108 protein-coding genes and 1 riboswitch (2 of these 109 cut by a window edge) are annotated in these 111,547 nt (G+C 70.3%); of the genes, 43 read left to right on the plus strand and 65 right to left on the minus strand.

Features of this window, described 5'->3' with window-relative positions; translation table 11 throughout:
- From NQV15_RS17385 to NQV15_RS17395, 3 genes are all read right to left on the minus strand, one after another.
- Positions 1-2,208, minus strand: the 5' portion of a protein-coding gene (locus NQV15_RS17385) for a rhamnan synthesis F family protein (protein ID WP_232403734.1). Its footprint begins 276 nt before the window's first position; the window shows 2,208 of its 2,484 coding nt (coding positions 1-2,208); it begins with the start codon at positions 2,206-2,208; its stop codon lies off the left edge, out of view.
- Positions 2,205-2,705, minus strand: coding sequence for a hypothetical protein (locus NQV15_RS17390; RefSeq protein WP_232403735.1), 501 nt, complete (start codon positions 2,703-2,705; stop codon positions 2,205-2,207). The genes NQV15_RS17385 and NQV15_RS17390 overlap by 4 nt, the downstream gene beginning before the upstream one ends.
- A gap of 100 nt (positions 2,706-2,805) precedes the next feature.
- Positions 2,806-4,824 (minus strand): DUF6077 domain-containing protein, encoded by a 2,019-nt coding sequence (locus NQV15_RS17395; RefSeq protein ID WP_232403737.1) that lies wholly within the window; start codon positions 4,822-4,824, stop codon positions 2,806-2,808.
- 75 nt (positions 4,825-4,899) lie between these two features.
- Between NQV15_RS17395 and tagD the strand changes: the two genes are divergently transcribed.
- The 9 genes from tagD (at position 4,900) to NQV15_RS17440 (ending at position 12,530) form a co-directional block, all read left to right on the plus strand.
- Positions 4,900-5,382, plus strand: coding sequence for a glycerol-3-phosphate cytidylyltransferase (tagD, locus tag NQV15_RS17400; protein ID WP_318532942.1), 483 nt, complete (start codon positions 4,900-4,902; stop codon positions 5,380-5,382).
- Positions 5,383-5,416: 34 nt separating this feature from the next.
- Positions 5,417-5,803: a phage holin family protein gene (locus NQV15_RS17405; protein WP_232403738.1), complete on the plus strand. Its 387-nt coding sequence runs from the start codon at positions 5,417-5,419 to the stop codon at positions 5,801-5,803.
- A gap of 2 nt (positions 5,804-5,805) precedes the next feature.
- Positions 5,806-6,303 (plus strand): low molecular weight protein-tyrosine-phosphatase, encoded by a 498-nt coding sequence (locus NQV15_RS17410; protein WP_232403739.1) that lies wholly within the window; start codon positions 5,806-5,808, stop codon positions 6,301-6,303.
- Positions 6,304-6,313: 10 nt separating this feature from the next.
- Positions 6,314-7,189 carry a fructosamine kinase family protein gene (locus tag NQV15_RS17415; protein ID WP_232403740.1) on the plus strand — a complete coding sequence of 292 codons (876 nt, stop codon included), beginning with the start codon at positions 6,314-6,316 and terminating at the stop codon, positions 7,187-7,189.
- Between the two features lie 52 nt (positions 7,190-7,241).
- Complete coding sequence (locus tag NQV15_RS17420; protein WP_232403741.1) at positions 7,242-7,934, plus strand: response regulator transcription factor; 693 nt, start codon at positions 7,242-7,244, stop codon at positions 7,932-7,934.
- Complete coding sequence (locus tag NQV15_RS17425) at positions 7,931-9,331, plus strand: sensor histidine kinase (RefSeq protein WP_232403742.1); 1,401 nt, start codon at positions 7,931-7,933, stop codon at positions 9,329-9,331. Before NQV15_RS17420 ends, NQV15_RS17425 begins: the two co-directional genes overlap by 4 nt.
- 69 nt (positions 9,332-9,400) lie before the next feature.
- Positions 9,401-10,942 (plus strand): S1C family serine protease, encoded by a 1,542-nt coding sequence (locus NQV15_RS17430; protein ID WP_232403743.1) that lies wholly within the window; start codon positions 9,401-9,403, stop codon positions 10,940-10,942.
- 74 nt (positions 10,943-11,016) lie between these two features.
- A complete protein-coding gene (locus NQV15_RS17435) occupies positions 11,017-11,958 on the plus strand; it encodes a DMT family transporter (RefSeq protein ID WP_232403744.1) in 942 nt (313 codons plus the stop codon).
- The gene (locus NQV15_RS17440; protein ID WP_232403745.1) at positions 11,955-12,530 is read left to right on the plus strand and encodes a GNAT family N-acetyltransferase; all 576 of its coding nucleotides are present in this window, start codon (positions 11,955-11,957) and stop codon (positions 12,528-12,530) included. Before NQV15_RS17435 ends, NQV15_RS17440 begins: the two co-directional genes overlap by 4 nt.
- Before the next feature lie 12 nt (positions 12,531-12,542).
- On the opposite strand, the gene NQV15_RS17445 is transcribed toward NQV15_RS17440, so the two are convergent.
- Complete coding sequence (locus NQV15_RS17445) at positions 12,543-12,974, minus strand: DUF3293 domain-containing protein (RefSeq protein ID WP_232403746.1); 432 nt, start codon at positions 12,972-12,974, stop codon at positions 12,543-12,545.
- Positions 12,974-14,866, minus strand: coding sequence for an anthranilate synthase family protein (locus NQV15_RS17450; RefSeq protein ID WP_232403747.1), 1,893 nt, complete (start codon positions 14,864-14,866; stop codon positions 12,974-12,976). Before NQV15_RS17450 ends, NQV15_RS17445 begins: the two co-directional genes overlap by 1 nt.
- Positions 14,867-15,070: 204 nt before the next feature.
- On the opposite strand from NQV15_RS17450, the gene NQV15_RS17455 reads away from it, so the two are divergent.
- A complete protein-coding gene (locus NQV15_RS17455; protein WP_232403748.1) occupies positions 15,071-16,282 on the plus strand; it encodes an ArgE/DapE family deacylase in 1,212 nt (403 codons plus the stop codon).
- Between the two features lie 11 nt (positions 16,283-16,293).
- Here NQV15_RS17455 and NQV15_RS17460 read toward each other — a convergent pair whose 3' ends face one another.
- Both NQV15_RS17460 and NQV15_RS17465 read right to left on the minus strand, forming a co-directional pair.
- Positions 16,294-17,838 carry a metallophosphoesterase family protein gene (locus NQV15_RS17460; RefSeq protein ID WP_232403749.1) on the minus strand — a complete coding sequence of 515 codons (1,545 nt, stop codon included), beginning with the start codon at positions 17,836-17,838 and terminating at the stop codon, positions 16,294-16,296.
- On the minus strand, positions 17,835-19,946 hold the full coding sequence (locus NQV15_RS17465; protein ID WP_232403750.1) for a HelD family protein: 2,112 nt from the start codon (positions 19,944-19,946) through the stop codon (positions 17,835-17,837). The genes NQV15_RS17460 and NQV15_RS17465 overlap by 4 nt, the downstream gene beginning before the upstream one ends.
- A gap of 284 nt (positions 19,947-20,230) precedes the next feature.
- Here NQV15_RS17465 and NQV15_RS17470 point away from each other — a divergent pair, with 284 nt between their 5' ends.
- Positions 20,231-21,106 carry a hypothetical protein gene (locus NQV15_RS17470; protein WP_232403751.1) on the plus strand — a complete coding sequence of 292 codons (876 nt, stop codon included), beginning with the start codon at positions 20,231-20,233 and terminating at the stop codon, positions 21,104-21,106.
- Between the two features lie 7 nt (positions 21,107-21,113).
- On the opposite strand, the gene NQV15_RS17475 is transcribed toward NQV15_RS17470, so the two are convergent.
- The 11 genes from NQV15_RS17475 to NQV15_RS17525 form a co-directional block, all read right to left on the minus strand.
- A complete protein-coding gene (locus NQV15_RS17475) occupies positions 21,114-21,893 on the minus strand; it encodes an amino acid ABC transporter ATP-binding protein (protein WP_232403754.1) in 780 nt (259 codons plus the stop codon).
- Positions 21,890-23,362, minus strand: a complete 1,473-nt coding sequence (locus tag NQV15_RS17480) for an ABC transporter substrate-binding protein/permease (RefSeq protein WP_232403757.1) — start codon at positions 23,360-23,362, stop codon at positions 21,890-21,892. The genes NQV15_RS17475 and NQV15_RS17480 overlap by 4 nt, the downstream gene beginning before the upstream one ends.
- Before the next feature lie 139 nt (positions 23,363-23,501).
- Positions 23,502-24,710 (minus strand): carboxypeptidase-like regulatory domain-containing protein, encoded by a 1,209-nt coding sequence (locus tag NQV15_RS17485; protein ID WP_232403758.1) that lies wholly within the window; start codon positions 24,708-24,710, stop codon positions 23,502-23,504.
- Between the two features lie 108 nt (positions 24,711-24,818).
- On the minus strand, positions 24,819-25,565 hold the full coding sequence (locus NQV15_RS17490; RefSeq protein ID WP_232403760.1) for an enoyl-CoA hydratase-related protein: 747 nt from the start codon (positions 25,563-25,565) through the stop codon (positions 24,819-24,821).
- An 80-nt stretch (positions 25,566-25,645) separates the two neighbouring features.
- Entirely contained in the window at positions 25,646-26,809 is a 1,164-nt protein-coding gene (locus tag NQV15_RS17495) for an acyl-CoA dehydrogenase family protein (RefSeq protein ID WP_232403762.1), read from the minus strand.
- Positions 26,806-28,731, minus strand: a complete 1,926-nt coding sequence (locus NQV15_RS17500; protein ID WP_232403764.1) for an acetyl/propionyl/methylcrotonyl-CoA carboxylase subunit alpha — start codon at positions 28,729-28,731, stop codon at positions 26,806-26,808. Before NQV15_RS17500 ends, NQV15_RS17495 begins: the two co-directional genes overlap by 4 nt.
- A complete protein-coding gene (locus tag NQV15_RS17505; RefSeq protein ID WP_232403766.1) occupies positions 28,728-30,323 on the minus strand; it encodes an acyl-CoA carboxylase subunit beta in 1,596 nt (531 codons plus the stop codon). The genes NQV15_RS17500 and NQV15_RS17505 overlap by 4 nt, the downstream gene beginning before the upstream one ends.
- The gene (locus NQV15_RS17510; protein WP_257125069.1) at positions 30,323-31,462 is read right to left on the minus strand and encodes an acyl-CoA dehydrogenase family protein; all 1,140 of its coding nucleotides are present in this window, start codon (positions 31,460-31,462) and stop codon (positions 30,323-30,325) included. Before NQV15_RS17510 ends, NQV15_RS17505 begins: the two co-directional genes overlap by 1 nt.
- Positions 31,459-33,264: an acyclic terpene utilization AtuA family protein gene (locus NQV15_RS17515; RefSeq protein ID WP_232403768.1), complete on the minus strand. Its 1,806-nt coding sequence runs from the start codon at positions 33,262-33,264 to the stop codon at positions 31,459-31,461. Before NQV15_RS17515 ends, NQV15_RS17510 begins: the two co-directional genes overlap by 4 nt.
- A complete protein-coding gene (locus NQV15_RS17520) occupies positions 33,261-34,052 on the minus strand; it encodes a TIGR03084 family metal-binding protein (RefSeq protein WP_232403771.1) in 792 nt (263 codons plus the stop codon). The genes NQV15_RS17515 and NQV15_RS17520 overlap by 4 nt, the downstream gene beginning before the upstream one ends.
- Positions 34,049-34,654 (minus strand): TetR/AcrR family transcriptional regulator, encoded by a 606-nt coding sequence (locus NQV15_RS17525; RefSeq protein ID WP_232403773.1) that lies wholly within the window; start codon positions 34,652-34,654, stop codon positions 34,049-34,051. The genes NQV15_RS17520 and NQV15_RS17525 overlap by 4 nt, the downstream gene beginning before the upstream one ends.
- Before the next feature lie 117 nt (positions 34,655-34,771).
- Between NQV15_RS17525 and NQV15_RS17530 the strand changes: the two genes are divergently transcribed.
- Positions 34,772-35,329 carry a PepSY domain-containing protein gene (locus tag NQV15_RS17530; RefSeq protein WP_232403774.1) on the plus strand — a complete coding sequence of 186 codons (558 nt, stop codon included), beginning with the start codon at positions 34,772-34,774 and terminating at the stop codon, positions 35,327-35,329.
- A gap of 233 nt (positions 35,330-35,562) precedes the next feature.
- Positions 35,563-37,131 (plus strand): DUF3352 domain-containing protein, encoded by a 1,569-nt coding sequence (locus NQV15_RS17535; protein WP_257125070.1) that lies wholly within the window; start codon positions 35,563-35,565, stop codon positions 37,129-37,131.
- A gap of 4 nt (positions 37,132-37,135) precedes the next feature.
- Here NQV15_RS17535 and NQV15_RS17540 read toward each other — a convergent pair whose 3' ends face one another.
- Together NQV15_RS17540 and NQV15_RS17545 are read right to left on the minus strand one after the other, a co-directional pair.
- A complete protein-coding gene (locus NQV15_RS17540; protein WP_232402231.1) occupies positions 37,136-38,269 on the minus strand; it encodes an alpha/beta hydrolase in 1,134 nt (377 codons plus the stop codon).
- Positions 38,270-38,302: 33 nt separating this feature from the next.
- Positions 38,303-38,833, minus strand: coding sequence for an SIMPL domain-containing protein (locus NQV15_RS17545; protein ID WP_232402234.1), 531 nt, complete (start codon positions 38,831-38,833; stop codon positions 38,303-38,305).
- A 78-nt stretch (positions 38,834-38,911) separates the two neighbouring features.
- Between NQV15_RS17545 and NQV15_RS17550 the strand changes: the two genes are divergently transcribed.
- From NQV15_RS17550 to metX, 4 genes are all read left to right on the plus strand, one after another.
- Positions 38,912-39,421, plus strand: a complete 510-nt coding sequence (locus NQV15_RS17550; protein WP_232402235.1) for a PaaI family thioesterase — start codon at positions 38,912-38,914, stop codon at positions 39,419-39,421.
- Positions 39,422-39,469: 48 nt separating this feature from the next.
- The gene (locus NQV15_RS17555) at positions 39,470-40,789 is read left to right on the plus strand and encodes an ATP-dependent 6-phosphofructokinase (RefSeq protein ID WP_232402237.1); all 1,320 of its coding nucleotides are present in this window, start codon (positions 39,470-39,472) and stop codon (positions 40,787-40,789) included.
- Between the two features lie 259 nt (positions 40,790-41,048).
- Positions 41,049-42,338 carry a bifunctional o-acetylhomoserine/o-acetylserine sulfhydrylase gene (locus tag NQV15_RS17560; RefSeq protein WP_232402239.1) on the plus strand — a complete coding sequence of 430 codons (1,290 nt, stop codon included), beginning with the start codon at positions 41,049-41,051 and terminating at the stop codon, positions 42,336-42,338.
- Positions 42,335-43,441, plus strand: a complete 1,107-nt coding sequence (gene metX, locus NQV15_RS17565; RefSeq protein WP_232402242.1) for a homoserine O-acetyltransferase MetX — start codon at positions 42,335-42,337, stop codon at positions 43,439-43,441. Before NQV15_RS17560 ends, metX begins: the two co-directional genes overlap by 4 nt.
- Here metX and NQV15_RS17570 read toward each other — a convergent pair.
- The 6 genes from NQV15_RS17570 to NQV15_RS17595 are packed head-to-tail and all read right to left on the minus strand — an operon-like array spanning position 43,435 to position 47,798.
- Entirely contained in the window at positions 43,435-44,082 is a 648-nt protein-coding gene (locus NQV15_RS17570; RefSeq protein ID WP_232402244.1) for a hypothetical protein, read from the minus strand. The two genes, metX and NQV15_RS17570, sit on opposite strands and share 7 nt — an antisense overlap.
- Before the next feature lie 27 nt (positions 44,083-44,109).
- Positions 44,110-44,961 (minus strand): hypothetical protein, encoded by an 852-nt coding sequence (locus NQV15_RS17575; protein ID WP_232402246.1) that lies wholly within the window; start codon positions 44,959-44,961, stop codon positions 44,110-44,112.
- Positions 44,955-45,512, minus strand: a complete 558-nt coding sequence (locus NQV15_RS17580; protein ID WP_232402247.1) for a hypothetical protein — start codon at positions 45,510-45,512, stop codon at positions 44,955-44,957. The genes NQV15_RS17575 and NQV15_RS17580 overlap by 7 nt, the downstream gene beginning before the upstream one ends.
- A 50-nt stretch (positions 45,513-45,562) precedes the next feature.
- The gene (locus tag NQV15_RS17585) at positions 45,563-46,321 is read right to left on the minus strand and encodes an SDR family oxidoreductase (protein WP_232402249.1); all 759 of its coding nucleotides are present in this window, start codon (positions 46,319-46,321) and stop codon (positions 45,563-45,565) included.
- 1 nt (position 46,322) lies between these two features.
- Positions 46,323-47,123, minus strand: coding sequence for an SDR family NAD(P)-dependent oxidoreductase (locus tag NQV15_RS17590; RefSeq protein ID WP_232402260.1), 801 nt, complete (start codon positions 47,121-47,123; stop codon positions 46,323-46,325).
- 36 nt (positions 47,124-47,159) lie between these two features.
- Complete coding sequence (locus NQV15_RS17595; RefSeq protein WP_232402262.1) at positions 47,160-47,798, minus strand: histidine phosphatase family protein; 639 nt, start codon at positions 47,796-47,798, stop codon at positions 47,160-47,162.
- Between the two features lie 71 nt (positions 47,799-47,869).
- On the opposite strand from NQV15_RS17595, the gene NQV15_RS17600 reads away from it, so the two are divergent.
- Complete coding sequence (locus NQV15_RS17600) at positions 47,870-49,297, plus strand: hypothetical protein (RefSeq protein WP_232402263.1); 1,428 nt, start codon at positions 47,870-47,872, stop codon at positions 49,295-49,297.
- Between the two features lie 6 nt (positions 49,298-49,303).
- Here the strand turns inward: NQV15_RS17600 and NQV15_RS17605 are convergent, their stop codons facing one another.
- A complete protein-coding gene (locus NQV15_RS17605; protein WP_232402264.1) occupies positions 49,304-50,008 on the minus strand; it encodes a nitroreductase in 705 nt (234 codons plus the stop codon).
- Positions 50,005-50,760 carry an enoyl-CoA hydratase-related protein gene (locus NQV15_RS17610; RefSeq protein WP_232402265.1) on the minus strand — a complete coding sequence of 252 codons (756 nt, stop codon included), beginning with the start codon at positions 50,758-50,760 and terminating at the stop codon, positions 50,005-50,007. Before NQV15_RS17610 ends, NQV15_RS17605 begins: the two co-directional genes overlap by 4 nt.
- A gap of 170 nt (positions 50,761-50,930) precedes the next feature.
- On the opposite strand from NQV15_RS17610, the gene NQV15_RS17615 reads away from it, so the two are divergent.
- Positions 50,931-51,251, plus strand: a complete 321-nt coding sequence (locus NQV15_RS17615; protein ID WP_232402266.1) for a hypothetical protein — start codon at positions 50,931-50,933, stop codon at positions 51,249-51,251.
- Here the strand turns inward: NQV15_RS17615 and NQV15_RS17620 are convergent.
- Together NQV15_RS17620 and NQV15_RS17625 are read right to left on the minus strand one after the other, a co-directional pair.
- A complete protein-coding gene (locus tag NQV15_RS17620) occupies positions 51,248-51,685 on the minus strand; it encodes an OsmC family protein (RefSeq protein WP_232402267.1) in 438 nt (145 codons plus the stop codon). The two genes, NQV15_RS17615 and NQV15_RS17620, sit on opposite strands and share 4 nt — an antisense overlap.
- Positions 51,685-51,984: a DUF2470 domain-containing protein gene (locus NQV15_RS17625; RefSeq protein WP_232402275.1), complete on the minus strand. Its 300-nt coding sequence runs from the start codon at positions 51,982-51,984 to the stop codon at positions 51,685-51,687. Before NQV15_RS17625 ends, NQV15_RS17620 begins: the two co-directional genes overlap by 1 nt.
- Before the next feature lie 72 nt (positions 51,985-52,056).
- Between NQV15_RS17625 and NQV15_RS17630 the strand changes: the two genes are divergently transcribed.
- From NQV15_RS17630 to NQV15_RS17640, 3 genes are read left to right on the plus strand one after another with little or no spacing between them, the layout of a single operon-like run.
- Positions 52,057-53,529 (plus strand): SDR family oxidoreductase, encoded by a 1,473-nt coding sequence (locus NQV15_RS17630; RefSeq protein WP_232402276.1) that lies wholly within the window; start codon positions 52,057-52,059, stop codon positions 53,527-53,529.
- Between the two features lie 20 nt (positions 53,530-53,549).
- Positions 53,550-54,365 (plus strand): DUF1206 domain-containing protein, encoded by an 816-nt coding sequence (locus NQV15_RS17635; RefSeq protein ID WP_232402279.1) that lies wholly within the window; start codon positions 53,550-53,552, stop codon positions 54,363-54,365.
- A gap of 55 nt (positions 54,366-54,420) precedes the next feature.
- Positions 54,421-55,908, plus strand: coding sequence for an amino acid permease (locus tag NQV15_RS17640; RefSeq protein ID WP_232402280.1), 1,488 nt, complete (start codon positions 54,421-54,423; stop codon positions 55,906-55,908).
- A 7-nt stretch (positions 55,909-55,915) separates the two neighbouring features.
- On the opposite strand, the gene NQV15_RS17645 is transcribed toward NQV15_RS17640, so the two are convergent.
- A complete protein-coding gene (locus NQV15_RS17645; RefSeq protein WP_232402282.1) occupies positions 55,916-56,476 on the minus strand; it encodes a GNAT family N-acetyltransferase in 561 nt (186 codons plus the stop codon).
- A gap of 16 nt (positions 56,477-56,492) precedes the next feature.
- Complete coding sequence (locus tag NQV15_RS17650) at positions 56,493-57,110, minus strand: TetR/AcrR family transcriptional regulator (RefSeq protein WP_232402284.1); 618 nt, start codon at positions 57,108-57,110, stop codon at positions 56,493-56,495.
- Between the two features lie 36 nt (positions 57,111-57,146).
- Here NQV15_RS17650 and NQV15_RS17655 point away from each other — a divergent pair, with 36 nt between their 5' ends.
- Both NQV15_RS17655 and NQV15_RS17660 read left to right on the plus strand, forming a co-directional pair.
- Positions 57,147-58,478, plus strand: coding sequence for a cytochrome P450 (locus tag NQV15_RS17655; protein ID WP_255670240.1), 1,332 nt, complete (start codon positions 57,147-57,149; stop codon positions 58,476-58,478).
- Positions 58,479-58,495: 17 nt separating this feature from the next.
- Positions 58,496-59,317 carry an SDR family oxidoreductase gene (locus tag NQV15_RS17660; protein WP_232402298.1) on the plus strand — a complete coding sequence of 274 codons (822 nt, stop codon included), beginning with the start codon at positions 58,496-58,498 and terminating at the stop codon, positions 59,315-59,317.
- A 4-nt stretch (positions 59,318-59,321) separates the two neighbouring features.
- Here the strand turns inward: NQV15_RS17660 and NQV15_RS17665 are convergent, their stop codons facing one another.
- The 7 genes from NQV15_RS17665 to NQV15_RS17695 form a co-directional block, all read right to left on the minus strand.
- Complete coding sequence (locus NQV15_RS17665) at positions 59,322-60,218, minus strand: aldose 1-epimerase family protein (protein ID WP_232402300.1); 897 nt, start codon at positions 60,216-60,218, stop codon at positions 59,322-59,324.
- A gap of 9 nt (positions 60,219-60,227) precedes the next feature.
- Entirely contained in the window at positions 60,228-60,857 is a 630-nt protein-coding gene (locus NQV15_RS17670; RefSeq protein WP_232402310.1) for an LON peptidase substrate-binding domain-containing protein, read from the minus strand.
- Between the two features lie 42 nt (positions 60,858-60,899).
- Complete coding sequence (locus NQV15_RS17675; protein WP_232402312.1) at positions 60,900-61,721, minus strand: ABC transporter ATP-binding protein; 822 nt, start codon at positions 61,719-61,721, stop codon at positions 60,900-60,902.
- Entirely contained in the window at positions 61,718-62,755 is a 1,038-nt protein-coding gene (locus tag NQV15_RS17680; RefSeq protein WP_232402315.1) for a FecCD family ABC transporter permease, read from the minus strand. The genes NQV15_RS17675 and NQV15_RS17680 overlap by 4 nt, the downstream gene beginning before the upstream one ends.
- A gap of 5 nt (positions 62,756-62,760) precedes the next feature.
- Positions 62,761-63,813, minus strand: a complete 1,053-nt coding sequence (locus tag NQV15_RS17685; protein WP_232402317.1) for a FecCD family ABC transporter permease — start codon at positions 63,811-63,813, stop codon at positions 62,761-62,763.
- A gap of 196 nt (positions 63,814-64,009) precedes the next feature.
- Positions 64,010-66,199 carry a 3-hydroxyacyl-CoA dehydrogenase NAD-binding domain-containing protein gene (locus tag NQV15_RS17690; RefSeq protein ID WP_232402319.1) on the minus strand — a complete coding sequence of 730 codons (2,190 nt, stop codon included), beginning with the start codon at positions 66,197-66,199 and terminating at the stop codon, positions 64,010-64,012.
- Between the two features lie 37 nt (positions 66,200-66,236).
- Positions 66,237-67,454 carry an acetyl-CoA C-acetyltransferase gene (locus NQV15_RS17695; protein ID WP_232402322.1) on the minus strand — a complete coding sequence of 406 codons (1,218 nt, stop codon included), beginning with the start codon at positions 67,452-67,454 and terminating at the stop codon, positions 66,237-66,239.
- Between the two features lie 125 nt (positions 67,455-67,579).
- Here NQV15_RS17695 and NQV15_RS17700 point away from each other — a divergent pair, with 125 nt between their 5' ends.
- Positions 67,580-68,302, plus strand: coding sequence for a MerR family transcriptional regulator (locus NQV15_RS17700; RefSeq protein ID WP_232402324.1), 723 nt, complete (start codon positions 67,580-67,582; stop codon positions 68,300-68,302).
- A 19-nt stretch (positions 68,303-68,321) separates the two neighbouring features.
- On the opposite strand, the gene NQV15_RS17705 is transcribed toward NQV15_RS17700, so the two are convergent.
- Both NQV15_RS17705 and NQV15_RS17710 read right to left on the minus strand, forming a co-directional pair.
- Positions 68,322-69,464, minus strand: coding sequence for an acyl-CoA dehydrogenase family protein (locus tag NQV15_RS17705; protein ID WP_232402326.1), 1,143 nt, complete (start codon positions 69,462-69,464; stop codon positions 68,322-68,324).
- Between the two features lie 26 nt (positions 69,465-69,490).
- On the minus strand, positions 69,491-70,648 hold the full coding sequence (locus tag NQV15_RS17710; RefSeq protein WP_232402328.1) for a CaiB/BaiF CoA transferase family protein: 1,158 nt from the start codon (positions 70,646-70,648) through the stop codon (positions 69,491-69,493).
- A 101-nt stretch (positions 70,649-70,749) separates the two neighbouring features.
- Here NQV15_RS17710 and NQV15_RS17715 point away from each other — a divergent pair, with 101 nt between their 5' ends.
- Genes NQV15_RS17715 through NQV15_RS17725 form a run of 3 tightly spaced genes read left to right on the plus strand, consistent with a single transcriptional unit; the run spans position 70,750 to position 73,707 of the window.
- Positions 70,750-71,556, plus strand: a complete 807-nt coding sequence (locus NQV15_RS17715) for an alpha/beta fold hydrolase (RefSeq protein ID WP_232402330.1) — start codon at positions 70,750-70,752, stop codon at positions 71,554-71,556.
- 8 nt (positions 71,557-71,564) lie between these two features.
- Positions 71,565-72,524, plus strand: a complete 960-nt coding sequence (locus NQV15_RS17720) for a hypothetical protein (protein WP_232402333.1) — start codon at positions 71,565-71,567, stop codon at positions 72,522-72,524.
- A gap of 28 nt (positions 72,525-72,552) precedes the next feature.
- A complete protein-coding gene (locus NQV15_RS17725) occupies positions 72,553-73,707 on the plus strand; it encodes an FAD-dependent oxidoreductase (RefSeq protein ID WP_232402334.1) in 1,155 nt (384 codons plus the stop codon).
- A 45-nt stretch (positions 73,708-73,752) separates the two neighbouring features.
- On the opposite strand, the gene NQV15_RS17730 is transcribed toward NQV15_RS17725, so the two are convergent.
- Genes NQV15_RS17730 through NQV15_RS17745 form a run of 4 tightly spaced genes read right to left on the minus strand, consistent with a single transcriptional unit; the run spans position 73,753 to position 76,931 of the window.
- Positions 73,753-74,478, minus strand: a complete 726-nt coding sequence (locus tag NQV15_RS17730; protein WP_232402337.1) for an amino acid ABC transporter ATP-binding protein — start codon at positions 74,476-74,478, stop codon at positions 73,753-73,755.
- Position 74,479: 1 nt separating this feature from the next.
- Positions 74,480-75,313, minus strand: coding sequence for an amino acid ABC transporter permease (locus NQV15_RS17735; protein ID WP_232402339.1), 834 nt, complete (start codon positions 75,311-75,313; stop codon positions 74,480-74,482).
- Positions 75,310-76,194 carry an ABC transporter substrate-binding protein gene (locus NQV15_RS17740; RefSeq protein WP_232402340.1) on the minus strand — a complete coding sequence of 295 codons (885 nt, stop codon included), beginning with the start codon at positions 76,192-76,194 and terminating at the stop codon, positions 75,310-75,312. Before NQV15_RS17740 ends, NQV15_RS17735 begins: the two co-directional genes overlap by 4 nt.
- 23 nt (positions 76,195-76,217) lie before the next feature.
- Positions 76,218-76,931, minus strand: coding sequence for a hypothetical protein (locus NQV15_RS17745; protein WP_232402342.1), 714 nt, complete (start codon positions 76,929-76,931; stop codon positions 76,218-76,220).
- A gap of 97 nt (positions 76,932-77,028) precedes the next feature.
- Here NQV15_RS17745 and NQV15_RS17750 point away from each other — a divergent pair, with 97 nt between their 5' ends.
- Complete coding sequence (locus NQV15_RS17750) at positions 77,029-77,574, plus strand: PadR family transcriptional regulator (protein ID WP_232402344.1); 546 nt, start codon at positions 77,029-77,031, stop codon at positions 77,572-77,574.
- Here the strand turns inward: NQV15_RS17750 and NQV15_RS17755 are convergent.
- A complete protein-coding gene (locus tag NQV15_RS17755) occupies positions 77,544-77,789 on the minus strand; it encodes an SCO4848 family membrane protein (protein WP_232402346.1) in 246 nt (81 codons plus the stop codon). The genes NQV15_RS17750 and NQV15_RS17755 overlap by 31 nt on opposite strands.
- 26 nt (positions 77,790-77,815) lie before the next feature.
- Here NQV15_RS17755 and NQV15_RS17760 point away from each other — a divergent pair, with 26 nt between their 5' ends.
- Positions 77,816-79,834, plus strand: a complete 2,019-nt coding sequence (locus NQV15_RS17760; RefSeq protein ID WP_232402348.1) for an NADPH-dependent 2,4-dienoyl-CoA reductase — start codon at positions 77,816-77,818, stop codon at positions 79,832-79,834.
- A 107-nt stretch (positions 79,835-79,941) separates the two neighbouring features.
- Positions 79,942-80,466 carry a DUF1697 domain-containing protein gene (locus tag NQV15_RS17765; RefSeq protein WP_232402349.1) on the plus strand — a complete coding sequence of 175 codons (525 nt, stop codon included), beginning with the start codon at positions 79,942-79,944 and terminating at the stop codon, positions 80,464-80,466.
- A gap of 3 nt (positions 80,467-80,469) precedes the next feature.
- Here the strand turns inward: NQV15_RS17765 and NQV15_RS17770 are convergent, their stop codons facing one another.
- The 5 genes from NQV15_RS17770 to NQV15_RS17790 are packed head-to-tail and all read right to left on the minus strand — an operon-like array spanning position 80,470 to position 84,563.
- A complete protein-coding gene (locus NQV15_RS17770) occupies positions 80,470-81,099 on the minus strand; it encodes a hypothetical protein (protein ID WP_232402351.1) in 630 nt (209 codons plus the stop codon).
- Positions 81,096-81,671: a hypothetical protein gene (locus NQV15_RS17775; protein ID WP_232402353.1), complete on the minus strand. Its 576-nt coding sequence runs from the start codon at positions 81,669-81,671 to the stop codon at positions 81,096-81,098. Before NQV15_RS17775 ends, NQV15_RS17770 begins: the two co-directional genes overlap by 4 nt.
- Complete coding sequence (locus NQV15_RS17780; RefSeq protein ID WP_232402355.1) at positions 81,668-82,936, minus strand: hypothetical protein; 1,269 nt, start codon at positions 82,934-82,936, stop codon at positions 81,668-81,670. The genes NQV15_RS17775 and NQV15_RS17780 overlap by 4 nt, the downstream gene beginning before the upstream one ends.
- On the minus strand, positions 82,933-84,273 hold the full coding sequence (locus NQV15_RS17785) for a hypothetical protein (protein ID WP_232402358.1): 1,341 nt from the start codon (positions 84,271-84,273) through the stop codon (positions 82,933-82,935). The genes NQV15_RS17780 and NQV15_RS17785 overlap by 4 nt, the downstream gene beginning before the upstream one ends.
- Positions 84,270-84,563, minus strand: a complete 294-nt coding sequence (locus tag NQV15_RS17790; protein WP_232402361.1) for a hypothetical protein — start codon at positions 84,561-84,563, stop codon at positions 84,270-84,272. The genes NQV15_RS17785 and NQV15_RS17790 overlap by 4 nt, the downstream gene beginning before the upstream one ends.
- A 62-nt stretch (positions 84,564-84,625) precedes the next feature.
- On the opposite strand from NQV15_RS17790, the gene NQV15_RS17795 reads away from it, so the two are divergent.
- Both NQV15_RS17795 and NQV15_RS17800 read left to right on the plus strand, forming a co-directional pair.
- Positions 84,626-85,429, plus strand: a complete 804-nt coding sequence (locus tag NQV15_RS17795) for an NAD-dependent protein deacetylase (protein WP_232402362.1) — start codon at positions 84,626-84,628, stop codon at positions 85,427-85,429.
- A 64-nt stretch (positions 85,430-85,493) separates the two neighbouring features.
- Complete coding sequence (locus NQV15_RS17800; protein ID WP_232402364.1) at positions 85,494-86,252, plus strand: DUF4389 domain-containing protein; 759 nt, start codon at positions 85,494-85,496, stop codon at positions 86,250-86,252.
- 15 nt (positions 86,253-86,267) lie between these two features.
- Here NQV15_RS17800 and serA read toward each other — a convergent pair whose 3' ends face one another.
- Both serA and NQV15_RS17810 read right to left on the minus strand, forming a co-directional pair.
- On the minus strand, positions 86,268-87,512 hold the full coding sequence (gene serA, locus NQV15_RS17805) for a phosphoglycerate dehydrogenase (protein WP_232402367.1): 1,245 nt from the start codon (positions 87,510-87,512) through the stop codon (positions 86,268-86,270).
- A gap of 45 nt (positions 87,513-87,557) precedes the next feature.
- A riboswitch (ZMP/ZTP riboswitch) is annotated at positions 87,558-87,645 on the minus strand.
- Positions 87,646-87,666: 21 nt separating this feature from the next.
- A complete protein-coding gene (locus tag NQV15_RS17810) occupies positions 87,667-88,104 on the minus strand; it encodes a PaaI family thioesterase (RefSeq protein WP_232402369.1) in 438 nt (145 codons plus the stop codon).
- A gap of 57 nt (positions 88,105-88,161) precedes the next feature.
- Between NQV15_RS17810 and NQV15_RS17815 the strand changes: the two genes are divergently transcribed.
- The 4 genes from NQV15_RS17815 to NQV15_RS17830 all read left to right on the plus strand — a co-directional run bounded on the left by NQV15_RS17815 (position 88,162) and on the right by NQV15_RS17830 (position 91,863).
- Complete coding sequence (locus NQV15_RS17815; RefSeq protein WP_232402372.1) at positions 88,162-88,455, plus strand: metal-sensitive transcriptional regulator; 294 nt, start codon at positions 88,162-88,164, stop codon at positions 88,453-88,455.
- Between the two features lie 14 nt (positions 88,456-88,469).
- Positions 88,470-88,706, plus strand: coding sequence for a heavy-metal-associated domain-containing protein (locus NQV15_RS17820; RefSeq protein ID WP_232402374.1), 237 nt, complete (start codon positions 88,470-88,472; stop codon positions 88,704-88,706).
- The gene (locus NQV15_RS17825) at positions 88,703-90,895 is read left to right on the plus strand and encodes a heavy metal translocating P-type ATPase (RefSeq protein ID WP_232402376.1); all 2,193 of its coding nucleotides are present in this window, start codon (positions 88,703-88,705) and stop codon (positions 90,893-90,895) included. The genes NQV15_RS17820 and NQV15_RS17825 overlap by 4 nt, the downstream gene beginning before the upstream one ends.
- A 92-nt stretch (positions 90,896-90,987) precedes the next feature.
- Positions 90,988-91,863, plus strand: a complete 876-nt coding sequence (locus tag NQV15_RS17830; RefSeq protein ID WP_232402379.1) for an SGNH hydrolase domain-containing protein — start codon at positions 90,988-90,990, stop codon at positions 91,861-91,863.
- On the opposite strand, the gene NQV15_RS17835 is transcribed toward NQV15_RS17830, so the two are convergent.
- A complete protein-coding gene (locus tag NQV15_RS17835) occupies positions 91,839-92,816 on the minus strand; it encodes an NAD-dependent epimerase/dehydratase family protein (protein ID WP_232402381.1) in 978 nt (325 codons plus the stop codon). The genes NQV15_RS17830 and NQV15_RS17835 overlap by 25 nt on opposite strands.
- Before the next feature lie 102 nt (positions 92,817-92,918).
- Between NQV15_RS17835 and NQV15_RS17840 the strand changes: the two genes are divergently transcribed.
- On the plus strand, positions 92,919-93,227 hold the full coding sequence (locus tag NQV15_RS17840) for a YbaY family lipoprotein (RefSeq protein ID WP_232402383.1): 309 nt from the start codon (positions 92,919-92,921) through the stop codon (positions 93,225-93,227).
- A gap of 4 nt (positions 93,228-93,231) precedes the next feature.
- Positions 93,232-95,226 carry an ABC transporter ATP-binding protein gene (locus tag NQV15_RS17845; RefSeq protein WP_232402385.1) on the plus strand — a complete coding sequence of 665 codons (1,995 nt, stop codon included), beginning with the start codon at positions 93,232-93,234 and terminating at the stop codon, positions 95,224-95,226.
- A 4-nt stretch (positions 95,227-95,230) separates the two neighbouring features.
- Here NQV15_RS17845 and NQV15_RS17850 read toward each other — a convergent pair whose 3' ends face one another.
- Together NQV15_RS17850 and NQV15_RS17855 are read right to left on the minus strand one after the other, a co-directional pair.
- A complete protein-coding gene (locus NQV15_RS17850) occupies positions 95,231-95,917 on the minus strand; it encodes a hypothetical protein (protein ID WP_232402387.1) in 687 nt (228 codons plus the stop codon).
- Between the two features lie 56 nt (positions 95,918-95,973).
- A complete protein-coding gene (locus tag NQV15_RS17855) occupies positions 95,974-96,636 on the minus strand; it encodes a DedA family protein (RefSeq protein ID WP_232402389.1) in 663 nt (220 codons plus the stop codon).
- 4 nt (positions 96,637-96,640) lie between these two features.
- Between NQV15_RS17855 and NQV15_RS17860 the strand changes: the two genes are divergently transcribed.
- Complete coding sequence (locus NQV15_RS17860) at positions 96,641-98,161, plus strand: hypothetical protein (protein ID WP_232402391.1); 1,521 nt, start codon at positions 96,641-96,643, stop codon at positions 98,159-98,161.
- Here NQV15_RS17860 and NQV15_RS17865 read toward each other — a convergent pair.
- Positions 98,155-100,467 (minus strand): leucine-rich repeat domain-containing protein, encoded by a 2,313-nt coding sequence (locus tag NQV15_RS17865; protein WP_232402393.1) that lies wholly within the window; start codon positions 100,465-100,467, stop codon positions 98,155-98,157. The two genes, NQV15_RS17860 and NQV15_RS17865, sit on opposite strands and share 7 nt — an antisense overlap.
- Positions 100,468-100,577: 110 nt before the next feature.
- Positions 100,578-101,912, minus strand: a complete 1,335-nt coding sequence (dnaB, locus tag NQV15_RS17870) for a replicative DNA helicase (protein ID WP_232403451.1) — start codon at positions 101,910-101,912, stop codon at positions 100,578-100,580.
- A gap of 441 nt (positions 101,913-102,353) precedes the next feature.
- On the opposite strand from dnaB, the gene NQV15_RS17875 reads away from it, so the two are divergent.
- Both NQV15_RS17875 and NQV15_RS17880 read left to right on the plus strand, forming a co-directional pair.
- Positions 102,354-103,676 (plus strand): MATE family efflux transporter, encoded by a 1,323-nt coding sequence (locus NQV15_RS17875; protein WP_232402395.1) that lies wholly within the window; start codon positions 102,354-102,356, stop codon positions 103,674-103,676.
- 4 nt (positions 103,677-103,680) lie between these two features.
- Positions 103,681-104,379, plus strand: a complete 699-nt coding sequence (locus NQV15_RS17880) for an alpha/beta hydrolase (protein ID WP_232402397.1) — start codon at positions 103,681-103,683, stop codon at positions 104,377-104,379.
- Here NQV15_RS17880 and NQV15_RS17885 read toward each other — a convergent pair.
- From NQV15_RS17885 to NQV15_RS17910, 6 genes are all read right to left on the minus strand, one after another.
- On the minus strand, positions 104,363-106,075 hold the full coding sequence (locus NQV15_RS17885) for an ABC transporter family substrate-binding protein (protein WP_232402399.1): 1,713 nt from the start codon (positions 106,073-106,075) through the stop codon (positions 104,363-104,365). The genes NQV15_RS17880 and NQV15_RS17885 overlap by 17 nt on opposite strands.
- Positions 106,076-106,143: 68 nt before the next feature.
- The gene (rplI, locus tag NQV15_RS17890; RefSeq protein ID WP_232402401.1) at positions 106,144-106,590 is read right to left on the minus strand and encodes a 50S ribosomal protein L9; all 447 of its coding nucleotides are present in this window, start codon (positions 106,588-106,590) and stop codon (positions 106,144-106,146) included.
- A gap of 9 nt (positions 106,591-106,599) precedes the next feature.
- Positions 106,600-106,836, minus strand: coding sequence for a 30S ribosomal protein S18 (gene rpsR / locus NQV15_RS17895; protein ID WP_232402403.1), 237 nt, complete (start codon positions 106,834-106,836; stop codon positions 106,600-106,602).
- 49 nt (positions 106,837-106,885) lie between these two features.
- Positions 106,886-107,437 carry a single-stranded DNA-binding protein gene (locus NQV15_RS17900; RefSeq protein ID WP_232402405.1) on the minus strand — a complete coding sequence of 184 codons (552 nt, stop codon included), beginning with the start codon at positions 107,435-107,437 and terminating at the stop codon, positions 106,886-106,888.
- 102 nt (positions 107,438-107,539) lie between these two features.
- Positions 107,540-107,830, minus strand: a complete 291-nt coding sequence (gene rpsF / locus NQV15_RS17905; RefSeq protein ID WP_232403452.1) for a 30S ribosomal protein S6 — start codon at positions 107,828-107,830, stop codon at positions 107,540-107,542.
- Positions 107,831-108,011: 181 nt separating this feature from the next.
- The gene (locus NQV15_RS17910) at positions 108,012-109,004 is read right to left on the minus strand and encodes a hypothetical protein (RefSeq protein ID WP_232402408.1); all 993 of its coding nucleotides are present in this window, start codon (positions 109,002-109,004) and stop codon (positions 108,012-108,014) included.
- 192 nt (positions 109,005-109,196) lie between these two features.
- Here NQV15_RS17910 and NQV15_RS17915 point away from each other — a divergent pair, with 192 nt between their 5' ends.
- Entirely contained in the window at positions 109,197-109,769 is a 573-nt protein-coding gene (locus tag NQV15_RS17915) for an MOSC domain-containing protein (protein ID WP_306459355.1), read from the plus strand.
- Here the strand turns inward: NQV15_RS17915 and hrpB are convergent.
- On the minus strand, positions 109,742-111,547 hold the 3' portion of the coding sequence (gene hrpB, locus NQV15_RS17920; RefSeq protein WP_232402410.1) for an ATP-dependent helicase HrpB. Its footprint extends 717 nt past the window's final position; the window shows 1,806 of its 2,523 coding nt (coding positions 718-2,523); its start codon lies beyond the right edge, outside the window — the gene reads right to left on this strand; its stop codon occupies positions 109,742-109,744. The two genes, NQV15_RS17915 and hrpB, sit on opposite strands and share 28 nt — an antisense overlap.

The following is a 111,547-nucleotide window of genomic DNA, read 5'->3' on the forward strand; positions in this document are numbered from 1 at the left end:
CGCCGTCCCGGAGTGGTCGGTCAGCATCGCGTCGGACGCCCTGAGGACGGCGTGCAGCGACGGATAGCGCCGGTGGGACAGGTCGAGGGCGTGACCGGCGAGCTGCGCCGAGTAGGAGCGCTCGAGGTCGACCTCGCTCTCGCGCAGGCCGAGCACGAAGTCGTTGCGCTCGCACCAGCCCGTCAGCGCGCCGATCTCGGCGGCGGAGAACTCGTACGGAGCCAGGTCGGTCCCGCTCATGCGCCGCACCGGCGAGAACAGCAGCAGGCGCCTGCCGCCCGTCTCCTGGCGCACGGACGCCAGCTGCGCCCGGAGATCGGCCGGCAGCGCGTCCTCCTCGCCCATGAGGAAGTCGTGCGCGGGGATACCCGTGCGCCACACGTTCTCGTAGGCCGCCGGCCAGTGGGTGGCCAGCGCGGCCAGCTGGTCGACGTCCGAGGCCGCGAGGAGCCCCGAGACCGTCGACGGCGGCAGGGCGTGGATCACCGGTGCGACCTCGTCCACCGAGGACGGCCCCTTCGGCACGACGGGCGGCCGCGCCGCACGGCCGGTCCTCTCCAGCTGCAGGCCGTCGCGCACGATCACGATCCTCTGGTGCTCCGCGCTGACCTGGGCCGACAGGCTCTGCCGCGGGCTCGCCGCGACGAGCACCGTCCCGGCCTGGAGCAGCCTCTCGCGTCCGGCCGGGGAGAGCAGCGGCTCCACGACGACGTTCGCGCCGTCGAGCTCGACCCGGCGGGAGCGGGTCAGGATGATCTTGGTGACCTCGGGATCGTCCTTGACCGCCTCGAAGATCGCTCGGCTGTTGGCGGGCAGGCGGTGCGTCCTGCGATCGACGGCGAAGACCCACCAGTCCGGGCGCTTGCTCGTGCGGCGGTCCCGGCGCCGGTACTCCGACCCCTGGACGACCTCGGGGACCGTGACCGTCCCGTCGGCGTCGGCCGTGATGGCCAGGCTGCGTCGCAGCTCGTCGTCGGGGGCGGTCCGCACCAGCGTCTGCTCGAACCGGTCGACCGGCGCGGTCGGCACGACCGCCAGCACCCGTTCCTTCCAGTGCGCCAGGCCCGGGACGTCGTAGTGGTTCCGGTAGATCAGGAACCGCTTGAGCAGGGGAAATCCGTGCTCGAGCATCGTGAAGTACCACTGCGAGAACAGGGGATGGAACGGGTAGAGCATGTCCATGTAGGTGTCGAGGGCGAAGCCCCGGCCGATCAGCAGGTGGGTCAGCCCGACCTCGTACTTCAGGACGACCAGCCGTTTGCCCTGCTGCGGGACGACCGAGTCGATGAGTCGGCGGAAGTCGGGGCTGTCGAGCACGGGCCGGCGGAACGCCAGGAAGTACGACCCCACGTGGAACGTGTAGACCGGATCCCGCTCGAACTCCTCCAGCAGCTCGGACCGCACGTGCTCCATCGGGACCGGCTGGTCGATCCGGCTCCCGGGACGCTCCGCCACGTCGACCATGCCCTTGGTCGCCTGCAGGCCCCACCAGTCGCACGCGCGGGCGTCCATCGTGGCGAACACCTCGTCCAGCGGGCGCAGGAGGAAGCAGCTGTCGTTGGCGAGCACGACCTCGTCGTACTCCGCCAGCCGGTCCCAGCCCACGAGCTGCCCGGCCAGCATCGAGTACGAGCCGAAGTCGTAGGCGCCGTGACGAATCGCCCACGCCCCTGCGGCGACGCCGTCCAGCTTGGCCAGCTCGGATGCGGGCAGGTAGCCGTCGAACAGGTAGAACACGTCGCCGTGGCGGCCGAGCTCGGTGATCAGGTCGATGACGGTCGGATCGATCACGCCGTCGGCGTCGAAGCCCGCGACCAGACAGGCCCGCCGCACGGGGCGGTCAGATGGCAGGCGGTGGCCGGGACGGGCCTCGGTGGTCGCCGGTCGCGTGGACAGCCCCTGATCGCGACCGACCAGGGCGTAGTGCACGAGCGGGTTGACGCTCGCCTCGGCCGGGTCGAGGTGCGTGACCCAGTACCACCACACGTCGAAGTCCTCGTTGGGCTTGCGCAGGTCCAGCCAGCCCTCGCGGCAGAAGTGCTCGACGGGATCGAGCCCCTGGTCGAGCACGCCGGGGACCGTGGTGGCGTAGTACGGCAGGTCGACGAGATCGGCCACCAGCTCCATCTCCCGGCGGAGCCGTTGCTCGGCCGGCAGCCGCAGCAGCTCGTCGAGGGAGATGTGTCGATCGGCCGGACGCGCCGTCACGACGCCGTACCGGGATGGTTCGCGTGGAAGTGCACCACGGGGTTCATCCCTGCCGGCAGATCGGGGTGCTGCGCGCGGTACCTGGCGGTGCTGAACGCCGGCCCGGGGTCCTTGTCCTCGCTCGCCCCCTTGCGCAGGTAGTGCAGCGCGGGACTGAGCCCGGACGAGACGACCTCGGGGTAGCGCCGCAGGTACCAGGGGCCGTTCATGAGCTTCGACGACCGCAGGACCGCGAGGTCGGCGTCCTCCTGGGGCCTGGGCAGCGTGGAGAGCAGACGCCGCTTCACCCAGCCGCGAGGCCCGGCGACGGACTCGGCGCGGTCGAGGTGCTTGGCGAGTCGCGTCGAGATCTGGCGCAGGCTCTCGGCTGCTCGCGCGTCCGCCGAGCCGGCCTCGGCCGCGTCCTCCTGCTGGCGCCGGACCTGCGCGAGCTCGCGCTGGCACAGGGCAAGCTGCTCCTGGAGCTTGATGATCTGCGACTCCCCGTCGGTCGACATCTCAGGACATGCCCCTCTAGGTTGACTCTCCGGGTCCGCGCTCGGGTCATCCGGCCGGCCCCATCGTACAGCGAGGCCCGCGATCGGGGCGGCGCCGAACTCAGGTACCCGGTCGTCCGATGTGGCAGTACATGTCCGCGACCCGCTGCGGCTGCGCGCGGACGGCACGGACCAAGATCTTGCGGGCCCCGGCATCGGAGGCGGGGACGCAGGCCAGGGTGACGTCGAGGCGGTCGAGAGCGTCCCTGACCGCGCGAGCGGGGACCCGCGCCCCCTTCGTGAACCGGAGCAGGAGCTCGCGGTCGGCGCGGTCCTGCTCCGGGACGTCGAGGTTCGGCAGGTAGGCGCTCCGCGGGACGACGGGGTACGGCGCGCTGGTGGAGATCGCCAGGATCTCCATCTGGGCCGGGGGCAGGAGCCAGCGCCCCGGCGGCACCTGCAGCTTCTGCGCGGCCCGGACATCGGCCAGCGCCCCTTGATCGACCTTCCAGGTGGGCCGGTCCGTCAGCGCTGCCCCGGCGCCCTTCCACAGCCACGTCCCGGCGGCCAGGGGAACGACCAGCACCACCGCGATGACCGCCACGCTCGCGGCTGCGCCTGCACCGACCAGCCAAGCCGGGGTCCGCAGGCGGGAGTGCTCGGAACGCAGCCGCGGCACTGGCAGCGACACCAGGAGACCGACCAGCACCCACGTCGGCATCGTGATCGCCAGCCGCCACGCGACCGCACCCGCTCCCGTCGCAGCGTCCGCCAGGTCGGCCACCCCGGGCAGGAGGGCCACCATGGTGGCCAGCGCGCCGCAGGACAGCAGGACACCGGTGGATCCGGGCGCCAGCCAGCCGGCCAGCAACAGGGCGACCAGGCCCAGCGCGGCCATGGCCGCAGCAGAGCCGAAGGCCAGCGCGAAGATCCCCTCCGGGGGGATCACGCTGCCCTCCCCGCCGCCGATCTGCGCCGGCCCGAACGTCTGGACCAGCCCGTTGGCCAGCGGAGCAGCCAGGAACACGGCGGCGCCGAGCGCGAGCGAGCGCGACCGGAGCAGCGCGGCCGCCACCAGGGCGGAGCCGGCGATCAGCGGGGACACCAGTGCCGAGGTGGTCGTCAGGCCCACGAATGCCACGCCTGCGGCACCCAGCATGACCAGGTCCGCGCGACGGGCCCGCTCGATCGTACGGCTGAGGAACATCCACACGAGCGGGATCACGATGGCGTAGGCGGTCACCTTGCCCTGCCAGATCCGGCCCAGCGAGTAGTTGCCGACGATGCTGGCGGCACTGGCGAGCAGGAAGAGCATCGATGCCGTCATGACCAGCGCCGGGCGGCGCGGGGCCCAGGCCCGCACGAGCCGCCACGTCGTCCACCCGGCCATCGCTCCCAGCACCGGCACGGCGAGCAGGTAGCACAGCGTTGCGGCCTGGATGCCGAGCGCGTGGGCGAGGACGCCCTGCAGGGCCTCCACCGACGGCGTCATCACACCGCCGTCGAGAGCGGGTGGCAGCGTGTTGGCGCTGAACATCGTGTCGTTGGTGGCCGCCGTGCCGTGCTCGGCCACCCAGGCCGCCCGGTTGACGTAGAAGACGTCGTCCGCGTCGGGTCGCAGCAGGAACAGCCCGAGCAGTCCGAATCCAGCACTGGCGGCGAGGGCCAGCAGGTGAGTCACCTGACTCACCTGCTGCGCGGGGGTGGCATCTGGCGCCGGTGACGCGCCTGCGCGCCACACCAGCGGCAGCAGCTGGACCAGCAGCAGGACGATCGCCGTCGCGGCGATCGGCCAGACGCTGCCCTGGCCGCGGCGCAGCACCAGGACGATCACGGCAGCCACCAGCACCGCCTGCACCGCCTGCCCGGGCAGCCCGGGCCGCGCACGGGGCGGTGCGGTCTGCTGTGGGCTGTCGGCGACGACCGCCGTTGCCCGCATCGCGTGCGCCCCGGCAGCGGTCGCGAGGCAGGCCGCGAGCACGATCCACGGCCATCCGGCCCATCCCATCGAGAACTGGAACGCCAGTGCGAGCTCGTAGAAGACCGTCCACGCGGCGAAGGCCAGCACCAGCCCGTCGCCCGCTCCGTCCAGGAAGCCGGGCCAGGCGGGCCGGTCGCGGACCGGAGGCCGGGTGCTCATTGCGCCGAACGATAACGGGCTGCGGCCCGTGCGCCACGGACCACGCCGAAGCCCGCGGGCGGTACCGTGGGCGCCATGCATGATGCGGCCGGCACGACCGTGCTGACCTACGGCACATTCGACCTGTTCCACATCGGGCACCTGCGGCTGATCCAGCGGCTCGCCGATCTGGGTGACCGGCTCGTCGTCGGGGTCTCGACCGACGAGTTCAACGCGAGCAAGGGCAAGACCTCCGTGGTCTCCTACGAGGACCGCGCCGAGATCGTCGGATCGATCAAGGGCGTCGACCTGGTGATCCCGGAGAGCTCCTGGGACCAGAAGGTGCACGACATCCGGGAGCACGACGTCGACCTGTTCGTCATGGGTGACGACTGGACGGGACGGTTCGACGACCTCCGCGAGCTGTGCCAGGTCCTCTACCTTCCCCGCACCGAGGGCGTCTCCAGCACCAACATCAAGCAGATGCTGCGTGCCCTCGACCCCCAGCACCTCGCCGAGATGCAGGAGGCCTTGGGCGTCATGGGACGGCTGCTGTCGCACTACCAGGATCTGTCCTAGCCGCCGGACACCGTCAGGGTGCAAGAATGCGCTCATGGAGCGCTTCATATCGACCTGGTTCGTCAGTGCCGTGGCCCTGTGCGTGGCGGCCTGGCTGCTCGGCAGCCACATGAACATCAGCGGAGCGGACGAGTCGACCCTCGCGCGCATCGTGACGGTCCTGGTCGTGGCGCTGATCTTCACCCTCGTCAGCAGCATCGTCGGTCCGATCATCAAGCTTTTGTCGCTGCCGTTCATCATCGTGACGCTGGGTCTGGCGCTCCTGGTGATCAACGCCCTGCTGCTCCTGCTGACCGAGAAGATCGCCGACTCGTTCGACGTGCTCTTCCACGTCGACGGGTTCTGGTGGGCCGTGGTCGCCTCGATCGTGATCTCCATCAGCCAGACCGTCGTCAACGCGGTCGTCGGCACCAACCGCTGACGATGTCGTACCGCGTCGCGCTCGTCTGCCTGGGCAACATCTGCCGCTCACCCATGGCCCATGTCGTCCTGGAGGACCGGCTGGTGCGCGCCGGCCTGGACGACCGGGTCCAGGTGGCCTCGTCCGGCACCGGCGGCTGGCACGCCGGCGACGGCATGGACCGTCGCGCCGCCGCGGTGCTGCGAGATGCCGGTTACGACCCGTCCCGGCACCGGGCCCGGACCTTCACGATCGACTGGTACGCCGAGAACGACCTTCTGCTCGCGATGGACCACACCAACCGCGCCGACATGCTCGCGCTGGCCCCCACGGTCCCGCAGATGTCGCAGGTGCGGATGTTCCGCGAGTTCGACCCCGAGGCGTCCGGCGACGACGACGAGGTGCCCGATCCCTGGTACGGGGGAAGCGATGGTTTCCGCGACGTCCTGGCCATGATCGAGCGCACCACCGACCGCCTCGTGTCCCTACTGCCCGAAATGATGGACTCGGCCAGACGGTAACGTCATCCACATGGCACGCATGGCAGGAACCGCTGCTCGGGCGGAGACCCTCCTGGGCATCGGCGTGGTCTCGACGACCCCCGTGGCCGGTGGCGACATCTGCACCGCGACCCGCCTGCGCCTGACCGACGGCCGCGGCGCGATCATCAAGACCCGGCCCCAGGCGCCGGACGGGTTCTTCCAGCGCGAGGCCGAGGGCCTGCACTGGCTCGGCGAGGCCGGCGGCGCCAAGGTGCCCACCGTGCTGGCGGTCGCCGACGACTGCCTCGTCCTGGACTGGATCGAGCCCTCCAAGCCGACGCCCGAGATGGCCGAGCGGTTCGGTCGCGACCTGGCCGCGACCCACCGCGCAGGCGCCCCGTCGTTCGGCGCCCCGCTGGACGGCTACATCGGCCGCGCCCCACTTCCCAACCGGCCCCTGCCCACCTGGCCGGAGTTCTTCGCATCGCGCCGGGTCATGCCGTACGTGCGCGCCGCCGTGGACCGTGGGTCGCTGACCCCGGACGAGGCCTCCACGATCGAGGCCGTGATGCGGCGCATCCACGACCTGGCCGGCCCGGCCGAGCCACCGGCACGCATCCACGGCGACCTGTGGTCGGGCAACATCGTGTGGGGCGCCGACGGCGACGTGTGGATCATCGACCCCGCCGCGCACGGCGGCCACCGCGAGACCGACCTGGCGATGCTGTCGCTGTTCGGTGCACCGCACCTGCAGCGCATCCTGGAGTCCTACGAGGAGGCCGCCCCCCTCGCGGAGGGCTGGCGCGACCGCCTGCCGCTGCACCAGCTGCACCCGTTGCTGGTCCACGCGGTGCTGTTCGGCGGCACCTACGGCGCCCGTGCGACGGCCGCGGCCAAGCAGCTGCTGTCGGGTCACACGTCCTGAGATCTTCGGGTCTTTCAGCGCTTCCTCAGACATCCGGGGCAGACTGGCAGTCATGCGCATCCTTGTCGTCGACGATGACCGTGCTGTGCGCGACTCCCTGCGCCGGTCACTGGAGTTCAACGGTTACACCGTCGAGCTCGCCTCCGACGGCGTCGAGGCGTTGGCGCGTGCACCCCAGATCAACCCCGACGCGATCATCATGGACGTCATGATGCCGCGGCTCGACGGCCTCGAGGCCACCCGCGCGCTGCGGGGAGCCGGCAACGACGTCCCGATCCTGGTGCTGACCGCCCGTGACGCGGTCTCCGACCGGGTCGATGGGCTGGACGCGGGCGCCGATGACTACCTGACCAAGCCGTTCGCACTGGAGGAGCTGCTGGCCCGGGTCCGCTCCCTGCTGCGCCGGTCGAGCCGCGCGGCCGAGGTGGAGCCCGACGAGGCGCCGCTGGTCTTCGCCGATCTGTCGCTCGACCCGGTGACCCGTGAGGTCACCCGCGGCAACCGGTCGCTGTCGTTGACGCGCACCGAGTTCGCCCTGCTCGAGCTGTTCATGCGCCGTCCCAAGCGCGTCCTGGAGCGTTCGTTCATCCTGGAGGAGGTGTGGGGATTCGACTTCCCGACCACCGCCAACTCGCTGGAGGTCTACGTCGGCTACGTGCGCCGCAAGCTCGAGGCCGAGGGCGAGCCGCGACTGCTGCACACCGTCCGTGGCGTCGGGTACGTCCTGCGCGAGACACCTCCGTGATCCAGCACGGTCACCGCGTCCTGCAGAAGCTCACCGGCCGGATGTCCTTGGCCCTGCGCGTCGCGGTGCTCACCACCGCGGCCGTCGCGGTCACCCTCAGCGTGGTCAGCGGCGTGGTCTTCGTGACCGTCCGGGCAGAGTTCGAGAGCTCGATGGACGACTCGATGATCCGCCGCGCCAATGCGGCCGCCAGCAAGGGCCTGGGCGAGTCGCTGCTGAGCAGCCAGTCGGCCACGGCGCTGGCCTACATCGGCATCCAGCCGTTCGTCGTGGAGTCCGGTCAGCTCTTCGCCAGTGCCGACAACGCCAGCACGGAGTACGCCAAGCTCAAGGGCTACCGAGAGCTCGAGGTGTCCACGGGCCAGCGTGACCACTCCGCCCGCACCGTGACGATCCAGGGCATCCCCCACCGGGTCGTCGCGGTTCCCGCAGGGGCCGGACGCGCACTCGTGATCGTGCAGTCGATGGAGTCCAACCGCGACGCCCTCGAGCGGCTCAAGATCATCCTCCTGCTGGCCAGCACCGCCGGTGTCGCGCTGGCCGGCCTGGCCGGATGGGCCGTCGCGACCAACGGCCTGCGACCGGTGCGGCGGCTGACCGAGGCGACCGAACGCGTCGCCCGCACCAGCGAGCTGACCCCCATCGACGTCACCGGGCGCGACGAGCTGGCGCGACTGACGACCTCGTTCAACGCGATGCTGCTGGCGCTGGACGCGTCCCAGGAGCGGCAGCGCCAGCTGGTCGCCGACGCCGGACACGAGCTGCGCACGCCGCTGACCAGCCTGCGCACCAACATCGAGCTGATCGGCCAGGCCGCCGACAACGCCGAGCGACACCTCAGCGAGGAACAGCGCCACGAGATCATGGACGACGTCCGGGCCCAGCTCGAGGAGCTCACGACCCTGGTCGGCGATCTCGTGGAGCTCGCGCGCGACGAGCCGATGCACCGCGACCCCGAGCCGCTGGACTTCGCCGATGTCGTGCGGCAGGCCGTCGACCGTGTCCGCCTGCGGGCGCAGGACGTCCGGATCGACGTCGACCTGTCCCCGTGGATGGTCATGGGCGAGCCCCAGCTGCTCGAGCGTGCCGTGACCAACCTGCTGGACAACGCCGCCAAGTGGAGCCCACCCCAGGGCGAGATCAGGGTGCGGCTGCGTGACGGCGTGCTCACGGTCTCCGACGACGGCGCCGGCATCACGCCGGAGGACCTGCCGTACATCTTCGACCGGTTCTACCGCTCGAGCGAGGCCAGGACGCTGCCCGGGTCCGGACTCGGGCTGTCGATCGTCAAGCGCGCCGCCGAGCGGCACGGCGGCACGGTCGAGGTGGAGTCGCCGCCGGGCGCCGGAACGACCTTCCGGCTGGTGCTGCCCGAGGCTCCCGTCCAGTCGGTCTGACACCCTGTTCTTTGAGCGCTCACACGTCACTCTCAGACATGTCTCAGTGATGAGCGACAATCTATGTCCATGACCGATTCGAACGATCCGTTCGCCGCCAATCCGTACACTCCGCCGACGGATCGTGAGCGCAAGGACACCGACGACACCGACGACACCGTCGTCCAGCCGCACGAAGGCGACGCCCCGACAGCGTCCCAGGCCCCGGTCGCGGACGCACCGCCGCCGCCCCCGGCCCCTCCCGCGGCCCCGGCCTCGTCAGCATCTGGTGCCGCGGATCCCGCGGCGGGCGAGCCGACCGTCGAGGTCCCGGCCCAGCAGGAGACCACACCGCCTGCCGAGGACTACACCCACCGCTACCCGGGCACGGCCGAGCAGCAGGCCCCCATGGACGACCCGTACCGCCAGGAAGAGCCGACCGTGGCCTTCGCGACGTCCCCCGGCTACGGCGGTGGCTCCGGCGACGGCCCCGCCACCGGCGGATCCACGCCTGCGCGCCCCGGCCGCGGCCGCATGGCCGCCGCCGGCCTCGCCTTCCTGGTGCTCGCCGCGGGTGCCGGCTACGGCGGCGCGTGGGCCTTCGACCAGCAGAACGACGACAGCTCCAGCAGCGGCGTCGTCAGCTCGCTCGACGGCAGCGACGACGACGCGACGCAGGCCAGCCTGCCGGCCGGCACGGTCGAGCAGGTCGCGGCGAAGGTCCTGCCATCGGTCGTGCAGATCAACGTCCGGGGCGGACAGGAGTCCGGCTCCGGCACCGGCGTCATCCTCAGCCAGGACGGCGAGATCCTGACCAACAACCACGTGGTCGAGGTGGCCGGTGACGGCGGGACCATCACGGTCGCCTTCAGCGACGGCAGCAATGCCAAGGCCGCGATCGTCGGCACCGACCCGAAGACCGATCTCGCGGTCATCAAGGCCGAGGGCCAGTCCGGCCTGAGCCCGGCGACCCTGGGCTCGTCGGCCGATCTGCGGGTCGGCCAGGAGGTCATCGCGATCGGTTCACCGTTCGGCCTCGAGAGCACCGTGACGCAGGGCATCATCTCGGCCCTCAACCGACCGGTCTCCTCCAGCAATGCCAGTGGCCAGGAGCAGACCCGCACGACGTTCCCCGCGGTGCAGACCGACGCGGCGATCAACCCGGGCAACTCCGGCGGTCCGCTGGTCGATCTCAAGGGCCGCGTCATCGCGATCAACTCGGCGATCAAGTCGGCCACGACGTCGTCCGGCGAGGCCGGTTCCATCGGCCTCGGCTTCGCGATCCCGATCGACCTGGCCAAGAGCGTCGCGAAGCAGCTGATCGCCGGCAAGAAGGTCGCGCACGCGCAGATCGGCGTCACCGTCGACAACGCGCTCGGCGAGGACGGCATCACGAGCACGGGCGCCCAGATCAAGGAGGTCACCCCCGACGGCGCGGGCGCCAAGGCCGGGCTCAAGCCGGGCGACGTCATCACGGCGGTCAACGACACGTTGATCCCCAGCTCCGAGGCGCTGGTGGCAGCGGTCCGCGGCTACAGCCCCGGCGAGAAGATCGACGTGACCTACACCCGCGACGGCAAGAAGAACGATGTCGAGGTCACCCTCGGCAGCGACGGCGGCACCGCCGAGTAGGAAGTCCCCCGCAACAGGCCCCGGCAGCGATGCCGGGGCCTGTTGTGTCGTGGGGCACCGCTAGCGTGACGACGGTGAGGACCCGCGACCTGTCGATGCTCGCCCTGGGCGTCACCGTGCTGCTCTGGGCCTCGGCGTTCGTCGGCATCCGTGCCGTCGGGGACACCTACTCCCCCGGCTCCCTGACGCTGGGCCGGCTCGTGGTCGGAGCCCTCGTGCTGACGGCGTTCGCCCGGCCGGGCCGCGGCCGGATGCCGAGCGGACGTCCGCTCCTGCTGGTCGTCCTGTACGGCGTCGTGTGGTTCGGCGCCTACAACCTGGCGCTGAACGCCGCTGAGCGCGATCTCGACGCCGGCACCACCGCGTTGATCGTCAACATCGGGCCCGCCATCGCCGCCGTCGTCGCCGGGTTCCTGTACCGCGAGGGCTTTCCGAGACCGCTGCTGATCGGGATGGGCATCGCCTTCGCCGGGGTGGCCCTGATCGCGCTGAGCACCGACCGGGACTCCTCGTCGGTCGACACCGCCAGCACCACCGGCGTCCTGCTGTGCGTCGCCGCGGCGATCTTCTACGCCTTCGGCGCGCTGGCGCAGAAACCCGCCCTGCGGCACATGGAGCCGGTCATGTCGGTGTGGCTGGGCTGCCTGGTCGGCGTCGTGGTGTGCCTGCCGTTCGCCCCCGCCCTGATCGAGGAGCTGTCCGGCGCGTCCTTCCACGACATCGCCTGGCTGGTCTACCTGGGTGTGTTCCCGACCGCGATCGGCTTCAGCACCTGGTCGTACGCGCTCAAGAGGATCTCCACCGGTCAGGCCGCCTCGACGACCTACCTGGTGCCCGCCGTGGCGACCCTGATCTCGTGGGCCGTGCTGGACGAGGTGCCGGCGGCGCTGGCCTTCGTCGGGGGCGCGATGTGCCTGGTCGGCGTGGCCATCACCCGCCTTCGCTCCCGTTCCCCCGTCCCCGCCGGAGAGCTCCACCATGGCGAGAACCAGGCAGGCGACGGAGGAGCACGGTGACCGAGATCGATGTGCGGCCCGCGACGTCGTTCGGCGACGTCGCCACGATGCTCGGCCCGAAGCGGCCGGATGCGAACGTCTGCTGGTGCCTGAGCTATCGCATCGGTTCGAAGGAGAACCGCGAGCTCGTCGGGACGGCCCGGGGTGACCTGTTCGAGCGTCTGTGCCGCGAGGACCCGCCGCCCGGCGTGCTGGCCTACGACGGCGACGACGTGGTCGGCTGGGCCGCAGTGCACCCACGATCCGACACGAGCTTCGCCCGCAACCGCAAGATCCCGCACGTCGACGACTCGGCGGTGTGGTCCGTGTGGTGCATCCGGGTCCGGCCAGGGCATCGCCGCCAGGGCATCTCGCACCACCTGCTGCGCGGCGCGGTCGACTTCGCCCGCGCGAACGGTGCTCCCGCCATCGAGGGCTATCCCGTCGACAACCGAGGCGAGAAGGTCGACCTGACGATGGCGTACGTCGGCACCCGCAAGCTGTTCGAGGAGGCCGGTTTCACCCACGCCGCCGACACCGACTCCGTCCTCAACGGCTTCCCCCGCGTGCTGATGCGGCTCGACCTGAGCTGACTGGCACCGACCTCAGGGGTTCATGACGGGGGTGAGGACGAGGCGGGCGGGCCGTCCCCGCTCGACGATCACGATGGCGTTCTGCCCGTAGGCCGTCGCCAGCTCGACCGCCTCGGCCTCGGCCAGGTCGAGGGCGAAGAAGCCGTGCTCGGGCTCCCATTCCGACTCGTACCCGACGCCGATGTGCGGCAGGATCACGCTGCCGGCCTGGTCGAGATCGACCTCCAGCCGGGCGTTGGCGTCGTCGTTGCTGTCCTGGTCGAGGAGCACGCTGCGCGGGTTCCAGCCGGTGATGAACACACCGCTCGCCGCGCCGTAGTCGGCCAGGATCGCGTCGATCGCGTCGGAGACCTCACCGATGCCGACATCCGCGCGCGCGATCCCCAGGTCGTCGAGCACGACGTACCGGGTGCGCTCGTACTCGCGCAGCAAGTCCTCGGACATCAGCCGACGAGATCCGTGACCAGGTCACGCAGGATGCCGAAGCCGTTCTGGGTCAGGATCGACTCGGCGTGGAACTGCACCCCGCGGTAGTGCGGCCCCGCGACCAGATGGATGTCGCCGGTCGCCGGGTCGGTCTCGACCGTCACGCCGTCCGGGAGGCCCGACTCCGGCACCCGGGCCACGAAGGTGTTGTAGAACCCGACGGTCTCCGGCCGGTCCAGCACCGTCAGTCGGCTCTGCGTCCCCTGGAAGACGATGTCCTTGAACACCAGGTCCAGGCCGATCTGGTGGCTCAGCGTCTGGTGGCCCAGGCACACCGCGAGGAACGGCCGCTGGGCCTCCAGCAGGCCCGCCACGACGCGGTGCAGCGTGGCCATCTTCGGATCGTCCTGGTCACGCGGATCCCCGGGTCCGGGGCCCATGACCACCAGGTCGTAGCCGGCGAGGGCGTCGATGCCCCGGTCGGCCAGCTCGGTGGAGTCGTGGCGGACGATGTCGGTCGTCATGCCCAGGACGCCGAACACGTGCGACAGCATGTTGACGAAGTCGTCCTCGCCGTCGACGATCACGACCCGCTTGCCGACCAGGGTGGGCACCGGTGCCGCACCGGACTGGTCGGTGAGCCAGAACTGGCTGAGCCGCTGGTTGCGCGAGCCGAGCGCGATGATGACCTCGTCCTCGCGCGTGAACGCGTCCCAGGTGTGCGACTCGTTCGCCGTCCCGGCGGGCGCCGCGTCGACCAGGCCGAATGCGCTCAGGATGCCGCCGGCCTTGGCCCAGGTCTCCTTCGTCTCGTACATCGCATCGGAGTCACGGACGAGCGTCGCACCGGCGCTGACCTTGAGATTGCCGTCCAGGTCGACATCGGCGGTGCGGATCAGGATCGGTGCATCGGCGCGCTGGGCGCCGTCCTCGTCGCGGCCCACGAGAGCGGCGACGGATGCGTAGTAGCCGCGGCCCTGGTGCTCGTACTGCTTGATCAGCCGGCACGCGTTCTCGACCGGGCTGCCGGTCACGGTCGCCGCGAACATCGAGTCGCGCAGCACCTCGCGGACGTCCCGGTGGGTGCGCCCCGCCAGGAGGTACTCGGTGTGGACCAGGTGCGTCATCGGCTTCAGGTACGGGCCGAGCACCAGACCACCCTCGTGGCAGATGTCGCACATCATCTTGAGCTCTTCGTCGACGACCATGAAGAGCTCGTAGATCTCCTTCTCGTCCTGCAGGAACTTCAAGAGCTCACGCTTCTTGTCCGCGTGCGTCTCCAGGCCCCGCATGCGGAACGTCCCGCTGATCGGGTTCATCCGCACCTGGCCGGCCTCGAGGCTGACGTGCCGCTCCGGGCTCGCGCCGATCAGGTAGCGGTCGCCGGTGAAGATCATGAACGTCCAGAACGCACCGCGCTCGCGCTCCAGCAGGCGGCGGAACACCGTCAGGGCGGCGTCGTGGCCCCAGTCGGCGACCTGCGCGCGGTAGTGCCGGCCGATCACCAGGTTCGCGCCCTCGCCCTGGCCGATCTCGTCGTCGATGATCTGCCGGACGATGCCTGCGTACTCCTCGTCGGTGCTCTCGAACCCACCGCGGTCGGTGAAGTCGACCGGGACGTCGGGCAGCTGGCCGAGCAGCTCGTCGACCGGGACCTCGGCGCTGAACGCGATCTGGATCGCCGACAGCGGCGTCCCGTCCTGGTGCGCCTCGAAGCCACGCTCGCGGACCTGGGCGTACGGCACCAGCACCAGGTGGTCCCACGCCGGTCCGGGGCCGGTCTGCACCGGGATGTCGGCGAGCTGCTCCAGGTCGGTTCGCGGACCGCCCACCAGCGTCACGGTGTCGGACTCGCGCACACGGATCAGCGCGAACGCCGGCTGGGTGAGGAGCTCGTCGAGGGAGGTCATCTGTTTCCTTCGGTCAATGCCTCGGCCGGCGAGGGGTGCTGCCCGGACGACGAAAGCCCAGAGCCGGCCATGAGGCGGTCTGGGCAGGGAGTCGACAGGCCACCGTTACGGGTGGCGCCACCAGGAGAGGGGCCGGGCTGTCATGGCAGGAGCCTATCGCAGGGCCCGCGAGCCCACCGACAGGTCGGCTGCAAGACTCGGCGCATGGACATCGATGTCGACCTGGTCCGGCGCGACCTGGCCCAGCTCGTCAACTTCCCGAGCATCGGCGGATCCGATGCCGAGATCGCCGTCCAGCGCTGGTGCGCCTCGACCCTGACCGGCCTCGGCATGACGGTCGACCAGTGGAAGATCGACCTCGACGCGCTGCGGGCTGACCCGGAGTACCCGGGTGAGGAGGTCGAGCGCGACGAGGCGTGGGGCGTGGTCGGCACATCGGCCGCCGGCACCCCGGCGCTGATCCTCAACGGACACGTGGACGTCGTGCCGCCGGGCGATCCGGCGGCATGGACCGGCTCCGACCCGTGGCACGTCCACGAGGTCGACGGCCGATGGTTCGGTCGCGGGGTCTGCGACATGAAGGGCGGTGTCGTGGCCATCATCGCCGCGGCCCGGGCCGTCAGCGACGTCCAGCTGTCCCGGCCGTTCGCGGTGCACACCGTGATCGGCGAGGAGGACGGCGGCATCGGCTCGTTCGCGACGCTGCGGCGCGGGCACACCGGGGACGCCTGCGTCATCGCCGAGCCGACTGCGGGCCAGGTCGTGGCCGCCAACGCGGGATCGTTGACATTTCGCATCGAGGTGCACGGACGCTCCGCCCACGGCTCGATGCGCACGACGGGGTACAGCGCGATCAGCGCCTTCGAGGTCGTCCACCGGGCGCTCGGCCGGCTCGAGGACGTCCGCAACCAGGCGCCGCCTGCCCCGTTCGGCCCGCTCCCGTGGCCCATCAGCGTCGGCATCGTGCGGGCCGGCGAGTGGGCCAGTACCGTGCCCGATCTGCTGATCGCCGAGGGACGGTACGGCGTCATGCCGGGCGAGTCGTTCGCGGATGCCAAGGCCGCCTTCGAGGAGGCTGTCGCGGACGCCGTCGCGTCCGATGCCCGGCTGGCCGAGAACCCGCCGACCGTCACCTGGCCCGGCGGTCACTTCGCCGCCGGACGCCTCCCCGAGGGGCACCCGCTCGGCGACGAGGCGACCGCGGCCGTGGTCGCCGCCGGACAGCCGCGGCCGCAGCTGATCGGCGCACCGTACGGCTCGGACCTGCGACAGTACGCCGCGGCGGGCATCCCGACCGTCCAGTACGGCCCCGGCGACATCGCCGACGCCCACGCCCTCGGGGAGAACGTCGCCATCGCCGACGTCATCGCAGCCGCCCGCGCCTACGCCGAGCTGATCCTCGCCCGCTGCCGCTAGCCCGGCGGCGGTCAGCGGGGGGACGTCTCGACGGGGACGTAGTCCGCGACGGTGACGATGCCTCCGGGCTCGAAGCTGACCGGCTGGAGCCCGACTGGGCGGCCGTCCGCGAAGGTGACGATCGTGACCTGGGCGGTCCGGCGCAGCTTGCTGCCCAGGGCGAAGGCGTAGACGGCGCCGCCGGTGGAGGCCGTCGTCAGCGTCGTGGTGGTGCGGCCGTTCGCACCGGCCACCACCTCGGGGCCGACCGTCCGGTGCAGGTGGCCCGACAGCACCAGGTCGGCGCAGCCGGATGCCGCGGCCTGCTTGCCGGACGACGGGCTGTGCACCGCGACGACGCTGACGTCGCCGGCCTCGCAGGTCGCAGCGGTGAGCTCCTCGTCCTGCTTGCGGATCGCGGCCGAGTTCGCCTTCGGATCGCCGCTGTAGCCGGCGGTCAGTCCTGAGCTGCGCGGATCGCTGCTGCCGATGAACCGGATGCCGGCGACCGTGACGGGCTTGCCGTCCAGGACGGTGAATCCCTTGTCCTTCATCTGCCGGCTCACGGTGCCACCGGTGTCGTGGTTGCCGGCGACCGAGACGATGTCGAAGTCGCGGAACTCGCGCGCCAGCGAGTTGATGCTGAACGACTCCCAGCTGGCGCCGTTGGACGTGTCGTCGCCCAGGTCGATCAGCAGCTTGGCGCCGGCCCGGTCGGCGATCGCGCGAGCCACCGGGTCCATGCCGATGTTGTCGTGGCGGTCGGTCACGACCAGCGCGGTCGTCTCGCCCTCCTCGGGGGTGCGGACCACAGCGGTCCTCGCCGTCTCCTCCAGCGTCCCGTAGAAGGACACCGACGTCCGGTAGGTCTCCAGCGCACCCTCCACGAGGGCCTTGCTGCCGGACGTCGACGCGCCCTGGACGATCTCGACCCGGTCGAGGACGGGATCAGCCGGCAGGAGCGGGAACACCGACCCGATCGGCACCCAGGCCGCGTCGCGGGACTGGGGTCGCTCGGGGACAGCGACCAGGACGAGGGCCGCGGCGGTCACGACACCGACGCTCGCGGCGCCGACGAGCTGACGCCGCTGCGGGTGCCGGGCAGCGACCCAGATCGCCCGCCGGCGTGCCCGGCCGATCGCCCACCACCCCACCATCGCACCCACGACGGCGAGCGCGCCCGCACCGACGCCGCGCATCGCCGCGTCCGCGAGCATCGACACCAAGGAGGACCGGACGGCGGCGATCTCGCCCTGCGGCTGGGAGGCGATGACCGCATCGCGCGCGATGAGCTCGTTGAGCTCGGAGATGTCGCTGTCGCCGAGGCGGATGTCGACGCCGATGCCCAGCGGCGCGTCCGCGGGGAGGCGGATCTGCGGGATCAGCGTCCCGAAGTCGATGCGGGCATAGCCGTCGAAGGTCGGCTTGACGACCGCGTCGTGCGCGCCGATGACGATCGAGCGCTCACTGTGCACGAACGTCGAGTACGCCGTCGGCAGCGCGACGGCCACGCCCAGGACGACCAGCAGGACGATCTTCAGGGCGCGCGCCGCCACGGCATGTGAGCCAGGGGTCATGCGATCCGGTTGCTCCAGCGATCGGTCGTGCCCACCGTGGTGAGCAGCTGGGTCGCGCGGGTCAGCACGACGTACAACGTGCGCCAGCCGGCGCTGGACTCGTCGGTGATGGCGTCCGGCTCGACCACGACGACGGCGTCGAACTCCAGGCCCTTGGTGTCCAGGCCGTCGAGGACCCGCAGCCGGTCGGGGTGCTCGGCCAGCAGATCGGCCAGGTCGTCCCGGAGGCGGTCGACCGCTGCGCGGGCCGCGACGATCGCCACGGTTCCCTCGACCCGGTCGAGGACCTCCAGCGCGCTCGCCCGCGCGGTGTCCACGAGGTCCGCCGGCGGCACGACGAGCTGCTTGGGCTGCTCGCCCGTGCGCCGCACGGCATCGGCCAGGTCCGGATCGGGGACGCCGATCGCGGCGACCTTGGCGGCGAGATCGTAGATCTCCGCGGAGTTCCGGTAGTTGGTCGAGAGCCGGAACGCGTGCTCGGGCTTTCCGTCGAGGGCGTCCTTGCGGGCGGCCGCCGACTCCAGCGGGTGCGGCCACGAGGACTGCGCCTCGTCGCCGACGATCGTCCAGCTGGCGTGCCGCCCGCGGCGGCCCAGCATGCGCCACTGCATCGGCGACAGATCCTGCGCCTCGTCGACCAGCACGTGCGCGAAGCCGTCGTCCTCGATGCTCTGGGTCGTCCGGTTGCGGTCTACGCGGTCCTCACGCTCACGGCGCTCGAAGCTCATGAGCTGCTTGGGTGCGTCGTCATCGTCGTCGTTGGCCTCGGGGACCTCGCCCACGAGGTAGCGCAGCTCGTCGATCAGCGGGACGTCCTGGATGCTCGGCTCGCCGGCGACCCACGACGCCTTCAGGGCGGCGATCTCGGCGCGGCTGAACGTGCCGTTCGACAGCTCGTCGACCAGGTCCGGCAGGGTGCGCCAGATCTCGATGGGCTCGACCGGCGGCCACCACTGCTCGACGAAGTCGATGAAGCGGTCGTCGGTCGTGACGATCTCGACGAAGTCCTCGCGGCCCTTCTCCAGCGCCCGCTCGCCGCGCACCTGACGCCACAGCGCGTCGACGAGGACTGCCGGGACCTGGGCGTACGCGCGGTTGCGCCGGGCGTTGGACAGCAGCTGGCGACGGATCTTGTCCAGCTGCTGGGGCTGCAGGCGCAGGACGTCGTCCTTGTAGAAGTAGCGGAACTCCGTCGGCGAGCCGGCCAGCGGCGCGGCTGCGGCGCGCTTGAGGAAGCCCGTCATCCGCGACGATCCCTTGGCGGCAGCTGCGACCGGCTCGTCGTGGCGACCGGCGCGGATGCCGTCCACGACCTCACCGAGCGAGCGGAGCGTCACGCTGGTCTCACCGAGGCTGGGCAGCACGCGCTCGATGTAGTTCATGAAGACGTTCGACGGGCCGACGACCAGCACGCCACCGGACTCGAAGCGCCGGCGGTCGGTGTACAGCAGGTAGGCCGCACGGTGCAGCGCGACGACCGTCTTGCCGGTTCCCGGGCCACCGCCGATCGTGGTGGCGCCGCGGCCCGGCGCGCGGATGGCCTCGTCCTGCTCCTTCTGGATCGTGGCCACGACCGAGTGCATGGAGGTGTCCCGGGCGCGGGTCAGGCTGGCGAGCAGGGCGCCCTCGCCGACGATCACCATGTCGTCGGGCGCGTTGTCGGCGTCCAGCAGATCGTCCTCGACGCCGATGACCTGGTCGTTGGCGCACCGCAGCACGCGGCGCCGGACGACGCCGGCCGGCTCCTGGGCAGTTGCCTGGTAGAACACCGCGGCGGCCGGGGCCCGCCAGTCGATCAGCAGGATCTCGCGATCGGCGTCACGGACGCCGATGCGTCCGATGTACCGGGAATCGCCGTCCAGCATGTTGAGGCGACCGAACACCAGCCCGTCGTGCGCCGCGTTGAGCGCAGAGAGCCGCTTGGTCGCCTGGTAGACCATCGCGTCACGCTCGACGAGACCGCCTTCATTGCCGACGTGACCGCGCGCCATTCCCTCGACCACCAGGGACTGCGCAACCTTGGCGGATGCGTCGAGTCGCTCGTAGACCGTGTCGACGTACGACTGCTCGGCCTCGATCTCGCGCTGTTCCGCGTTGTGTGAGCTCACCCCACTCCTTCACCTTCTGGGAGAACTCACAAGTCTATTGCCTGCCGAAAATATTCCGCAGGCGGATGAGGCCGCGCGTCACGTCTCTCCGGCCCCGACTGCGGTCGCGTCCTTCGGACATCGTGCCTACCGTGGAAGACCAGGACGTTCTACCCGCACCGACGTCATGCGCCGGACGCCTGTTTACACAGACCTAAGTCCTGGGTCAGGATGACGTCCGGGCCCTATCTGCCGGGACTGGTCCCTCAGTCCGTCGGGACTTAAGTCCTAAGGAGTTGTTTCTCGTGCGAAAGACCCTCGTCCTTCTCATCGCGTCTGTCGTGGTCCTCGGGCTGGTCAGTCCTGCTGAGGCGGCCAAGAAGTCGGGCAAGAAGAGCTTCTCGGTGTCGCTGAGCCCCAAGCCGACCGGAACGCAGAAGAAGTACAACGACACCAGCCTGGACCTCTCCTCGCGCCATGCCCCGGTCAACACCCGCACGACGATCCGCGGCAAGGTCAAGGGCGGCAAGGTCAAGGGCAAGAAGGTCGCCATCTACGTGACCAACATGAACACCCAGGCGCGCAAGCGCACGTTCCTGGGCTCGGCCAAGATCGGCAAGGGCGGCTACTTCACCAAGCGGTTCGCGCCCAGCAAGGGCCACGCGGGGAGGTACAAGATCCAGATCGTGAAGAAGGCCGGCAGCGGACGTCGCGCCAAGACCAAGACCTTCTACATCCGGGTCTACGAGTGGGTCAGCCTGTCGAGGTTCTACGACGCCGCCGCCAGCACGCCGGGGCTCGCGCGGGCCGACAAGGAACCCGTGGGATCGCGCACCAATGAGCGGTGGAGCGTCTCGTACGCACTGCCCGGCGCATCGACCGCGGTCTTCAACCCTGCCGGGTACGGATGCGTCCGGTTCAACCTCAAGCTGGGGGTGTCGACGGCCTCCCGGGTGGACGCCGCCGCGTACACGGTGGCTCAGCCGGGCCGGCTGCTCATGGCGGGGACCAAGACCCGCGGGGGAGGCTTCGACGAGCCGTCGCGAGCCACGTCCGAGAGGATCGACCCGAACCTGCCGCTGACGGTCTCCAACGTCGGCGACCCCGGGTCCCGATTGATCCTGGGCCTGCCGAAGATGGCGTGCCTGCGGCCCTACAAGGTGGCGCCCGCGCCCCGGTGAGGGAAGCTCAGCCCGCGTCGAGGATCCGCCGCAGGAACTGACGCGTGCGCTCCTCCTGCGGGTCCCCGATGACCTGGGCGCAGGTGCCCCGCTCGACGACGACCCCGCCGTCCAGGAACAAGGCCTGATCGGCGACCTGCTCGGCGAAGCGGATCTCGTGCGTGACGATGATCGTCGTCCAGCCCTCGCTGGCCAGGTCCTTGATGACCGAGAGGACCTCGCCGACCAGCTCCGGGTCCAGCGCCGACGTGGGCTCGTCGAACAGGACGACCTTGGGCTTGAGCGCCAGCGCGCGGGCGATGCCGACCCGCTGCTGCTGCCCGCCGGACAGCTGGAAGGGATGCTGACCGGCCTTCTCGATGAGGCCGACCTGGTCCAGCAGCTCGAGGGCGTCGGCGATCGCCTCCTCGCGGGGACGCTTCTGCACCTGGACGGGCCCCTCGATGACGTTCTCCAGCACCGTCTTGTGCGGGAACAGGTTGTGCGACTGGAAGACCATCCCGCTCTGCGCCCGCAGCCGCGCCGTCTGCTCGCGGGCCGCCTTGCCGCGCGCCGGGAGGGTCGCGAAGTCGACCTCGACGTCACCGATGCGCACGGTGCCGGAGTCCGGCGTCTCCAGCACATTCAGCGAGCGAAGGATCGTGGTCTTGCCGGAGCCGGACGGGCCGAGCAGGACCGTCGTGGTGCCCGCGTCGACGGTGAAGTCGATGCCGCGCAGGACGTGGTTGTCGCCGAAGGCCTTCTCGAGCCCGCGGACGTCGACGAGGGGTGCGGTGGGGTCGGTCATCTGGCCACGAACCTGTCCAGTCGGGTCTCGATCCTGCGCTGACCGGCAGCCAGCAGGGCGCAGACGACCCAGTAGTACAACGCGGCCGTCAGGTACAGCGGGAAGAAGGTCTGCGCCGCCGATGCGGCGATCTGGGCCTCGCGGAACAGCTCGGTGACCAGCACGACCGACAGCAGCGAGGTGTCCTTGAGCAGGGAGATCAGCGTGTTCGACAGCGGCGGGACGGCGGTGCGGGCGGCCTGCGGGAACACGATCCGGCGCAGCGCCTGCCAGTAGCCCATCCCAATCGTCGCCGCCGCCTCGAACTGCCCCTTGGGCACCGAGAGGATCGCCGAACGGACGATCTCGGCGGCGTACCCGCCGACGTTCAGGCTCAGCGCCAGCACCGCGGACGGCCACGGCGGCAGGTCGAGGCCCAGCTCGGGCAGGCCGTAGAAGACGATGAACAGCTGCACCAGCAGCGGGGTGCCGCGGATGACCGAGATGTAGACGCGGGCGATCGCGCTGAGGATCCGGCTGCCGGAGATGTTGGCCAGGGCCGCCGCCACCGCCAGCACCAGGCCCAGTGCGAAGCTGATGATCGTGATCGGGATCGTGGCGATCAGCAGCGCGCGGAACATCGGCCAGGCGGCGTCCTTGATGATGTCGGCGTCGCTGCGGGTGGCCCGGCCACCGGACAGATCGGCCTGGCCGGAGTTCTGCACCGACACGTCGATCTTGAAGTACTTCTGGGAGATCTTGGCCAGCGTCCCGTCCGCCTTGAGCGCCGCGATGGCGTCATCGGCCTGCTTGAGCAGCTGGCGCTCGTCCTTGCGGAAGACCAGCTTCTGCTGGCTGACCTCGTCGCCGGCGGTGCCGACGATCTCGATGTCGTCCGAGCCCGTGGTGTTGAGGTAGTCCAGCGCCGCCAGGTTGTCGTTGATCAGGGCGTCGACCCGTCCCTGCACCACGAGCGCCGCCGCCTGGGCGAATCCCTCGACGCCCTCGACCTTCGCCCCGGCCTTGCGGGCCAGCTCGGCGTAGTTGGTGGTCAGCGACTGCGCGGTCGTCTTGCCCTTGAGGTCCGACAGCTTCGTGATGCCCTTGGTGCCGGTCTTCACCACGATGACGCCACGCGAGTACGTGTAGGTGTCCGACAGCCCGTACCGCGCCTCGCGCTCGGGGTTGTCGGTGACCTGGTTGGCGATGACGTCGATGCGGTCGGCGTCCAGGGCGGCGAAGATCGCGTCGAATGTGGTCTCGACGAACTTCAGCCGCCATCCCGCCTTCTTCGCGACGGCCTTGATGACCTCGACGTCGTACCCGGTGAGCTTGTTGCTGCCCGACTCGTGGAACGAGAACGGCGGGTACGTGCCCTCCGTCCCGACGCGGACGAGGGGGCGGTTGTCCTCCGCGGCGACCGCCGACCCCGCCGGCACCACGACAAGGGTCACCAGCAGGAGTGCCAGCACCTTCAGCACGCGCCGCATCGGGACCCTCTCGTGTGTGTGGTCCGACGCTACGGCGGTGGGGGTCGTCCCGCACCCCGCGCCCCAGGCGTCCACCATCCGGACGCGCATCAGGGCCCCGGGACGACCAGCGTCCCGGGGCCCGTCACCGGTGCACGTCTTACTTCTTGATGCGCACCGTCTTGCTGGTGCCTGCAGCGTTCTTCTTGCCTTCGTAGACCACCGTCAGCTTGTGCTTGCCCTTCTTGAGCTTCGAGACCTTCACCTTGACGGTGCCGGACTTGACCGAGACCCGCTTGAGGGTCTTGCCGTTCTCACTGATCGTGATCTTGCCCTTCGCCTTCTTGCTGGCGCTGGGCGAGATCTTGATCGTGAAGGTGGCCTGCTTCTTGCCGGTAGTGACCTTCGCCGACAGCTTGGCCTTCTTCTTGGCGGCGAACGGCGCCTTGACGGTGCGAGTGATCGTCCCGTAGCCGTACGTCTTGTAGGTGATGACCGCCGACAGCTTCTTCTGGTAGTCCGCCTTCGAGACGCGGTGGGTGCGAGCGGTCTGGCCGGCCAGGGCCTTTCCGTTGCTGAACCACTGGTACGAGACGCTGGCACCGGGAGCAACCGAACCGGGCGAGGCTGCGATGGTCTTGCCGAGGACCGGGAGACCAAGGACCTTGGGCTGGCTCCGGAACAGATAGTCGCCGCGCTTGACCGAGTCTTCGGGATACGCCTCGTACGAGCGGGAGTCAGTCGCGCTGGTGACCTTCACCTCGGCGAAGATGTTTCCGAGCTCGTTGGCCGTGGGCACGTACGTGGGGCTGGTGGCTCCCGGGATGATGCCCTGGTCGCCGTACCCTGTGCGCCACTGGTAGGTGACCGAGGTGACCGCCTGGGCGTACGTACCCGAGCTGACTGCCAGCGGCTTGCCGACCTGTGCGACGCCGGTGACCTCGGGGTAGACCCGCGCGCAGATCGAGGTCGGGAGGGGGGATACCTGTGTGGTGAACTGCGGGTTCAGGCCCTGCTCCACGTTGGCCGCGACAGCGATCGTGGTGCTGACGCCCTCGTATATTTCGCAGTCGTCGTAGACGTTGACCGAATAGGTACCCGGCGGAAGCGCCTGGGTGAAGGTGCCATTGTCCTCGACGTACGCGTACTGGTTGAAGTCATCGCCAGCCTCTGGGGTGTCGCCCCCCTTGCGGAACGACACGTAGGCCCCGGGCACGGCCGCTCCGGCGGGGTTCAGGACGGTTCCGGTCACGACTCCGGTCGGGCCCGGCACGGCGTGCGCGGAGGTGGCGGTCGCGGCGAGCGCGCCGGACGCGAGGGCCATGGTGGCGACGAGCGCACCGACCCTGCGCATGGAGGTCAACTTCATCTTGGTTTTCTCCTAGGTAACTGGGTGTGGCTAGAATCCCCTGAAGTTACCGCAGTGAGACGGTCTTTCACTGTCGAATGGGACAAAGGTTCACGGCAGCGGAGGCCGCTAGTTCCTGCGGTTCAGGAAGGCCGTCATCGCGGCGCGGGCCTCGTCGCTGCCGAACAGCTCACCCGACAGCTCGGCGAGGGCGGGCCCGAGGGCGTCGAGGCGGGCCACGACGTCCTGGTTGAGCAGCTTCTTGGTCTCGCGCAGCCCTTGCGGGTAACCCTTGACCAGCTCGCCCAGGGCACGGGCGACCTCGGCCTGCAGCTCGGCGTCGGGCACGACCCGCGTGACCAGGCCGATGGCGGTGGCCTCGGCCGCGTCGAACGTGCGCGCGGTGAGGAACAGATCGCTCGCCGCGCGGTCGGTCAGCCGGGGCAGCAGCGTCGCCGAGATGACGGCCGGCGCCAGCGCGAGCCGCACCTCGGTCAGCGCGAAGGTCACCGACTCGGCCGCGATGACCAGGTCGGCCGCGCCGACGATGCCGAGCCCGCCGGCCCGCACAGGACCGGCGAGCTCGACCACGACCGGCTTGGCGGCCGTCGCGATCTGCCGCTGCAGCGCGATCAGGCCCTTGGCGCCCTCGACCATGCTGCCCTCGGCCGCCTCCGACAGGTCGGCTCCCGAGCAGAACACCCGTCCGGCCGAACGGACCAGGATGGCGCGCGCCCCCGGGTCGGCGTCCGCGGCCGCCAGGTGGGCCGACAGCTCGGACACCAGCTGCTTGCTCAGCGCATTGCGGTTGCGCTCGCTGTCGAGCGTGATCGTCGCGACGTCGTCGGCGACCTCGAGGTGGACGAGCTCGGTCATGGCACTCCTTGTCGATGGCCCTGACGTTCTGACACGACACGCCGGGGTGTTTCGGTCAAAACGTCAGGGCCAGCGGGGCTTTAGTAGGACTTGGGCAGGCCCAGGGAGAACTGCGCCACGAAGTTCAGCGCCATCTCCCGGCTGACCGGGGCGATGCGCGACAGGCGCGAGCCGGCCAGCATCTGCACGAGACCGTACTCGTTGGCCAGGCCGTTGCCGCCGTGGGTCTGGATCGCGCGGTCCACGGCGTTGCAGACCGCCTCGCCGGCGGCGTACTTGGCCATGTTGGCAGCCTCGGCGGCGCGCATGACGTCGCCGGCCGCGTACAGCGCGGCGGCCTTCTGCGTCATCAGGCGAGCCATCTCGATCTCGATGTACGACTGCGCCAGCGGGTGCGAGATGGCCTGGTGCGCGCCGATCGGCGTGTCCCAGACCTTGCGCTCCTTGGCGTACTCCGACGCCTTGGCCAGCGCCAGGCGGGCCGTCCCCAGCGCGAAGGACGAGGCCATGATGCGTTCGGGGTTGAGGCCGGCGAACAGCTGCTCGATGCCGGCGCCCTCGCCGCCGATCAGGGCGTCCGCGGGCACCCGCACGTCGTCGAAGAACAGCGTGAACTGCTTCTCCGGGGAGATGATGCCCATCTCGATCTCCTGGTACGTGAAGCCCTCGGAGTCCGTGGGGATCAGGAACAGGGCCGGCTTGAGCTTGCCGGTGCGCGCGTCCTCGGTGCGCGCGACGACCAGGACGTGGCTGGCCTCGTCGACGCCCGAGATGTACGTCTTGGTGCCGGTCAGGCGCCAGCCGTCGGCCTCGCGGTACGCGGTGGTGATGATGTTGTGCGAGTTCGACCCGGCATCCGGCTCGGTGATCGAGAAGGCGAAGGTCGAGGTGCCGTCGGCCAGGCCGGGCAGCAGCGCCTGCTTCTGCTCGTCGCTGCCGTACTGGGCGATGATCGTGCCGACGATCGCCGGCGACACCACCATCAGCAGCAGCGGGCTGCCGGCCGCCGCGAGCTCCTCGCACACCGCGGCCAGGTCGCCGATGTCGCCGCCGCCTCCGCCGTACTCCTCGGGGATCGCGACGCCCAGGAAGCCGTTGCGGCCGGCCTCCTGCCACAGCTCGGTGGTCTTCTTGCCGGCCTTGGCGGCCTGCTCGAAGTAGTCGCGGCCGTACTTGGCGCCCAGTGCGGCGACGGAGGCGCGCAGCGCCACCCGCTCATCGGACTCGGTGAAGGCGATGGTCATGTGGTTTCTCCTGGTTCGATGATGGCGAGGACGGTTCCGGACTCGACCTGCGAGCCGGCGGTGACCGTCAGCTCCCGGACGATTCCGTCGGCGGTTGCGGTGATCGTGTGCTGCATCTTCATCGCCTCGAGGACGACGATGACGTCCCCTTCGGCGACCTGCTGGCCATCGGCGACCGCCACGCTGACGACGGACGCCGGCATGGGGGCCAGCAGGGATCCCTCGACGACGGCCGATGCCGGGTCGACGAAGTCGGGGACCGGCACGAGATCGATCGATCCGTGAGGACCGTCGACGTCGACCCACCCCCCGCCGATCGCGACACAGTAGGTCTCGGTGACCCCGCCGACGTCGAGCACGACCTGCGTCGGGCTCGCGCTCACGACCGAGACGTCGTCCAGGTCGTGCTGCACGAAGCCGGCGGAGTACGACACGACCAGATCCGGCTCGTACGTCCTGGTGCGCGGCTGGCTGGGGACGTTGCGATAGGCCGCCGGCACCCGGCTCAGCACCCGCGCCCCGGCCGATGCCGCGGACGCCTCGGCGAGCGCCGCCGCCAGTGCGGCCCGACGGACCATGCCGTCGTCGAGCGACGGTGCCGTCCACGCCTCCAGCCGCTGGTCGAGCAGCGCCGTGTGGACCCGGGCGGCCGCGAACTCCTCGTCGGCCAGGATCGAGCGCAGGAAGTCCAGGTTGGTCGAGACGCCGTGGATGCGTGTGCGCCGCAGCGCTCCCTGGAGGCGCCGCAGCGCTGCCCGCCGGTCGCCCCCGTGCGCCACGATCTTGGCGATCATGGCGTCGTAGTGGATGCCGACGACCGAGCCGGACTCGACCGCGGAGTCGACCCGCAGCCCCGGCCCGGAGGGCACCTCGAACGTGCGCACCGTGCCGGTCTGCGGCTGCCAGCAGTCGGCCGGGTCCTCGGCGTACAGCCGCACCTCGATCGCGTGACCGTGCGGGCCGGCAGGCTCCTGGCCCAGCTCGGCCCCTTCAGCCACCGCGATCTGTGCCGCAACGAGATCGACCCCGAAGACCGCCTCGGTGACCGGGTGCTCGACCTGCAGCCTGGTGTTCATCTCCAGGAAGAAGACCCGTCCGGCGTCCAGGTGGGCATCGGCGACCAGGAACTCCACGGTCCCGGCGCCGACGTAGCCGACCGCCTTGACCGCGGCCCGCGCCGCATCGTGCAGCACCCCGCGGACGGCATCGCTGACGTCCGGCGCAGGGGCCTCCTCGACGACCTTCTGGTGCCGGCGCTGGATCGAGCAGTCCCGGTCGCCGACGATCCAGCAGGTGCCGTGGGTGTCGGCCATGACCTGGACCTCGATGTGCCGGGCGGTCGGCAGGTACGGCTCGACGAACACCGTCTCGTCCCCGAACGCCGAGAGCGCCTCGGCGCCGGCCCTGGCCAGCTCGTCGTCGAGATCGGCGGGGTCGTGGACGACGCGCATGCCGCGTCCGCCGCCTCCGGCCGATGCCTTGACCAGCAGGGGGTAGTCGTCGGCGGTCGCCGCCGCGGCGTCCACCGACAGGATCGGCACCCCGGCGGCGGCCATGAGCTCCTTGGCGCGGATCTTGGAGCCCATGGCATCGATCGTCTCCGGCGACGGGCCGATCCACGTCAGCCCGGCGGCGACGACGTCCCGGGCGAACTGCGCGTTCTCGGACAGGAATCCGTAGCCCGGGTGGACGGCGTCCGCTCCGGCCGACAGCGCGGCGGCGATGACCAGGTCGCCGCGCAGGTAGGTCTCGGACGGTGCGGACCCGGGCAGCCGGACGGCGACATCGGCCTCCCGGACGAAGGGCGCACCGGCATCGGCGTCGGAGAAGACCGCGACGGTCGAGATGCCCAGATCGCGGCACGTGCCGAACACCCGCCGGGCGATCTCACCCCGGTTGGCGACGAGAACACTTGTGATCACAGTCGGAACACCCCGAAACCCTCTGCGCCCTTGACCGGGCGGTTGTTGATGGCGCTGAGGCAGATGCCCAGGACCGTGCGGGTGTCGCGCGGGTCGATGACGCCGTCGTCGTAGAGCATCCCGGAGGTGAAGTACGCCAGCGACTCCTTCTCGATCTGCTCCGCGACCATGGCCCGCATCGCCGCATCCCCCTCTTCGTCGTACGGCACGCCCTTGGCCTCGGCAGCCCCGCGGGCGACGATCGACATGACCCCGGCCAGCTGCGCCGGCCCCATCACCGCCGACTTGGCATTCGGCCAGCTGAACATGAACCGTGGGTCGTACGCGCGTCCGCTCATCCCGTAGTGGCCAGCACCGTAGGAGGCGCCCATCACGACCGACAGGTGCGGGACGGTCGAGTTCGAGACGGCGTTGATCATCTGTGCGCCGTGCTTGATGATGCCGCCCTGCTCGTACTCGGCGCCGACCATGTAGCCGGTCGTGTTGTGCAGGAACAGCAGCGGCGTGTCGATCTGGTTGGCCAGCTGGATGAACTGCGCAGCCTTCTGCGCCTCCTCGCTGAACAGCACGCCCTGCGCATTGGCCAGGATGCCGATCGGGTGCCCGTGCAACCGGGCGAAGCCGGTCACCAGCGACGAGCCGTACAGCGGCTTGAACTCGTCGAAGTCGCTGCCGTCCACGATCCGGGCGATGACCTCGCGGGGGTCGAAGGGGATCTTGAGATCCGAGGGGATGATCCCGAGCAGCTCGTCGGGATCGTGCACGGGCTCGGCGTACGTCGGCTCGGGCGTCATGCCGGCCTTGCGCCAGTTGAGATTCTTGACGATCGATCGTCCGATGCGGATCGCGTCGCGCTCGTCGACGGCGAGGTAGTCGGCCAGTCCGGAGCGGCGGGCGTGCATCTCGGCGCCGCCGAGCGACTCGTCGTCGGACTCCTCGCCCGTGGCCATCTTGACCAGCGGCGGGCCGCCGAGGAACACCTTGGCGCCCTCCTTGACCATCACGACGTAGTCGCTCATCCCGGGGACGTACGCCCCGCCGGCCGTGGAGTTGCCGAACACCAGGGCGATGGTCGGACGCCGGTCGGCACTGGCGCGGGTGATGTCGCGGAACGACGCGCCGCCGGGGATGAAGATGTCCTTCTGCGTCGGCAGGTCGGCCCCGCCGGACTCGACCAGGTTGATCGTCGGCAGCCCGCACTCGGCGGCGATCTGCGCCGACCGCCGGACCTTGCGCAGCGTGCTCGGATTGGTCGAGCCGCCCCGCACCGTCGGGTCGTTCGCGATGATCATGCACTCGACGCCCTCGACGACACCGATGCCGGTCACGACGGACGCACCGACGGCGAACTTCGTGCCCCACCCGGCCAGCGGGGACAGCTCGAGGAAGGGCGAGTCGGCGTCGATCAGCAGCTCGACCCGCTCGCGGGCGGTCAGCTTGCCGCGCCGGTGGTGGCGCTCGATCGCGCGCTCACCACCGGCGTCGACCGCGGCCCGGTGCTGCACCGCGAGATCGGCGACCCGTTCGAGCATGTGCTCACGGTTCGCCAGATAGCTCTCGGATGTCGTGTCGACACCGGACCGGGCCGTCATCAGTAGCCCAGCAGTTTCGAGGCCAGGTCGGTCATGACCTCGGTGGCGCCACCGCCGATGCCGAGGATGCGGGCGTCGCGGTAGTGGCGCTCGACCTCGGACTCGCGCATGTAGCCCATGCCGCCGAAGATCTGGACGGCCTCGGAGACGACCCACTCGCACGCGGCGACCGACACGTTCTTGGCCACGACGGCCTCGAGCAGCGGGCTCTCGCCGGCTGCGGCCTTCTCGACGGCCTCGCGGGTCACGGCCCGCGCGGCCGCGGTGCGGCTGTGCATCTCGACCAGCTTGTGGCGGATGACCTGGCGGGTGATGAGCGGCTTGCCGAACGTCTCGCGCTGGCGGGCGTACTCGACGGCGAGGTCGAGCGCGCGCTGCGCGGTGGCGTAGCCCTGGGTCGCGAGGCTGACCCGCTCGTTGACGAACTGGTTGACGATCAGCGGGAACCCGCCGTCGATCTCGCCGACGATGTTGGTGGCCGGCACCCGGACGTCGTCGAACGTCAGCTCGGCGGTGTCCGAGCAGTGCCAGCCCATCTTGCGCAGCGGCTTGGACACTGTGAATCCCGGCAGGCCCTTGTCGATGACCAGCAGGCTGATGCCGCCGAAGCCGTCGCCGCCGGTGCGCACCGCGGTCGTGACGAAGTCGGACCGCACGCCGGAGGTGATGAACGTCTTTGCGCCGTTGACGATGAAGTCGTCGCCGTCACGGACCGCGCGGGTCGTGATGCGCGAGACGTCCGACCCGCCGCCGGGCTCGGTGATGCCGAGCGAGCCGATCTTCTCGCCGGCCAGCGTCGGCCGCACGTAGCGCTCGATCAGGTCGGTGTTGCCGCTGTCGACGATGTGCGGGACGGCGATGCCGTGGGTGAACAGGCTGGCCAGCAGGCCGGAGGAGCCGCCGGCGGACAGGACGGCCTCGGTCATGACCGTGGCATCAATGATGTCGCCGCCCGAGCCGCCGACCTCCTCGCTGAACCCGATGCCCAGCACGCCAACCTCGGCGGTCTTCTGGTGCAGCTCGCGCGGGAGCATCCCGGCGTCCTCCCAGTCGGGCAGGTGCGGCGCGATCTCCTTCTCGGTGAACGAGGTGACCATGTCGCGGAGCGCCTTGCGCTCGGGGGTGTTCCAGACGTTCACAAAGATGCCTCGGCAATCGGGGTGGGTAACAGGACAGATGGGATGGCGCAGTCGCGAGCCCGGAGCCACTCGCCCAGACCCTTGGCCTGGGGATCGAGACGGGTCGACGAGGCGACTCCGTCCCCGAGCAGCCCGTGGATCACGATGTTGACGGCCCGCAGGTTGGGCAGCGGGCTGATCTGGAGGTCGAGCGCCGCCGCCTCGGGCAGCAGCTCGCGGATCGTCGGCGCGTCGAGGAGGCTCACGAGCCAGGCGTAGGCGTCGTCGCGTGCCGGGTGGTCGGCCGGGATCCAGACGCCGATGTTGGCGTCGCCGCCCTTGTCGCCGGACCGGGCGAGCGCGAGGCGTCCCAGCGGCGCGCGGACGGTCTCGGCCGCCCACTCCCCGAGTGGCGCAATCGCACCCGCGACTGGCGCAGTCTGGGCATTCTGAGACGGCGTGTCGTCCGTTTTTGCGCCACTCGCGGGTGCGATTGCGCCACTCGCGGGTGGGGGGATGGGTTCGCGGCGGCCGTCGGGGTGGACGACGATGTGCGGGACGTCGGTCTGGGGGACGTATGCAGGGCGGTAGATGCCGAAGGGGGTCGCAGCCGCCGGCGGGCGCGAGACGCTGAACCCGGGATACGACGCCAGCGCGAGCTGGATCGCCGCATCGCTGAACGCCCGGCCGACGGGCTCGGGCTGGGCGCTCTTGACGTGCAGGCGCAGCAGGGACGTCGCCTGCGCCTGGGTGGCCGGATCGGCCACATCGGTGCGGTCCAGGTGCCACTCGACGCTGTCCGGACGGGTGCCGGCGCTGAGTGCGGCCTCCATCTGATGCTCCACGAGCGCGGCCTTCTCGGCGATGTCCAGGCCCGTGAGCAGGAACTCGACGCTGTTGCGGAAGCCGCCGATCTCGTTGAGGCACACCTTGGTGGTCGCCGGCGGGGCCTCGCCCACGACGCCGGAGATCGCGACCCGGTCGGGGCCGTCCTGGACGAGCGACATCGTGTCGAGCCGGGTCGAGACGTCCGGGCCGAGATACAGGGGCGAGCCGATCTCGTAGACCAGCTGCGCGGTGACGGTGTCGACCGTGACGGCTCCGCCGGTGCCCTCGTGCTTGGTGATGACGACCGAGCCGTCCTCGGCGATCTCGGCGATCGGGAAGCCCAGTGGCGCCGACAGGTCCAGCTCGCCGAAGCCGGCGAAGTTGCCGCCGGTGGCCTGCGTGCCGCACTCGATGACGTGCCCGGCCACGACGGCGCCGGCCAGCCGGTCCAGGTCGTCGCGGTCCCAGCCGAAGTGGGCGATCGCCGGGCCCACGACGACCGAGGCGTCGGTGACCCGGCCGGTCACGACGACATCGGCGCCAGCGGTCAGGGCGGCGGCGATGCCGAAGGCGCCCAGGTACGCATTGGCGGTCAGGATGTTTCCCGTGGAACCGACCTGGGCGGCCAGATCGGCGGCCCGGTCGCGCAGGTCATCGCCCTCGACGTGGGCGACCGTCAGGTCGAGCCCCTGCGACCCGGCGATCTCGCGCAGCTTCTCGGCCAGCGCCGCCGGGTTCAGTCCGCCGGCGTTGGCGACGATCTTGACGCCGCGCTCCTTGGCCAGGGCCATCGACTCGCCCATCTGGCGGGCGAAGGTCTTGGCATAGCCGAGCGACTCGTCCTTCATGCGGTCGCGGCCGAGGATCAGCATCGTCAGCTCGGCCAGGTAGTCGCCGGTCAGGTAGTCCAGCGGCCCGCCTTCGAGCATCTCGCGCATCGCCGAGAACCGGTCGCCGTAGTAGCCGGAGCAGTTGCCGACCCGGATCGCGCTCATCGGTCGGTCAGCCGGACGGGATCGGCGCCGGGTTGTCCCGCGAACGCCTGGACGATCGTGAGCCAGTGCTGGGCGTGCGGGCCCTGCGCGCGGACGTCGACGTCGTCGAGGTGACGGCGGCGGGTCGCCAGCAGTGCGAAGTCCTGGCCGGAACCGGTGACGCGCTCGGCGGCGTCCTCGGGCCCCCAGGCCCACAGCTCGCCGTCGGGGCCGGTCAGCTCGACCCGGATCTCTACACCCGGATCCTGCTCGCCGCGGACCAGATAGGAGTAACGCCGGGCGCGGACGCCGATGTGGCACACGTGACGGGTGCGGGCCGTCGGCGCGATCGTGATGCCGAGCGCCTCGCCGACGTCGTGCCCGTGCGCCCAGGTCTCCATGATCCGGGCCGTGGCCATTGAGGCAGGGCTCATGGGTGGGCCGAACCACGGGATCTTCTCCCCGTCCGGCACCTCGCGCAGGGCCGCGTCCAGCTCGACCCGACCGTCCCGCCACAGCAGGAGCAGATCGGCCGGGGGGATCAGCGCGATGTCGGCGGTCTGGGCGTCGATGAACCCGTCGGCATCACTGGCCGCTGCCGTCAGCATCGCGCCGAATGCCGCCGGCTCGCGGATCGCTGACAGCGACGCGGTGTCGGTCCAGTGCAGATGGGCGATCTGGTCGGTCACGGTCCAGCCCTCGGGCGTCGTGACGGTCGACCACCCAGCCTCGGTCAGCCCCGCGACCCACTGGTCGAGCTGGAGACTCTCGGCGGTCAGGTCCGACAGCACCTGGTCCAGCGTGCTCATGAAATCACCAGCTCGCGGCCGAGGACCTCGGCCCAGGAGTCCAGCACCGCTTCGCGCCGCTTGGCGTCATCGGTCAGCGAGGCGGCGAGGCCCAGCCCGCGGACGAGGTCGAGCGTGGCCTGCACGAGCTGACGGTTGTCGCCGCGTGCCTCGTCGATGCCGAGCAGCTCGACGGCGTAGGCGTGGGTCTCGCGACCGATCCGCCGCTCGAGCGGTCCGACCAGCTCGCGCAGCTCGGCGTCCGTGCGCGCCGCGACCCACAGCTCGAGCGCGGCGAAGAACACCGGCGAGACGAACTGACCGGCCAGGAGCTCGAGGACGCCCCGGATCCGGTCCTGCTCGGGCAGGCCCTCCGCCCGGCGACGCAGCTCGTCGCGGCGCCGCTCGGCGAGATGCTCGACGGCAGCGACCACCAGTGCCTGCTTGCTCGGGAAGTGGTGCAGCTGGGCGCCGCGGCTGACGCCGGCCCGCTGGCTCACCACGGTCGTGGTCGTGCCGGACCAGCCGAGCTCGACGAGGCAGTCGACCGTCGCCTCGAGCAGCCGCAGCCGCATGGCGCGGCTGCGCTCCCCCTGCGGGATGCGGCTCGCGGTCTCCGTCATGGCTCCAGCATGGGGTCCATTCCACAAACAGTCAAGCCTGATTGTTTGTTTCGGACGTTCGGACACCTCTGGTTCACTGGAGGGCACGGCACGATCCGACCTCCAGCAGGAGCCATCATGCGCACGTCTCTGACCGCCATCGCCGCCTCCCTCGTCCTGATCCTGACCGCCAGCGCCTGCGGCAGCGACGACGACGACAAGATCTCGTCGGCCGACCGCGAGAAGGCCGAGGCTGCGGCGCTCAAGTACGTCGGCGCAGGAAAGGCGACCGAGACCGATCGCGGCGACGGGGACGACGACTACGCATACGAGGTCGAGGTGGAGCTGCCGGACGGCATCGACATCGAGGTGCAGCTCGACGAGAACTTCAAGGTCACCAACCGCCCTCCCACGGCCTCCGACCTGGCGACACCGGCCCCGAGCACCACGCCGTCGGCCAAGCCGTCAGCCTCGCCGTCCACCGTCGCGCCCGATGACGACCGAGGACTGCTGGGCAAGACGGCGATCCGCGCGAAGGACGCCGCCCTGAAGGCGACCGGCGGCGGCGAGGTCCTCTCCACCGAGGGCAGTGACGACGCCGACCACGTGTACGAGGTGGAGGTGCGGACGCCCAGCGGCGAGGACGTGACCGTCGAGCTGGACGCGGACTTCAAGGTCGTCCGGATCGATCGCTGACATTTCCGAAAAGACAGGTGGTCGCATCCGTTAGTATCTGGCCTGCTCAGACCGCGTTCGAAGGATCGTCATGGCCGACCAGACTCCCGTTCCTCCCCCGCCTCCGCCGCCGGCACCACCGGTGCCGGCGGCCGCACCCGCCACCCCCGCCGCCCCCGGCCCCCCCTGCACCCCCGGGACCTCCGGCTCCCCCCTCCTCGGGCAGCGGCGCCAAGAAGGGCTTCGTCGGCGTCGTGGCGGCGGCCGTCCTGCTCGGCGGCGGTTACGGCGCCTATGCGGTCTACGACCGGCTCGACGGCGGCGGCCCGCAGCCCCATGACGTCCTGCCGGCATCGACCGACGCGTACCTGCGCCTGGACCTGGACCCCTCGGCGAGCCAGAAGATGGACCTGTTCAAGCTGGTCCGCGAGTTCCCCGACGTCGCCGACGAGCTCGGCATCAAGAGCGACGACCAGGACATCCGCGAGCTGGTGTTCAAGCAGGTCCTGTCCAAGGAGTGCGACGGCCTGGACTACGACGACGACGTCGAGCCGTGGCTCGGCGAACGCATCGGCGTGGGCCTGGACGTGGAGGACGGGAGCTTCCTGATCGCCGTCCAGACCACCGACGAGAAGGCCTCCCGCCAGGGGATCAAGAAGCTGTTCGCGTGCGCGGACGACACCTATGGCATCGCCTACCTGGACGGCTACGCGATCCTGGCTCCCAAGCAGGCCGAGGTCGACGCGGCGGTCAAGGCCACCGAGAAGGCCCCCTTGGGCGACGACAAGGACTTCGTCAAGGACTTCGAGCAGCTCGGCGACCAGGGCGTCGTGTCCTCGTGGATGGATCTCGAGGCCATCGCGAAGCTGCCCGAGTTCGTCGAGTCCGGCGGATCGCAGGCCGCCGAGCTCGCCGAGGCCGGATCGGCCGCCATGACGCTGCGGGTGGACGGCTCCGCCGTCGAGCTCGCGGTGCTGGGTGGTCCGGAGCAGAAGACCAGCTCGAAGGTCCGCGGCCTGGCCGATCTGCCGGCTGACACCCTCGTCGCCCTGTCGGTCAGCGGCGTCGGGGACCAGGTCACCGAGGGATACGACACCCTGATGCAGGAGCTGGACAAGCAGCTGCCGGTGGCGGCCACTCCGGTCCCACCGGTCGCCCGGGTCACGCCCGACGCGCCCGACGCGCCCGACGCGCCGTCCTCGCCGTTGCCGCAGATCTCGCCGGTCGAGCCCCCCACGGCGCCCGGCGGCTTCGGGAGCTTCGACCCCCGCCGCTGGATCGAGCAGCTCGAGCAGTCCAGTGGCCTGCAGCTTCCGGAGGACCTCGGCACGCTGTTCGGTGACAACCTCACGCTGGCGCTCGGCGCGAAGAATCTCGAGACGATCCCGCAGATGTCCGGGCCTGAGGACCTGAGCACCCTCGACGTCGCCCTGTCGCTGACCTCCGACCCGGCCAAGGCACTCGACCTCGTCCAGCGCCTGGCGACCCTGTCCGCCGACGGGGGCGTCCCGATGGTCGCCAGCCCGACCGACGACGGTGCCGTGCTGGCCACGAACCAGGACGCTGCCGACGCCATCACGAAGGGCGACGGCAAGCTCGGTGACGACAAGGTCTTCCGCAGCGTCATCCCCGACGGGGACGCCGCCTCCGGCGGCCTCTACGTCAATGTCGGCGCCCTTCTGGACAAGATCCTCGAGGCCGATCCCCCCAAGGACGTCCGGGACGGGATCAAGGAGGCCAAGGCCATCTCGGCCGTGGGTGTCTCGGTCAGCAAGAAGGACGACCGCCCGCTCACGAGCCTGCGGATCGCCTTCGACAAGTAGGGGGTCAGGCGGCGGGTCCGGGCACCTGCGCCGAGATCGTCTCGGTGTGGGAGTCCGGGTCCACCGTCGGCTGGCGGTCGAGCTCGCCCACCGCACGGCGGGCGAACTCGGCCGCGAGCTGTATGGCCATGTCGCTCTCGGGCAGGACGTCGGCCAGCACGGGGAAGGCGTGGACCTGCTTGCGCCAGAGGTGGATCTCGACCTCGACGCCCCGATCGGACAGCAGCAGGGCCATGGCCTCGGCCTCCGGCCGCAAGATCTCGTCCTCGACCACCACGAAGAAGGTCGGTGAGCGGATGTAGGCGCTGGCGTGCAGCGGGGAGGCGAATCCCTCGATCGCCGGCCCCTCGGGCAGCCACTGCTCCCGGATCTTGGCCAGGCGCTTGGCCGGCAGGTACGCATCGTGCGGACGGATGATGCGGGTCACGGCCTTGTCCTCCCGCTCCGGGTCGAGGCTGAGCAGCGGGGAGAATCCCAGGATCGCCGCCGGCGCGGGCAGACCGCGCCGGGTGGCCAGCTCGGCGACCTTCATCGCCAGGTAGCCACCGGCGGAGTCGCCGGCCACCACGATCTTGTCCGGGTGCGGCGACTCCTGGACGAGCGCCGCGTACGCCGTGATGGCGTCGCGCACCGAGTCCGCCACCGATCCGACCGGCAGCTGCACGTAGTCGACCGAGATGACCGTGGCGCCGGTCTTGAGCGCCAGTCGCTCGCAGATGCGCCGATGGGTCACGATGCTGCCCGAGAAGAAGCCTCCCCCGTGCAGGTAGAGCAGCGTCATCTCGCTGTCGGGCCCGTAGCCGTGCCGCATCGACTCGACCCGGACGCCGCCGAGCTCGCGGGCCTCGAACTGGATGTGCGGGGAGCGCCGGCGGCGGCCGGACAGGGCGTCGAGCCGTTGGATCGTGAGGAATGCCCGCTCGTTGATCGGTGTCCACATCAGGATCGGCTTGAACACGATGCGTGTCGTCCGCTGCAGCACCCGCGCCTTGAAGCTGAAGGCCTCGTGGACGACCGCCTGCTCGTACGCGACCCGCATGGGCCCCCGACCGGGTCGCTGGATCCGCTCCCGCCGCCGGTGGACCGGCGCGTCACCACGACGTGTCGTCAGCCGCTGGCTCACCCGGGTCCGCCACATGTCTTCGAGCGTACCCGCGGTATGCCAAAGCGCTCAGTCGACGCGGAACCGGGCGTCGATCTCGGCCCGGATCACGATCTCGGCCGGCACCCGGGCCGGCCGACGATCACGCCCCCCGCCGGACGCGGCCAGGACGGGGGCGGCCGGGGCCGACGAGCCCGCGAGCATGCCGGGATCGGCGATCTCGACGGGGACCACCCTCCCGCGGCGCACGGCATCGGCGTAGGCCTGGGCCTTGGCGACCGCGTCGTCGACGGCCGACTTGCGCACCTCGGACTCGTACCGGCGCCGGGTCGTGACGGACACGTCCCACTCCACGCCGCTGACCTCGACCCCGTCGACGCCCGACCAGTGGTCGAGGAACTTGTTCAACCGCTCGAAGTCGTCGAACTCCGCGCGCACCTCGACCTGCGCCCCGTGGTGGCCGACCGCGCGCACCTGGTCGCCGGTCCAGGCCTGCACGGCATCAGCGAGGTCGACCGAGGCGGTCATCGACACGATGGCGCGCTCGGCCGGGTGGTACTGGTCGGCGCAGCCGCGCACGGTGATCTCGAGCGTCGTCATGGCGACATCCTGCCCCATGGGGCCGGGGTCAGCACCTGTTTCACTACAGTGCCAGCACGTTGACGAGAGGCTCCACGCATGACCGACGCCGAGGGCGACGCGACCCGCAGCAAGACCATCACGTGGCAGGACCCCCGCCCGCAGGCCGGCCAGGCGCTGACGATGAGCGGCCTGGACTACCTGAACGCGATGATGGACGGGCAGATCCCGGCGCCCCCGATCTCGAGCCACATCAACCTGGAGATGCTGGAGGCGGCCGCCGGCACGGTCGTGATGGCCGCGACGCCGGACGAGTCGCACTACAACCCGATCGGCTCGGTGCACGGCGGCTTCGTCGCGACGCTGCTCGACTCGGTCTGCGGGTGCGCCGTCCAGTCGACGCTGCCGGCCGGCACCGCCTACACCTCGCTGGACCTCAACGTCAGCTTCCTGCGCGGCCTCACCGTCGACACCGGACGCGTCGTGGCCACCGGCCGGGTCACCAAGCCGGGATCGCGGGCCGCCTTCGTGGAGGCCGACATCAAGGACGCCTCGGGACGCCTGCTCGCCACCGCGACGTCGACCTGCCTGGTGTTCCCGGTCGGCTGACCGGCGAAGCCCCTGAAACCTGAGGAAATCCTCAGATAGCATCGACGCGTGGTCACACTCGACGATCTCCAGGTCCGCTCGCTCGGCGCGAGCACCATCGACAGCCCGCTGGCGCTCTACGTCGGCGGGCGCGAGACCAATGAGTACTACGTGGGCGAGACCGACCGGGTGCTCTACGACGACACGCTCGAGCTGATCGCTGCGCGTGGTGTCCCCCTTGACGAGCTGCCGACGTTCGAGTCCGGCGGGCCGCGCCGCAAGATCTTCTTCGACCCCGCCACGACCAAGGTCGGCGTCGTGACCTGCGGCGGCCTGTGCCCGGGTCTCAACGACGTCATCCGGGCGATCGTGCTCGAGCTGAACACCCACTACGGGGTCCGCGACGTCGTCGGGTTCCAGCACGGATATGCCGGGCTCGTCCCCGAGAACGGCCACGCCGTGGTGCCCCTGACACCCGCATCGGTCGCCCGCATCAACGAGCGCGGCGGCACGGTGCTGGGCTCGTCGCGCGGAGCGCAGGACCCGTCGGTCATCGTCGACCGCCTGGTCGAGCTGGGCATCGACATCCTCCTGGTCATCGGCGGGGACGGGTCCATGCGCGGGGCGCACAACATCGGCCTGGAGATCGCCGCCCGAGGGCTGCAGATCGGCATCGTGGGCGTGCCCAAGACGATCGACAACGACATCCCGCACATCGGACAGAGCTTCGGCTTCTCGACCGCGTTCGCCAAGGCGGCGGAGTCGATCAAGGCCGCCCGCGTCGAGGTCGAGGCCGCGGTCGGCGGGGTCGGCATCGTCAAGGTCATGGGGCGGCACGCAGGCTTCATCGCCTGCTACGCCGCGCTGGCCAACCACGACGCCGACTTCGTGCTGATCCCCGAGGTGGGCTTCAGCCTCGACGGTGACAACGGTCTGCTGAACCTGCTGGCCCAACGGGTCAAGGACAAGGGCAGTGCCGTCATCGTCCTGGCCGAGGGAGCCGGCCAGGACCTGATTCCGGCCGACGACCGCACGGACGCCAGCGGCAACGCGGTCCTCGGCGACATCGCGCGCTTCCTGCGCGACGAGATCGGCAAGGACTTCGCCAACCGGTCGCAGCCGCTCACGATGCGTTACTTCAACCCGGGCTACGCGATCCGCTCGGTGCCGGCGGACGCCTCGGACTCGGTCTACTGCGCGCGCCTGGCCCAGACCGCGGTGCACGCCGCGATGGCCGGGCGCACCGACATGGTCGTCGGACGCCGCCGGCACCGGTTCGTCAACGTCCCGATCCCGTTCGTGACGTCCGGATCGCACAGCGTCTCCCCCGACGGCGATCTGTGGCTCTCGGTCCTCGAGTCGACCGCGCAGCCCTTCGCGATGCGCTGACCCGTCCTTCCGGCGTCCCGCCGGGACCGTCGGTTTACCACGGTCCCTCGGCAAACCGTCACCGTCGGACGTCCGCCCACGGCAGATGCCGTCCGCCCCACGGAAATCTCCCCCGGGCGGACGAGATTTCCGGAGGGACCGTGGTAAACCGTCACCACGGAACAAGGGGCCATGGGGCCCACATGGTGAGACGGGCTGTGCGATTCGCGAGATGATGGCAGGCTCGGGGGGACGAACTTTCGACTCCTTGGGAGACACCATGAGCGACCAGTGGTCCTTCGAGACCAAGCAGATCCACGCCGGTCAGGTCCCTGACCCCGCCACCGGAGCCCGTGCGCTGCCGATCTACCAGACCACGTCGTACCAGTTCCGCGACACCCAGCACGCCGCCGACCTGTTCAGCCTGGCCGAGCCGGGCAACATCTACACCCGCATCATGAACCCGACGCAGGACACCGTCGAGCAGCGCCTCGCCGCGCTCGAGGGCGGCGTCGGCGCGCTCCTGTTCGCCTCGGGGCAGGCCGCCACGACCGGCGCGCTGACCAATGTCGCGGAGGTCGGTGACCACATCGTTGCGTCGGCCAGCCTCTACGGCGGCACCGACAGCCTGCTGCGCCACACCTTCCCGAAGCTCGGCATCACGGTGAGCTTCGTCGAGGACTCCAACAACCCCGACGCCTGGCGCGCCGCGGCCCAGGACAACACCAAGGCCTTCTTTGGCGAGACGATCGGCAACCCGAAGGGCGACATCCTCGACCTCGAGGCCATCGCGACCGTCGCCCAGGAGGTCGGCGTGCCGTTCATCGTCGACAACACCGTCGCGACCCCGTACCTGCTCAACCCGCTCGAGCACGGCGTCAACACCGTCGTGCACTCGGCGACCAAGTACATCGGTGGCCACGGCACCGCCGTCGCGGGTGTCGTCATCGACGGCGGGACGTTCGACTACGCCGCGCACGGCGACAAGTTCCCCGGCTTCACGACCCCGGACGCCAGCTATCACGGCCTGGTCTTCACCGACGCCCTCGGACCGGCGGCGTACATCGCCAAGCTGCGGGTGCAGTACCTGCGCAACGTCGGTCCCGCGATCGCACCGTTCAACGCCTTCCTGCTGGCCCAGGGCCTGGAGACGCTGAGCCTGCGCATGGAGCGCCACGTGGAGAACACCCGCCGCGTCGCGGAGTGGTTGGAGGCCCGCGAGGACGTCGCGAAGGTCACCTGGGGCAGCCTGCCCAGCAGCCCGTACAAGGCCCTCGCCGACAAGTACGTCCCGAAGGGGTCCGGCGCCGTCCTGACCTTCGAGCTGCCCGGCGGCGTCGAGGCGGGCAAGGCGTTCATCGACTCGCTCGAGCTGTTCAGCCACGTCGCGAACATCGGTGACGTCCGCAGCCTGGCGATCCACCCCGCCAGCACGACCCACTCGCAGGGCACCCCCGAGGAGCACGCCGCCACCGGCGTCACCCCCGGCCTGGTGCGCCTTGCGATCGGCATCGAGGGCATCGACGACATCCTGGCCGATCTCGACGCGGGATTCCGCGCCGCCAAGTGACCTCAGCCAGCATCGATCCCTCTCTCGTCACCGGCGCGTGGCGGGAGGGGGATCCGCCGGGTCGCCGGACGTTCACCGACATCGGTGACGTCCTGCTGGAGTCGGGTCGCACGCTCCCGGACGTCCGCCTCGCGTACGAGACGTGGGGGACGTTCGACGGTTCGAACGCCGTGCTGATCCTGCACGCCCTGACCGGCGACAGCCACGTCACCGGCGACGCCGGCCCGGGTCACCCGACACCAGGCTGGTGGAACACGATCGTCGGCCCCGGCGCCGCCATCGACACCGACCGATTCTTCGTCGTCGCGGCCAACATCCTGGGCGGCTGCCAGGGATCGACGGGCCCGGCATCGCTGGACCCGGACGGCCTGCCGTGGGGCAGCACCTTTCCCGCGCTGACGGTGCGCGACCAGGTCCGTGCCGAGGTCGCGCTGGCCGACCGGCTCGGCATCGAGCGCTGGCACGGTGTCATCGGCGGCTCGGCCGGCGGCATGCGAGCCCTGGAGTGGGCCGTCGAGCACCCCGAGCGCGTCGACCGGCTGTTCCTGCTCGCGACGTCCGCTGCAGCGAGCGCCGAGCAGATCGCGCTGTCGCGGACGCAGGTCGCCGTGATCCAGAACGACCCGGCCTGGTTCGGCGGCGACTACTACGACGGCCCGCACGGCCCCCTGACCGGGCTCGACCTGGCCCGGCGCATCGCACACATCGCCTACCGCAGCGAGAGCGAGCTCGAGGAGCGGTTCGGCCGCACCCAGCAGGACGACGGCCGGTGGGCCGTCGACTCCTATCTTCAGCACCACGGTGCCAAGCTGGTGCGGCGCTTCGACGCGGGGTCCTACGTCGTGCTGACCTCGGCGATGGACAGCCACGACATCGGCCGGGGACGCGGCGGCACGCAGGCTGCTCTTTCCCGCATCACCGCCCGCACGGTCGTCGCGGGTGTGGATTCCGACCGGCTCTACCCGCTGCACCAGCAGCGCGAGCTGGCCGATCTCATCCCGGGTGCCGGGCCGCTGGCCGTGGTCAAGTCAGCCTTCGGACACGACGGATTCCTGATCGAGTTCGACCAGGTCGGAGCCCTGGCCCGCGAGCTTCTTCAGTAGAGCCTGCGGGACGCCTCCGCGGCAGTGAAGAACTCGCTGGACTCCCTGCGCCACAGCAGCACGAGGACCACGACGCCCAGGATCCCGCTGAGGACGGACAGCACGAGCGACAGCGGCTCGGCGGTGCTGCTGGACGCAACCGTGAACAGCAGGCCCAGCAGGTTGAGCCCCGCGAACACCGTCGCGACGACCCGCGCCCAAGATCGCCCCTGGCCGTTCTTCCACGCCATCCACACCCACAAGAACGCACCGAGCAGACCGAACACGACCGCGAGTCCGACCGACACGCCGTAGGCCGCGTCGATCACCGACTGGCTGACATAGGGATCGTTCTCACGCAGCTGGTCGGTGACCTGGTCCTTGAGGCCGTCGAGCGTGGTGAAGCTGTAGACCAGGCTGACGACGCTGAGCGCTGCACCGATCAGCATCAGCTTGACGGCCAGGGCCATCGAGGGCGGCTGCTCCGGAGCAGGCGGTCGCTGCATCGGCGCCCCACCGGGCCCGGTCGGGTACGCGGCCGGGTAGCCGCCGGTCGGGTACGCGCCGGGATACGGCGGCGGAGGGGGCGGCGAGGTGGGACCCGGGTACGGCGGCGGCGTGCTCCCGGACGGCTGGGACGGATCGGGCGGGGTGTCAGTCATGAGAGTTCCTGAGTCGGGACGCGAGCGTCAGCGGCTGGAGCGGTTGAGAGTCTGCACCTCGTGCACCGGGACGGTGACCCCGGACCAGCCGGACTCGAAGGTCGTCGGCAGGTCTGGCACGTCGATCGGCGCATCGGTGTCGGTGAACACGACCGTCCAGACCAGGCGCATCCGAGCCGGGTAGCCATCACCCTTGCTCGCCCTGCGGTACGTGTACGTGCACGAGTCGGATTGGACGGTCACGAAGGGCCGGCAGCCGAAGATGGCCGAGCCATCGCCTGGGTCGACCTCCATGTGGCTCGGCGTCGCAGTGACAGTGACGCTGCCGGCGCTGGCCGACAGCGGTTGATCGGAGGCACCCGCCGCCCACCACCAGGTCGGCAGGTTGACCAACGTCCGGGTCGGCGGGTTGAACGTCGGGGCGATCGATGGTGCCACCAGCTGGCCGAACGCCTGTGCGGCGAGCTCCGCCTGGCTGGGCTCGTCGGCCTCGGTCCAGTACCAGACGGGTCCCTCCTCGGCATCGCACAACCGGAAGGCGGCATGCGCGTCCTCGCTGGGCTTTGGACCGAGCTGTTCCTGGGCCGCGCCGGAGTCCCCGTACTCGGCCGGATCCTTGATGTAGCACGACTTCCCGTTCCAGCATCCGGTGTCGCCATCCTTGACGACGCACGAGGGAGCTCCACCCTCGCTCCCGGGATCGCCGGCGTTGCCGGGGATCTTGTCGCAATCGACAACCTTGATCGAGCCATCCGCCTGCGTCACGTGGCACAGGGCGGCACTGGCGGGCGATGCCGTCGCGACCAGGCCCAGCATCACCACGACCGGCGAGAGGATCCAGATCATGAGCCGCCGCAGCGAGCCCACGTCGGTCAGCACGTCTTCTTCGCCTTCGACTCGTCGACGGACAGGAAGTCGTTGATGAGCCAACGGTCCCCGTTCCGCTCGGCCTTCGCGCCCCACGCCTTCTTGCCGGTCTTCGGCAGCTCGACCGGCTTGCCGTCCTCCTCGGCGGCCCACCCGTCCTCGTCGAGACAGGCCAGGAGCTCGGCCGTGTCACCGGCCGCCACGACCTCGACGCCGGTGATCTCGGGCGCGCCGATCCGCCGCACCTTGAGCGACTTGTAGTCCCGGACGGTACCGAGCTCGACCTCGACCAGTCCGGGCTCGAGAACGGCCGCGAACTGCTCGGGTGTGGCCTCGCCGCTGTTCTGCGCGGCGACGCGGACCGACCAGAAATCGGTCACCAGCTTCTCCAGTGCCTGCTCGTCGGCGGCAGCCTGGTCGACCGTCGGCTCAGCGGTCGTCGCCGCCACCTTCTTCTCCGCCGGCTCGGAGTCGCTGCCGCCGCAGGCGGCCAGACCCAGCGACACGACGATGAACAAGGCGGGCGCCGCGCGCCTCAGCCAATCCCCCGATGTGGCAGTCATGGGAGCAATGTAGCGCCAAGAGACATGCCGCTCCCAATCGGAACGATCTGTCACACCATGCGGCGCACGACCCCCAGCGGCGCGTGCTTCATGACCTGGCCGATCGGCGCCCACGGCCACGACGGCACCGCGGCGTCCACGACCTCGGCCTCGATCTTCTTGACCAGGGCCCGGCAGCCCGTCTCGGTGTCGACCATCATGCGGGTCTCCTGCTGGACTCCCTCGTTCATCTCCGAGGCGATGTACCCGGGATAGAGCGTGGTGATCTTGATGTCCAGGCCCTTGCGGCCGATCAGGTCCGAGCGGATGCCTTCGGCGATCATCGCGATCCCGGCCTTGGTGGCCGCGTACGTCGTCATCGACGACGGCATCCCGCGCATCGCCGACATGGACGAGATGACCACCAGGTGTCCTGCGCGCCGCTCGTAGAAGTGCTCCATCGCGGCCTCGCACTGAGCCAGCGCGGCGATGAAGTTGGTCTCGGCGGTCTCCTTGTTGGCGTGGAACTTGCCGGTGCCGATGCGTCCGCCCTTGCCGAGGCCGGCGTTGACGATGACCCGGTCGAGCCCACCCAGATCCGTGATCGCCTGCTTGAAGACGGCGAACACCTGGTCGTGGTCGGTGACGTCGAGGGCGTGGACGACGACCCGGATGTCCGGGTGCGCTGCGACGAGCTCGTCGCGCAGCTGCTCGAGTCGGTCGACGCGGCGCGCCGTCAGCGCGAGGTCGTGCCCCTTGGCGGCCAGGACGCGTGCCATGCCGGCACCCAGGCCGGAGCTGGCCCCCGTGATCAGGACGTTCTTGCGCATGTCAGTCCTTCCGGGCCATCTGGACGGCGGCCCTGTTCATCATCGAGTAGTACAGCGGCCGCGCGAATCTCTTGGCGGCGTAGGCGATCTTGCCGTTGCGGTCGGTCAGGATGATGTGACGGCCCTTCTCCACGCCCGCCACCACTGCGGCCGCGATGTCGTCCGCCGACACCTTCGACCCGTCGATCAGCTTCGCGGCGGAGCTCCGGGCGGACTCGTCCTTGCCGCGCAGCGAGCTGGTGAGGTTGGTGCGGAAGAACGTCGGGCAGACGACCGACACCATGACGTCGTCGGGGCGCAGCTCGTGGAACAGGGTCTCGCTGAGCGCGACGACACCGGCCTTGACCGCGTTGTACTCGCTCATCCGGGGCGGGTGGACCAGGCCGGCGGCCGAGGCGGTGTTGACGATGTGGCCGGAGCGCTGCTCCGTGAGCATCGGCGCGAACGTGCGGCACCCGCGGGCGACCCCGAGCAGGTTGATGTCGACGATCCACTGCCACTGGTCCATCTCGGTCAGCTCGATGCGCCCGCCGGCTGCGACACCGGCGTTGTTGAACAGCAGGTCCAGGCCGCCCCAGTGCTCCACGACCCAGTCGTGGGCGCGGGCCCAGTGGACGTCCTGGGTCACGTCGAGCGTCAGGTACGTGACACCGTCGATCGCGGCGAGCTCAGCGCCCGGCTCGTCGTGCACGTCGGTGGCCAGGACGCGGCATCCGCGTGCGGCCAGCCGGCGCACGAGGGCGAGCCCCAGGCCGGAGGCGGCGCCGGTGACGAGGGCACGGGAGCCGGCGGTGATCTTCATGGTCGGATACTACCGGTATCCGGGATGGAGGGCGGGTCAGCGGAAGGTCATCATGTCCCGCGGCAGGTGGGCGTGCTCGTTGAACGACAGCAGCCGGGTGCCGCTCTGACCCACGATGACGGTCGTGACGCTGGCATTGATCACGACGTCGTTGAGCCGCTGGAACAGCGAGTCGTCACCGCTCAGCAGGTGCGAGACGACCGCCGCGATGGGTCCGCCGGAGGTGAACACCGCGACCGAGCGGCCGCTCGTGGCCTGCGACACGACCTGCTCGAAGGCGGCCAGGACACGGCCCCGGAACTGCACGTAGGTCTCGCCGGCCGGGGTGTCACCGCCCATCCAGGCGGTGATCGCCCGATTGAGCGAGGCCTGGAAGGCCTTGGGGTCGGCGCCCAGCGCCGTGGGATCGGTGGCGCGCGCCAGCGCGAGGTGGTCGTACTCGTCCCACCTGGCGTCGACGTCGTAGCCGTCACCGCCACAGGCGTCGATCGCGGCGATCGCGGTCTGCGCGTGGCGCTTCATCCCGCCTGCGACGGCGTCCGTCGGCGCCCACCCGGAGGCCTCCCACGAGACACCCAGCGCAGTCGCCTGCTCCGTGCCGAGCTCGGAGAGCTGGTCGTAGTCCGCGGCCCCGAAGGATGCCTGGCCGTGCCGGATGAGGTGGATGGTGCCCATGGGGCCGACCCTATCGGCGATAGGTCGGTCCTGACTCGTGAGTAACCGATCACTGCTCCTATGGTGGCCCGATGAACGATGCGGCGACCGTCTCCTTCCCGTCCGAGAGCTCGACCTCAGCGGCCCGAACCGTCATGGCCGATGCCCTGCGCAAGGCCGATCCGGTCGGCTCCCGCGCGATCGAGAACGAGACCAACTGGCGGCGCCACTACCTCGAGCACTTCCGCCGTGCCGTCGAGGCCGGCATCGGCGACCCGGCTGCCGCGCACGCGATCGCCGCCGACGGGCTGCGCAGCGCCCACGCGCTCATGCGGTTCGGCGAGGTGGGCCTCGACGAGGCGATCAGCGGCACCCCGCTGACCCAGGCCTTCCACACCCGGACGATCCGGGGCGCCGCAGCGCCCGAGACCGAGCTGTCGATCCCGTACCGCGGCGAGCGCCTGGCCGGCGCCGATCTGGTCGCCCAGCTCGAGCGCTGGGTCACCGACGGCATCATCACCCGCTCGGCGGCCGATGCCGTGCAGACCGTGCAGGACAACCCCGACTGGCTCCGGCTCGAGGGCGACACCGTCGTGGTGCTGGGTGCCGGGGCGGAGATGGGCCCGTACCGCGCACTGCTGCGGTGGGGCGCGACCTGCGTCGCCCTGGACCTGCCGCGCGACGACGTGCAGGGCCGGGTGCGCGACCTGGCGACCGAGCTCGCCGGCACGGCGCACGTCCCGGCCCGCATCGTGACCAACGGCGCCGACGACTCCGGCGCCGACCTGCTGACCGAGCTGCCCGGCATCGCCCACTGGCTCGGCGGCATCGAGGGACGCCTGGTGCTGGGCAACTACTGCTATGCCGACGGTGGCACGCACGTCCGGCTCTCGATGGCCGCCGATGCCCTCGCCGAGCACCTGGTGCGCGAGCGCCCCGACACCGCCCTGGCCTTCCTGGCCACCCCGACCGACACCTTCGTCGTGCCCGGCGAGGACGTGCAGCTGTCCAACGATGCGTACGGACGTCGCGGCGCGAGCCGGCTGCTGCGCGGTCCGTTGCGGGTCGCCAGCGGGGGCCGTCTGCTGCAGCGCCACTACGCGCCCGGCGCCGATCCCGGCGTCTGCGACAGCCTCGTGCCGCAGCAAGGGCCCAACTACGCCTTCGCCAAGCGGTTGCAGCGGTGGCGGGCCACGACGTCCCGCGCCGAGGGCACGACCGTGTCGCTGAACGTCGCGCCGGCCACCCGCACCCGCTCGGTGCTCAAGAACAAGGCGCTCGCGGCGGCCTACGCGGGAGCGCACCGGTTCGGGGTCGAGATCTTCGACCCCGCCACCAGCAACACGCTGATGGCCGCGCTGCTGGTGCACGACCTGCGCGTGGCCGCACCGGCCCGGCCCGAGCCCTGGCAGGACGAGGCGGCGAGCGCCGCGCACGGCGGCCTGTGGACCGCGGCCTACGACCCGCGGAGTGCGCTCGGCCTGGCCGCCGTGCTCGGCATCGGGGCCCTGCGGGGCTGAGCGCGCTCAGTCCACGAAGGTCGCGGCGTCCGTGATGGGCGCCCGGCGCGACATGAACTGGGCCGTGGGGTGATCGGGATCGGGGTGGCCGAAGGCGATCCCGCAGACCACGCGCCGGTCGTCCGGCAGGTCGAGGAACTCGCGCACCGCCGGAGTGACCTGGGCGATCGCGGCCTGGGCGCACGTCCCGAGACCGAGCGCCTCGGCGGCCAGCATGAAGGAGTTGACGTACAGGCCGCAGTCGATCGCGCCGTAGACGCCCAGATCGGCGTCGGTCGTGATGATCGCGACGTGCGGCGCCCCGAAGAACTCGAAGTTGCGCAGCATCTGCATCGCCGAGCCGTCCCGGTCGCCGCGCTCGACACCGACCGCCTCGTAGAGCTGCCAGCCGACCTCCTTGCGGCGCTCGTTGTGGACGCCCGTGTACGCGGCCGGGAACGGGAAGTCCGAGGGCGCGGGCTGGCCGAGGTTCGCCACCACGTTGTCGACCGCGGCCTTCGACAGGGCCGCGCGCGCCTCGCCCGACACGATGTGGACGTTCCACGGCTGGGTGTTGCACCACGACGCGGTGTGCTGCGCGGCGGACAGGATCTGCTCGATCGTCTCGCGCGGCACCTCGTCCGGGAGGTAGCCCCGGCAGCTGCGCCGCTGGGTCAGGAGCCGGTCGATGGTCTGGAAGTCGTTCATGGTCGTCCTGTCGTCGGTGGTCATCGGCCGGTGAACCCGGGGGCGCGCTTGTCGAGGAAGGCGGCCACGCCCTCGGCGAAGTCATCGGTCTGGAACAGGGCGACCTGCGAGTCACCCTCGCGGTCGAGGGCCTCGTCGAGGTGGCCGAGCGTCGCGGCCGTGATCGCCTGCTTGGTCGCGCGGTAGGCGGCGCCCGGGCCGCGTGACAGCTGGGCCACGATGCGGTCGACCTCGTCGGCGAGCGCGTCATCCGGCACCGCGGCGTGGATCAGACCGGCCTCCGCGGCGTCCGCGGCCGGCAGCCGCTCGCCGAGCAGCGCCATGGCCGATGCGCGGGCTCGGCCGATCGAGGCGGCGATGGTCGCCGTGGTGCCACCGTCCGGCATCAGGCCGACGTTGACGAACGGCAGCAGGAAGTAGGCCGACCGGGCGGCAATCGTGATGTCGGCCGCGAGGGCGACCGAGCAGCCGTAGCCGGCCGCCGCGCCCTGGACTGCTGCCACGACCGGCAGGGGGGAGCCCACGATCGTGCGGATCAGGCGGGCCGAGACCTCCATCGGCTCCGTGCCGCTGAGCGGCTGGTCGAGCCGCGCCCCGGTCGAGAACGCTCGTCCGGCACCGCGCAGCACGATGACCCGTGTCTGGGCCGGCGCCTGCTCGATCGCCTCGGTGGCGGCGACCAGCATCTGTCCGGTCAGTCCGTTCAACCGACCCGGATCATTCCAGGTGATCGTCAGGACGCCGTCCGTCGAGTCCACCGTGACCGCTTCGGACATGAGCTCCTCCTCCGGGTTCCCTACGGGACCCATCGTGACAGTACCGCTGGCACGGTCATGTGCCCGATGAACTAGTCCGTTCGGACCAAATTCTCGTGTCGCCGGCCAAGTTCCCACGAACCGGCGCGGCGGATCGTAACGTCAGGGGCACAAGGGGAGGTTGTGGCGCAGTGAGCGTGTATCTGTACGACATGGGTGGTCGCACCATCGCGATGCGCCGTTCGTGGACCGATCAGCACCTGTTCGACGCGGACGGTCACTGGATCGGCTGGTTTCCCTGGGAGGACAATGACGCCGTCGACCTCGCGGGACGCTACCTGGGCACGGTCGTCGGCGACCGGCTCGTGCGCCGCAACGATCTGTGCGAGCGTCCCTGCTCGGTGAGGCCGCCCGACCCGGGCCGCGCGGAGCCGACCGGACAGCCTCTGCCGCCGCTCTACTTCCCGAACCGCTTCGCGTACGACGACGTCCGCCTGCCGCACCACGCCTAGCGTGGCTGGACGTCGTTGATCTCGATCTCTGCCTGAGCACCGATCGCCAGCGTCCTGCTGACGGTGCACAGCCGTTCCTCGGCCTTGGCCAGGGCATCGGGCAGCAGCTCCCGGGCTCGGTCGCCGGCCTCGCCGCCCGGAAAGGCCACGTCGAAGCGCATCAGCAGGTCGACCAGGTGGTTGCCGAGCTCGTCGCGGATCTTGTCGGCGCGGATGTCGACGTCGAGCACGTCGGGCTCGGCTCGCCGTGACACCAGCGGGTCGACCGTGATCGCGGTGCAGCCCGCGAGCGCCACGAGCAGCAGCTCGACCGGCGTGAAGTCGTCGCTCGACCCGTCCCCGATGTCGAGCGTCGTGCCGCGCGCGTTCGTCGCGCGGTAGCGCGACGGGCCGGTGCGGGTCAGCTGGACGGTGCGCTCGGTGTCGCCGGACATCAGTGGGTCTCCCGTGCCGGCAGGCCCAGCCGCTCGACCGCCGCGTCGTACAGGGCCACCACCTCGCGGCGGACGTCGGCGCGCTCGGCGACCGTGCCGAGCCACGGGATGGTGACCGGCTGCGCCTCGCCGTCGACGATGGCGTCCCACGTGCCGCCGAGCTCGTCGAGGCCGGTCATGGTCGCCGAGGTCGCCGCCGGCTCGGCGAAGGCCCGGACGATCGCGAGATTGTCTGCGGTGTGGTCACCGTTCATGTGGCCGAGGATCGCGTCCACGACATCGCTGGAGAAGGTCGTCATGGTTCCAGTATCTCCCTCGGGGCGCCACGCTTTCGGGATGCTCGATCGAGCCCGGTCGCGAACACTGGGTGGATGCCCTCCCCCCGCAGCCTGGTCACCGGTGCCACCGGATACGTCGGCGGGCGACTGGTCCCCCAGCTGCTGGACGCCGGTCACACGGTGCGCGTGCTGGTGCGGGACGAGCGCAAGGCCCGCGCGCACGACTGGGCCGACCGGGTCGAGATCGCGGTCGGCGACGCCTCCGAGGACGCCGACGTCCGGGACGCGATGGCCGATGTCGACGTCCTGTACTACCTGCTGCACTCGATCGGCACGGGCGGCGACTTCGGCGCCACCGAGAAGCAGATGGCCCAACGATTCGCGGACGAGGCCGAGCGCGCCGGCGTCCGTCGCATCGTCTACCTGGGCGGGATGATCCCGGAGGGCGAGGAGCTCTCCGAGCACCTGAGCTCGCGCGGTGAGGTCGGTGACGTGCTGCTGGGCTCCGGCGTCCCGACCACGGTCCTGCAGGCCGGCGTCGTCATCGGCTCCGGGTCGGCATCCTTTGAGATGCTGCGCTACCTGACCGAGCGGCTGCCGGTCATGATCACGCCGACCTGGGTCTCGACCCGCATCCAGCCGATCGCGATCCGCGACGTGGTGCGCTACCTCGTCGGCTCGGCCGACATGCCCGACGACGTGAGCCGCCGCTTCGACATCGGCGGCCCGGAGGTGCTGACGTACCTGGACCTCATGCAGCGGTTCGCGGCGATCTCCGGGCTGCCCAGGCGCCGCGTGCTGAAGGTCCCCGTGCTGTCCCCGGGCCTGTCCAGCCACTGGATCGGCCTCATCACCCCGGTGCCGGCCAGCCTGGCCCGCCCCTTGGTGGAGTCGTTGCGCAACACCGTCGTGGCCGGTGACACCGACATCTTGCAGTACGTCCCCGAGCCGCCCGAAGGACTGGTCGACTTCGACCGGTCGGTCCAGCTCGCACTGACCCGCATCCAGGAGCTCGACGTGCCGACCAGCTGGTCGTCGGCAGCGACGGCGGGAGCGCCCGCCGAGGGACTGCCCACCGATCCGGACTGGGCCGGCGGATCGCTGTACCGCGACGAGCGCGTCCGTGAGGTGGACGCCACCCCGGAGCGGCTGTGGAGCGTCATCGAGGGCATCGGCGCACGCAATGGCTGGTACTCCTGGCGGCTCGCCTGGTGGGCGCGGGGCGCGCTGGACCGCCTCGTCGGTGGCCCCGGCCTGCGGCGCGGACGGCGCCATCCGCGCCGGCTCGCCGTGGGGGACGCCGTCGACTTCTGGCGGGTCGAGGAGACCGACGGCCGGACGCTCCTGCGCCTGCGGGCGGAGATGAAGCTGCCCGGGCTGGCGTGGCTGGAGATGCAGGTCGGCACGACCGAGGCCGGGGCGACGACCTTCCGCCAGCGGGCGTTGTTCGCCCCCAAAGGACTGCTCGGGCACGTCTACTGGTGGCTGATCTACCCATTCCATGGAAAGGTCTTCGGGGCGATGCAGCGCAACATCGCCCTCGCCGCCGAGGCGGCGACGGACTGAGGGAACCGGGGAGAGCAATCATGGAAGCCAGCACTGCGGGCCAGGAGGCCCGCCACAGCGATCTGCTCAAGCACGGTGCCAGCGTCGGGCTCGGTGCCTACGGGCTCGTCCACCTGCTGATCGCGTGGATCGCGCTGCAGGTCGCCTGGTCGGGGGGCGGCGACGCCAGCAGCGGCGGTGCGCTCCAGACGCTCGCCGACCAGCCGTTCGGGCGCACGATGCTGTGGATCACGGTGATCGGGCTGCTGGCCCTCGTGGTGTGGCAGGCGGCGACCGCGATCTGGGGCTTCCAGGAGGAGGACGGCGCCAAGCGGGTCCGCAAGCGCCTCAGTGCCGCCGGCCGCACGGTGGTCTACGCGGCCCTGGCCGTCTCGGCGTTCAAGATCGCGTCCGGGTCCGGCGGCGGAGGTGGCGGCGACTCCAAGCAGGAGGGCCTCACCGCAGATCTGATGTCCGCACCGGCAGGCCGTGTGCTGGTCGCAGCGGTCGGCATCGCGATCCTTGCGGTCGGCATCGCGCAGATCCGCCGCGGCGTCACCGATGCCTTCACCCACGACCTGCAACCGGCGGCCACGACCGGCAGCACCGGATCGGCCGTGCTGGTCGTCGGGCGCGTCGGCTACGTCGCCAAGGGGGTCGCGGTCGGCATCGTCGGCGTGCTGTTCGGCTGGGCCGCGGTGTCGTACGAGCCCGACAAGGCCGGCGGGCTGGACGATGCTCTCAAGACCCTGCGCGACCAGCCCTTCGGGCCGTACCTGCTGACGCTGGTCGCCCTGGGCGTCGCCGCATTCGGGCTGTTCTGCTTCGCCTGGGCGCGCCACCCGCGCACGCGCTGAGGCTCGCGCCCGGCGAGCGGTTGCGTACCGGCAACCATCCGCACAGGATGATCGAATGGATCTGTTCCGCATCAAGTCCGTCGAGCGCTCGATCGAGGAAACCGACGAGCCGGAGCACCGTCTCAAGAAGGAGCTCTCGGCCTGGGACCTGACGGTCTTCGGCGTCGGCGTCATGGTGGGGACCGGCATCTTCGTCCTGACCGGCGAGCAGGCCTACGCCAATGCCGGTCCGGCGATCGTGATCTCGTTCATCCTGGCCGGGATCACCTGCGGTCTCGCGGCCCTCTGCTACGCCGAGTTCGCCTCGACCGTCCCGGTCGCCGGCAGTGCGTACACGTTCTCGTACGCGACGCTCGGCGAGCTGGTGGCCTGGATCATCGGCTGGGACCTCGTGCTCGAGCTCGCGCTCGGCGCGGCGGTCGTGGCGCGCGGCTGGTCGGCGTACCTGCAGTCCCTGTTCGACCTGCCGACGTGGTTGGCCGGGGACGAGGCGAGCCCCGACTTCGGCGCCATCGCGATCGTCCTCGGCCTCACGCTGGTCGGCGTCCTGGGCACCAAGCTGTCCGGACGGATCACCAGCGTGCTGGTGGTCATCAAGGTCGCCGTCGTGACCTTCGTGATCGTGGCGGGACTGTTCTACATCAAGACCAAGAACTACCAGCCGTTCATCCCCGACTCCAAGCCCACCGAGGGCGGTTCGGGCCTCGACTCGACGCTGCTGCAGACGGTCTTCGGGGTGGACCCGACGGTCTTCGGCGTCTACGGCATCATCGCCGCCGCCTCGGTCGTGTTCTTCGCCTTCATCGGCTTCGACATCGTCGCGACGTCGGCCGAGGAGACCAAGAACCCGCAGCGCGACGTCCCGCGCGGCATCCTCGGCTCGCTGGCGATCGTCACGGTCCTCTACGCGGCCGTGGCATTCGTCGTGACCGGGATGCTCAAGTACAGCGACGACCGCATGAACACCGCCGCACCGCTGGCCGAGGCGTTCAGCGCCAACGGCCTGGACTGGGCCAGCAAGATCATCTCGGTGGGCGCCGTCGCCGGCCTGACGACCGTCGTGCTGGTCTTGATGCTGGGCCAGGCGCGGGTGCTGTTCGCGATGTCGCGCGACGGGCTGCTGCCGGTCGGCCTGGCCAAGGTCCACCCGCGCTTCGGCACGCCGTACCGGATCACGATCATCACCGGCGCATTCGTCGCGGTGCTGGCCGGATTCGTGCCACTGTCGGAGCTGTCCAAGCTGGTCAGCATCGGCACCCTGTTCGCGTTCGTGGTGGTCTCGGCCGGCGTCATCATCCTGCGCCGCACCCGCTCGGACCTGCACCGCCCGTTCCGCGTCCCGGCCGTGCCGCTCGTGCCGATCCTGTCGATCGCGGCGTGCTTCTGGCTCATGGTCAACCTGTCGGTCGAGACCTGGGTCCGGTTCCTGATCTGGCTCGCGATCGGCTTCCTCCTCTACTTCACCTACGGCTACCGGCGCTCGCGGCTGGGTCGCGGTGAGAGCCAGGTCAAGGCCGACGGGGACGTCCCGAGAGCCGAGTGAGCGTGGCTCAGGCCCGCCACTCGTCGGCCAGCAGGGCGTAGACGTAGCCGTCCTGCCAGCCGTGGTCGCGGTGCAGGGAGTCCTGCACGTGATGGGCCTCGCGCCGCATGCCGACGCGCTCCATCAGCCGCCACGACGCCACGTTGCCGGCGAAGCAGCCGGCCGTGACGCGGCGCAGGCCCAGCTCCTCGAAGCAGATCCGCAGCAGCTCGCCGACCGCCTCGGTCGCCAGGCCCTGCCCCTGGACCGCCGGGTCGAACGTCCACCCCAGCTCGGCCTGGGTGGCCGAGGCCCCCTCGGCGACCTCCCGTTGCGCATAGGCGTCGTTGACCCTGACCATGAGGTCGCCGATCAGCCGGCCCTCGTGCTCGGCGATCACAAAGCTGGAACCGTCGCCGAAGCGCTCGGCCAGCGACTCGATGCTGACCGCCCTGCCGGTGATCCACTCGGTCACCTGCGGCTGCACGCGGTACGCGTGGATCGCCGCGATGTCGGTGACGTCGAACCGGCGCAGCACCAGCCGGGGGGTCGCAACGGGCCAGTGGGCGGCGTCCAGCGGTGAGGTCACCCGGCCAGTGTGCCGCTCAGCGATGGGCGGTCGCGATGAAGTGGTGCGAGGCCGCGGCGATGATGTCGTCGGGGGTGGCCTCGACCGTCCCCTCGAGCCAGGCCGTGACGAGCTCGGCGACGCCGCCGATGAACATCGTGGCGGCCAGACGTCCCTCGCGCTCGCTCCAGGCCTCGGCGCCGTACAGCTCACGGGCCTCGTGCGCGGCCAGCTCGGCGAACTGGCGCAGCAGCCGGGCCCGGTGGGGACGCAGGGCATCGATCGACACCGATTCGACGATCGCGACGCGGCCCTTGCGGGGATCCTCGGTGAGGATCTGGACGAAGGCCTCGATGCCGGCCCGCACCCGGTCGGCGGGACCACCCTGGGCGGCTGCGAGCGCCGCGACCGACCGCTCGGCGATCTGGGTCGCGATGTCGTCCATGACCGCGGTCAGCGCAGCGTCCAGGCCCTCGAAGCTCTGGTAGAAGTACCGCTCGGTCAGCCCGGCCTCGGCGCAGATGCGGGTCATCGTGACCGTGGGGCCGCCATCTCGTCCCCACACCTCGAGGGTCGCCTCGAGCAGCCGCGCGCGCCGGTCGGCATGGCGCTGCTCGGCGGTCATGCCGCGGTACTGCCCTGCCTTGACTGCCATGCAGACATATTGACAGAACGTCCTGTCTGAATCAAGATGCCTGTTGTGAGCCAGACCACCGAAGCCCCTCCCCGCCGTCGCGGCGTGCCGTACATCGGCAGCACCCTGCAGTACGTCCGCGACCCGCTGACCATGATGCGAACCCAGTACGAAGGCTGGGGTCCCGTGTCCGACATCGACTTCATCGGCAAGCGCTGGACCGTCCTGCTGGGCCCCGATGCCTGCGAGGCAGCCCTCCGCAACGCCGACAAGGCATTCGCCAGCGGCGACGGCTGGGGCTACCTGGTCGGCCCGTTCTTCGACCGCGGCCTGATGCTGCTGGACTTCGATGAGCACCACCGCCACCGGCGCATCATGCAGTCGGCCTTCACCCGTGACCGGCTCGAGGGCTACACCGCGGCCCTGCAGCCTGCCGTCGCCACCGGGATCGCACAGTGGCAGCCCGATCCGGAGTTCCTGGCCTATCCCGCCCTCAAGGAGCTGACCCTCGACCTGGCGGCGACCGTGTTCATGGGCGGCGCCGACCTGGCGACGGCCGATGAGCTCGACCGGGTCAACCAGGCCTTCATCGACTGCGTGCAGTCCGCGACCGCACTGGTGCGCGCCAACATCCCCGGCACCCGCTGGGGTCGTGCCATCCGCGGACGCCGACTGCTCGAGGAGTTCTTCGGCCGGCACCTGGCGGTCAAGCGCGAGATGCCCGGGGACGACCTGTTCTCGGTGCTGTGCCAGCTGGAGACCGAGGACGGCGAGCGGTTCAGCGACGAGGACATCGTCAACCACATGATCTTCCTGCTCATGGCCGCCCACGACACGTCCACGATCACCGTCTCGACCGTGATGCAGCAGCTCGGACAGCATCCGGAGTGGCAGCAGCGCTGCCGCGAGGAGGCACTCGCGCTGCCCGAGAACCCGACGCTGGCCGATCTGGACCAGCTCGTCGCGATCGACATGGTCATGAAGGAGAGCCTGCGGATCGTCCCGCCCGTGCCGGTCCTGGCCCGCAAGACGGTCAAGGAGACCGAGGTGCTCGGCCACCGCATCCCCGCCGACCGGCTCGTCGCGGTCATGGTGCACATGTCGCACCACATGCCCGAGCTGTGGGACGACCCCGAGCGCTTCGACCCCGAGCGCTTCGCCGACGACCGTCGCGACGACAAGGTGCACCGCTACGCGTGGGAGCCCTTCGGCGGAGGGGTCCACAAGTGCATCGGCCTGTTCTTCGCCGGCGCGGAGGTCAAGACGATCCTGGTCCACCTGCTGCGCCAGTTCGAGTGGACCGTCGACCCGGGCTACCGGGTGCCCATGAGCTACGCCTCGCTGCCCTACCCCAAGGACGGCCAGCCGGTCCGTCTGGTCCGTCGCTGATCTTCCGAGGAGCACCCATGCCCAAGAACCTGACCAACCAGGTCGTCGTCATCACCGGAGCCGGCCGCGGCATCGGTCTGGCGACGGCATCCCAGTTCGCCGCCGCTGGCGCGATCGTCGTGATCGGCGACCTGGACGACGACGTCGCCGCCAAGGCTGCCCAGCAGGTCGGCGGCCGGGCCGTCGGCCACGCCGTCGACGTCGCCGACCGCGAGTCGTACGCGCGGTTCATCGACGTCGCCCGGCAGCAGGGACCCATCGACATCCTCGTGAACAACGCCGGCATCATGCCGCTGTCGCCGCTGGTCGACGAGGACGATGCCATGACCGACCGGATCATCGACATCAACCTGCGTGGCGTCATCACCGGCACCAAGCTCGTCGCGCCCTCGATGATCGCCCGGCGGTCGGGGCACATCATCAACATCGCGTCGGCCGTGGGTCGGATCGCGGTCGCGAACGGCGCGACGTACAGCGCCAGCAAGTACGCCGTGATGGGGTTCTCCGAGGCGATGCAGTCCGAGCTGGCGCCGGCAGGGGTGGACGTCTCGTGCGTCCTGCCGACCGTCGTCAACACCGAGCTCGCGGCCGGTGTGTCGGCCACCAAGGGCATGCGTGCGGTGCAGCCCGAGGAGGTCGCCGCCGCCATCGTCAGCGTCGCCGGCAAGCCGCGCTTCGAGACCTGGGTGCCGGCCTGGAGCAAGGGGTTGTTCTACACCACGAACGCCCTGCCGCGCCGCCTGCGCGACACCGCCAGCCACCTGGTCGGCGCCGACGACGCGCTGCGCAGCATCGACGTCGAGGCACGCCAGGAGTACGAGCGCCGCGCCTCGTCGTGAGGGGTCAGGGCGTGATCGGGTCGACCCGGTAGGACGCGCGCAGCACGGCACCCGGCTCGACGATCCGGGTGCCGGGCTTGTCGCGCAGGTCGCCGGTGAAGTCGATCGGCGCCGCCCCGCCGACGCAGGGCTCCAGGCACAACAGGTCCGCCCCGGTCGGGCGTGACCACACCACGAAGACGTCGAAGACGTCGTCCCACGTCATCCGCAGCCCGCGACCCGACGGCGCGAGGTAGCGCAGGCCGCGGCTGGCGACCTGGTCCATGACGATCGCATCGGGCTCGAACAGTGCCGGGTCGAGCCGCAGCGTCGCCCCCTCGATCGGGGTCGGCTGGTTGTCGGGGAGCACCAGCGTGTGGTCCAGCCGCCGGATGGGCGCCGGCTCGGGCTGGTCGAACACCACGACGTGCTCGGTCCTGGCGGCCCCCGGCTCCAGCGGCCAGGCGAAGGCCGGGTGCGAGCCGATCGAGACCGGCAGGTCGACCTCGCCGGTGGTGGGGGCACCTCCCGCTTGCGGGGGATTGCTGACCTCATACGTCGTGGCCAGCCCGTGATCGTCCATCGCGTAGTGCGCCGTCAGCTCGAAGGCGAACGGGAACCGCTCCCGGGTCTGGTCGCTGTCGCGGAGGCGCAGCGTCGCGGACGACTCGTCGGACTGGACGACCTCCCAGGTCAGGTCGCGGGCGAATCCGTGCTGGGTCAGCGGATAGGTCCGGCCGTCGACGTGGATGGTGTCGTCCGGCACCCGGCCCACGATCGGGAACAGGATCGGCGCGTGCCGGCGCCACTGCTCCCCGGCCTGCCACAGGTACTCGTGGCCGTCGGCACCGCGCAGGGAGTGCGGTTCCGCGCCCTGCTCGGAGATCTCGGCGGTGCCCCCGCCGCCGCGAAGAGTCAGCATGGCTCGAGCCTACGGGCCCTGCGTGCCCCGTGCGTCGTAGATCTCCCCGGCGTCCTGTGTCGCGATGAAGATGGCGTCCAGCAGCTCGCGCGGCGTCGCGCACCGCAGCAGCCGCAGCTGGTCCAACGGTCCGAGGGGTGCGACCGCGGCCAGCTGCCACAGCGACTCGACCGGGTCCTCGCTCAGCTGCACCGATGCCGACCAGGCCTGGTCCTCGAACTCGCTGGCCTGCAGGAGCGTCCGGCGCACCAGCGCCTCGGTCTGCTCGCGCCGGCTCAGGAGGGACTCGTCCCACACCAGGGGCGGCAGCTCGCGCACCCGGGCGCGGGGGTACGGGTCCTCCGCGAGCCACTCGACGACCTCGATCCGCCGGGTCCCCTCCCCCAGGACCGCGAGATAGCCGTCGGCGACCTTCACATCGGCGATCTGGCACACGGTGCCGATGTCGAACCGCTTCTCGCCGCCGCCGACCTCCTGGCCGCGCTCGATCAGCACGACGCCGAACTCCGACGTGCCGTCGGGCATGACGTCCTGCAGCAGCTGCAGGTAGCGGGGCTCGAAGACCCGCAGCGCCAGCGGCATCGCCGGGAACAGCACCGAGCCCAGCGGGAACATGGGGATGTCGGCCAGCTCGTCCATGTGGTCATCCCATCACGCCGCGGGCAGGCGGCAACCCCAGTCTCAGGCGAGCGCGCGGATGACCGCCCCGGACGCGTGATGGCGTCCGCGCGGGACGACCATGGGGGTGTTGCTGACCGGATCGGAGACGATCTCGCAGGCCAGGCCGAACACCTCGGTGACGACCGCCGCGTCGATGACGTCCCGCGGCGCGCCCTCGGCGAGGATCGCGCCGTTCTTCATCGCGATGATGTGATCGGCGTAGCGGCAGGCCAGGTTGAGGTCGTGCAGGACCAGCACGATCGTCTTGCCCGACTCGCGGTTCAGGTCGGTCAGCAGGTCCAGCAGCTCGACCTGGTGGTTGATGTCCAGGAAGGTCGTGGGCTCGTCCAGCAGCAGCAGATCGGTGTCCTGGGCCAGCGCCATGGCGACCCACACCCGCTGCCGCTGCCCGCCGGAGAGCTCGGCGATGCTCCGGTCGGCGAGCTCGGTCGTGCCGGTGGCCTCGAGGGCTGCCGCGACGGCGCGCTCGTCCTCGGCGCTCCACCGACGGAACCAGCCCTGGTGCGGATAGCGTCCGCGGCCGACCAGGTCGCCGACCGTGATGCCGTCCGGTGCGACGGGCGACTGCGGCAGCAGGCCGAGCACCCGGGCCACGTCGACGCTCTTCATGTCCTGCATCGCCCGACCGTCCAGGATGACCTGGCCGCCCCGGGGGGCCAGCAGCCGGGCGAGTCCGCGCAGCAGCGTCGACTTGCCGCAGGCGTTGGCGCCCACGATGACCGTGATGCGGCCGTCGGGGATCTGGACGTCCAGATCGGTGACGATGTCGGTGTCGGCGTAGCCGAGGGTGAGGTTCTCGGCCCGCAGTTCGTGTGAGGTCATCCGCCGCGTCCTTCCCGGTTGACGGTGGCGAGGAGCCAGATGAGGTAGGGCGCCCCGATGATGCCGGTGACGACCCCGGTCGGCAGGACCGCGGGGAGCAGGTGCTGGGCCACCAGGTCGGCCCCCAGCACGATGATGGCGCCGACCAGCCCGCTGGCCACGATGCTGCCGGCCGGACCGGTCAGCCGCAGGGCGACGGGTCCGGCGATCAGGGCGACGAACATGAGCGGTCCGGCAGCAGCGGCGGCGAAGCCGACCAGCACGATCGCCACCCCCAGCAGGGCCAGCCGGACCGGCTCGACCCGGGCGCCGAGGGCTGTCGCGGTGTCGTCGCCGAGCTCCAGCATGCGCAGCGGACGGTCCAGCATGATCACCAGCGGGACGATGACGAGCACGGCGACGATCAGGGCGCGCAGCTCGCCGGTGCCGGAGCGACCGACCGAGCCGACCAGCCAGGTCATGGCCTCGCCGGCCTCGTAGCGCTGTGCGCGGGAGAGGACGTAGCCGATGATCGACATCATGAACTGGGAGACGCCGATGCCGATCAGGATGAACCGGTAGCCGGTGATCCCGTCGCGCCAGGCCAGCAGGTAGATCAGCAGTGCCGTGAGCAGCGCGCCCACCAACGCCGACCCGGCCACCGCGGCGCTGCCGGCGTGGAACACCAGGATCGCGGAGACCGCGAACAGGCTCGCGCCGGACGAGACACCCACGAAGTCCGGCGACGCCAGCGGATTGCCCAGCAGCCGCTGGAAGATGGTGCCGGCGGTGCCCAGGGCCACGCCCACGGCGAGCGCGGTCGCGGCCGGCGGGAGCCGCAGGTCACGCACGATGAAGTCGGTCGTGGGGTCGTCGCGCAGGTGCAGCACCGAGGCGATGACGTCGACGGGTGAGACGTAGTAGCTGCCGACCATCATCGTCAGGACGAACAGGCACAGGACGACGACCGCGAGCGCGCTGGTGACCAGCACCGACCGGCGACGGCGGCGAGCGCGTCCGGCCAGGACGTGGGGGGGCGCGAGCGTGGTGGCCACCGCGCTCAGAGCTCCGTGATGCTGCGGTAGCGGACCAGCAGGATGAACACGGGTGCGCCGATGACGCCCAGCACGACGCCGACCTGCAGCTCACCGGGCGAGACGATGACGCGTCCGGCGATGTCGGCGATCAGCAGGATGATCGGGGTGAGCACCAGTGCATAGGCCAGGATCCAGCGGTAGTCGGGCCCGCAGATCATCCGTGCCATGTGGGGGACGACCAGTCCCACGAACACGACCGGCCCGCAGGCCGCTGTCGCGGCACCGCACAGGACCGCGACGGTCACGAACATCACGATCCGCGTCAGCCGCACCCGCTGTCCCAGCGCGTGGGCCAGGTCCTCGCCGAGCGCGAGGCCGTTCAGCGCGCGCCCGGCGCCCAGCGCCACGACGATGCCGATCACCAGGAATGGCAGCGTCTGCCAGAACACCGGGAAGTAGCGGCCGGCCAGTGAGCCGACCTGCCAGAACCGCAGCTCGTTGAGGGCGGACTCGTTGTTGAGCACGATCGCATTGGTCACCGAGGTCAGCATCGCGGTGACCGCTGCACCCGCCAGTGCCAGCTTGACCGGGGTCGCGCCCTCCCGGCCGAACGAGGCGATGCCGTAGACCGCGACGGTCGCGATGCCGGCACCGGCGAAGGCGAACCAGACGTACGTACCCGGCGACTGCGCGCCGAGCACCATGATGCTGAAGACGATCGCCGCGGCGGCACCCGCGTTGATGCCCATGATGCCCGGATCGGCGAGTGGATTGCGGGTCAGTCCCTGCAAGATGGTGCCGCTGAGCCCGAGCGCGGCCCCCGCGAACAGCCCGATCAGCGTCCGCGGGACGCGCATCTCGCGGATGACGGTCTCCGAGGCGGCCGAGGGGTCGTAGTCGCTGAACGCCTTCCAGATGGTGCCGGGGCCCACGCCGCGGGCGCCCATCGTGATGCTGAAGAAGCAGACCACGACCAGGGCGCCGAGCAGGATCACCAGCCCCGTCACCAGAGCCGCCCGCGAGCGCTGCTGCGGGCGCTGCTCGATCGAGGCCCGGGGGCCGGCGGTGACGCTCATGGCATCTTCAGGGTACCCCAGCAACTTAGGTATGCCTTGCCAACCCGTCCCGCCGACGGTTTACCACGGTCCCTCCGCAAACGTCGTCCGCCCGTGGGAGATTTCCGTGGGGCGGACGAGGTTTGCGGAGGGACCGTGGTAAACCGACGCTGCCCCCGGACCAGGGGTCCGGGGGCAGCGTCGTGAAGGTTTGCGATCAGGCGAACTTCTCGCCGTTCTTGGCCTTCTCCAGCAGCGAGGCCGGCGGGGTGAACCGGTCGCCGTACTTGGCGGCCAGCTCCTGGGCGCGAGCCGCGAAGGCCTCGACGCCGATGGAGCCGTCAGCGGCCTCGTAGCCGTTGACGTACTGGATGGCGCCGCCCTGCATCGCCGGGAAGCCGATGCCGAAGATCGAGCCGATGTTGGCGTCCTGGGTCGTGCGGAGCACGCCCTCGTCCAGGCACTTGATCGTCTCGAGGCTCATGATGAACGTCAGACGCTCCTTGAGGTCCTCGAACGGGGGCTGCTCGTCGGCGACCGGGAACTTCTCGGCCAGGCCGCTCCACAGTCCCTGACGCTTGCCGTCGACGTACTCGTAGAACCCGGCACCCTTGAGGCGGCTGGGGCGACCGATCTCGATCATCTGGTCGATGATGGCCTCGGCAGCGTTCGGCTCCCAGGTGCCTCCGGCCTCCTCGACGGCGGCCTTCGACTCGTTGCGGATCTTGACCATGAGCTCCAGGTTCAGCTCGTCGCTGAGCTGCAGGACGGGAGCCGGGAAGCCGGCCTGCGTCGTGGCGCGCTCGATCGAGACCGGCGAGACGCCCTCGGCGAGCATGCCGATGCCCTCGTTGACGAAGGTGCCGATGACGCGGCTGGTGAAGAAGCCGCGGCTGTCGCCGACGACGATCGGGGTCTTCTTGATCGCCTTGGTGTAGTCGATGACGCGGGCGATGGCCTCGTCGGACGTCTTCTCGCCCGCGATGATCTCGACCAGCGGCATCTTGTCGACGGGGCTGAAGAAGTGGATGCCGATGAAGTCCTCGGGACGCTCGACACCGTCGGCCAGGATCGTGATCGGCAGCGTCGACGTGTTGGAGCCGAGCAGCGCGTCCGGCTTGACGACCTTCTGCAGCTCGCCGAAGACCTCGTGCTTGAGCTTGACCGACTCGAAGACGGCCTCGATCACGAAGTCGCTGCCCTCCAGAGCGGCGTAGTCATCGGTGGGCGTGATGCGGGCCAGCAGCTCGTCGGCCTTCTCCTGCGAGAGGCGTCCGCGCGAGACGGCCTTGTCGACCAGGTTCTGGCTGTAGGACTTGCCCTTCTCGGCAGCCTCCATCGAGATGTCCTTGAGGACGACGTCGAATCCGGCCTTCGCCGAGACGTACGCGATGCCCGCGCCCATCATGCCGGCGCCGATGACCGCGATCTTCTCCGCCTTCGTGGGCGCGATGCCCTCGGGGCGGGACTTGCCGGCGTTGATGGCGCCGAGGTCGAAGAAGAAGGCCTGCGTCATGTTCTTGAACTGCTGACCGATGATCAGGCTGACCAGGTAGCGCGACTCGATGCGCGATGCGGTGTCGAAGTCGACCTGCGCGCCCTCGACCGCGGCGCTCATGATCGCGCGCGGCGCCTTGTACAGCGCACCCTTGGTCTGCTTGCGCAGGTTCGCGGGGAACGCCGGCAGGAAGGCCGCGAGCTTGGGGTTGGACGGCAGTCCACCCGGCATGCGGTAGCCCTTGCGGTCCCACGGCTGCGAGGCAGCCTCCTCGTTGCCTGCGTTGGCCTCGATCCACGCCTTCGCGGCCGGGATGAGCTCGTCCTGCGTCGCGACGAGCTCGTCGACGAGGCCCTCCGAGAGCGCCTTGGCGGGCTTCATCTGCTGCCCCTGGAGCAGGAACTTCATCAGCGCGTCGGAGATGCCGAACATGCGCACGGTGCGGGTGACGCCACCGCCGCCGGGCAGCAGGCCGAGGGTCGCCTCGGGCAGGCCGATCGAGTAGCCGCCGTCGACCGCGATGCGGTGGTGGGCCGCGAGCGCGATCTCCAGGCCGCCACCGAGGGCCGCTCCGTTGATCGCCGCGACGACGGGCTTGCCCGAGGTCTCGAGCTTGCGCAGCGTGGCCTTGATGGTCTCGACCTCGTCGAACAGGCGCTCGGCGTCGGCCGGGGTCGCCTGGGTCATGAGCTTGAGGTCACCGCCGGCGAAGAAGGTCTTCTTCGCCGAGGAGATGATGACGCCCTTGATGGAGTCGGCGTCGGCCGCGATGTCGTTGACCAGCTGGTCGACGGCCGTGGCCATCGACTCCGCGTAGTCGGCGTTCATCGTGTTGGCGCTCTGGTTGGGGTCGTCCAGGACGATGTTGGCGATTCCGCCCTCGACCTCGTAACGCACTGCCTGAGTCATATGTGTGTCTTTCTTGAAAAAGGGTGGGAGGGGACGATCAGCTGAGGCGCTCGACGACGGTGGCGATGCCCATGCCGCCGCCGACGCACAGCGTGGCCAGGCCGTAGCGCTGGTCGCGACGCTCGAGCTCGTCGATCAGCGTGCCGAGGATCATCGCGCCGGTCGCGCCGAGCGGGTGGCCCATGGCGATCGATCCACCGTTGACGTTGGTCTGGTCGTGCGGGTAGCCGCCGAGGTCCTTCATGAGGCGCAGGGCGACGGCCGCGAAGGCCTCGTTGATCTCGAGCAGGTCGATGTCACCGATGCTCAGGCCGGCGCGCTCCAGCGCCTTGAGGCTGGCCGGTCCGGGGCCCGTCAGCATGATGGTGGGCTCGGAGCCCGACACCGCGGCCGACAGGATGCGGGCGCGCGGCTTGAGGCCGTGACGCTCACCGGCCGCCTCGTTGCCGATCAGCACCAGGGCGGCGCCGTCGACGATGCCCGAGGAGTTGCCGGCGTGGTGGACGTGGTTGATCTTCTCGACCCAGTGGTACTTCTCCAGCGCGACGGCGTCGAAGCCACCCTGGTCGCCGATCTGCGCGAACGACGGGGGCAGCTTGCCCAGGCCCTCGGCGGTCGTGCCCTCACGCACGAACTCGTCGTGATCCAGGATCGTCAGGCCCGAGGCGTCCTTGACCGGGATGACCGAGTTCTTGAAGTAGCCGTTGGCGATGGCCTTGGCGGCACGCGCCTGCGACTCGGCGGCGAACGTGTCGACGTCGAGGCGGCTGTAGCCCTCGACCGTCGCGATGAGGTCGGCGCCGATGCCCTGGGGCACGAAGTCGGTGTCGAAGGCGGTCTGCGGGTCCATGGCCCACGCGCCGCCGTCCGAGGCCATGGGCACACGGCTCATGGACTCGACGCCACCGGCGAGGATCAGGTCCTCCCAGCCCGAGCGCACGCGGGCGGAGGCCTGGTTGACGGCCTCCAGGCCGGAGGCGCAGAAGCGGTTGAGCTGGACGCCGGCGACGGTGTCGGGCAGACCGGCCGCGAGGGCAGCGGTCTTGGCGATGTCGGCGCCCTGGTCGCCGACAGGGGACACGCAGCCGAGGATCAGGTCCTCGATGCCATCGGTGTCCAGGCTGGGGTTGCGCTTGCGCATCTCGTCGATCAGGCCGGTGACCAACGAGATCGGCTTGACCTCGTGGAGTGAGCCGGACTTCTTGCCGCGACCTCGCGGCGTGCGGATGGCGTCGTAGACGAAGGCCTCGGTCATGGCAGTTTCCTTACAGAAGAGTCTCGCAGAATCCGATGTGCGGGCACCACAGGGTGGGGCCCGTCTGAATTGTGACAGCAACACTGTCAAAGTCAAAGGGTTGGGGGTGCCATATGGTCGTGACCATGACCACCACTCCCGCCGAGACCATGAGCGTCGAGCAGCTCGCGGCCCGGGTGGGCATGACGGTCCGCACCGTGCGCTTCTACGCCGGCCGCGGACTCATCCCGCCGCCCCGCCGCGAGGGCCGCAACGGCTTCTACGGGCCCGATCACCTCGCCCGGCTCGAGCTGGTCCGCGAGCTGCAGGCCCACGGCTTCACGCTGTCGGCGATCGAGGGCTACCTCGAGAACATCCCCGCCGACGCGACCCCCGAGCAGGTCGCGGTGCACCGCACGCTGCTGGCCCCGTGGATGGCGGATCGTCCGGAGGAGCTGGACCGGGCCGCGCTCGAGGTGCGGGCCGGCCGGGCGTTGAGCGATGACGACATCGAGATGCTGGTCGCCCTGGGCGTGGTCGAGCCGACGCCCGTCGAGGACGTCTTCCAGGTCGCCCCGGCCCACCTGGCGGTCGGCATGCAGTTCATCGAGACCGACATGCCCATCGAGGTCGCCCACGCATCGCGGCGCATCTTCGACGAGGCCGGCCGTGCCGTCGCCCGGGAGATCACCGAGGTCTTCCGCACGATGTGGTGGCCAGAGCTGCGCGCGTCCGGCCGTCCGGTCGAGGACATCACGGCGCTGATCGAGCGGTTCAAGCCGCTGACGATCCAGGCGCTCGTGACGGCCTACGAGACCGCGGTCGACGAGTCGAAGCGCGAGACGGTCCGCCGCCGGGCCGAGAGCTGACGGCGGCGGACCGCCGGGGTCACAGGCCCATCGTGCGGCCGATGATCTCCTTCATGATCTCGGTCGTGCCGCCGTAGATCGTCTGGATGCGGCTGTCGGTGTACGCCTTGGAGATCGGGTACTCGCTCATGTACCCGTAGCCGCCGTGCAGCTGCAGGCACTTGGCCGCGGCCCGGTTCTGCAGCTCGGTCGTCCACCACTTGCCCATCGCGGCTTCCTCGATCGTCAGCTCGCCCTTGGACAGCGCGACGATGCTCTTGTCGACGAAGGCCTGACCGATCTGCAGCTCGGTCTCGAGCTCGGCCAGCACGAAGCGAGAGTTCTGGAACGAGCCGATCGGCTTGCCGAACGCCTTGCGCTCCTTGACGTAGTCCAGCGTCATGTCGATGATCGCGCGGGTCGCGGCGATCGCGCCGACCGAGATCGCGAGACGCTCCTGCGGCAGCTTCTCCATCAGATAGATGAAGCCCTTGCCCTCCTCGCCCAGCAGGTTCTCGGCGGGGACGCGGACGTTGTCGAAGAACAGCTCGGCGGTGTCCTGTGCCTTCAGGCCCATCTTGTCCAGGTTGCGGCCGCGCTCGAAGCCCTCCATGCCACGCTCGAGGACGATCAGCGAGACGCCCATCGCTCCGGCGGAGGGATCGGTCTTGGCCGCGACGATCACCAGGTCGGCCAGGATGCCGTTGGAGATGAACGTCTTGGCGCCGTTGACGACGTAGTGGTCACCGTCGCGGATCGCGGTGGTCTGGATGGCCTGCAGGTCCGAGCCGGTGCCCGGCTCGGTCATCGCGATCGCGGTGATCGTCTCGCCGGTGCAGAACTTGGGCAGCCAGCGCTTCTTCTGCTCCTCGGTCGCGTACGACAGCAGGTAGCCGGAGACCAGGTCGGTGTGCAGCACGAAGCCCACGCCGCTGGCGCCGATGCGGATCATCTCCTCGGACATGATCGCGTTGAAGCGGAAGTCGTTCATGCCGCCTCCGCCGAACTCCTCGGGCATCATGAACCCGAGCAGGCCGAGCGCGCCGGCCTTCTCCCAGATCTCCCGCGGGACGATGCTGTCCTTCTCCCACTGGTCGTGGTGCGGCGCGATCTCCTTCTCGCAGAATGCCCGGACGGTGTCGCGGAACGCGTCGTGATCGGCTTCGTAGATGCCTCGCTGCATGATGGCCCTCTTCTTGTTCTCGTGGCTTAGTGGTCTGCCTGGACGGCGATGCCGTCGGCGATCAGCTGGTCGACATCGGCGATGCCCCAGGCGGTCAGTGCTTCGGTCGTGCTCGCGCCGGCGCGCTGCGGCGGCGTGGTCAGGGTCGCGGGCGTCGCGGAGAACCGCGGAGCCGGCGCGGGCTGGGTCAGCCCGTCGCGCTCGACGAACGTCCCGCGCGCGACGTTGTGCGGGTGCGCATAGGCCTCGGTGAGGCTCAGCACCGGCGCCACACAGGCGTCCGTGCCCTCGAAGACCTGTTCCCACTCGGCGCGGGTGCGCCCGGCGAACGTCGTGGTGAGCAGCGCGCGCAGCTCGTCCCAGCGGGCGAACTCGAACTGGCCGGGCGCATCGGTCAGCCCGAGCCCTTCGATCAGCGCGGCGAAGAACTGCGGCTCGAGGGGGCCGACGGACATCCACTGGCCGTCGGACGTCTCGAAGACGTCATAGAACGGCGTCCCGGTGTCGAGCATGTTGGTGCCGCGCTGCTCGCTCCAGCTGCCGGACTGCTGCAGGGCCACGATCATCGACATCAGGTGCGCCGTGCCGTCGGTGATGGCCGCGTCGACGACCTGGCCCTCACCGGTCGCGCGGGCGTGGGTCAGGGCGGCCAGCACGCCGGTCACCAGGTACATCGATCCGCCGGCGAAGTCGCCCACCAGGTTCAGTGGCACCTGCGGCGGCCCGCCCGCGCGGCCGATGGCGCCGAGGGCGCCGGCGATCGAGATGTAGTTGATGTCATGGCCCGCGGACTGCGCCAGCGGTCCGTCCTGGCCCCAGCCGGTCATGCGGCCGTAGACCAGTCGCGGATTGCGCGCGTGGCAGTCCTCGGGGCCCAGGCCGAGGCGCTCGGTCACACCGGGGCGCAGTCCCTCGATCAGGATGTCGGCGGACTCGACCAGGTCGAGCACGGTCGCCGCGCCGCGCGGGTCCTTCAGGTTCAGGGCGACCGACGGACGGCCGCGGCCCAGGATGTCCTTGTCGGCAGGACCGAGCTGGAGGGCGTTGCCGCCGGGGCGGTCGACACGGATGACATCGGCGCCCAGGTCGGCCAGCAGCATCGCGGCAAAGGGGCCGGGGCCGATGCCCACGAGCTCGATGACACGCACGCCGTGCAGGGGTCCGGACTTCTCAGAAATCGTCACAGCCCAATTGTGACAGTAGAACTGTCAACGTCGCAAGCAGGGGTGTGCTCCGGACCACACCAGCGTGGACAGATCCGCATACCGTCGGTATCTTGACGCGCATGCTCTCCGAACTGGCCTACACCCGCAAGGGCTCCGGCGAACCCCTCGTCCTGATCCACGGCATCGGCCACCGCCGCCAGGCATGGAACCCCGTGCTCGACCTGCTCGCGCAGTCCCATGACGTCATCGCGGTCGACCTGGCCGGGTTCGGCGAGTCCCCCGCCTATCCCGCGAGCGCCTCCTACGACATGGACCATGCGTGCCAGAACCTGAGCGACAACTTCGCCGCGTGGGGCATCGACCGCCCGCACGTGGCGGGCAACTCCCTCGGCGGCGCCATCGCCCTCGAGCTGGGCGCCCGCGGGCTCGCCCGGTCCGTGACGGCGCTGAGCCCGGCGGGATTCTTCGGCACGCTCAACCGGATCCAGACCCTCGGCCTGCTGGTCATGCTGCGGCTGACCAGCCAGCTGCCCGACCGCGCGCTCCGCACCCTGTCCCGCAGCGCGGTGGGGCGCCGACTCGCCGGCTTCAGCCTCTACACGCATCCCGAGCGGTTCACCGCCGACGAGGTCTACGGCGACGCCCTCGCCCTCAAGCGGTGCACGGGCTTCGAGCGGACGATCGCCAAGGGTGGCAACTACGCCTTCCGCCTGCACCTGGACGTGCCCACCACGATCGCGTGGGGCACGCGAGACCTGATCCTGCCGTACAGCTCGTCGGCCATCGCGCAGGAGCGGTTGCCCGAGGCCGATCACGTCGCCCTGCCGCACTGCGGCCACGTGCCGATGGTCGACGACCCGGACCTCGTGGCACGGGTCATCCAGAACACCACCGCCCGGACGCAGGAGCCGGTCGCAGCCGCCTAGGGTCAGGCATGCGTTTCTCCACCTCCGGCAGCCTGCGCCGCATCGATGTCTCCCTGCTGGCCAGTGCCATCGAGGCCCTGCGCGGCGAGTGGGCCGCCCTGCGGTTCGACGCCGCGGGTGCCCTGCTCAACCCGATCTCCGGCGCCGCCATCGGTGACGTCCGGCTCGTCGAGGGCCGGCATCGCTCGCCCGGCGCCCGGTACGACATCACGATCCGCACACCCGTCCTCGAGCCCGATCCCGCGCAGCTGCGCGCCCTCGACGCGGAGCACCTGGGCCGGGAGGACACCGACTGGGACACCTGCTTCGACCGGCGCCAGGCGATCAGTGTGCAGACCGGGGAGACCGAGACCACGGCCAGCGTCGTCCTGCGCGCCGACGACTCGCGGGTCCTGGCCGCCTCCGTGACCGATGCGTCCCAGCTCTGGTCGGTCGACGTCGACCTGGTCCACGGCCGGCTGCCGCGCATCGAGGCCACCGGCCGTCTCGACGCCACCGCGATGATCGCCGCCGAACAGGTTCCCGGCTGCCTGGCCAGGCTCCTCGGCGGCGTGGCCACCGGCACCGCGACCGTCGACCTGGCCGCCATCGAGCGCCGAGGCCGCAACACGCTGGTCGAGGGATCCGGACAGTTCAACAGGTTCCGCGCCGACGGTGCGGCTCGCGTCACGACGTCCGCGCGCTCCTGGGACGTCGGCGCGAAGATCCGGCTGCGGGGCAAGGGCATCGGACGGCTGGTCCTGCGCATCTTCGGCGGCCGGCTCCGGCGCGAGTTCGACGCGTCGATGACGACCGGCTGGGCAACCGCGGCCACCGCGATGGACGGCATCGAGCGGCAGCTGGGTGCGGTGCGCACCTTCATCGACCAGGAGGGTGGGCTGGCCGACGTCGTGCACCGCACCCTGTGGGAGGACGGCTACGGCGATCACCTCGACGCGCTGTACTCATCGCAGCATCCCTCGGAATGACGGTCGTCCGACGCGCGTTGACCCGTCCGTGGAGATCCATGACTCGCTGGTGATCGGTGCCGGGCAGGCCGGCCTGTCGGCGTCGTACCACCTGAGGCGGCGCGGCATCGATCATGTCGTGCTCGACGCCGATGACCGCCCCGGCGGGGCCTGGCAGCACCGGTGGGACGCGCTGACCATGAACGACGTGCACCGCGTCGCGGACCTGCCGGGGGCCGAGATCCCGCCGGACACCGGTCGCGAGCGGGCCAACACGTTCGTGCCGGCGTACTTCGCCGACTACGAGCGGCGCTTCGAGCTGCCGGTCGTCCGGCCGGTCCGGGTTCGGCGGGTGCGCCCTTCGACAGGCTCAGGGGACGGACCTGCAGGCTCAGGGGGCCCTTCGACAGGCTCAGGGGACAACTTGCTCGTGGTCGAGTCCGACGCCGGCACGTGGGCGACCCGCACCCTGGTCAACGCGACCGGCACCTGGACCCGCCCGTTCATCCCGCACTACCCGGGCATCGAGACGTTCCGCGGCGAGCAGCTGCACACCGCCGACTACCCGGGACCCGAGCACTTCCGTGGCAAACGGGTCGTGGTCGTCGGCGGCGGCGCATCGGCCGTCCAGTTCCTCGGCGCACTCGCCCCGATCACCGACACGATCTGGGTCACCCGCCGCGAACCGGTCTGGACCGACCGCGACTTCACCCCCGAGCTGGGTCGTGAGGTCGTCGCGAAGGTCGAGGAGCGGGTGCGCCAAGGCCTGCCGCCGCGCAGCGTCGTCAGCGTCACCGGCCTGCGGCTGCGCGAGCAGGAGCGGGAGGCCGAGCGGCTCGGTGCCTACGCCGCGCGCCGCCCGATGTTCACCTCGATCGAGCCGGACGGCGTCCGCTGGGACCCTTCGACAGGCTCAGGGGGCGGGACGACAGACTCAGGGGGCGGGGCGTTCGAGCCGGCCGACGTGATCGTGTGGGCGACCGGGTTCCGGCCGGCGATCGAGCACCTGGCGCCGCTGCACCTGCGCAGTCCGCTCGGCGGCATCCAGCTCGACGGGACGACCGCCGTGGCCGATCCGCGTGTGCAGATGGTCGGCTACGGACCGTCGGCCAGCACGATCGGCGCCAACCGGGCCGGACGCACCGCCGCGCGAGGCGTCGCCGAGCACCTGCGTGCGGCGGAGGTCGTCAGCGCCGACGCGTGAGGAAGCCGGCGCCTCGAAGTCGTCCACGCGCACAGCCTGGGTTCCTCAGCTGCGATGCCGGGCCAGAAAGTCTGCGGTCCGCGGATCGCGCGGCGCGGTGAACAGCTGCTCGGGCGGTCCGGACTCCACCACCTGGCCGTCGGCCATGAACACGATCCGATCGGACACCTCGCGGGCGAAGCTCATCTCGTGGGTGGCCATGACGATCGTCATGCCCTCGCGGCGCAGGTCGCGGATGACGTCCAGCACCTCGCCGACCAGCAGAGGGTCGAGCGCCGAGGTGATCTCGTCCAGCAGCAGGAGCCGCGGCTGCATCGCGATCGCGCGCACCAGGGCGACCCGCTGCTGCTGCCCGCCCGACAACGCATCGGGATAGGCGCTGCCGCGATCACCCAGTCCTACCCGCTCGAGCAACGTGCGGGCGCGCTCGCGGGCGGTCTCGCGGCTCTCCCCGCGGGACCTCATCGGGCCCAGCACGATGTTCTGCTCGACCGACAGGTGCGGGAACAGGTTGTACGCCTGGAAGACGATGCCGATCTGGCGGCGGATCTCGTCCTCGTCGATCCGCGGATCGGTGATCTCGGTGCCGTCGAACCAGATGTCGCCGTCATCGACCTGCTCCAGCAGGTTCAGGCAGCGCAGGAACGTGGACTTGCCCGAGCCCGAGGCGCCGATCAGGCACACGACCTCACCCTCGTGGACGTCCAGCGAGATCCCCCGGAGGACCTCGTGGTCACCGAAGGACTTGCGGACCGCATCGGCTCTCAGCACGTTAGATCCCGTTCTCGCGGCGCAGCGAGCGCACCGTCAGGTAGTCGGTGAAGCGGGCCAGCGGGATCGTGGCGACGATGAAGAAGGCCGCCGCCACGACGTAGCCCGTGAACGCGAACGTCCGGCCGGCGTCGACCTGGGCGACGCGCAGCGCCTCGACCAGTCCGATCGTCGACAGCAGCGCGGTGTCCTTCTGCAGCGACACGAAGTCGTTGAGCAGCGGGGGCGCCACCCGGCGGACCGCCTGCGGCAGGACGATGTGGCGCATCGTCTGCCCGTACGACAGGCCGAGTGCGCGGCCACTGGCCCACTGGGTCGGGTGGATCGAGACGATGCCGGCGCGCAGCACCTCGGACACGTACGCGCCATAGCTGAGGGTCAGCGCGATGACGCCCAGCCAGAACAGGCTGGTCGGGAGCCCGGCCAGGCCGAGCGCGGGGACGCCGAAACCGACCAGGAACACCACCAGGATCGTGGGGGTGCCGCGGAAGACGTCGGTGTAGATCGTGACCAGCAGCTTGATCGGCGCGAGCGCCGGCGCCGGCACGACCCGGATGATCGCGACGGCGATCGCGACAACCAGGATGAAGACCTCGGCGACCAGGAACAGCCTGATGTTGAGCCAGAACGCCGTGGCCACGTCGGGCAGGACAGCCCGCGCGTCACCGACGTTGAAGTACGTCTCGCGGACCCGCGGCCAGCCCGGCGACTGCGTGATCAGGACGGCCAGGCCACCCAGCACCACCAGCGTCGAGACCACCGCCACCGCCCCGCGGTTGCGGGCGCGGCGGCGGCGGTAGCGGACGCGTTCGAGCTGACGCTCGCTCGGCGTCACTTCAGCTCAGGCACGTCGGTGGCCTGGCTCAACCACTCCTTCTCCAGCTCGGCGAGCGTGCCGTCATCGGCGAGGGCGTCGACCGCTGCGCTGACGCAGGGGGTCAGCTTGCTGCCCTTGGCCAGCAGCAGGCCGAACTGCTCGGACTCGCCGGTCGTGGGCTGGAACTGCCCGGCGATCGTCGCGCCGTCCAGCTCGGCGGCGGTCAGGTAGTACGCGGTCGGCAGATCGGCCACGATCGCGTCGACCTGCTTGTTCTGCAGCGCCTGGGCGGCCTTGGTCGTGTCGTCGTACACCAGCGGATCGGTCGACGGGTCGATCTGCTTGACCGCCTCGAGCGAGGTCGTGGCGATCTGGGCGCCGATCTTGGCGTCCTTCAGGTCTGCCAGCGACGCGGCCTTGGCGTACTTCGAGCCCTCGAGCGTGATGATGCCCTGGGCGGCCGAGTAGTACGGGCTGGAGAAGTCGACGGCCTTGGCGCGGTCGGCGGTGATCGAGAACTGGTTGATGTCGACGTCGAAGTTCTTCTTGCCGGCCTGGACGGCTTGGTTGAACCCGGCCTTGACCCAGGTGACGTCACCCTTGGCGAAGCCCAGCTTGTCGGCGACGGCATAGGCCACGGCGGACTCGAAGCCCTTGCCGTTGCTCGGGTCGTCGTCGATGAACCACGGCTCGAAGGCGGGGTCGTCGGTCGCGACGGTCAGCTTGCCGTCGGCCAGGACCGGGAGGTCGGCCGCCTGGCAGTCGGCCAGGGAGGTGGATGCCGGGGTGGCCTTGGTCTTGTCGGCCTCTCCCTCGGAGTCGGTCGGGGCGCACGCCGCGGTGAGCGCGAGCGCCAGCGCGGCGATGGTCGTCAGGCCGCGGGAGGTGGTGATCTTCATGGGACGAATCGTAGATCCAGCCGCTACCTGAGATCGGACAGATCCAGCATGCGGTCAGGGGGCGGCGGCGACGGCGTCGGGACCGGTTCGTACGAGAACTGGACGCCGTCACCGGCATCACCGGCAAAAACCAGCCGGACCGGCAGCTTCGTGTCGGCCTCGACGTACAACGTGCCGGTCGAGGTGGTGAGACCGATCACCTTGGCGCCATCGATCGTGGTCTCGTCGGCGGTCAGCCCGTCCGTGCCGGGGTCGACGATGTCGTCCAGCAGCTCCTCACGACTGGTCGGGACATCGATCCGGGCGAGTCGCGGATGGGAGGTGCCGGCGATGATCCAGCGATCGGCGATCTTGCGGGTCACGGTCTTGAGGTCGTAGTCGAAGCCGGCATAGGCCTGGGCATCGCCCTTCCACCAGGTCCGGCCGCCCACCATCAGGAGCTGGAACGCGCCGGCCCCGAAGGAGTACGTGCCCGATCCGTCCTGGCCGGAGAAGGCCAGCAGCGCAGCCAGCGTGCCGTCCGGCGACGACGTCTGACCCATGATGCTGACCGAGTCGGCCGCCGCCAGGGCCGCCTTGCTGGCGGCCAGCACCTCGCCGGGCGACTGCGTCGCGACGCCGGGAGCGTCGGTGGACCCGTGGTACTCCGGCAGGTCCAGCCCACTGGTCTGCGTCCCGCCGCACCCGGCCAGGAGGGTCACCGCCAGCGCGCTCGCTGCCAGCCGTGTCATGTTCATGATGGCGACCACGGTAGCGAGTGGTCCCCGGCACCGCAGCACGGATTCTCTGTGCAGATGATTGCACTGCAACTAGTTGCATACTAGGCTGCCGGCCATGGCACTCGAGCACGCGATCCTGGTGTCGCTCGCGGAGCGATCGGCATCGGGCTACGACCTGGCCCGGCGCTTCGACGCCTCCATCGGCCACTTCTGGAGGGCCAGCCACCAGCAGATCTACAAGGTGCTCGCGCGCATGGAGACCGACGGGTGGGTCGCCTCGCAGGTCGTCCCCCAGGACGGGCGGCCCGACAAGAAGGTCTACGCCATCACCCGTGCCGGCCGGGACGAGCTGGCGCGGTGGACGTCCGCCCCCACCCCGGCCGAGCACCTGCGCAGCGAGTTCGCGGTCAAGCTCCGGGCGCTGCCCTTCGGGGATGCGTCCGCGATCGTGGACGATGTGCGCGCCCGCCGCCGTGCCCACGTCGAGCGCCTGGCGTACTACGAGGACAGCGCCGCCCGGCACTATCCGCGCCCGGACGACCTGGCCGACGCCGAGCTCGGCGGCTGGCTCGTGCTGCGCGGCGGGATCCTGTCCGAGCAGGCCGGCATCGCGTGGTGCGACGAGATCCTTCAGCGGTTGACGGAACCGGCGGACCGATGAGCCCGCACACCCACGACCAGCACCCCCAGGCCGATCAGGATCGCGCTGGTGATCAGCACCGCGTGCACCCAGAAGAAGGCCTGCGGGGCGCTGTGCCAGTGCTCGCCCGCCCACGCGCGGTCGTCATCGACGATCGCCTTGGCGAAGCGCGGCCAGACCACGACGTTGAACAGTCCGGCGAGAATCAGGAACCGGGCACTTGTCTTCGAGATCACCGGACCATCCCATCACAGGAGCACCCATGACCCAGACGTCCGCCTACCCGCACCTGCTGGAGCCCCTCGACCTGGGCCACACGACGCTGCGCAACCGCGTCATCATGGGCTCGATGCACACCGGCATGGAGGATCGGGCCAAGCACCTGCCGGAGCTGGCGGCGTACTTCGCCGAGCGGGCCAGAGGAGGCGTGGCGCTGTCGGTGACCGGCGGCTACGCACCGAACTGGCACGGCTGGCTGCTGCCGTTCGGCTCGCAGATGACCTCGCGACGCTTCGCCGACAAGCACCGCGTCGTCACCGATGCGGTGCACGAGCACGACGGCAAGATCGTGATGCAGCTGCTGCACGCCGGCCGCTACGGCTACCACCCGTTCAAGCGGGGGGCCTCGTCCATCAAGTCGCCCATCACCCCGTTCCGCAGCCCCAAGGCGATGACGACCAAGGAGGTCGACCGGACCGTCGACGACTTCGCGGCGTCCGCGGTGCTGGCGCGCCGGGCCGGGTACGACGGCGTGGAGATCATGGGGTCCGAGGGCTACCTGATCAACCAGATGCTGACCGCCCGCACCAACGACCGCACCGATCGCTGGGGCGGATCGGCCGAGCGCCGGATGCGCTTCCCCGTCGAGATCGTCCAGCGGGTGCGCGAGGCCGTCGGTGACGACTTCATCGTGATGTACCGGATGTCATTGCTCGACCTGGTCGACGACGCGCAGAGCTGGGACGAGATCGTCGAGCTGGCGCACCGGATCGAGACGGCCGGGGTGTCGATCATCAACACCGGCATCGGCTGGCACGAGGCCCGCATCCCCACGATCGTCACGTCCGTACCGCGCGCGGCCTTCACCAACGTCACCGCCAAGCTGCGGCCCGAGGTCTCGGTGCCGGTCGTGGCCTCCAACCGCATCAACACCCCGGAGGTCGCCGAGCAGATCATCGCCTCGGGGCAGGCCGACCTGGTCTCGATGGCCCGTCCGCTGCTCGCCGACCCGTTCTTCGTCCAGAAGGCCGCCGAGGACCGCGCCGACGAGATCAACACCTGCATCGCGTGCAACCAGGCGTGCCTCGACCACACCTTCGTCAACAAGCGCGCCTCCTGCCTGGTCAACCCCCGCGCCGGGCACGAGACGACCCTCGTCCTGACCCCGACGCGCACGGTCAAGAAGATCGCCGTCGTCGGCGCCGGACCGGCCGGTCTCGCCGCGGCGACGGAGCTGGCCGGGCGCGGTCACGGCGTCGAGCTGTTCGAGGCTCTCGACGAGCTCGGCGGGCAGTTCCGGCTCGCGATGCAGATCCCCGGCAAGGAGGAGTTCACCGAGACGATCCGCTACTACTCCCGCCGCCTGGACGTCACCGGCGTCAAGGTGCACCTCGGCACCCGGGTCACCCCAGCCGACCTGGACGGTTTCGACGAGGTCGTCATCGCGACCGGCGTCGAGCCGCGCATCCCGTCCATCCCGGGCGTCGACCACCCCTGCGTCGTGGACTACCAGCAGGTCATCCGCGGAGAGGTCCCCGTGGGGCACACCGTCGCGGTCATCGGCGCCGGTGGCATCGGCTTCGACGTCTCGGAGTTCCTGCTGCACGAGACCGGGGAGTCGCTCGAGCACTGGATGGCCCGGTGGGGCGTGACCGATCCGGCGCTCGAGCGCGGCGGCCTCACGACGAAGCTCAAGGCGCCCCCGAAGCGTCAGGTCTTGCTGCTGCAGCGCAAGGCGACCGAGCTGGGCAAGGGGCTGGGCAAGACGTCCGGCTGGGTGCACCGGCAGACGCTCAAGGACTCCGGCGTCGAGATGATCAAGGGCGTCACGTACGACCTCATCAACGACGACGGGCTGCACATCACGGTCGACGAGCAGTCGCGGGTGCTGGACGTCGACACGATTGTGCTGTGCACCGGTCAGGAGTCCGTGCGCGACCTGGTCGAGCCGCTGGAGGCCACCGGCACCCCCGTCCACGTCATCGGCGGAGCCGATGTCGCTGCCGAGCTCGACGCCAAGCGGGCCATCAAGCAGGCCACCGAGCTCGCCGCCCGCCTCTGACCACCCCCTCCGCGAGTGGCGCAGTGTGGACGTTCTGAGACGGCGTGTCGTCCGAATTTGCGCCACTCGGGGGCGCTTTTGCGCCACTCGCGGGGGATACTGACCAGATGAGCAGCCAGATCGTCCTGCTGCGGGCCGTCAACGTCGGCGGCGCGCAGCTGCCGATGGCCGATCTGCGCGCGATCGCGGGCGAGCTCGGTGCCACCGACGTCTCGACGTACATCGCCTCGGGCAATCTGATCGCCGACGTCCCGGGCCTTCCCGAGACGTTCAACCGTGCGCTCGAGAAGACCATCCAGGAACGGTTCGGCTTCTTCCGCGAGGTCATCTCCCGCACCCCTGCCGAGGTTGCCGCAGCACTGGAGGCGCACCCGTTCGAGGTGCTCGAGCCGAAGTACTCCTACGTCACGTTCCTGGCGGGCGAACCCACCGCCGAGGCGATCGCGAAGGCCGAGACGTACGAGACGGGCGACGACCGGTGGCAGGTCATCGGGACCGAGATGCACATCCGCTACGCGAACGGTGCCGGTCGGCCCGAGATGAAGGGCGACTCGATCGGCCGCGCCCTGGGCGTGCCCGGCACCGCACGCAATCTCAACACCGTCCGCAAGCTGATCGACCTCGCCGGCTGACGGTCAGGCCGGCGCGCCCTGGTGCAGCGTCGACGCGATCGCGTCGAACAACGCCACCAGCTCCTCCTCGATCTGCCAGGTCGTGGTGCTGAACGCCAGCAGCAGGACCGAGCGGTCGGACGTCGGGACGACGTAGTCGACACACGTCGACATCAGCTCCTTGCCGTGCGTGAGGTCCTGCGGGACCGGGACGCGGCGGACGCGGCGCAGGGCCGGGTGGCTGCCCGCCTGCGCGTAGCCGTGCTCGAGCACGCCGTGACCGTCGCCGAGCACCAGGTTCAGCGCGGAGGCGAGCTCGTCGGGATGGCCCGGTGTGCGGATGGGCGAGACGGTCAGGCTCGCCGAGACCGGCACGCCGGCCAGTGGCTCGGACAGGGCGTGGACATGGGTCGCGCCAGCCCGGGCAGCATCGGCCAGCTGGCGGCGCAGCGTGCGGTCCAGCTCGACCCGGACGTCGATCAACGCGTCGCGCGGCTTGCCCTCCATCATCCGGTCGATCAGCCGGGACACCACGACCCGTCCGGCTTCCGGCTCGGTGGGGATCGTCAGCCAGGTCGGTGGCAGCAGCAACCGCCAGTCGTCTGCCGGATCGACCGTCCGGCTGCGCGGCCCGCGATCCGTCGCGCTGCTCACGACGACATCCCGCCGATGCCGGCGGCGAGCTCGTCGAGCAGGATCGCCGCTGCGGTCGCCTCCACCAGGTCGGTCTCGTAGGACGACAGCACGAACAGGGCCGCGTGCTGCGGGCGGGACCACAGCACGGTGTTGATCTGGTGCACCTCGATCTGTCCGTCCTCGGCGTGCACGAGCGGCCGGACACGCACCGACAAGGCGTCACCGGATCGCGTGGAGAGCGTCTCGACGACGGGCTCCTGGTAGAGCTCGTGGCCCTCGGTCAGCAAGGCGATGACGTCCTCGTCGCGCGCGTCCTCCTCGAGCGGCACGACCCGCAGGGCAGCGAACGCCTGGACGTCGAGCTCGTTCGGGACACCCACCCGGGCCCACGCCGCCAGGTTGACGGTGCCGTCGGCGGTCGGAGCCTGCAGCTGCGCCGCGACGCCGGCCATCGCCGCCGCACCGGCATCGGCGTCCAGCGTCGAGGACGTGAAGCCGGCCGCGTACCGCTGCCGGATCACCTCCGGGTCCTCGTCCAGCGGGATCGGCGCCCAGTACGCATGCTCGCCGAGCTCGATGTGCTCGTTCATGTCCTCACCCTTCGTTCGACCGACCTCACCCAGTGGCGCAGAGCCCAGCGGGTCCAGACCCACGCAGCGACGACGAGCACGCCACCCGCGGACACCACCCGCCCGAGCAGTGGATGCTGATCGCCGGTCGCGAGTCCGGCCACCACCAGGAACAGCCCCACGATCCCCAGGAGCCATGCCTGGAGCGGGGACGCGTCGCCGTTCTGCCACGACCCCCTGCGGAGCAGCTCGCTGACAGCGGGCGGGGCCGCGACACCTGGTGGCGGCTCCAGGATGTCGACCCGGACATCGGCAGGGGCGGCAGCCGCGTCGAGCGCCTCACAACTGGCGACATCGGGAGCGAACCGGTCCGTGGGCAGCAGCTGCAGCAGGCCACCGTCCGCGCCCAGCACCATGAGCTGGTCGTGGACGACCTGGATCCGAGCGACACCGCCGGTCACCGCCGGCCCGGGGAGCCAGATCTCGGATCCGGCTCCGCTGACGGCGACGACATCGTCCGGACCGAGCTGGAGCTGGACGAGGTCACCGTCGGCACGTCCCGGCGGACGGTAGACGACCCGGTCGCGCGGCTCCGGCGGCGTCGACATGAGGCGGATGGCACGCTGCCGCCGGACGACGGACCCGATGGCCACCGGCACCGCGAGCACGAGGGCCAGCACGGCGCCCACGCGGACGTCATCGCCGTCGAAGCCGGCCCACGCCCTCCCGGACAGGATCAGTGCCGCCAGCACCGCGAGGGACTCGACGACCGGGACACGCGTCGCCATCGTGCTGCCACGCACGGCCACCCGCCGCACGGCACGCCGGTCGATGACCACGTCCGGCGATGCCGGCTCCAGGACACCACCCAGACCGCGGGCCAGTGCCACCGATCCGCTCTGGTGCCGCTTGTGCGACGGGTCGCCCGCGGTCGGGGCCGTCTCGTCGATCAACCAGGCCGCGACAGGACCTCGATCGGTCAGCACGACGCACGAGCCGCTCATCATCCAGACGGGCACGCCGTCCACGGCCAGCGGTCGCAGGCCCCGGTTGATCCGCAGGAGCAGGCGGGACCACGGACCGGCGAAGATCCGGGCCGTCTCGCTGCCGTCGAGCCACACGGTCTTCGTCACGTCGGTCGACCGCGCGACCACGCGTGGTGAGGCGCCGGGACGGGACACGACCAGATCGCCTCCCGCATCGATGCGGACACGGGTCTGCCTCGCCATCTCGATGTCGAGCCCGAACCCGACGACGACGCGGACCTCGGCCCTCGTCCGCGTCACGGACGAGTGGTCCACGTGGGGTGGTGCGCCACGTCCACGGCATGCTGGAGCGTGCCGGGGGCCTGCTCGATCATCAGGCCAAGGTTGCTCAGGTTCGCGGCGATGGCGGCATTGATCTGCGCCGTCAGCCGGGTCGCCTGAGCCAGCTCGTCACCGTGCAGCCCCAGGTTCTTCAGGGACCGCAACGTCGTGAGGGACTGCGCGAGCCCCGCGTCCTGGGTGAGCAGCCGGGTCACACGGGTCGTCGGCAACGCGCCCAGCGCCTCGACCGTCGCCCGTCCGGCATCGTCGGCGGCCTGGATCGCAGCGCCCATGTTGCCGCGGACCCCTGCTGCCCAACGAGCCAGGTTGTTGGCCGGGTTGGCGATACGAGACGCGTTCTGGAAGGCCTGCCACGTCGAGAGACGCTGCGCCCACGCCGCGCGGGTGGCGTTGGCAGCGGCGGTGCCGACGCGCGAGGCGACCTGGGGCACCAACCTGGTCAGGCCCTTGGCGGCGAGCGTGGTCAGCCCCATGCCGCCGACGGTCAGGGCCAGGCCGATGGCAGCCATGCCGACGTCCTTCCAGTCCCGCTTGCCGGTGTCGGCCGCCGCCAGCATCGTGACGCCCACCAGGACCGCCGCCGCGACGGCCACCGCGGCCACGACGAGCCAGACCGGTGCCGTGAAGAAGACCACCGCGATGAACAGGACCACCCCGACGATGATCGAGATGACCTCCAGGATCGTCACGAGCAGGTCGATGATGTCGGCGTGCTCGCGGATCCAGTTCTTGAGCCCGGCGAACCGGCCGTCGTCCCACTTGTCGGCGGCGTCCTCGATGCTGTTCTTCGCGCGATCCGCGGCCGCATCCAGAGCGTGCATCGCATTGTTCAGCGCGGTGCAGGCCGCCGTGAGATCGGCCTGGGCGTTTTCACGACGTGTGTTGGCGGACTCCTGGTCCGGGGTCAGCTCCTCGCCGGGGACCGGCGTCGTCTCGGGGTTCGTGTCGATGGTCTGCTGCGCGGCCTCCGCGTCCTGCAGCGCCCTCCGTGTGTCCGTCCGGGCGGTGCCCACCTCCGTGGCCCAGGACGTCAGTGCCTCGGCGACCGACTCGTACCGGTCGACGACCTTGCCCAGGTTGTCCAGCACCTCCTCGGCCTTCTGGGCGAAGACCTCGGCCGCATCGCCCTTCCACCCGTCGAGCTTGGCCAGCGCGGACAGCACGTCCTTGACATCGCCGGCAGCCGTCGCCCGAGAGGCCATCTCCCGCGCGACCACGTCGACATCGTGCTCGCTGGCCGGGACGGGATCGCCGTCGCGCCCGACCAGGTGCCACTCCCCGCTGCGGGCGGTCACTTCTCCATCACCTCGGCGATCTGGCGGGCCAGGTCCTCGTCGGTCTCCTCGAAGCCGTCGGCGGCCTGCTCGGCCAGCTCGCCCAACGTGTCGAGCTTGCCGCACACGTAGTCGCGGTTGTGGTCCCAGTTGGAGTGGAAGGTGTCCATCGCTCCGACGACCGCACTGTGCCCCAGCTGGGCACGGGTGTACTCGACCTTGCCGTCGTTGTCCGTCATGTCCTTCGACAGCCCCGCCAGCTTCTTGGACAGGCCGCGCAGCTCCGTCGTCGCCACTTCCAGATCCCCCATGGCAGCAGATGCTACGACACTCTTCGCCCGGGCGTCCGGGCCTGGGTCCGTAGGCTTGAAGGGTGGACGAGCGACGGTGGCACGAGGTCCTCGGTGACCGGCGCTGGCTGGTTCTCACCGGCGCCGGGGTCTCGACGGACTCCGGTATCCCGGACTACCGGGGCCCGGACTCGCCTCCGCGCACCCCGATGACCTACCAGGAGTTCATCCGGACGCCCGAGGCCCGGCAGCGCTACTGGGCCCGCGCGCACGTGGGGTGGAGCCGGATGCGGCAGGCCGAGCCGAACCTGACCCATCGCACCCTGGTGTCGATGCAGGCGGCCGGACGACTCACCGGCCTCATCACCCAGAACGTCGACGGCCTGCACGAGCGCGCCGGGCATCGTGACGTGATCGACCTGCACGGCCGGATCGACCGGGTCGTCTGCCTGGCGTGCCACCAGGTGACCTCGCGCGCCGAGCTCCACGACCGGCTGTCCGCCCTCAATCCCGGCTACGAGGACCGTATCGGCGAGTTCGCCCCCGACGGCGACGTCGTGCTGGCCGACACCGCCGACTTCGTGGTGGCCGAGTGCCTGCGGTGCGGCGGAGACCTCAAGCCCGATGTGGTCTTCTTCGGCGAGAACGTCCCCAAGGACCGGGTCGAGCGCAGCTATGCGCTCGTGGCCGAGGCCGAGTCCCTGGTCGTCCTGGGCTCGTCGCTGCAGGTCATGTCGGGGCTGCGGTTCGTCAAGGCGGCCCACAAGCGGGGCATCCCGATCGTGATCGTCAACCGCGGAACCACCCGCGGCGACGACCTCGCGACGCTCAAGGTCGATGCCGGCTGCGCCGAGACGCTCCGCGCGGTCGGCGTGTCCACCGGCTGAGCGAGGCAGGCCCGAGTTGCCGCTACGGTGCCTCTGACCGCACTCCCGCCAGAAAGGGCACCCCATGAGCGACTCCGCACCTCCGCCGCCGCCCGGACAGCCGCCCGTCCCGCCCCCGTACGGCGCGCCCCCGCCGCCGCCCGCGTACGGCTCGGTGCCGCCGCCGCCCGCGTACGGCTCGGTGCCTCCGCCCCACCAGCCGCCGGCCTACACCGCCCCGCCGTCCTACCCAGCGGCCAGCGGCTACCCGGTCTCGTTCCAGTTCGCGAGCCCGGGCAAGATCGCCCGCTGGCGCCCGCTGGTGCACTGGCTGCTGGCGATCCCGCACTTCTTCATGCTCTACATCCTGAGCATCGTGGCCAGCGTGCTGGTGTTCGTCGCCTGGTTCGCGGGCGTGTTCGCCGGCAAGGTGCCCGCGGGCATGCAGGGGCTGATCATCGCCTACCTGCGCTACTCGGCACGGCTGCAGACGTACCTGATGTTCATGCGCGAGGAGTACCCGCCGTTCTCCTTCGACACCGACTTCGCCGATCCGGGCAACGACCCCCGCACCCGCGTGGACGTCGTCCCGGCGATCGAGAACCGCAGCCGGCTCACGATCTTCTTCCGGATGTTCCTGCTGATCCCGCACTCGATCGTGGCGTTCTTCTTGTTCATCGCGCTGTACGTCGTGGCGATCATCGGCTGGTTCGCCGTCATCATCCTCGGTCGCTGGCCCGCGGGCCTGGAGTCGTTCATGGTCGGCTTCATCCGCTGGTCGACCCGCTTCAGCGCCTACGCCTACCTGGTGACCGACGAGTTCCCGCCGTTCGGCTTCGAGTAGCCGGCTGCGCCTGCGTCAGCTCAGCTGGCGCAGGCGCACGGTCTCGGGCAGTGCCGCGAGCTCGGCCAGCACCTCGGGACCGACCTCCTCGGCCACGTCGGTGAGCACGTAGCCGATCTCGCCACGGGTCGACAGCGACTGGGCCTCGAGGTTGACGCCGTGCTCGCCGAGCACCGCGTTGATGCGGGCCAGGACGCCCGGGGCGTTGCGGTGCACGAGCGCCAGCCGGTGCTTGTCCAGGTCGGCGGGCAGGTTGATGCCCGGCATGTTGACGCTCAGCGACGTCCCGCCGAAGGCGGCGTACGAGCGCAGCTTGGAGGCGACGAAGCGGCCGATGTCCTGCTGCGCCTCCTCGGTCGACCCACCCACGTGCGGGGTCAGGATGACGTTCTTGAGGCCACGCAGGTCCGAGTCGAACTGGTCGCCCTGGCGCTTGGGCTCGATCGGGAAGACGTCGACCGCGGCGCCGGCGATGTGGCCGGACTCCAGGTGCTTGCGCAGGGCCGCGGTGTCGACCGCGATGCCGCGCGACAGGTTCAGGAACAGCGACCGCGGCTTCATCTGGGACATCTCGTCGTCACCGAACAGGCCGGCGTTGCCGGGACGTCCGTCGACGTGCAGCGTCACGACGTCCGCGACCGCGAGCAGCTCCTCCAGCGTCGAGCAGCGCTTCGCGTTGCCGAGCGCGAGCTTGTCGTCGATGTCGTAGAAGACCACCGAGAGGCCCAGCGCCTCGGCGATGACCGACAGCTGGCTGCCGATGTTGCCGTAGCCGATGATGCCCAGCGTGCGCCCGCGGATCTCGTGGCTGCCGGCGGCCGACTTGTTCCACACCCCGTTGTGCATGTCGGTGGACTTCTCGTGCAGCCGGCGCGCGAGCGAGATGATCTCGGCGATCGCGAGCTCGACGACGCTGCGGGTGTTGGAGTACGGGGCGTTGAACACCGCGACACCCCGTGCGGTCGCGGCCGCGAGGTCGATCTGGTTGGTGCCGATGCAGAACGCACCGATCGCGAGCAGGTCGGGCGCCGCGTCCAGGACCTTCTCGGTGACATAGGTCGTGGACCGGATGCCCAGCAGGTGCACGCCCTGGATCGCCTCGATGAGCTCGTCCTCGCCGAGCGCACCGTCGCGGGTCTCCACCTGGAAGCCCTTGCCACGCAGGAAGTCGGCGCCGTCGGTGTGGATGTTCTCCAGCAGCAGGACGCGGACGTCCTCGTCCGCCAGCCGGGCGGTGGGGAACGGTTCAGTGGTCGTCATGGTCATCATCATCTCTGGTGCCTCCAGGTCAGCGGAACTCGGCTGACGTGGGGCCCAGGCGAACGGTCCCGATGTCGTGTGTCGCAGTCGCTCCCCGGTGGTACCCACCTGAACGCCAGTCGCGTCTGCTTGGCCGCCAGTCTAGCGGCGACTCCTACAGCTTCTTGTAGGCGTCCGCGAACTGGGCCAGCACCTCGGCGGGGACGTCGCGGTCCAGGTTGGCCAGGCGCACCTGACCCTGGGCCACGAGGCGGCCGTCCTGGTCGGTCGAGTCGACGTGCCAGAGCTGCTGGCTGCGCCCGCGGTGGATCGGCGTCGCCGTGACGGTGATGACATCACCCGGTGCGGCCTGACGGAGGAAGTCGGTCGAGTTGTTGGTGCCGACCACGACCCCCTTGCCCACGGTCTGGAGCCAGATGTGCCCCGCGACGCTGGCGGTCGACTCGTGGACGGCGCAGTAGACGCCGCCGTGCGGGATGCCGAAGGGCTGCAGGTGCTGCGGCCCGATCTCGAAGCGCGCCACGACCTTGTCGGGGCCGGCCTCGATGTGCTCGACGCCCAGCATGCCGTCCAGTCCGGGGATCTCAGTCATGGCTCCAACCCTAGGGGGCCCTTGAACGGCATACCCCCTGGGGGTATCGTCGCCCTTATGGACCACGCAGCACCCGGATACTCCGACGACAAGATCGCCGTCCTCAAGCGACTGCGACGCATCGAGGGACAGGTGCGCGGGCTGACCCGCATGGTCGAGGACGACACCTACTGCATCGACGTCCTGACCCAGGTCTCCGCGACGACCAAGGCCCTGGAGTCCGTCGCGCTCAAGCTGCTCGATGAGCACCTGGCCCACTGTGTCGTCGACGCGGCCCGGGCCGGCGGCGACCAGGCCGACATCAAGGTCAAGGAAGCATCCGACGCGATCGCGCGTCTCGTTCGTTCCTGAGAGGACACCCACCCATGAGCAGCAGCACCTACCGCGTCACCGGCATGACCTGCGAGCACTGCGTCGCCGCCGTCACCGAGGAGCTCACCGCCCTCGACGGCGTCACCGCGGTCAGCATCGACCTGGTCGCCGGCGGAACCTCCGACGTCACCGTCGAGAGCAGCGCCCCCCTGGACACCGCCGCGGTCGCCGAGGCCGTCGACGAGGCGGGGTACGCGCTGGCAGGTCCTCGCGACCTGCCCCTGGCATGACGACAGGCACCATCAAGCTGGACATCGCCGGCATGACCTGCACGTCGTGCGCGATGCGGGTCGAGAAGAAGCTCAACAAGCTCGACGGCGTCTCGGCGACGGTCAACTACGCGACCGAGAAGGCGACCGTCCACCTCGAGGACGGCGTCGACGTGCAGACCCTCATCGACACCGTCGCCAAGACCGGGTACGCGGCGAAGCTGCCCGAGCCGGCGCTCCCTTCGACAGGCTCAGGGGGCGAAGCGAAAGGCTCAGGGGGCGAAGCGTCCTTGCTGCAGCGCCTGCGCATCTCGGCCGTCTTGGCGCTGCCCGTCGTCGTGCTCTCGATGGTGCCGGCCTGGCAGTTCGACAACTGGCAGTGGCTGGCGCTCACCCTCGCCTCCCCCGTCGTGGTGTGGGGCGCCTATCCCTTCCACCGCGCTGCTTGGACGAATGCCCGTCACGGCGCCGTCACGATGGACACCCTGGTCAGCGTCGGGGTCGGCGCGGCCTGGCTGTGGTCGTTGTGGGCCCTGTTCATCGGGGACGCCGGCATGCCCGGCATGACGATGAGCTTCGACCTGTTCTCGTCCGGCGCCGGCCACGACGAGATCTACCTGGAGGTCGCCGCCGCCGTCACGGTGTTCATCCTGGCCGGTCACTACCTGGAGGCCAGCGCCAAGACGAAGTCGAGCGCGGCCCTGCGCGCCCTCATGGACCTGGGGGTGCGTGAGGTCACGGTCCTGCGCGACGGCCGAGAGACCCAGATCGCCCCGGCCGACCTGCACGCGGGCGATGTGTTCGTGGTGCGTCCCGGCGAGAAGATCGCGACCGACGGCATCGTCGAGGACGGCGCGTCGTCGGTCGACGAGTCGATGCTGACCGGCGAGTCCGTCCCCGTCGACGTGACGCCGGGCAGCACCGTCACCGGTGCCACGGTCAACCAGGGCGGACGCCTGATGGTTCGCGCCACCGCCGTCGGCGCCGACACCCAGCTGGCCCAGATGGCGCGGCTCGTCGAGCAGGCCCAGGAGGGCAAGGCAGACGTGCAGCGACTGGCCGACCGCGTCTCGGCGTGGTTCGTGCCGGCGGTCATCCTGTTGTCGCTCGGCACGCTCGCGGGCTGGCAGCTGGCCGGGTCCACGTGGACCGAGTCGTTCACCGCCGCCGTCGCGGTGCTGATCATCGCCTGCCCCTGCGCCCTCGGGCTGGCCACGCCGACCGCCCTGCTCGTCGGCACCGGCCGCGCGGCGCAGCTGGGCATCCTCATCAAGGGCCCGCAGGTGCTCGAGTCGACCCGCACGATCGACACCGTCGTCCTGGACAAGACCGGCACCGTGACCACGGGTCAGATGCAGGTGTCGGCGGTCGAGCCCGCCGCCGGCGTCGACGCCGGCGAGCTCCGCCTCGTCGCCGCCTCCCTCGAGCACGCCTCCGAGCACCCCATCGCCCGCGCGATCGCGGCGCTGGCCGACCCGGCGCCGGTCGAGTCGTTCGCGAGCCACACCGGTTTCGGCGTCACCGGAACCGTCGGCGGACGAGCGGCGCTCATCGGTCGCCCGTTGTGGCTGCGCGAGCACGGTGTCGAGGTGCCGTCCGGGCCCGCACCGGACGGCACGACCGTTGCCGTCGCATGGGACGGCCGCTGGCGCGGGACGATCACGGTCAGCGACCCGGTCAAGCCGACGTCAGCGCAGGCCGTCAGCGATCTGCGCGCCCTCGGCCTGGAGCCGGTGCTGCTCACCGGCGACAGCGCGGCCGTGGCCCACGCCGTCGCCGCGCAGGTCGGCATCGACCGGGTCGTCGCGGACGTGACGCCGGCCGACAAGCTGCGGGTCGTCCGCGACCTCCAGGCCGAGGGCCGCGCCGTCGCGATGGTCGGCGACGGCGTCAACGACGCGGCCGCCCTGGCGGCCGCCGATCTGGGCATCGCGATGGGCACGGGCACCGATGTGGCGATCCAGGCCTCCGACCTCACCCTGGTCAAGGGCGATCTGGCGACCGCGGTCGACGCGGTCCGGCTGTCCCGGGCGACGCTGCGGACCATCAAGGGCAATCTGTTCTGGGCCTTCGCCTACAACATCGCCGCGATCCCGCTGGCCGCCCTGGGCTACCTCAACCCGCTCATCGCCGGCCTGGCGATGGCATTCAGCAGCGTGCTCGTGGTGACCAACAGTCTGCGACTCAGGGACTTTCGGCCCGGGTCCTGACGTCCCTGCCGTGGCATCGTCACAGAATGTGCGCGTGGTGGTGCGCCGTACTCCTGGTTCTCGGTCTCCCGGGTCCGGTACGGCACGAGACCGTGTCAGCGTCCGTCGCGACACGGCCCGCCCCCTCGCGGGCTGCGGCGGACCTGCCTCCCGGCTACACCAACGGGTGCCACCTGGACCAGAGCCGCACCACTCCGCGGGGCTGCGTCTACGGCGACAAGCGGGCCAAGCGGACGATCACCCTGGTCGGGGACTCCAAGGCCCGCCAGTGGCTGCCCACCCTGGATCGCTACGGCAAGGCCGCGAAGTGGCGGATCGTGGCCCACACGAAGTCCGCCTGTCCGTTCACCCAGGCCGCTGTCCCCCAGGCGCGGACGGGTCGGCGGTACGCCTCCTGCGCCCGGTGGAACGACCGGGTCCTGTCCCGGCTCCGAAGGGACCGGCCGCGGGTGGTGGTCGTCGCCCTGTACGCCAAGTACGCGCTGGCGTCCCGGACCGCGACGACCACGGAGCAACGCCAGGCCGCGATGGCGCAGGGCATGCGCGCCTCGTGGCGGTCCGTGACGAAGGCGGGGTCCGAGCTGGTCGTGCTCAACTCGACGCCGTACATCGGGATGCCGTACCGCCGGCACCCGACGTGGCTCGCCTCGTCGTGCGTGGCGGCGCACCGCACCCGTACCGACCTGTGCGACGTCCCCGCGGCGAAGGCGCTGAGCGGTCCGGCGGTGTGGACCCAACAGGATCGTGACCGGGTGCTCACCGGCCTCGACGACGTGCACCTCATCGACCTCAACCCTCGGCTGTGCAGCTCGCGCACGTGCCGGGTCGTGCTGGGTCACGTGCTGGTCTACCGGGACACCCATCACCTGACCGCGACCATCGCCCGACGGTTGTACCCCTACCTGCGCAACCGCCTCACCCCCCTGCTGAGCCAGCGGTCCCGTCAGGCCAGCTCGGCCAGCAGCTGAAGCTCCTCCGCGCGGGACAGACCGGCCGCGCGAGGACGGTCGAGGCCACGGTCACGCTCGTCGGCGAGGGTGTCGGCAAGGGTGCGGTCGAGCGGTCGGCGCACCAGGCCCCACCCGATCGCACGGGCGTCGTCCATCCGGCCCATGCCGTGATGGCTCGCCGGCAGCCACAACGGCAGCGAGCGCGGTCCCATCCACTCCTGGACGCCGTGCTCGTGCAGCCAGTCCACGACCGGCACGACGCGTCGGCCCGTGAAGCCGCTGACCTCGGCGGACACCGCGATCAGCTCGTCCACCGTGGTGCGGCTGCCGGCGCCGTGGACGATGCCGGTCGCACCTCGCTCGGCCGAGCGCACGATCCACGCCGCCAGGTCACGGACGTCGATGACCTGCATCGGCTGGTGCGCGACATCCGGGACGAGCACGTCCTGGTCGCCGGCCAGCGCGAAGCGCGAGACGTAGTAGCCCAAGCGGTCCGAACGATCTCCGGGACCGCCGATCAGGCCGGCCCGGACCACCAGGTGCCGGGGCAGCGTCGTCACCGCCTGCTCACAGGCGACCTTGGCGTGGCCGTACTCCTCGGGCGTGGCCTCGTCGGCCTCCAGCGGTTCCAGCAGCGGGGACGACTCGGTCAGCGGTCCGCTCTGATCGGCGTACACCGAACCCGTCGAGACGAACGTCCAGTGCCCGGCCCGACCACCGAGGGCCGCCACGGCCGACCTGACCTGGCCGGGCTGGCGGGACAGGTCGACGACCAGGTCCCACGCACGATCGGCCACCGCATCGTAGGCGCCGGGAGCCGACCGGTCCGCTCGGACGAAGGTCGCGCCGGCGGGCGCCTGTCCGGACTCGCCGCGGGCCAGGCAGGTGACGTCGTGGCCCCTGCCCAACGCCTCCCGCGCGATGCAGCCACCGACCCAGGAGGTCCCACCCAGCACGAGCATCGTCGTCATCGACCCATCACAGCACGGATACCGGCAGCACCGACAGCGGTGTTCACTCCCGGCGCAACGCGCGCACGCGATCCGCTGGCGCAACGGGCATAGCCTGTTCTCATGTCTTCTGAGCTCTTGACCGTCACCGGCACCGTCTACTTCCGCGAGAAGATCAGCCTTCCTCCGGGCGCGATCGCCACGATCAAGCTGGTGGACGGCGAGGGCGAGGTGCTGGCCGGCACCGCGATCAGCTCGGTCGCCGTACCGACCGAGTTCAGCCTCTCGGCCGATCCGGCGTTCGCGCCCGATCCGGACCAGCTGTTCATCTGGGCCGCGCTGCGCAGCGAGGCCGGCGTGTGGGGAACCACCGAGCTCGTGCCCGTCACCGCCGACGCCAACGCCGTGCTGCTGACCAAGATCGAGGACTGACCGGGTGGCGCGGGGCGGCGGCCCAACCGTCATCCACCTGACCGAGGCCGAGGTGCGCGCCGGCGGCGCCCCCATCCTGCGGCGCATCGCCGCGATGCTGCGGCCGTACCGCACCAAGATGGTGTTCGTCGCGATCGCGGTCGTCGTGTCCGCCGCGCTCACCTCGCTCGTCCCGTTCCTGACCAAGGCCATCTTCGACAAGGCGCTGTTCCCGCCGGACGGCGACATCCGCACTCACCTGCTGGCCTGGCTGGTGGCGGGGATGTGCGCGATACCCGTGGTGACCGCCCTGATCGGCATCGGCCAGAACTGGCTGACGTCGACGATCGGCAACTCCGCGATGGCCGATCTGCGCGGCGACCTGTTCGCGCACCTGCAGAAGATGGAGCTGGCCTTCTTCACCGCGACCAAGACCGGCGCGATCCAGTCGCGGCTGGCCAATGACGTCGCCGGCGTCCGGACGGTGCTGACCGACACCGCCACGTCGATCCTGCAGAACAGCGTGACCGTGACCGCGGCGTTCATCTCGATGGTCATCTTGTCGTGGCAGCTGACCATCCTGACGCTGATCCTGATGCCGGTGTTCATCGTCATCCAGCTGCAGGTCGGCAAGCGCCGCCAGCGGCTGGCCCGCAAGACCCAGGAGTCGCTGTCGGAGATGACCGCGATCACCGAGGAGGCCCTCAGCGTCTCCGGCATCCTGCTGTCCAAGGTCTTCAACCGGGCCGACTCCGAGGTCGAGCGCTACCGGCAGGCCAACCGGGAGCAGACCCGGCTGCAGGTCGACCAGGCCATGACCGGTCGGGCCTTCTTCGCCACGGTGCAGACCTTCTTCGCCATCACCCCGGCGCTGATCTACCTCGCCGCCGGCCTCATGCTGCAGGGCAGCAGCGAGCTGACCGCCGGGACGCTCGTGGCGTTCACGACCCTGCAGGCCCGGCTGCAGATGCCGTTGCTCCAGCTCATGCGGGTCTCCCTGGACGTCCAGACGTCCCTCGCGCTCTTCCGCCGCCTGTTCGAGTACCTCGACCTGGAGCCGGCGATCACCGAGCGTCCCGGTGCCGTGGAGCTCGACCCCCACGCGCTGCGCGGGCAGATCGAGTTCCGCGACGTCCGGTTCCGCTATCCCGAGCCGCGCAGCCTCAGCGGGACGGTTGTCCGTGACCGCTTCGGCGAGTCCGGCGTGCGCATCGACAGCGGTCCCGCGCCCGAGCAGGGCTGGGCGCTCGACGGCATCTCGCTGACCGTGAAGCCGGGCCAGCTGGCCGCCATCGTCGGGCCGTCCGGCTCCGGCAAGACCACCATGACGTACCTGGTCCCGCGGTTCTACGACGTCAACGAGGGTGCGGTGCTGATCGACGGGACCGATGTGCGCGACCTGACGATGGGATCGCTCGCCGAGGCGGTCGGCATGGTGACGCAGGAGCCGTACCTGTTCCACGGCTCGATCCGCGACAACATCGCCTATGCCAAGCCCGATGCGAGCGCCGAGGAGATCGAGGAGGCCGCCCGCGACGCCAACATCCACGACCGGATCGTGTCGTTCCCTGAGGGCTACGAGACGATCACCGGCGAGCGCGGCTACCGGCTCAGCGGCGGTGAGAAGCAGCGCCTGGCGATCGCCCGCGTGCTCCTGATGGACCCGCGCATCCTGATCCTGGACGAGGCGACGTCCGCGCTGGACACCGAGACCGAGCGGCTCGTGCAGGACGCCCTGGAGCGGGCCACGCACAACCGCACGACGATCGCGATCGCGCACCGGTTGTCCACGATCCACAACGCCGACGTGATCTTCGGGCTCGAGGACGGTCGCCTGGTCGAGCAGGGCACGCACGACGAGCTGCTCGCCCTCGGCGGGCTGTACTCGCGGCTGTACGTCGAGCAGTTCGGGTCCGGCCGGATCGAGGCGCGGTTCACCGACGGCGTCCGGTTCACCGACGGCGAGGTGTACTGCGACCGCCCGGCGCCGGACGAGCGTCGCGCGGACGTGTCGTTCTAGGGGCTCAGCCCTTCCGGGTCACCCGCTGGTGGGCCGAGGCCAGCACCTGCTGGACGGTGCGGTCGATCTTCTTGGTCTCCTTGAGGCCCGGCACGGAGTAGATGATCGACGTCAAGGTGCCGTCCGAGCAGGTCTGCGCGGAGATGCCGGACTCGGTCTGGCTGATCGGCACGGTGGTGACGGTCGTCGTGGTGCCCTTCTTCTCCCCGCCGAGCTCGGCCAGCGTCACGAAGGCATCACAGGCCTGCTTGTCGGTGAACTTGTCGGCCCCGGCCAGCAGCTTCTTGGCCGCGTCGAGATCCTTCTTGTCCTGGCCGGCCTTGAGCTCACCGGAGGACTCGAGCTGCTTGACGATGGCGGGCAACGACTTGGCCCACTGCTTCGCCGGCAGTGTGGTGACCTGGACCAGGGCCTTGTCGCTCTGCCACCGGCACTGGCTGCTGCCGTCGGCGCCCGTTGCGGCGACGATCTCGTCGACGGCCGATCCGGCCAGCTTGGCCCGGTCGGCGGCGGTGAGGCTCTTGCAGGCGATCTGGTCGCGGTCGATCGGTGCCGCGGTGGCGCTGGGGGTGGCCGACGCCTTCGCGGACTTCTTGGCGTCCGCGTCGTCGTCCGAGCCGCCGCACGCGCTCAGCAGGACGAGCGCGGCCGCGGCCAGGGGGACGAGGCGTCGGGTCACCGAGGAAGTCATCCCACCACTGTAGGAGGCGTGCCCACGGGCCCGATGCCGAGCGTTCGCGGTCCGGCTCAGCCGGCAGAGGACCGGCGCATCTCGCGCACCCGCACGACCACGAAGCCGATGATGACCACCAGCACGGCGAGGATGACCACCTTCTGGAAGGCGTCGGCGTACGGCTCGACCCGGTCCCAGTTCCTGCCCAGCCGGTATCCGGCGACGACGAAGATCGAGTTCCAGATCGCGCTGCCGAGGGTCGTCAGCGCCAGGAACAGCGGGAAGCTCATCTTCTCGACGCCTGCCGGCAACGAGATGAGACTGCGGAAGATCGGCACCATACGACCGAAGAAGACGGCGGCCGAGCCGTGCTTGAGGAACCAGGCCTCGGTCTTCTCCATGTCGCTGACCTTGAGCAGCGGCACCTTCTCGAAGACGAGCGCCGCACGGTCCCGGCCGAAGATCGCGCCGAGCCAGTACAAGATGACGGCGCCGGTGACCGAGCCCAGGGTCGTCGCCACGAGCGCCCCGGCCAGGGAGAACGTCCCCTGGCTGGCGGCGAATCCCGCCAGCGGCAGGATGATCTCGCTCGGGATGGGCGGGAAGAGATTGTCCATCCCGACCGCGAGGCCGGCTCCGAACAGACCCAGCTTGTCCATCAGCTCGACGGTCCAGCCGGCGAGCCCTGAGTCGGGGGCGTTGTCGGCCGCGGCTGTGAGGGCGGTCAGTAAGGTCACGGGCATGAGCGTATCTTCCGGGCTCAATCGAGCAGGCATCCTGACCGGTCTGGTGGCAGTCGTCCTGGTCGCGGCCGCCCTGGTGGTGAGGCCGGACGGGTCGAGCGACTCGGCGACCGCTCCGGCCTCGGACACCCTGACCGCGATCCGCTCGGCCACCCCGTCGGCGGCACTGGACGTGGTCTCGACCACGAGGCTCGGGGCCCCCGTCGAGGTCTCCCGGCGACTGCTCGAGTCGTCCCCCACCGTCGTGCTGGCCGACGCGACCGATCCCGCGGCGCAACAGATCGCGATCACCTCGGCCTCGACCCTCGGCGTCCCGGTGCTGCTGGACACCCCCGAGGCGCCGGCCGAGATCGATCGCCTCGGCGCCACGACGGTGCTGACCTTCGGTCGAGTCGCAGCCGTCCCGGGAGCCACGGCGGTCCCGGTCGACGAGGCGCAGGCCGCCGCGGAGATCGACCGCCGACGAGAGGCCGCCGGCCAGCGTTCGGCCGCGACGGCCGACGCCATCGTCATGACCCGGTCCGCATCGTCCAATGCCGCCGCGGTGGCGACCGCCCGGGCCGCCGGTGCGCACGTGCTCGAGGTCCCCGATGCGGATCCGCGCACCGATTCCGAGGCGGCCCGCTACCTCGCCGAGCATCCTGACCACCCGGTGATCGCGCTGGGGTCGTCCTTCGCCCACGTGGCCTACCCGCTCGACGTCGTCCGCAAGGGCATCGAGCAGCCGGCCGGCGGATATCTCGCTCTGGGCGGGAAGACGACGTACACCGCGATGTACGGCCACCCCGGCGCCCCGCAGCTCGGTGTCCTCGGCGAGCAGGGCGTGCAGGCGTCCATCAAGCGGGTCGAGCGCCTCGTGCGCAAGTATCAGCGCGCGGCGCCGGACGCGGAGTTCGTGCCGACGTTCGAGATCATCGCGACCGTCGCCTCGGCCTCAGCGGGCAAGGACAAGAACTACTCGACCGAGACCCCTGTCGCAGAGCTGCTGCCCCTCGTCGATGCTGCCGAGAAGGCCGGCATCTACGTGATCCTCGACCTGCAGCCGGGCCGCACCGACTTCCTGACCCAGGCCAAGAAGTACCGGTCGCTGCTCGAGCGTCCGCACGTCGGCCTGGCGATCGACCCGGAGTGGAGGCTCACCAAGAAGCAGAAGCACCTGGTGCAGATCGGCTCGGTCACCGCCGACGAGATCAACCGCACCGGCGACTGGCTTGCCGACCTGACCAAGAGCAAGAGCCTGCCGCAGAAGATCTTCGTGCTGCACCAGTTCTCGTCCTCGATGATCAAGCATCGCGGTCGCCTCGACACCTCACGGCCCGAGCTGGCGACCGTGATTCACGTTGATGGCTCGGGACCTCAAGGCGCGAAGCAGGGCACGTGGCACCACTTACGTGCCAAGGCCCCGCGTGGAGTCGGGTGGGGCTGGAAGAACTTCGTCGACGAAGACTCGCCGATGCTCACAGCTCAGCAGACCTGGCGCCAGGTCAAGCCCCACCCCGATCTCATCACATATCAATAGTTCAGGGCCCGCGGACGGCTGACCAGTGCGATACCGCCTGCCAAGCACAGCAGGCCAGCCAACGCGAGTCCGTTCAGTCCCGACCGAGCACCTGCGGCGGGGAGCGCCGACGTCGCCTCGTCCGGATCAGACACGTCCGGATCGTCTCGGTCGACGACAGGCTCGTCGGTTGCCTCATCTCCATCGTCGATGACGTTGACAGGCGGATTGGACACGATCTGGATCGCCGTTGAAGCGGTGAGCGGCGAGCCGCCGTCGGTCGCTGTAGCGACGATTCGGTGGTCTCCGAGAGCTGAACCAGCCGGGATCGTCGTTGTGAGCGAGTACGCTCCGGCTCCATCGACCGTAACGGTGCCCAAAACCACCGGATCCGAGTGAAGCGCGATCTCGACAGATGTGCCCGCCGCAAGCGTGCTCGTGCCGGTCACAACGATCGTGTGGCCCGGTTGGTAGACCTGTCGATCAGTGCCGACTGACAGCTGTGAAACAGGCGTCGAGCCGCTTGACTTCCAGGCAGCGTAGAGGACGACATCGGCCTCGACCGTTGTTGCGAAGTCGTAGCGTGCTCCCGAGGCCGACCCAACTCGCCAGCCGTCGAACGTCAGTTCTTGATCGGTGGGCGCCGTAGGTGCGGTCGCAGTGGTGCCACAGATGACCTTCTGCGGTGCAATCGCGTCACCATGGCCGCCCAGATCAAACGTGACTTGCGGTGTCACGACGGGATAACCGTGCCACTCGAATCCGAAGTTGGCCGCATACTGACATTCCGGAATGATGCGGACCTCATTGTGAGAAAAGGAGCCGTACCGAACGTCGTCTGGATCCATCGGGTTCACCCGATCTTCGGCCACAGTCGGGCCGGGGCCGAAGACGTAGAGAGTCTTCAGGGTCCACGGTGACCTGCTGCCACTGAATGCCGATCCCCCTACGCTCCTGACCCCCGCAGAGAGGGTGAGTTCAACGAAAGGATTCTCAGCGAACGCACTTTCCCCAATGTCGATCGGACCTGCGCCGAAGGTGACTGAGGTGAGACCCGCCGCAGTGAAAGCGTAGTTTCCAATCGTGCGTACCGAGTCGGGGATCGTGAGGCTCCCCCCCGAACCAGCAGCCCCGAACGCCCAGTCGTCGATCGTCTCGACCGATGATCCCAGCGTCAACCCTGTCAACGGCTGATACCTGAATGCGCCCGCACCGATCGTCGTGACCGAATCGGGGATCACAAGATGGATGGCTAGCTGGGGCTCCCTCGGCGCGGCGTTGAACGCATCGGCACCGATCGTCACCAACGACTGACCCAGCGTCAAGGACATCAACTCATTGGCACCAAAAGCGCCCCGACCGATCGTCGTGACCGAATCGGGGATAACCAGCGAGGTCGCCAATGAGTCGTAGAACGCGAAGTCGCCAATCGATTCCACCGATGATCCCAGCGTCAACCCTGTCAACGGCTGATACCTGAATGCGCCCGCACCGATCGTCCTGACCGAATCGGGGATCACAAGATGGATGGCTAGCTGGGGCTCCCCAGGCCCGAGGTTGAACGCATCGGCACCGATCGTCACCAACGACTGACCCAGCGTCAAGGACATCAACTCATTGGCACCGAAAGCGGCTGCACCGATCGTCGTGACCGAATCCGGAATGACCACCGAGGTCAGCAATGAGTCGTGGAACGCGTAGTCGCCAATCGTTTCCACCGATGATCCCAGCGTCAGCGAGGCGATGTCGTTCTCGTCAAAAGCGTTGTCACCGAGCGTGCGCACATTGTCACCGATCACCACCGAGGTGATGCCCATGAATTTGAACGCCTCCGGCCCTACCGACACGACCGGGTACGTTGCGCCGTCGATACCGACCGAGTCAGGGATCACGACCGACGTTCCGCCTCCGGGATAGGAGATAGCGGTCGCGCCCGCCGAGGGGTTCTGGTCGTCGAAGGAATACTCGATGCCGTTGACGACCTCCGTTGCTGCACCACGCCTCGCAACCTTCTTCACCCCCGTGGGCTTGGCAGCCGAGCGGGCTGACGTCGGCTGGGGCACCTCGTCGACGGACACCTCGGCCTGCTCGGGTTCCTCAGCAACAGGTGGCTCCGACGCTTCCTCATCGCCTGGCTGCTGCTCGGATACGGGACTCGCCGCGACCAACTCGGGCGCGCTTGCCGCAGGGTCAGCGGCGGAGTCCGCGACTGCCGGCGAAAGTCCGGGCAGGACTACGGAGACTGTCACCAAAGCCGCCAGGAGCACCCGGTGGCGCTGCCTGCGGTTGCGGCGATGAGTGGGACGGTAGGTGGTCGAGCTGGCCATCTCGGTTCCTTCAGCGACTGATGTGCCGTCCCCCAACAGCGGATGCGATATGCGACGACCTTTCTACACCATCGATGGCGAAGGGGCGGCGGTGAGTGGCCTACATCACCTCAGCCGAAGAACTCGCCGGCGGCGACCGACGGGGGCTCGGCGTCGCGGGCCATCGGGGTGAAGCGCGAGTAGTGGCCCTGGAAGCTGACGGCGATCTTGTTGGTCGGTCCGGAGCGGTTCTTGGCGATGATGATGTCGGCCTCGCCGGGACGATCGGACTCGCCGGCGCCCTGGGCGTCCGGGCGGTTGAGCAGCAGCACGATGTCGGCGTCCTGCTCGATCGAGCCGGACTCACGCAGGTCGGAGATCTGCGGGGTCTTGTCGGTGCGCTGCTCCGAGCCACGGTTCAGCTGGCTGATCGCCACGACGGGGCACTCCAGCTCCTTGGCGAGGAGCTTGATGTTGCGCGAGAACTCCGAGACCTCCACCTGGCGGTTCTCGACCCGCTTGCCCGATGTCATGAGCTGCAGGTAGTCGATCACGATGAAGCCCAGGCCGTGCTGCTTCTTGATGCGACGGGCCTTCGAGCGGATCTCGGGCATCGTCATGTTGGGGCTGTCGTCGATGATGATCGGCGCGGAGTTGACCCGTGGCATGGCCTTGGTGATGGCGTCCCAGTCGCGCTGGCTCATGCCACCACCGCGCATGTGGCCGATGCTGACCCGTGCCTCGGCCGAGAGCATGCGCATGGCGATCTCGGCGCCGGTCATCTCCAAGGAGAAGATCGCGCAGGGGATCTGGTGGCGGATGGCCGCCGACCGCACGAAGTCCAGGCCGAGCGTGGACTTGCCGACACCGGGTCGCGCGGCGACGACGATCATCTGGCCGGACTTGAAGCCGGTGGTGAACTTGTCGAGATCAGGAAAGCCCGAGGGCACGCCGGACATGCTGCCGTCGCGGCCCTGGATCTCCTCGATCTCGTCGATCGTGAGCGGCATGAGGTCCGAGACCATCCGGTAGTCCTCGGCCTGGCTCGTGCCGTCGACGTCGAGCACCTCGGCCTGCGCGCGGTCGACGATCTCGGCGACCTCGCCCTGGCCGGACTGGCCCATCTGGGAGATGCGATGACCCACCTCGACGAGGCGGCGCAGGACCGCCTTCTCGCGCACGATGTGGGCGTAGAAGTCGACGTTGGAGGCGATCGGCACCGACTGCACGAGATCGTGCAGATAGGGCGCGCCGCCGACGCGGCCGATCTCGCCGCGGCGGTGCAGCTCGGCGGCGACCGTGATCGCGTCGGCGGGCTCACCGCGGTTGGCCAGGTCGACGATGATGTCGAAGATGATCTCGTGGGCGGGCCGGTAGAAGTCACGACCCTGCAAGATGTCGGCGGCCGGGTCGATCGCGTTCTTGCTGAGCAGCATCGCGCCCAGGACGCTCTGCTCGGCGGCCATGTCCTGGGGTGGAACGCGTCCCGACGTCGGATCCTCCGCCGGTCCCGGACCGGCCTCGTAGAGGTCCGCAACGCTCACCGATGAGCCCCTTTCGTCGTCACTGTGCACCCTAGGATTCGGTGCAGACACAAACACCGACCCGTCACAGTAGGCCCCTGCGGACCGCTGTCAAAGACCGCACCGCACACCCCCTGTGCGCAACCCGGCCCAACCTGTGGAAAACGCCGTAAGCCATGTGCACAGCCGGTGGATGAAGTTGTGGACAAGCAATGATTTTAATCTCACGCACCTGCTCTGACCTGCAGAAACACCCTGCGGGGGATGTGGAGCCAAAATAGTTGGGGCGGGACCTTCGTCCACCGTCCCCTGTTCATAGACTTGTCGACAAACCCCGTCACACGAACCCCACAGCACCCATCCGTCACGTCCAGGAAGGCCGGCATGAGGCTGCGCAACCACGCCGACCGGCAGATCCTGGCCGTCGCCGTGCCGGCCTTCTTCGCACTCGTCACCGAGCCGCTGATGCTGCTGGCCGACACCGCGATCATCGGCCACCTGGGCACCCCCGAGCTGGGTGCGCTGGCGGCCGCGTCGGTCGTGCTGGGCACGGTCGTCGGGCTGTGCGTCTTCCTGGCCTACGGCAGCACCGCCAGCGTGGCACGGCAGCACGGCGCCGGCGACGAACGGGGAGCGTATGGCCTGGCGATCAGCTCGCTGTGGCTCGCAGCGGGCCTCGGTGTCGGCCTCGGCCTGCTCGTCGCGGCGACCAGCGGGCCGTTGTCCCGGGCGCTGTCCAGCTCGCCGCGGGTCGCCGATCTCGCGCAGGACTACCTGGTCGTGTCGGCGCTGGCAGTTCCAGCAATGCTGCTGATCCTGGCGGCGACGGGCGCCCTGCGCGGCGTGCTGGACCTCAGGACCCCGTTGATCGCGACGATCGTGGCCAACATCGTCAACGTCGTGCTCAACCTCCTGTTCGTCTACGGGCTGGGCGGCGGCGTCCGGGGAGCGGCCGCCGGCACGGTCCTGGCCCAGTGGCTCGCCGCGGGCTGGTTGACCTGGGTGGTCGTCCGGCGCGCCCGACCCGCCCACGCGGCGATCCGTCCCCGGATCGGGCAGATCCTGGCTGCCGCGCGCCAGGGCGTCCCGCTCATCGTCCGCACCCTGACGCTGCGGACCACCGTGGTCCTGGCGGCGCTGGTCGCGGCCGGCCTGGGCGACGTCCAGCTCGCGGCGCACCAGGTCGCGGCGACGCTGGTGACCCTCCTGGCCTTCGGGCTGGACGCCGTCGCGATCGCCGGGCAGACCCTCACCGGACGCGCCCTGGGGGCCGGGGACGCACCGGGCACCCGGGCCCTGACGCGGCGGATGATGGCGTGGGGGCTCGGCACCGGACTGCTCGCCGCAGCCCTGCTGGCCGGCCTGGCTCCGTGGATCCCGCACCTGTTCACCGGTGACCCGGCCGTGCGGGACGCCCTCGTGCCGGCACTGCTGGTGGTCGCCGCGATCCAGCCCCTGTCAGGCGTGGTCTTCGTGCTCGACGGGGTGCTGATCGGGGCGGGCGACGGGGTGTACCTCGCGATCGCGGGCCTGTTCACGCTCGCGGTCTACGCCCCGCTGGTGCTGGTGGTCGGGTGGGCCGACGCGGGATTCACCTGGCTGTGGGTCGCGTACGGCGGGTTCATCGCCGCACGGCTGGTGACCCTGGTCCTGCGGGCGCGCAGCGACGCGTGGCTGGTGCTGGGAGCCGGCGGTCCAGCAGACTGAGGCCATGACCCGCACCGAGGAGTACGCACCCGGACGTCTGCTGGACGTCCGTGGCGAGACCGGACCAGTGGTCCTGCTGTGGCACGGCCGCGGCGCCGACGCCCGCGGCGTCCTGGCGACGCTGAGCGAGCGCATCGCCGGGCACGGACTGACCGTCGTGACGGCCGACTGGGACGCGGACCGCCCCGACGGCGGGCGCGGCGACCTGCTGGGATCACTGGGCCGGGCGCGCGAGCTGGCGGTCGAGCGCGACCAGGACCCGGACACCATCACGGTCGCCGGGTGGTCGCTGGGCGCGGTGGCCGCGACCGGGCTGGCGCTGGACACCGAGGGACTGGGGCTCGGCGTGGGGGCCCTGGTGCTGATCGCCCCCGCCGACGGGCCCCGGGCCGTCAACGCGCTGTCCGGGCGGCCGCTGCCAGCGTCCCTGCCCGACGGGGCGGGTCGGTGCCACATCGACATCGTCTACGGCGACAGCGACACCGTCACGCCGCCGGACATGGTCTGCGGGCTGGAGCTCCGCCTGCGGGCCGCCGGCTGGGCGACGTCCCTGCACGAGCTGGACGGCGACCACGGCGATGTCGTCGGGTCGACGTACGACGAGCGGCGCGATGCCTACGTCCCGGCCGCCACGCCCCGCGCGCTCGCCGGCGCGACCGCGACCGCGCAGGTCATCGCCGCGGCGGCTACTTCTTCTTCGTGACGAAGCCCACCGAGGCCCAGTCGGGCTGCTCGAACTGGGCTGCGCCGTAGTTGACCAGGCCGCCGCGCACGCCGACGACCGTGGGTGTGACCGCGAGCGGGACCACGGGCGCCTCGGCCATCAGCCACTCGTCCAGCTTGGAGATGCGCCGCAGGAGCAGGTTCTCGTCCAGCGTGCCCAGGACGGTGGCGAAGCCGGTGCCGAACCGCGCCGGGCCGATGCCGGTGTAGTTCTGCGGCGAGTCCAGGGGGAAGTAGAACGGCTCGGCGGCCGCGACGGGGAACGGCGAGGCGCGGCGCATGAACGTCACCAGGTCGAAGTCGAGCGGGATGACGACGTCGTCGAAGAAGGTCGCCGCGGGCACGGGACGCTGGGTCACCGTGATGCCGATCTCCGCGAGGTCCTTGGCGATCGCGTCCGCCCGGGCAGCATTGGCCGGGGTGCCGTCGGGGACGGGCATCGTCAGCTCCAGCGGCTTGCCGTCCTTGGTGACCTTCCCGTCCGCTCCGGCGGTGTAGCCGGCGTCGGCCAGCAACGCGCGCGCCGCGGCCGGATCGTGGCTGATCTGCCGCGCGGCGTTGCGATAGCCCTGCTGGCCCGGGACCAGGAGCAGACTGCCCAGTGGCTCCGCCGGGGCGCCCAGCGGCGTGGCCGCCATCGTGGCGATGGGGCCACGGTCGATGGCCCGGGCCACGGCGCGGCGCACGTTGACGTCCGCGAGCGGCCCGCGACCCCCGTTGAGCGTCACCTGCGACCAGTCGACGCCCGCTGCCCGCTGGATCGTCCCGGTGCCCTTGGCCGTGTCGTACGTGGACGCCTGCAGGTCGACCGCGTCGAGCTCGTCATTGACGTAGGCCTCGGCCTGCACCGACGGGTCCGCGATGTTCCAGGTGATCTTGTCCAGCTTGGGCGGGTCGCCCCACCAGCGCGGATTCGGCTCCTGGGTGATCAGACCCTTCGCGCGGTCGATCGAGGTCACGACGAAGGGACCGTTGGAAGAGATCGCGCGCGACCGGAACGCCTTGTTGAACAGCTTGGGGGAGGCCGAGACATTGGCGGCCAGGCGCGGGTACACGTACTGCTGCCACTCGGCCGTGGGCTCCTTGAACGTCACGGCGTACGTGAACTTGTCCTTGCCCACGGTGATGGCCGAGATGTTGTCGTAGCCGGCCGTGGAGATGACCTGGAAGTCGTCGTTCGAGCCGTTCTGAGCCTTCCAGAACGCGATCATGTCCTGGGCGGTGATCGCGGTGCCGCCCTGCCAGACGGCCTTGGGGTTGAGCTCGACCTTGACGGTCAGCGGATTCTTGTCGGTGACCTCGACGGACTTCGCGTAGTCGGGGTCGACCTCCCAGCCGCCGTCGGCGGTGATGCGCACGGCGCTGCCCGTCGTCGGTGCGAGGATCCTGGCTGCGTCGGAGTCGGCGGCATCGGACTGCAGCGGATTGAAGTTCTTGGGCAGCGTCGCCGCGGCCAGTCGCAGCGTGCCGCCCTGGGCGACATCGGCGGGCTCGGCGGTGCGCCAGGCGGTGCTGGGCAGCGCGGTCTCGGCGGGGGTCTTCGCCGACGTGCTGCTCGTGGGGGTCTGGCTGGTCTTGGAACTCGGCTCGTCCTTGCTGGACGACGAGGAGCATCCGGAGAGCACGAGGCTCCCGGCCAGCAGGACGGACGCGACCGCAGCGACGGGGGAACGCATGATGGGGGGGTGCCACCGGCAACGGGCCGACACCCACCACTGGTGGAGGTGTCGGCCCGTCGAGGGGACTACTTCGCGGCGACCACGTTGATCTTGACCTGCGCGCTCACCTCGGGGTGAACGCGGACGGAGACCGTGTGGGCTCCGAGCGACTTGATCGGGTTACCGACCTCGATACGACGCTTGTCGACCTTGGCACCGGCCTCGCCGAGGGCCTCGGCGATGTCGGAGACGGTGACGGCGCCGAACAGGCGTCCACCCGCACCGGCGCGAACCGGGACGTTGATGGGAGCCGACTCGAGGTTGCCCTTGATGCTCTTGGCTTCCTCGAGGTCGTGGACGGCGTGCGCATCGCGCGCGGCCTGGATGGACTCGACCTGCTTGGCAGCGCCCTTGCTCCACCGGATGGCGAAGTTGCGCGGCAGCAGGAAGTTACGGCCGTAGCCGTCCTTGACCTCGACGATGTCGCCGGGGGCTCCGAGGTTCGTGACCTCGTGCGTGAGAATGAGCTTCATCAGTTCCCCTTAACGGCCGGTGGTCGTGTACGGCAGCAGGGCCATCTCGCGGGCGTTCTTGATGGCCTTGGCGATCAGACGCTGCTCCTGGACGGAGACACCCGTGACGCGACGCGCGCGGATCTTGCCGCGGTCGGAGATGAACTTGCGCAGCAGCGCGGTGTCCTTGTAGTTGATTTCGGTGACCTTGGCCGCGGTGAGCGGGTTGCTCTTCTTCTTCGGCTTCCGGACGACTGGCTTTGCCATGTTGCTCCTGTGGTGAAAATCCTGACCTGACGGTCAGTGACGTGAGTATTTAGAAGGGGGGCTCTTCGGACGCGCCGGAGTTTCCGCCCCATGAGCCGGATCCACCCTGGGCCGGCTGCGACGACCAGGGGTCGTTGGCCGGTGCCTGGGCGCCTCCGCCGGAGTTTCCTCCGCCGAAGCCGCCACCTGAGTTGTTGCCGCCGCCACCGAAGCCACCGCCGCCGCCACCGCCGGAGCGGTTGGCGCGGGTGACCTTGGCCGTGGCGAAGCGCAGCGAGGGACCGATCTCGTTGACGGTCATCTCGACGCTGGTGCCCCGCGAGCCGTCCTGTCGCTCGAAGTTACGGATGCTCAGCGGGCCCTGGACGATGACCTGCTGACCCTTCTGCAACGACTCCGCGACGTTCTCGGCCAGCTGGCGCCACGCGGCGCAGCGGATGAACAGAGCCTCGCCGTCCTTCCACTCGTTCGTCTGACGATCGAAGGTTCGAGGCGTCGAGGCGACGGTGAAGTTGGCGACTGCGGCGCCCGAAGGAGTGAACTTCAGCTCCGGGTCGTCGGTGAGGTTGCCGATGACGGTGATGATCGTTTCGCCTGCCATGGGGCGCAGCCTTTCAGGTGTGTGGGTGTCTGGCTCGAGTGTTCCGCACAGATGTCGGGAGCGCAGGCGCTCGTCCACATTGCGAGGAACAGTGCTTCAGGCCTACTTCACGTCGGGACGTGTGACCTTCGTACGCACAACGGACTCGTTGAGCGTCAGCTGGCGATCGAGCTCCTTGACCGTGGCGGGCTCGGCCTTGAGCTGGACGACGGCGTAGATGCCCTCGTTCTTCTTGTTGATCTCGTAGGCAAGACGGCGCTTGCCCCACACGTCGACCTCGTCGACGGAGCCGCCGTCCTGGCGCACGACGTTGAGGTACGTGTCCAGGCTGGGGGCGACGGTACGTTCTTCGAGATCAGGATCAAGGATGATCATGACTTCGTACGGGCGCAGTGACATTCAGTCTCCTTCGGACTAAACGGCTACGGGGATTCCGTAGCAGGAGTGGTTGCCAAACAGCAACCGCCCAAGTCTACGGGACCACCGCCGTCCGGGGGAAATCCGCCGCCCAGACCGCGAGTGGTGGATTCTGGGGATTCTGGGACGGCGTGTCGTCCGAGCTTGCACCACTCGGTCACCGGTTTGCACCACTCGGACGTGGGGGGCGCGGTGGCTCGTCCCGGACGAACCGCAGCAACCGGGTGCTGAGCTGCGCCTGTCCGATCCGGCTCACGGACGCGCGCCGCGCCTCCGCCCGCCACACGTCCAGGCGTCCGGGCAGGTGCGGGAGCCCTGCGGCGTCCTCGGCGTCCCGGACGATCAGCTCCGGCGCCCGGAGGATCTCGCTGGCGATGTAGCCATAGCGCTGCAGGCCCGACCGGGCGAGCATCTTCTCGCGCCGCAGGTCGTCCTGGTGCCGGATCCGGTCGCGGTGGTCGGCGCCGTCGTACTCGGCGGCCCGGTTCGTCCCGCGGATCCGCAGGTCGACCCGCGCCACCTCGACCCCGGCAGCATTGAGCACCACGTGCTGCGGATCGACCGGGATGCCCGACAGCTCGTGCAGCAGGCGCAGCATCGTCTCCCACCACGACTCGCTACGTCCGTCCGCCAGCGGCAGCGCGCGGCGCAGCACGCGGACGCCACGCCGTCCCGGTCGCATCGTGGCCCGGATGCGCTTGACCGAGGTGTGCCCCAGGTACAGCGCCGAGTCGATCACCGCGACGAGATCGAGCAGTGCCAGGTGCTCGGCGAGCTCGACGATCGTCCACTCCGCCGACGCCAGCGGGACGTCGTCGAACCGCTCCCGGTGACCGGGCGGGATGTCGCAGCGCCGGACGTACACCCCACGCCGGTCCAGATGAACCCCCTCGCCGGAGGTGCACGCGATGACGGGACGCTGCTCGTCGAGCATCGGCAACCACCAGCCACGCACCTCCGCGCTGGTGAGGTGGGTGAACACGGCGTCGTCCGGGAGCATGACTGCGATGGCTCGGCAGGTCGACGGCAGGTGGTCGGCGGTGGTGGCCAGCTGCGAGACGCCGGCGACCGGGTGCGTGAACCATCGGCTGCGCAGGATGTCCGGGCTGAATCCGCGATCCTCGGCGTCGCGGTGGCGAATGGGGTCCATCGGACCACGGTCGAGCCGCCCGCCCGGGACCCGCCACGTCCGTCGTACCGGCTGTGGACGCGCCGGCGCTGTCCACAACGACCGCGAGTGGTGCATTCCCGACACCGAGTGGTGCAAGCTCGGGCGACACGCCGTCTCAGAATCCCCAACATCCACCACTCGCGGAAATGGGGGCGGAACTAGGGTGGGGGGGTGGAGCTTGAGCTGGTTTCCCTGGTCGTGTCGCCGGTGCGGCGGATGGACGGGCGGCCGCGCGACGGGATGACGCCGTATGACGGGGACGAGACGCCGTCGACCGTCCGGGTCCGGGCGCACAAGGGACTGGTCGGCGACCGGTACTTCAACACCCGGTTCACCTACGCGTCCGTGACGATGATCGCCGCGGAGAAGATCGAGCAGCTCGAGAGGCAGATCGCCGGCGAGGGCCTGTTCCCGGCGACCAACACCCCGTTCGACCCGGTGCTCGCGCGCCGCAACCTGGTGACCCGCGGCCTGGACGTCGACGCGCTGGTGCGGCACACCTTCACCCTGGACGCCGGTCACGGGCCGATCCGCTTCCGGTCGATCACCCCCGCCAATCCGTGCGCGTGGCTGAACGTCGTCTACGCCGACGGGGCCCACCAGGCACTGCGCGGGCACGCCGGCATCCGCTGCGAGCCGCTGGACGACGGGCAGCTGTCGGTCGGGCCGGCGCTCGTCACCGACATCGCTCCGATCCCGCAGGACGAGCTGACCCGTCAGGTGCGCCGCGCGCCCGTGGCCTGAGCCTGCGTCGGGTCCTCCGGCCAGGCGTGCTTGGGATAGCGGCCGCGCAGCTCGGCGCGCACCTGCCGGTACGGCCCGGCCCAGAACGACTCCAGGTCGGCGGTGACCGCAGCGGGCCGGCGGGCCGGGGTCAGCAGGTGCAGCAGCAGCGGCACCCGCCCGTCCGCGATGCGGGGCGTCGCGGTCCACCCGAAGGCGTCCTGCAGCCGCACCGACAGCACCGGCTGCTCGGTGCCCGTCGCCCCGTACTCGACCCGGGCGCCCTTGCCGTTCGGCAGCGTGACCCTCTCGGGGGCCAGCTCGTCGAGGCGTCCGGCCGCGGGCCACGGCAGCAACCGGCGTAGCGCCGACAGGACGTCGATGCGGCCCAGGTCGCGGCTGCCCCGCACGCGGGCGAGATCGGCACCGAGCCAGGCATCGATGCGGGTCAGCAGCGCCTCGTCTCCGACATCGGGCCACGGCTCGCCGAGCGCGTCGTGCAGGAAGGCCATCCGGCGGCGCAGCGCGACCGCAGCCTCGCTCCACGGCAGCATCGCAAGGCCCTCGCGGGACAAGCCGTCGGCGACCGCCGCCGCGACCGCGTCCGGCGGCGGATCGGCCAACGGGACGGCCGACAGCTCGATCGCCCCGAGCCGGGTGACCCGGCGGGCCACGATCCGGCCGCCGGCCCAGGTGACCTCGTCGGCCTCCTGCCACACGCCGGACGCCGCATCGAGCGCGATGTCCTCGGTGATGGGCGCCGCCGACCGGATCGTGGCGTCCCGCGCGCCGGGACGCCGCTCGGCATCGGCGATCGCGATCCACGGCAGCCCTGCGAGCGACGGGTCGGCAGCGCGGAAGGCCGCCCCGGTGCCGGACACCATGAGGTACGACCCGCCACCGGAGCGTCGGCGCGCGATGCGTCCGGGGTGCGCCAGGGCCACGACGGTGCCGACCGCGAGATCGTCGGTCAGCCCGGTCCGGGACGTGCGCGTCGGCAGCAGCGACTCCAGCCGTGCGACGGCCTCGGCCCACGACCGGGCCGCCGGTCCGCCACGCCGCACGCCACGCAGCGCCGCGACCAGGTCGCCGCCGGGCGCGCGGACGTCATCGTCCAGCAGCGCGACGACCTCGGCCGCCCGATGTGCACCGACGGCCTCGGCCCCGTCGAGCAGGGCGCGGGCCAGCCGGGGATCGGCCGGGACCTGGGCCATCGCGCGGCCGCGGTCCGTGATGGCGCCGGTGGCGTCGATCGCGCCGAGGCCGACCAGGGTCTGGCGGGCCGTCTCGAGCGCGGGCGGCGGCGGTGGGTCGAGCAGGGCCAGGCTCGCACCGTCGACATCGCCCCACGCGGCGAGCTCGAGGCAGAAGCCGGTCAGGTCGGCGACGGCGATCTCCGGCGCCGGGTGCGCGGGCAGGTGGGCGTGATCGGCGCGCGACCAGCACCGGTGCACGACGCCGGGTGCCTCACGCCCCGCGCGGCCGGCCCGCTGCTCGGCCGCGGATCGGCTCACCCGCACCGTCACGAGCGCGGGCAGCCCGCGAACCTGGTCGGTGCGCGGCTCGCGGGACAGTCCGGCGTCGACCACGATGCGCACGCCCGGCACCGTCAGGGACGACTCGGCGACCGCGGTCGACACCACGATCCGGCGACGCGCTCCCTGGGTGAGAGCCCGGTCCTGCTCCTGGGCGGGGAGCCGGCCGTGCAGCGCCAGCACGTCGACGTCGCCCAGCCCGGAGAGCCGGCGCATGACCCCGTCCACCTCGCCGACGCCCGGCACGAACACCAGCACGTCACC

Origin of the sequence: Aeromicrobium wangtongii, assembly GCF_024584515.1 — a bacterium.
In the GTDB taxonomy this organism is placed as follows: Bacteria; Actinomycetota; Actinomycetes; order Propionibacteriales; family Nocardioidaceae; genus Aeromicrobium; species Aeromicrobium wangtongii.

What these genes read in the sequence shown, in the direction of transcription:
- NQV15_RS17885 (WP_232402399.1), bottom strand. Translation starts at nt 106,075, where the DNA reads ATGCGTTCCCCCGTCGCTGCGGTCGCGTCCGTCCTGCTGGCCGGGAGC.
- NQV15_RS17765 (WP_232402349.1), top strand. Translation starts at nt 79,942, where the DNA reads ATGAGCAGCCAGATCGTCCTGCTGCGGGCCGTCAACGTCGGCGGCGCG.
- NQV15_RS17670 (WP_232402310.1), bottom strand. Translation starts at nt 60,857, where the DNA reads ATGGACGAGCTGGCCGACATCCCCATGTTCCCGCTGGGCTCGGTGCTG.
- NQV15_RS17540 (WP_232402231.1), bottom strand. Translation starts at nt 38,269, where the DNA reads ATGTGGCGGACCCGGGTGAGCCAGCGGCTGACGACACGTCGTGGTGAC.
- NQV15_RS17700 (WP_232402324.1), top strand. Translation starts at nt 67,580, where the DNA reads ATGACCACCACTCCCGCCGAGACCATGAGCGTCGAGCAGCTCGCGGCC.
- rplI (WP_232402401.1), bottom strand. Translation starts at nt 106,590, where the DNA reads ATGAAGCTCATTCTCACGCACGAGGTCACGAACCTCGGAGCCCCCGGC.
- NQV15_RS17900 (WP_232402405.1), bottom strand. Translation starts at nt 107,437, where the DNA reads ATGGCAGGCGAAACGATCATCACCGTCATCGGCAACCTCACCGACGAC.
- NQV15_RS17810 (WP_232402369.1), bottom strand. Translation starts at nt 88,104, where the DNA reads ATGACTGAGATCCCCGGACTGGACGGCATGCTGGGCGTCGAGCACATC.
- serA (WP_232402367.1), bottom strand. Translation starts at nt 87,512, where the DNA reads ATGACGACCACTGAACCGTTCCCCACCGCCCGGCTGGCGGACGAGGAC.
- NQV15_RS17850 (WP_232402387.1), bottom strand. Translation starts at nt 95,917, where the DNA reads ATGACTTCCTCGGTGACCCGACGCCTCGTCCCCCTGGCCGCGGCCGCG.
- NQV15_RS17410 (WP_232403739.1), top strand. Translation starts at nt 5,806, where the DNA reads ATGTCGTACCGCGTCGCGCTCGTCTGCCTGGGCAACATCTGCCGCTCA.
- rpsR (WP_232402403.1), bottom strand. Translation starts at nt 106,836, where the DNA reads ATGGCAAAGCCAGTCGTCCGGAAGCCGAAGAAGAAGAGCAACCCGCTC.
- NQV15_RS17395 (WP_232403737.1), bottom strand. Translation starts at nt 4,824, where the DNA reads ATGAGCACCCGGCCTCCGGTCCGCGACCGGCCCGCCTGGCCCGGCTTC.
- NQV15_RS17570 (WP_232402244.1), bottom strand. Translation starts at nt 44,082, where the DNA reads ATGACTGACACCCCGCCCGATCCGTCCCAGCCGTCCGGGAGCACGCCG.
- NQV15_RS17560 (WP_232402239.1), top strand. Translation starts at nt 41,049, where the DNA reads ATGAGCGACCAGTGGTCCTTCGAGACCAAGCAGATCCACGCCGGTCAG.
- NQV15_RS17495 (WP_232403762.1), bottom strand. Translation starts at nt 26,809, where the DNA reads ATGACCATCGCCTTCACCGAGTCCGATGAGCGGGTGGCGCTGCGCGCC.
- NQV15_RS17620 (WP_232402267.1), bottom strand. Translation starts at nt 51,685, where the DNA reads ATGTCCGGCGACACCGAGCGCACCGTCCAGCTGACCCGCACCGGCCCG.
- NQV15_RS17610 (WP_232402265.1), bottom strand. Translation starts at nt 50,760, where the DNA reads ATGTCCGAAGCGGTCACGGTGGACTCGACGGACGGCGTCCTGACGATC.
- NQV15_RS17480 (WP_232403757.1), bottom strand. Translation starts at nt 23,362, where the DNA reads ATGCGGCGCGTGCTGAAGGTGCTGGCACTCCTGCTGGTGACCCTTGTC.
- NQV15_RS17825 (WP_232402376.1), top strand. Translation starts at nt 88,703, where the DNA reads ATGACGACAGGCACCATCAAGCTGGACATCGCCGGCATGACCTGCACG.
- NQV15_RS17635 (WP_232402279.1), top strand. Translation starts at nt 53,550, where the DNA reads ATGGAAGCCAGCACTGCGGGCCAGGAGGCCCGCCACAGCGATCTGCTC.
- NQV15_RS17815 (WP_232402372.1), top strand. Translation starts at nt 88,162, where the DNA reads ATGGACCACGCAGCACCCGGATACTCCGACGACAAGATCGCCGTCCTC.
- NQV15_RS17750 (WP_232402344.1), top strand. Translation starts at nt 77,029, where the DNA reads ATGGCACTCGAGCACGCGATCCTGGTGTCGCTCGCGGAGCGATCGGCA.
- NQV15_RS17875 (WP_232402395.1), top strand. Translation starts at nt 102,354, where the DNA reads ATGAGGCTGCGCAACCACGCCGACCGGCAGATCCTGGCCGTCGCCGTG.
- NQV15_RS17660 (WP_232402298.1), top strand. Translation starts at nt 58,496, where the DNA reads ATGCCCAAGAACCTGACCAACCAGGTCGTCGTCATCACCGGAGCCGGC.
- NQV15_RS17390 (WP_232403735.1), bottom strand. Translation starts at nt 2,705, where the DNA reads ATGTCGACCGACGGGGAGTCGCAGATCATCAAGCTCCAGGAGCAGCTT.
- NQV15_RS17690 (WP_232402319.1), bottom strand. Translation starts at nt 66,199, where the DNA reads ATGACTCAGGCAGTGCGTTACGAGGTCGAGGGCGGAATCGCCAACATC.
- NQV15_RS17450 (WP_232403747.1), bottom strand. Translation starts at nt 14,866, where the DNA reads ATGACCTCCCTCGACGAGCTCCTCACCCAGCCGGCGTTCGCGCTGATC.
- NQV15_RS17820 (WP_232402374.1), top strand. Translation starts at nt 88,470, where the DNA reads ATGAGCAGCAGCACCTACCGCGTCACCGGCATGACCTGCGAGCACTGC.
- NQV15_RS17675 (WP_232402312.1), bottom strand. Translation starts at nt 61,721, where the DNA reads ATGACCTCACACGAACTGCGGGCCGAGAACCTCACCCTCGGCTACGCC.
- NQV15_RS17475 (WP_232403754.1), bottom strand. Translation starts at nt 21,893, where the DNA reads ATGACCGACCCCACCGCACCCCTCGTCGACGTCCGCGGGCTCGAGAAG.
- NQV15_RS17530 (WP_232403774.1), top strand. Translation starts at nt 34,772, where the DNA reads ATGCGCACGTCTCTGACCGCCATCGCCGCCTCCCTCGTCCTGATCCTG.
- NQV15_RS17865 (WP_232402393.1), bottom strand. Translation starts at nt 100,467, where the DNA reads ATGGCCAGCTCGACCACCTACCGTCCCACTCATCGCCGCAACCGCAGG.
- NQV15_RS17775 (WP_232402353.1), bottom strand. Translation starts at nt 81,671, where the DNA reads ATGAACGAGCACATCGAGCTCGGCGAGCATGCGTACTGGGCGCCGATC.
- NQV15_RS17720 (WP_232402333.1), top strand. Translation starts at nt 71,565, where the DNA reads ATGCGTTTCTCCACCTCCGGCAGCCTGCGCCGCATCGATGTCTCCCTG.
- NQV15_RS17860 (WP_232402391.1), top strand. Translation starts at nt 96,641, where the DNA reads ATGAGCGTATCTTCCGGGCTCAATCGAGCAGGCATCCTGACCGGTCTG.
- NQV15_RS17790 (WP_232402361.1), bottom strand. Translation starts at nt 84,563, where the DNA reads ATGGGGGATCTGGAAGTGGCGACGACGGAGCTGCGCGGCCTGTCCAAG.
- NQV15_RS17460 (WP_232403749.1), bottom strand. Translation starts at nt 17,838, where the DNA reads ATGACCCCTGGCTCACATGCCGTGGCGGCGCGCGCCCTGAAGATCGTC.
- NQV15_RS17455 (WP_232403748.1), top strand. Translation starts at nt 15,071, where the DNA reads ATGGACATCGATGTCGACCTGGTCCGGCGCGACCTGGCCCAGCTCGTC.
- NQV15_RS17705 (WP_232402326.1), bottom strand. Translation starts at nt 69,464, where the DNA reads ATGCAGCGAGGCATCTACGAAGCCGATCACGACGCGTTCCGCGACACC.
- NQV15_RS17630 (WP_232402276.1), top strand. Translation starts at nt 52,057, where the DNA reads ATGCCCTCCCCCCGCAGCCTGGTCACCGGTGCCACCGGATACGTCGGC.
- NQV15_RS17600 (WP_232402263.1), top strand. Translation starts at nt 47,870, where the DNA reads ATGAACGATGCGGCGACCGTCTCCTTCCCGTCCGAGAGCTCGACCTCA.
- NQV15_RS17595 (WP_232402262.1), bottom strand. Translation starts at nt 47,798, where the DNA reads ATGGGCACCATCCACCTCATCCGGCACGGCCAGGCATCCTTCGGGGCC.
- NQV15_RS17640 (WP_232402280.1), top strand. Translation starts at nt 54,421, where the DNA reads ATGGATCTGTTCCGCATCAAGTCCGTCGAGCGCTCGATCGAGGAAACC.
- NQV15_RS17550 (WP_232402235.1), top strand. Translation starts at nt 38,912, where the DNA reads ATGACCGACGCCGAGGGCGACGCGACCCGCAGCAAGACCATCACGTGG.
- NQV15_RS17525 (WP_232403773.1), bottom strand. Translation starts at nt 34,654, where the DNA reads ATGACGGAGACCGCGAGCCGCATCCCGCAGGGGGAGCGCAGCCGCGCC.
- NQV15_RS17405 (WP_232403738.1), top strand. Translation starts at nt 5,417, where the DNA reads ATGGAGCGCTTCATATCGACCTGGTTCGTCAGTGCCGTGGCCCTGTGC.
- NQV15_RS17580 (WP_232402247.1), bottom strand. Translation starts at nt 45,512, where the DNA reads ATGACTGCCACATCGGGGGATTGGCTGAGGCGCGCGGCGCCCGCCTTG.
- NQV15_RS17445 (WP_232403746.1), bottom strand. Translation starts at nt 12,974, where the DNA reads ATGTCCGAGGACTTGCTGCGCGAGTACGAGCGCACCCGGTACGTCGTG.
- NQV15_RS17880 (WP_232402397.1), top strand. Translation starts at nt 103,681, where the DNA reads ATGACCCGCACCGAGGAGTACGCACCCGGACGTCTGCTGGACGTCCGT.
- NQV15_RS17665 (WP_232402300.1), bottom strand. Translation starts at nt 60,218, where the DNA reads ATGCTGACTCTTCGCGGCGGCGGGGGCACCGCCGAGATCTCCGAGCAG.
- NQV15_RS17590 (WP_232402260.1), bottom strand. Translation starts at nt 47,123, where the DNA reads ATGAAGATCACCGCCGGCTCCCGTGCCCTCGTCACCGGCGCCGCCTCC.
- NQV15_RS17420 (WP_232403741.1), top strand. Translation starts at nt 7,242, where the DNA reads ATGCGCATCCTTGTCGTCGACGATGACCGTGCTGTGCGCGACTCCCTG.
- NQV15_RS17520 (WP_232403771.1), bottom strand. Translation starts at nt 34,052, where the DNA reads ATGAGCACGCTGGACCAGGTGCTGTCGGACCTGACCGCCGAGAGTCTC.
- NQV15_RS17740 (WP_232402340.1), bottom strand. Translation starts at nt 76,194, where the DNA reads ATGAAGATCACCACCTCCCGCGGCCTGACGACCATCGCCGCGCTGGCG.
- NQV15_RS17625 (WP_232402275.1), bottom strand. Translation starts at nt 51,984, where the DNA reads ATGACGACCTTCTCCAGCGATGTCGTGGACGCGATCCTCGGCCACATG.
- NQV15_RS17505 (WP_232403766.1), bottom strand. Translation starts at nt 30,323, where the DNA reads ATGACGGCCCGGTCCGGTGTCGACACGACATCCGAGAGCTATCTGGCG.
- NQV15_RS17685 (WP_232402317.1), bottom strand. Translation starts at nt 63,813, where the DNA reads ATGAGCGTCACCGCCGGCCCCCGGGCCTCGATCGAGCAGCGCCCGCAG.
- NQV15_RS17760 (WP_232402348.1), top strand. Translation starts at nt 77,816, where the DNA reads ATGACCCAGACGTCCGCCTACCCGCACCTGCTGGAGCCCCTCGACCTG.
- NQV15_RS17485 (WP_232403758.1), bottom strand. Translation starts at nt 24,710, where the DNA reads ATGAAGTTGACCTCCATGCGCAGGGTCGGTGCGCTCGTCGCCACCATG.
- NQV15_RS17545 (WP_232402234.1), bottom strand. Translation starts at nt 38,833, where the DNA reads ATGACGACGCTCGAGATCACCGTGCGCGGCTGCGCCGACCAGTACCAC.
- NQV15_RS17415 (WP_232403740.1), top strand. Translation starts at nt 6,314, where the DNA reads ATGGCACGCATGGCAGGAACCGCTGCTCGGGCGGAGACCCTCCTGGGC.
- NQV15_RS17910 (WP_232402408.1), bottom strand. Translation starts at nt 109,004, where the DNA reads ATGGACCCCATTCGCCACCGCGACGCCGAGGATCGCGGATTCAGCCCG.
- tagD (WP_318532942.1), top strand. Translation starts at nt 4,900, where the DNA reads ATGCATGATGCGGCCGGCACGACCGTGCTGACCTACGGCACATTCGAC.
- NQV15_RS17655 (WP_255670240.1), top strand. Translation starts at nt 57,147, where the DNA reads ATGCCTGTTGTGAGCCAGACCACCGAAGCCCCTCCCCGCCGTCGCGGC.
- NQV15_RS17430 (WP_232403743.1), top strand. Translation starts at nt 9,401, where the DNA reads ATGACCGATTCGAACGATCCGTTCGCCGCCAATCCGTACACTCCGCCG.
- NQV15_RS17585 (WP_232402249.1), bottom strand. Translation starts at nt 46,321, where the DNA reads ATGCGCAAGAACGTCCTGATCACGGGGGCCAGCTCCGGCCTGGGTGCC.
- NQV15_RS17605 (WP_232402264.1), bottom strand. Translation starts at nt 50,008, where the DNA reads ATGACCACCGACGACAGGACGACCATGAACGACTTCCAGACCATCGAC.
- NQV15_RS17715 (WP_232402330.1), top strand. Translation starts at nt 70,750, where the DNA reads ATGCTCTCCGAACTGGCCTACACCCGCAAGGGCTCCGGCGAACCCCTC.
- NQV15_RS17835 (WP_232402381.1), bottom strand. Translation starts at nt 92,816, where the DNA reads ATGACGACGATGCTCGTGCTGGGTGGGACCTCCTGGGTCGGTGGCTGC.
- NQV15_RS17840 (WP_232402383.1), top strand. Translation starts at nt 92,919, where the DNA reads ATGTCTTCTGAGCTCTTGACCGTCACCGGCACCGTCTACTTCCGCGAG.
- NQV15_RS17800 (WP_232402364.1), top strand. Translation starts at nt 85,494, where the DNA reads ATGAGCGACTCCGCACCTCCGCCGCCGCCCGGACAGCCGCCCGTCCCG.
- NQV15_RS17745 (WP_232402342.1), bottom strand. Translation starts at nt 76,931, where the DNA reads ATGAACATGACACGGCTGGCAGCGAGCGCGCTGGCGGTGACCCTCCTG.
- NQV15_RS17490 (WP_232403760.1), bottom strand. Translation starts at nt 25,565, where the DNA reads ATGACCGAGCTCGTCCACCTCGAGGTCGCCGACGACGTCGCGACGATC.
- dnaB (WP_232403451.1), bottom strand. Translation starts at nt 101,912, where the DNA reads ATGGCCGCCGAGCAGAGCGTCCTGGGCGCGATGCTGCTCAGCAAGAAC.
- NQV15_RS17695 (WP_232402322.1), bottom strand. Translation starts at nt 67,454, where the DNA reads ATGACCGAGGCCTTCGTCTACGACGCCATCCGCACGCCGCGAGGTCGC.
- NQV15_RS17650 (WP_232402284.1), bottom strand. Translation starts at nt 57,110, where the DNA reads ATGGCAGTCAAGGCAGGGCAGTACCGCGGCATGACCGCCGAGCAGCGC.
- NQV15_RS17515 (WP_232403768.1), bottom strand. Translation starts at nt 33,264, where the DNA reads ATGAGCGCGATCCGGGTCGGCAACTGCTCCGGCTACTACGGCGACCGG.